This window comes from Pseudovibrio sp. M1P-2-3 (assembly GCF_031501865.1).
Lineage (GTDB): Bacteria > Pseudomonadota > Alphaproteobacteria > Rhizobiales > Stappiaceae > Pseudovibrio > Pseudovibrio corallicola.
This window is the reverse complement of record NZ_JARRCW010000001.1, coordinates 4,529,439-4,644,568: the sequence shown is the minus strand read 5'-3', so window position 1 is coordinate 4,644,568 and position 115,130 is coordinate 4,529,439. Positions and strand designations below refer to the sequence as shown.

General features: G+C 49.2%; 105 protein-coding genes and 2 pseudogenes. 53 read left to right on the top strand and 54 right to left on the bottom strand.

Features of this window, described 5'->3' with window-relative positions:
- Nucleotides 1-143: 143 nt before the first annotated feature.
- The 3 genes from P6574_RS20540 to P6574_RS20530 form a co-directional block, all read right to left on the bottom strand.
- Nucleotides 144-578 (bottom strand): rhodanese-like domain-containing protein, encoded by a 435-nt coding sequence (locus tag P6574_RS20540; RefSeq protein ID WP_310622065.1) that lies wholly within the window; start codon nt 576-578, stop codon nt 144-146.
- Between the two features lie 655 nt (nt 579-1,233).
- On the bottom strand, nt 1,234-1,500 hold the full coding sequence (rpsT, locus tag P6574_RS20535) for a 30S ribosomal protein S20 (protein WP_310622064.1): 267 nt from the start codon (nt 1,498-1,500) through the stop codon (nt 1,234-1,236).
- Between the two features lie 169 nt (nt 1,501-1,669).
- Nucleotides 1,670-2,443 carry an enoyl-CoA hydratase gene (locus P6574_RS20530; protein WP_310622063.1) on the bottom strand — a complete coding sequence of 258 codons (774 nt, stop codon included), beginning with the start codon at nt 2,441-2,443 and terminating at the stop codon, nt 1,670-1,672.
- Between the two features lie 205 nt (nt 2,444-2,648).
- Here P6574_RS20530 and P6574_RS20525 point away from each other — a divergent pair, with 205 nt between their 5' ends.
- Complete coding sequence (locus tag P6574_RS20525; RefSeq protein WP_310622062.1) at nt 2,649-3,500, top strand: GNAT family N-acetyltransferase; 852 nt, start codon at nt 2,649-2,651, stop codon at nt 3,498-3,500.
- A gap of 143 nt (nt 3,501-3,643) precedes the next feature.
- Here the strand turns inward: P6574_RS20525 and P6574_RS20520 are convergent, their stop codons facing one another.
- Nucleotides 3,644-4,117, bottom strand: coding sequence for an SRPBCC family protein (locus P6574_RS20520; protein WP_310622061.1), 474 nt, complete (start codon nt 4,115-4,117; stop codon nt 3,644-3,646).
- 150 nt (nt 4,118-4,267) lie between these two features.
- Here P6574_RS20520 and P6574_RS20515 point away from each other — a divergent pair, with 150 nt between their 5' ends.
- On the top strand, nt 4,268-4,849 hold the full coding sequence (locus tag P6574_RS20515) for a TetR/AcrR family transcriptional regulator (protein WP_310622060.1): 582 nt from the start codon (nt 4,268-4,270) through the stop codon (nt 4,847-4,849).
- A gap of 88 nt (nt 4,850-4,937) precedes the next feature.
- On the opposite strand, the gene P6574_RS20510 is transcribed toward P6574_RS20515, so the two are convergent.
- A complete protein-coding gene (locus tag P6574_RS20510) occupies nt 4,938-6,866 on the bottom strand; it encodes a S9 family peptidase (protein WP_310622059.1) in 1,929 nt (642 codons plus the stop codon).
- 103 nt (nt 6,867-6,969) lie between these two features.
- On the opposite strand from P6574_RS20510, the gene P6574_RS20505 reads away from it, so the two are divergent.
- Entirely contained in the window at nt 6,970-7,602 is a 633-nt protein-coding gene (locus tag P6574_RS20505; RefSeq protein WP_310622058.1) for a TerB family tellurite resistance protein, read from the top strand.
- Between the two features lie 10 nt (nt 7,603-7,612).
- Here the strand turns inward: P6574_RS20505 and P6574_RS20500 are convergent, their stop codons facing one another.
- Nucleotides 7,613-8,065 (bottom strand): Lrp/AsnC family transcriptional regulator, encoded by a 453-nt coding sequence (locus P6574_RS20500; protein ID WP_310622057.1) that lies wholly within the window; start codon nt 8,063-8,065, stop codon nt 7,613-7,615.
- Between the two features lie 102 nt (nt 8,066-8,167).
- On the opposite strand from P6574_RS20500, the gene P6574_RS20495 reads away from it, so the two are divergent.
- Together P6574_RS20495 and P6574_RS20490 are read left to right on the top strand one after the other, a co-directional pair.
- Nucleotides 8,168-8,848 (top strand): AzlC family ABC transporter permease, encoded by a 681-nt coding sequence (locus P6574_RS20495; protein ID WP_310622056.1) that lies wholly within the window; start codon nt 8,168-8,170, stop codon nt 8,846-8,848.
- Nucleotides 8,845-9,141: an AzlD domain-containing protein gene (locus P6574_RS20490; RefSeq protein WP_310622055.1), complete on the top strand. Its 297-nt coding sequence runs from the start codon at nt 8,845-8,847 to the stop codon at nt 9,139-9,141. Before P6574_RS20495 ends, P6574_RS20490 begins: the two co-directional genes overlap by 4 nt.
- 74 nt (nt 9,142-9,215) lie before the next feature.
- Here P6574_RS20490 and gcvA read toward each other — a convergent pair whose 3' ends face one another.
- Nucleotides 9,216-10,139, bottom strand: a complete 924-nt coding sequence (gene gcvA / locus P6574_RS20485) for a transcriptional regulator GcvA (protein WP_310622054.1) — start codon at nt 10,137-10,139, stop codon at nt 9,216-9,218.
- Nucleotides 10,140-10,444: 305 nt separating this feature from the next.
- Between gcvA and amaB the strand changes: the two genes are divergently transcribed.
- The 4 genes from amaB (at nt 10,445) to P6574_RS20465 (ending at nt 14,711) form a co-directional block, all read left to right on the top strand.
- Nucleotides 10,445-11,983 (top strand): L-piperidine-6-carboxylate dehydrogenase, encoded by a 1,539-nt coding sequence (gene amaB / locus P6574_RS20480; protein ID WP_310622053.1) that lies wholly within the window; start codon nt 10,445-10,447, stop codon nt 11,981-11,983.
- Between the two features lie 11 nt (nt 11,984-11,994).
- A complete protein-coding gene (locus tag P6574_RS20475; protein WP_310622052.1) occupies nt 11,995-13,197 on the top strand; it encodes an acyl-CoA dehydrogenase in 1,203 nt (400 codons plus the stop codon).
- A gap of 74 nt (nt 13,198-13,271) precedes the next feature.
- Nucleotides 13,272-13,481 (top strand): hypothetical protein, encoded by a 210-nt coding sequence (locus tag P6574_RS20470; RefSeq protein ID WP_310622051.1) that lies wholly within the window; start codon nt 13,272-13,274, stop codon nt 13,479-13,481.
- A gap of 272 nt (nt 13,482-13,753) precedes the next feature.
- Nucleotides 13,754-14,711, top strand: a protein-coding gene (locus P6574_RS20465) for an IS630 family transposase (protein ID WP_310622050.1) whose coding sequence is annotated in 2 segments (ribosomal slippage) — nt 13,754-14,095 and nt 14,097-14,711 — 957 coding nt in all. Because the reading frame shifts where the segments join, the coding sequence is not laid out codon by codon here.
- 352 nt (nt 14,712-15,063) lie between these two features.
- Here the strand turns inward: P6574_RS20465 and P6574_RS20460 are convergent.
- On the bottom strand, nt 15,064-18,864 hold the full coding sequence (locus P6574_RS20460; RefSeq protein WP_310622049.1) for an autotransporter domain-containing protein: 3,801 nt from the start codon (nt 18,862-18,864) through the stop codon (nt 15,064-15,066).
- A 418-nt stretch (nt 18,865-19,282) separates the two neighbouring features.
- Between P6574_RS20460 and P6574_RS20455 the strand changes: the two genes are divergently transcribed.
- Nucleotides 19,283-19,519 carry a hypothetical protein gene (locus P6574_RS20455; RefSeq protein WP_310622048.1) on the top strand — a complete coding sequence of 79 codons (237 nt, stop codon included), beginning with the start codon at nt 19,283-19,285 and terminating at the stop codon, nt 19,517-19,519.
- Here the strand turns inward: P6574_RS20455 and pap are convergent.
- On the bottom strand, nt 19,516-21,042 hold the full coding sequence (gene pap / locus P6574_RS20450; RefSeq protein WP_310622047.1) for a polyphosphate:AMP phosphotransferase: 1,527 nt from the start codon (nt 21,040-21,042) through the stop codon (nt 19,516-19,518). The two genes, P6574_RS20455 and pap, sit on opposite strands and share 4 nt — an antisense overlap.
- A gap of 233 nt (nt 21,043-21,275) precedes the next feature.
- On the opposite strand from pap, the gene P6574_RS20445 reads away from it, so the two are divergent.
- Nucleotides 21,276-23,282 carry a bifunctional DedA family/phosphatase PAP2 family protein gene (locus P6574_RS20445; protein WP_310622046.1) on the top strand — a complete coding sequence of 669 codons (2,007 nt, stop codon included), beginning with the start codon at nt 21,276-21,278 and terminating at the stop codon, nt 23,280-23,282.
- Between the two features lie 123 nt (nt 23,283-23,405).
- Here the strand turns inward: P6574_RS20445 and P6574_RS20440 are convergent, their stop codons facing one another.
- Nucleotides 23,406-23,723, bottom strand: coding sequence for an ArsR/SmtB family transcription factor (locus P6574_RS20440; protein ID WP_310622045.1), 318 nt, complete (start codon nt 23,721-23,723; stop codon nt 23,406-23,408).
- A gap of 300 nt (nt 23,724-24,023) precedes the next feature.
- On the opposite strand from P6574_RS20440, the gene P6574_RS20435 reads away from it, so the two are divergent.
- From P6574_RS20435 to P6574_RS20425, 3 genes are all read left to right on the top strand, one after another.
- Nucleotides 24,024-25,460 carry a DEAD/DEAH box helicase gene (locus tag P6574_RS20435; protein WP_310622044.1) on the top strand — a complete coding sequence of 479 codons (1,437 nt, stop codon included), beginning with the start codon at nt 24,024-24,026 and terminating at the stop codon, nt 25,458-25,460.
- 227 nt (nt 25,461-25,687) lie between these two features.
- Complete coding sequence (locus P6574_RS20430) at nt 25,688-26,170, top strand: MmcB family DNA repair protein (RefSeq protein WP_310622043.1); 483 nt, start codon at nt 25,688-25,690, stop codon at nt 26,168-26,170.
- A 132-nt stretch (nt 26,171-26,302) separates the two neighbouring features.
- Complete coding sequence (locus tag P6574_RS20425; RefSeq protein ID WP_310622042.1) at nt 26,303-27,946, top strand: GMC family oxidoreductase; 1,644 nt, start codon at nt 26,303-26,305, stop codon at nt 27,944-27,946.
- Between the two features lie 147 nt (nt 27,947-28,093).
- On the opposite strand, the gene P6574_RS20420 is transcribed toward P6574_RS20425, so the two are convergent.
- The 6 genes from P6574_RS20420 to P6574_RS20395 all read right to left on the bottom strand — a co-directional run bounded on the left by P6574_RS20420 (nt 28,094) and on the right by P6574_RS20395 (nt 33,662).
- Nucleotides 28,094-28,486: a hypothetical protein gene (locus P6574_RS20420; RefSeq protein ID WP_310622041.1), complete on the bottom strand. Its 393-nt coding sequence runs from the start codon at nt 28,484-28,486 to the stop codon at nt 28,094-28,096.
- Between the two features lie 194 nt (nt 28,487-28,680).
- Complete coding sequence (locus P6574_RS20415; protein ID WP_310622040.1) at nt 28,681-29,538, bottom strand: hypothetical protein; 858 nt, start codon at nt 29,536-29,538, stop codon at nt 28,681-28,683.
- Between the two features lie 177 nt (nt 29,539-29,715).
- Nucleotides 29,716-30,075 carry a phosphopantothenoylcysteine decarboxylase domain-containing protein gene (locus P6574_RS20410; protein WP_310622039.1) on the bottom strand — a complete coding sequence of 120 codons (360 nt, stop codon included), beginning with the start codon at nt 30,073-30,075 and terminating at the stop codon, nt 29,716-29,718.
- A 138-nt stretch (nt 30,076-30,213) separates the two neighbouring features.
- Nucleotides 30,214-30,723 (bottom strand): hypothetical protein, encoded by a 510-nt coding sequence (locus P6574_RS20405; protein ID WP_310622038.1) that lies wholly within the window; start codon nt 30,721-30,723, stop codon nt 30,214-30,216.
- 298 nt (nt 30,724-31,021) lie between these two features.
- Nucleotides 31,022-32,224 carry a bifunctional phosphopantothenoylcysteine decarboxylase/phosphopantothenate--cysteine ligase CoaBC gene (gene coaBC, locus P6574_RS20400; RefSeq protein ID WP_310622037.1) on the bottom strand — a complete coding sequence of 401 codons (1,203 nt, stop codon included), beginning with the start codon at nt 32,222-32,224 and terminating at the stop codon, nt 31,022-31,024.
- 223 nt (nt 32,225-32,447) lie between these two features.
- On the bottom strand, nt 32,448-33,662 hold the full coding sequence (locus tag P6574_RS20395; RefSeq protein ID WP_310622036.1) for a penicillin-binding protein activator: 1,215 nt from the start codon (nt 33,660-33,662) through the stop codon (nt 32,448-32,450).
- Nucleotides 33,663-33,880: 218 nt separating this feature from the next.
- Between P6574_RS20395 and rsmI the strand changes: the two genes are divergently transcribed.
- The 4 genes from rsmI to P6574_RS20375 all read left to right on the top strand — a co-directional run bounded on the left by rsmI (nt 33,881) and on the right by P6574_RS20375 (nt 38,013).
- Nucleotides 33,881-34,822 (top strand): 16S rRNA (cytidine(1402)-2'-O)-methyltransferase, encoded by a 942-nt coding sequence (rsmI, locus tag P6574_RS20390; RefSeq protein ID WP_310622035.1) that lies wholly within the window; start codon nt 33,881-33,883, stop codon nt 34,820-34,822.
- Nucleotides 34,782-35,201, top strand: a complete 420-nt coding sequence (locus tag P6574_RS20385) for a YraN family protein (protein ID WP_310622034.1) — start codon at nt 34,782-34,784, stop codon at nt 35,199-35,201. The genes rsmI and P6574_RS20385 overlap by 41 nt, the downstream gene beginning before the upstream one ends.
- 213 nt (nt 35,202-35,414) lie before the next feature.
- Nucleotides 35,415-36,362 carry a glutathione synthase gene (gene gshB / locus P6574_RS20380; RefSeq protein WP_310622033.1) on the top strand — a complete coding sequence of 316 codons (948 nt, stop codon included), beginning with the start codon at nt 35,415-35,417 and terminating at the stop codon, nt 36,360-36,362.
- Nucleotides 36,363-36,486: 124 nt separating this feature from the next.
- On the top strand, nt 36,487-38,013 hold the full coding sequence (locus P6574_RS20375; protein ID WP_310622032.1) for a YifB family Mg chelatase-like AAA ATPase: 1,527 nt from the start codon (nt 36,487-36,489) through the stop codon (nt 38,011-38,013).
- A 198-nt stretch (nt 38,014-38,211) separates the two neighbouring features.
- Here P6574_RS20375 and P6574_RS20370 read toward each other — a convergent pair whose 3' ends face one another.
- Together P6574_RS20370 and P6574_RS20365 are read right to left on the bottom strand one after the other, a co-directional pair.
- The gene (locus tag P6574_RS20370) at nt 38,212-38,667 is read right to left on the bottom strand and encodes a GNAT family N-acetyltransferase (RefSeq protein WP_310622031.1); all 456 of its coding nucleotides are present in this window, start codon (nt 38,665-38,667) and stop codon (nt 38,212-38,214) included.
- Nucleotides 38,668-38,890: 223 nt separating this feature from the next.
- Entirely contained in the window at nt 38,891-39,334 is a 444-nt protein-coding gene (locus P6574_RS20365; protein WP_310622030.1) for a GNAT family N-acetyltransferase, read from the bottom strand.
- A gap of 245 nt (nt 39,335-39,579) precedes the next feature.
- Here P6574_RS20365 and P6574_RS20360 point away from each other — a divergent pair, with 245 nt between their 5' ends.
- The 4 genes from P6574_RS20360 to P6574_RS20345 all read left to right on the top strand — a co-directional run bounded on the left by P6574_RS20360 (nt 39,580) and on the right by P6574_RS20345 (nt 42,370).
- The gene (locus P6574_RS20360) at nt 39,580-39,876 is read left to right on the top strand and encodes a transposase (protein ID WP_310622029.1); all 297 of its coding nucleotides are present in this window, start codon (nt 39,580-39,582) and stop codon (nt 39,874-39,876) included.
- The gene (locus P6574_RS20355; RefSeq protein WP_310622028.1) at nt 39,873-40,772 is read left to right on the top strand and encodes an IS3 family transposase; all 900 of its coding nucleotides are present in this window, start codon (nt 39,873-39,875) and stop codon (nt 40,770-40,772) included. The genes P6574_RS20360 and P6574_RS20355 overlap by 4 nt, the downstream gene beginning before the upstream one ends.
- 96 nt (nt 40,773-40,868) lie before the next feature.
- Nucleotides 40,869-40,982, top strand: coding sequence for a hypothetical protein (locus P6574_RS20350; protein ID WP_405048163.1), 114 nt, complete (start codon nt 40,869-40,871; stop codon nt 40,980-40,982).
- 461 nt (nt 40,983-41,443) lie between these two features.
- Complete coding sequence (locus P6574_RS20345) at nt 41,444-42,370, top strand: DMT family transporter (RefSeq protein WP_310622027.1); 927 nt, start codon at nt 41,444-41,446, stop codon at nt 42,368-42,370.
- Nucleotides 42,371-42,901: 531 nt separating this feature from the next.
- On the opposite strand, the gene P6574_RS20340 is transcribed toward P6574_RS20345, so the two are convergent.
- The gene (locus P6574_RS20340) at nt 42,902-43,729 is read right to left on the bottom strand and encodes a cysteine hydrolase (RefSeq protein ID WP_310622026.1); all 828 of its coding nucleotides are present in this window, start codon (nt 43,727-43,729) and stop codon (nt 42,902-42,904) included.
- A gap of 131 nt (nt 43,730-43,860) precedes the next feature.
- Here P6574_RS20340 and P6574_RS20335 point away from each other — a divergent pair, with 131 nt between their 5' ends.
- The gene (locus P6574_RS20335) at nt 43,861-44,787 is read left to right on the top strand and encodes an AraC family transcriptional regulator (protein WP_310622025.1); all 927 of its coding nucleotides are present in this window, start codon (nt 43,861-43,863) and stop codon (nt 44,785-44,787) included.
- Between the two features lie 114 nt (nt 44,788-44,901).
- A pseudogene (locus tag P6574_RS20330) lies at nt 44,902-45,720 on the top strand (IS5 family transposase).
- 223 nt (nt 45,721-45,943) lie between these two features.
- Here P6574_RS20330 and P6574_RS20325 read toward each other — a convergent pair.
- From P6574_RS20325 to P6574_RS20310, 4 genes are read right to left on the bottom strand one after another with little or no spacing between them, the layout of a single operon-like run.
- Nucleotides 45,944-47,683 (bottom strand): flotillin family protein, encoded by a 1,740-nt coding sequence (locus tag P6574_RS20325; RefSeq protein ID WP_310622024.1) that lies wholly within the window; start codon nt 47,681-47,683, stop codon nt 45,944-45,946.
- Nucleotides 47,684-47,702: 19 nt separating this feature from the next.
- Entirely contained in the window at nt 47,703-48,401 is a 699-nt protein-coding gene (locus P6574_RS20320; protein WP_310622023.1) for an OB-fold-containig protein, read from the bottom strand.
- Nucleotides 48,398-49,093, bottom strand: coding sequence for a PspA/IM30 family protein (locus P6574_RS20315; protein WP_310622022.1), 696 nt, complete (start codon nt 49,091-49,093; stop codon nt 48,398-48,400). Before P6574_RS20315 ends, P6574_RS20320 begins: the two co-directional genes overlap by 4 nt.
- A 22-nt stretch (nt 49,094-49,115) precedes the next feature.
- Nucleotides 49,116-49,568, bottom strand: coding sequence for a hypothetical protein (locus P6574_RS20310; RefSeq protein ID WP_310622021.1), 453 nt, complete (start codon nt 49,566-49,568; stop codon nt 49,116-49,118).
- Between the two features lie 171 nt (nt 49,569-49,739).
- Between P6574_RS20310 and P6574_RS22190 the strand changes: the two are divergent.
- Nucleotides 49,740-50,096: pseudogene (locus P6574_RS22190) on the top strand (LysR family transcriptional regulator); the annotation flags it as partial.
- Here P6574_RS22190 and P6574_RS20300 read toward each other — a convergent pair.
- The 3 genes from P6574_RS20300 to P6574_RS20290 form a co-directional block, all read right to left on the bottom strand.
- Nucleotides 50,087-50,323 (bottom strand): transposase, encoded by a 237-nt coding sequence (locus P6574_RS20300; RefSeq protein WP_310622020.1) that lies wholly within the window; start codon nt 50,321-50,323, stop codon nt 50,087-50,089. The pseudogene P6574_RS22190 and the gene P6574_RS20300 overlap by 10 nt on opposite strands.
- Before the next feature lie 189 nt (nt 50,324-50,512).
- The gene (gene tnpB, locus P6574_RS20295; RefSeq protein WP_310622019.1) at nt 50,513-50,770 is read right to left on the bottom strand and encodes an IS66 family insertion sequence element accessory protein TnpB; all 258 of its coding nucleotides are present in this window, start codon (nt 50,768-50,770) and stop codon (nt 50,513-50,515) included.
- Nucleotides 50,770-51,192 carry a transposase gene (locus P6574_RS20290; RefSeq protein ID WP_310622018.1) on the bottom strand — a complete coding sequence of 141 codons (423 nt, stop codon included), beginning with the start codon at nt 51,190-51,192 and terminating at the stop codon, nt 50,770-50,772. The genes tnpB and P6574_RS20290 overlap by 1 nt, the downstream gene beginning before the upstream one ends.
- Nucleotides 51,193-51,222: 30 nt before the next feature.
- Between P6574_RS20290 and P6574_RS20285 the strand changes: the two genes are divergently transcribed.
- Complete coding sequence (locus P6574_RS20285) at nt 51,223-51,462, top strand: hypothetical protein (protein WP_310622017.1); 240 nt, start codon at nt 51,223-51,225, stop codon at nt 51,460-51,462.
- Between the two features lie 61 nt (nt 51,463-51,523).
- Here P6574_RS20285 and P6574_RS20280 read toward each other — a convergent pair whose 3' ends face one another.
- Both P6574_RS20280 and P6574_RS20275 read right to left on the bottom strand, forming a co-directional pair.
- Complete coding sequence (locus tag P6574_RS20280; RefSeq protein ID WP_310622016.1) at nt 51,524-51,853, bottom strand: hypothetical protein; 330 nt, start codon at nt 51,851-51,853, stop codon at nt 51,524-51,526.
- A gap of 110 nt (nt 51,854-51,963) precedes the next feature.
- A complete protein-coding gene (locus P6574_RS20275; RefSeq protein ID WP_310622015.1) occupies nt 51,964-52,209 on the bottom strand; it encodes a hypothetical protein in 246 nt (81 codons plus the stop codon).
- Nucleotides 52,210-52,485: 276 nt separating this feature from the next.
- Here P6574_RS20275 and P6574_RS20270 point away from each other — a divergent pair, with 276 nt between their 5' ends.
- The 3 genes from P6574_RS20270 to P6574_RS20260 all read left to right on the top strand — a co-directional run bounded on the left by P6574_RS20270 (nt 52,486) and on the right by P6574_RS20260 (nt 57,042).
- Entirely contained in the window at nt 52,486-55,176 is a 2,691-nt protein-coding gene (locus P6574_RS20270; protein WP_310622014.1) for a hypothetical protein, read from the top strand.
- Between the two features lie 87 nt (nt 55,177-55,263).
- A complete protein-coding gene (locus tag P6574_RS20265) occupies nt 55,264-55,626 on the top strand; it encodes a prolipoprotein diacylglyceryl transferase (protein ID WP_310622013.1) in 363 nt (120 codons plus the stop codon).
- Between the two features lie 393 nt (nt 55,627-56,019).
- Nucleotides 56,020-57,042, top strand: coding sequence for an IS110 family RNA-guided transposase (locus tag P6574_RS20260; protein WP_310622012.1), 1,023 nt, complete (start codon nt 56,020-56,022; stop codon nt 57,040-57,042).
- Between the two features lie 520 nt (nt 57,043-57,562).
- On the opposite strand, the gene P6574_RS20255 is transcribed toward P6574_RS20260, so the two are convergent.
- Together P6574_RS20255 and P6574_RS20250 are read right to left on the bottom strand one after the other, a co-directional pair.
- Nucleotides 57,563-58,330 (bottom strand): carbonic anhydrase, encoded by a 768-nt coding sequence (locus tag P6574_RS20255; RefSeq protein ID WP_310622011.1) that lies wholly within the window; start codon nt 58,328-58,330, stop codon nt 57,563-57,565.
- Nucleotides 58,331-58,435: 105 nt separating this feature from the next.
- Nucleotides 58,436-59,908: an ArnT family glycosyltransferase gene (locus tag P6574_RS20250; RefSeq protein WP_310622010.1), complete on the bottom strand. Its 1,473-nt coding sequence runs from the start codon at nt 59,906-59,908 to the stop codon at nt 58,436-58,438.
- A 215-nt stretch (nt 59,909-60,123) separates the two neighbouring features.
- Between P6574_RS20250 and P6574_RS20245 the strand changes: the two genes are divergently transcribed.
- Nucleotides 60,124-61,187, top strand: a protein-coding gene (locus P6574_RS20245) for an IS630 family transposase (RefSeq protein WP_310619047.1) whose coding sequence is annotated in 2 segments (ribosomal slippage) — nt 60,124-60,607 and nt 60,607-61,187 — 1,065 coding nt in all. Because the reading frame shifts where the segments join, the coding sequence is not laid out codon by codon here.
- Between the two features lie 141 nt (nt 61,188-61,328).
- On the opposite strand, the gene purH is transcribed toward P6574_RS20245, so the two are convergent.
- The 4 genes from purH to htpX all read right to left on the bottom strand — a co-directional run bounded on the left by purH (nt 61,329) and on the right by htpX (nt 67,565).
- The gene (purH, locus tag P6574_RS20240; RefSeq protein WP_310622009.1) at nt 61,329-62,945 is read right to left on the bottom strand and encodes a bifunctional phosphoribosylaminoimidazolecarboxamide formyltransferase/IMP cyclohydrolase; all 1,617 of its coding nucleotides are present in this window, start codon (nt 62,943-62,945) and stop codon (nt 61,329-61,331) included.
- A gap of 154 nt (nt 62,946-63,099) precedes the next feature.
- Nucleotides 63,100-64,812 carry a heparinase II/III family protein gene (locus P6574_RS20235; protein ID WP_310622008.1) on the bottom strand — a complete coding sequence of 571 codons (1,713 nt, stop codon included), beginning with the start codon at nt 64,810-64,812 and terminating at the stop codon, nt 63,100-63,102.
- A gap of 105 nt (nt 64,813-64,917) precedes the next feature.
- Nucleotides 64,918-66,243 (bottom strand): 16S rRNA (cytosine(967)-C(5))-methyltransferase RsmB, encoded by a 1,326-nt coding sequence (gene rsmB, locus P6574_RS20230; protein WP_405048162.1) that lies wholly within the window; start codon nt 66,241-66,243, stop codon nt 64,918-64,920.
- A 317-nt stretch (nt 66,244-66,560) separates the two neighbouring features.
- Nucleotides 66,561-67,565, bottom strand: coding sequence for a zinc metalloprotease HtpX (gene htpX, locus P6574_RS20225; RefSeq protein WP_310622006.1), 1,005 nt, complete (start codon nt 67,563-67,565; stop codon nt 66,561-66,563).
- Between the two features lie 214 nt (nt 67,566-67,779).
- Here htpX and P6574_RS20220 point away from each other — a divergent pair, with 214 nt between their 5' ends.
- Nucleotides 67,780-68,043: a DUF1674 domain-containing protein gene (locus P6574_RS20220; RefSeq protein ID WP_310622005.1), complete on the top strand. Its 264-nt coding sequence runs from the start codon at nt 67,780-67,782 to the stop codon at nt 68,041-68,043.
- On the opposite strand, the gene P6574_RS20215 is transcribed toward P6574_RS20220, so the two are convergent.
- A complete protein-coding gene (locus P6574_RS20215) occupies nt 68,040-69,029 on the bottom strand; it encodes a CorA family divalent cation transporter (RefSeq protein WP_310622004.1) in 990 nt (329 codons plus the stop codon). The genes P6574_RS20220 and P6574_RS20215 overlap by 4 nt on opposite strands.
- Nucleotides 69,030-69,238: 209 nt before the next feature.
- Here P6574_RS20215 and P6574_RS20210 point away from each other — a divergent pair, with 209 nt between their 5' ends.
- The 4 genes from P6574_RS20210 (at nt 69,239) to P6574_RS20195 (ending at nt 75,096) form a co-directional block, all read left to right on the top strand.
- Nucleotides 69,239-70,429, top strand: a complete 1,191-nt coding sequence (locus tag P6574_RS20210) for an aminotransferase class I/II-fold pyridoxal phosphate-dependent enzyme (RefSeq protein WP_310622003.1) — start codon at nt 69,239-69,241, stop codon at nt 70,427-70,429.
- Between the two features lie 8 nt (nt 70,430-70,437).
- Entirely contained in the window at nt 70,438-73,209 is a 2,772-nt protein-coding gene (locus P6574_RS20205; protein ID WP_310622002.1) for a DNA translocase FtsK, read from the top strand.
- Between the two features lie 113 nt (nt 73,210-73,322).
- Nucleotides 73,323-73,985, top strand: coding sequence for an outer-membrane lipoprotein carrier protein LolA (locus P6574_RS20200; protein WP_310622001.1), 663 nt, complete (start codon nt 73,323-73,325; stop codon nt 73,983-73,985).
- Between the two features lie 61 nt (nt 73,986-74,046).
- On the top strand, nt 74,047-75,096 hold the full coding sequence (locus P6574_RS20195; RefSeq protein WP_310622000.1) for an ATP-grasp domain-containing protein: 1,050 nt from the start codon (nt 74,047-74,049) through the stop codon (nt 75,094-75,096).
- 81 nt (nt 75,097-75,177) lie between these two features.
- Here the strand turns inward: P6574_RS20195 and P6574_RS20190 are convergent, their stop codons facing one another.
- Together P6574_RS20190 and P6574_RS20185 are read right to left on the bottom strand one after the other, a co-directional pair.
- The gene (locus tag P6574_RS20190) at nt 75,178-75,387 is read right to left on the bottom strand and encodes a DUF1737 domain-containing protein (protein ID WP_310621999.1); all 210 of its coding nucleotides are present in this window, start codon (nt 75,385-75,387) and stop codon (nt 75,178-75,180) included.
- 100 nt (nt 75,388-75,487) lie between these two features.
- Nucleotides 75,488-76,381, bottom strand: a complete 894-nt coding sequence (locus P6574_RS20185) for an HpcH/HpaI aldolase/citrate lyase family protein (RefSeq protein WP_310621998.1) — start codon at nt 76,379-76,381, stop codon at nt 75,488-75,490.
- 320 nt (nt 76,382-76,701) lie between these two features.
- On the opposite strand from P6574_RS20185, the gene P6574_RS20180 reads away from it, so the two are divergent.
- Nucleotides 76,702-77,178 (top strand): GNAT family N-acetyltransferase, encoded by a 477-nt coding sequence (locus P6574_RS20180; RefSeq protein ID WP_310621997.1) that lies wholly within the window; start codon nt 76,702-76,704, stop codon nt 77,176-77,178.
- A 93-nt stretch (nt 77,179-77,271) separates the two neighbouring features.
- Here the strand turns inward: P6574_RS20180 and P6574_RS20175 are convergent, their stop codons facing one another.
- On the bottom strand, nt 77,272-78,300 hold the full coding sequence (locus P6574_RS20175) for a DUF2125 domain-containing protein (protein WP_310621996.1): 1,029 nt from the start codon (nt 78,298-78,300) through the stop codon (nt 77,272-77,274).
- A gap of 95 nt (nt 78,301-78,395) precedes the next feature.
- Between P6574_RS20175 and P6574_RS20170 the strand changes: the two genes are divergently transcribed.
- Nucleotides 78,396-78,923 (top strand): gamma-glutamylcyclotransferase, encoded by a 528-nt coding sequence (locus tag P6574_RS20170; RefSeq protein ID WP_310621995.1) that lies wholly within the window; start codon nt 78,396-78,398, stop codon nt 78,921-78,923.
- A 55-nt stretch (nt 78,924-78,978) separates the two neighbouring features.
- Here the strand turns inward: P6574_RS20170 and P6574_RS20165 are convergent, their stop codons facing one another.
- Entirely contained in the window at nt 78,979-80,481 is a 1,503-nt protein-coding gene (locus tag P6574_RS20165; protein ID WP_310621994.1) for an autotransporter outer membrane beta-barrel domain-containing protein, read from the bottom strand.
- A gap of 256 nt (nt 80,482-80,737) precedes the next feature.
- Here P6574_RS20165 and P6574_RS20160 point away from each other — a divergent pair, with 256 nt between their 5' ends.
- Nucleotides 80,738-83,140, top strand: a complete 2,403-nt coding sequence (locus P6574_RS20160) for a plasma-membrane proton-efflux P-type ATPase (RefSeq protein WP_310621993.1) — start codon at nt 80,738-80,740, stop codon at nt 83,138-83,140.
- Nucleotides 83,141-83,221: 81 nt separating this feature from the next.
- Here P6574_RS20160 and P6574_RS20155 read toward each other — a convergent pair whose 3' ends face one another.
- The gene (locus P6574_RS20155) at nt 83,222-83,566 is read right to left on the bottom strand and encodes a putative quinol monooxygenase (protein WP_310621992.1); all 345 of its coding nucleotides are present in this window, start codon (nt 83,564-83,566) and stop codon (nt 83,222-83,224) included.
- 30 nt (nt 83,567-83,596) lie between these two features.
- Nucleotides 83,597-84,337 (bottom strand): SDR family NAD(P)-dependent oxidoreductase, encoded by a 741-nt coding sequence (locus tag P6574_RS20150; RefSeq protein ID WP_310621991.1) that lies wholly within the window; start codon nt 84,335-84,337, stop codon nt 83,597-83,599.
- A gap of 104 nt (nt 84,338-84,441) precedes the next feature.
- Between P6574_RS20150 and P6574_RS20145 the strand changes: the two genes are divergently transcribed.
- Entirely contained in the window at nt 84,442-85,056 is a 615-nt protein-coding gene (locus P6574_RS20145) for a TetR/AcrR family transcriptional regulator (protein WP_310621990.1), read from the top strand.
- A gap of 24 nt (nt 85,057-85,080) precedes the next feature.
- Here the strand turns inward: P6574_RS20145 and P6574_RS20140 are convergent, their stop codons facing one another.
- From P6574_RS20140 to P6574_RS20125, 4 genes are all read right to left on the bottom strand, one after another.
- Nucleotides 85,081-85,557, bottom strand: coding sequence for a hypothetical protein (locus tag P6574_RS20140; RefSeq protein WP_310621989.1), 477 nt, complete (start codon nt 85,555-85,557; stop codon nt 85,081-85,083).
- A complete protein-coding gene (locus P6574_RS20135; protein ID WP_310621988.1) occupies nt 85,554-86,333 on the bottom strand; it encodes a DUF2092 domain-containing protein in 780 nt (259 codons plus the stop codon). The genes P6574_RS20140 and P6574_RS20135 overlap by 4 nt, the downstream gene beginning before the upstream one ends.
- A 103-nt stretch (nt 86,334-86,436) precedes the next feature.
- A complete protein-coding gene (locus P6574_RS20130) occupies nt 86,437-87,480 on the bottom strand; it encodes an acyltransferase family protein (protein WP_310621987.1) in 1,044 nt (347 codons plus the stop codon).
- Nucleotides 87,481-87,633: 153 nt separating this feature from the next.
- Entirely contained in the window at nt 87,634-88,161 is a 528-nt protein-coding gene (locus P6574_RS20125; protein WP_310621986.1) for an FxsA family protein, read from the bottom strand.
- A gap of 286 nt (nt 88,162-88,447) precedes the next feature.
- On the opposite strand from P6574_RS20125, the gene P6574_RS20120 reads away from it, so the two are divergent.
- The 10 genes from P6574_RS20120 (at nt 88,448) to P6574_RS20075 (ending at nt 100,556) form a co-directional block, all read left to right on the top strand.
- Entirely contained in the window at nt 88,448-89,182 is a 735-nt protein-coding gene (locus tag P6574_RS20120; protein WP_310621985.1) for a Tim44/TimA family putative adaptor protein, read from the top strand.
- Nucleotides 89,179-90,273 (top strand): murein transglycosylase A, encoded by a 1,095-nt coding sequence (mltA, locus tag P6574_RS20115; RefSeq protein ID WP_310621984.1) that lies wholly within the window; start codon nt 89,179-89,181, stop codon nt 90,271-90,273. Before P6574_RS20120 ends, mltA begins: the two co-directional genes overlap by 4 nt.
- Nucleotides 90,270-90,902 carry a Smr/MutS family protein gene (locus P6574_RS20110; RefSeq protein ID WP_310621983.1) on the top strand — a complete coding sequence of 211 codons (633 nt, stop codon included), beginning with the start codon at nt 90,270-90,272 and terminating at the stop codon, nt 90,900-90,902. Before mltA ends, P6574_RS20110 begins: the two co-directional genes overlap by 4 nt.
- Nucleotides 90,899-91,270 carry a helix-turn-helix domain-containing protein gene (locus P6574_RS20105; protein WP_310621982.1) on the top strand — a complete coding sequence of 124 codons (372 nt, stop codon included), beginning with the start codon at nt 90,899-90,901 and terminating at the stop codon, nt 91,268-91,270. Before P6574_RS20110 ends, P6574_RS20105 begins: the two co-directional genes overlap by 4 nt.
- 95 nt (nt 91,271-91,365) lie before the next feature.
- Nucleotides 91,366-94,197 (top strand): [protein-PII] uridylyltransferase, encoded by a 2,832-nt coding sequence (locus P6574_RS20100; RefSeq protein WP_310621981.1) that lies wholly within the window; start codon nt 91,366-91,368, stop codon nt 94,195-94,197.
- Nucleotides 94,198-94,205: 8 nt separating this feature from the next.
- A complete protein-coding gene (murJ, locus tag P6574_RS20095) occupies nt 94,206-95,762 on the top strand; it encodes a murein biosynthesis integral membrane protein MurJ (RefSeq protein ID WP_310621980.1) in 1,557 nt (518 codons plus the stop codon).
- A gap of 133 nt (nt 95,763-95,895) precedes the next feature.
- On the top strand, nt 95,896-96,975 hold the full coding sequence (gene trpS / locus P6574_RS20090) for a tryptophan--tRNA ligase (protein ID WP_310621979.1): 1,080 nt from the start codon (nt 95,896-95,898) through the stop codon (nt 96,973-96,975).
- Nucleotides 96,976-97,287: 312 nt separating this feature from the next.
- Nucleotides 97,288-98,118: a tryptophan synthase subunit alpha gene (gene trpA / locus P6574_RS20085; RefSeq protein WP_310621978.1), complete on the top strand. Its 831-nt coding sequence runs from the start codon at nt 97,288-97,290 to the stop codon at nt 98,116-98,118.
- Nucleotides 98,119-98,191: 73 nt separating this feature from the next.
- On the top strand, nt 98,192-99,121 hold the full coding sequence (gene accD / locus P6574_RS20080) for an acetyl-CoA carboxylase, carboxyltransferase subunit beta (protein ID WP_310621977.1): 930 nt from the start codon (nt 98,192-98,194) through the stop codon (nt 99,119-99,121).
- Nucleotides 99,122-99,263: 142 nt separating this feature from the next.
- Nucleotides 99,264-100,556, top strand: coding sequence for a bifunctional folylpolyglutamate synthase/dihydrofolate synthase (locus P6574_RS20075; protein ID WP_310621976.1), 1,293 nt, complete (start codon nt 99,264-99,266; stop codon nt 100,554-100,556).
- A 65-nt stretch (nt 100,557-100,621) separates the two neighbouring features.
- Here P6574_RS20075 and cysK read toward each other — a convergent pair whose 3' ends face one another.
- The 4 genes from cysK to mutS form a co-directional block, all read right to left on the bottom strand.
- Nucleotides 100,622-101,584 carry a cysteine synthase A gene (gene cysK, locus P6574_RS20070; protein ID WP_310621975.1) on the bottom strand — a complete coding sequence of 321 codons (963 nt, stop codon included), beginning with the start codon at nt 101,582-101,584 and terminating at the stop codon, nt 100,622-100,624.
- Between the two features lie 184 nt (nt 101,585-101,768).
- Nucleotides 101,769-102,425 (bottom strand): HAD family hydrolase, encoded by a 657-nt coding sequence (locus tag P6574_RS20065; protein ID WP_310621974.1) that lies wholly within the window; start codon nt 102,423-102,425, stop codon nt 101,769-101,771.
- 126 nt (nt 102,426-102,551) lie between these two features.
- Nucleotides 102,552-102,998, bottom strand: coding sequence for a dUTP diphosphatase (gene dut, locus P6574_RS20060; protein ID WP_310621973.1), 447 nt, complete (start codon nt 102,996-102,998; stop codon nt 102,552-102,554).
- A gap of 12 nt (nt 102,999-103,010) precedes the next feature.
- On the bottom strand, nt 103,011-105,746 hold the full coding sequence (mutS, locus tag P6574_RS20055) for a DNA mismatch repair protein MutS (protein ID WP_310621972.1): 2,736 nt from the start codon (nt 105,744-105,746) through the stop codon (nt 103,011-103,013).
- Between the two features lie 141 nt (nt 105,747-105,887).
- On the opposite strand from mutS, the gene P6574_RS20050 reads away from it, so the two are divergent.
- Complete coding sequence (locus P6574_RS20050; protein WP_310621971.1) at nt 105,888-108,170, top strand: NADP-dependent malic enzyme; 2,283 nt, start codon at nt 105,888-105,890, stop codon at nt 108,168-108,170.
- A gap of 207 nt (nt 108,171-108,377) precedes the next feature.
- Here the strand turns inward: P6574_RS20050 and P6574_RS20045 are convergent, their stop codons facing one another.
- The 3 genes from P6574_RS20045 to P6574_RS20035 form a co-directional block, all read right to left on the bottom strand.
- Entirely contained in the window at nt 108,378-109,163 is a 786-nt protein-coding gene (locus P6574_RS20045; protein ID WP_310621970.1) for a GNAT family N-acetyltransferase, read from the bottom strand.
- Nucleotides 109,164-109,249: 86 nt separating this feature from the next.
- A complete protein-coding gene (rsgA, locus tag P6574_RS20040; protein WP_310621969.1) occupies nt 109,250-110,287 on the bottom strand; it encodes a ribosome small subunit-dependent GTPase A in 1,038 nt (345 codons plus the stop codon).
- Between the two features lie 273 nt (nt 110,288-110,560).
- Entirely contained in the window at nt 110,561-110,734 is a 174-nt protein-coding gene (locus tag P6574_RS20035) for a hypothetical protein (protein WP_310621968.1), read from the bottom strand.
- Between the two features lie 116 nt (nt 110,735-110,850).
- Here P6574_RS20035 and P6574_RS20030 point away from each other — a divergent pair, with 116 nt between their 5' ends.
- Nucleotides 110,851-111,507 carry a phosphoribosylanthranilate isomerase gene (locus P6574_RS20030; protein WP_310621967.1) on the top strand — a complete coding sequence of 219 codons (657 nt, stop codon included), beginning with the start codon at nt 110,851-110,853 and terminating at the stop codon, nt 111,505-111,507.
- Between the two features lie 10 nt (nt 111,508-111,517).
- A complete protein-coding gene (trpB, locus tag P6574_RS20025) occupies nt 111,518-112,732 on the top strand; it encodes a tryptophan synthase subunit beta (RefSeq protein WP_310621966.1) in 1,215 nt (404 codons plus the stop codon).
- A gap of 68 nt (nt 112,733-112,800) precedes the next feature.
- Here the strand turns inward: trpB and P6574_RS20020 are convergent, their stop codons facing one another.
- Together P6574_RS20020 and P6574_RS20015 are read right to left on the bottom strand one after the other, a co-directional pair.
- Complete coding sequence (locus P6574_RS20020) at nt 112,801-113,700, bottom strand: methylated-DNA--[protein]-cysteine S-methyltransferase (RefSeq protein ID WP_310621965.1); 900 nt, start codon at nt 113,698-113,700, stop codon at nt 112,801-112,803.
- Between the two features lie 95 nt (nt 113,701-113,795).
- Nucleotides 113,796-114,350, bottom strand: a complete 555-nt coding sequence (locus P6574_RS20015) for a DUF2244 domain-containing protein (protein ID WP_310621964.1) — start codon at nt 114,348-114,350, stop codon at nt 113,796-113,798.
- A gap of 16 nt (nt 114,351-114,366) precedes the next feature.
- Between P6574_RS20015 and nth the strand changes: the two genes are divergently transcribed.
- Nucleotides 114,367-115,098, top strand: coding sequence for an endonuclease III (gene nth, locus P6574_RS20010; RefSeq protein WP_310621963.1), 732 nt, complete (start codon nt 114,367-114,369; stop codon nt 115,096-115,098).
- The last annotated feature ends 32 nt before the right edge of the window (nt 115,099-115,130 follow it).

The window sequence follows — 115,130 nt, the reverse complement described above, 5'->3', positions numbered from 1 at the left end:
ATACGCCTCCATTTCTGACTGAGTATTCCGCCACAGACACTCAGATATCTTTTGCTCCTTGAGGAGCTATTTATTCTGCTGCGAACAGCAACTTAATTTTGGGTAACTTGATAGCCACCAAACTCAAATCCGGTCTGGCCGGACTAACTTTGAATCCAAGGCAAACCTTCGGCTTTCCAGCCGGAAACCAAACCTCGGTGGCCTTCACTGTCCAGTGGGCCTTCAAAACCATCGATCACGTTGTAACAATACTGATAGCCAAATGCGGTCTGTGCCTGTGCTGCAGCTTGGCTGCGCACGCCAGAGCGGCACAAAAAGTAGATTGCAGCGCTGTGGTCAAGTCCTTTTTGCGCCAAAAGGTCAGAAAGTTGATCTACAAAGCCATTCACAGACCCGTATGACGTGTTTCCAATCCAATCCACAAACAGAACTTGCTTATTCAGGGCAGAAAGATTTGGAACTCCAACATAGTTCCACTCCGCCTGGGTTCGCACGTCAACCAAAACCGCCTGCTCATTTTGCTCAAGACCTGTGAAAGCTTCCCGAACAGGCACATTACCTGCGTACCCCAATTCCATTTGCTCTGTCATTCGCAGCCTTAATTATCGCCCCGCATCGGGCACAGGCCCGTTTGGGAAAATTTCATCTTCAACACATTATCAAAAAGAACAGCACTTCCTCTGATCAAGAGGAGGGGCAACAGCCAAAACGACGTCCAAAATATAAACGCTAACCATCTACCCGAATTAATAAATTTGGGTACGATCTGTTCTTCTTATGATCAAATTCCGTGATATCGCCAGTTCTGTCTCCGGCGTCTATTTGAACCATATACACAGCTAATTTTGGCTGCAATAGGGTTCTTGCTTGATTAATCAAATATCGGCCCTTTTGAGAAATTTTGCTTTCGTCTTGTTTCGGTTTCCTCATCCTAGAAAAGACTTGGAACTCAAGAGGTTTCACTCTTGGAGATGAAAAAAAAACACGCGCCAAAGGCAGATAAAAAAAAATTAACCTTCTAGATCTTGACAGATATAGAATCACCTTCTCAAGAGTTCACTGATTTTCACCTAGGCATAAATCCATGATACTAAAGGAGAAATCATGTCATATTCGAGAGGCTGAATCTTTTTTGTTTCAGTCAAAAATTCAAGAAAATTATTAACCTTCCCGCTTATCGACAAAAAAAAACCCAGCAATAGCTGGGCTTTTTAAAATCCACGCAAAGCTCGCTTATGCGCTAAGGGCTTTCACTCGAGCGTTAAGGCGAGATACTTTACGGGAAGCGGCATTTTTATGCACGATACCCTTAGTAACTGCCCGCATAATTTCGGGCTGCGCTGCCTTAAGCGCTTCGTTTGCGACGCCTAGATCACCTGCAGTGATAGCTTCTTCTACCTTGCGTACGTAAGAACGTACACGACTGCGGCGAGCCTTGTTAGTGGCCGTCCGGCTAGCAATTTTACGTGCTGCCTTCTTGGCCGAAGGTGTGTTGGCCATGGGCTCTATCCTAATCCGTTAGTATCGCGAACAAGGCTGCTTCTTACAAAGCGACCCCGGTCAACGAGAGAAATGGCAGACTAATCCGCCACCAGTTGTGGAGGGCTTATAATCAGCCCAACTAGTCTCGTCAATCAAAAAACTTGTAGAGCATTTGCAAAAAGTGCTTCTACTTGTTTTTAAAGGCGGGTTTGCGCTTCTCGATAAAGGCCTTCATGCCCTCTTTCTGGTCTTCAGTCGCAAACATGGACTGGAACATGCGACGCTCAAAGCGAATACCTTCCGCCAGCGAGACTTCATAGGAGCGATTCACGCTTTCCTTTGTCATCATCGCAATCGGCTGGGAGAACCCGGCAATCTTCTGTGCAGTCCGAACAGCCTCTTCCACCAACTCCTCAACAGGTACAATACGCGAAACCAAACCACAGCGCTCTGCTTCGCTTGCATCCATCATGCGCCCTGTCAGGCACATTTCCATGGCCTTGGACTTACCAATATAACGTGTCAGGCGCTGCGTGCCTCCGGCTCCCGGCATCACACCAAGCTTAATTTCTGGCTGGCCAAACTGGGCGTTCTCCGCCGCCAGAATGAAATCACACATCATGGCGACTTCACACCCACCGCCAAGCGCGTAGCCCGCAACAGCAGCAATAACCGGTTTACGAGTATGCGCTATTTTTTCCCAATGTCCGAGAAAGTCACTAAGGTATGTGCTTGGAAATTTTTCCTCAGCCATAACTTTGATATCCGCTCCGGCTGCAAAAGCTTTCTGGGAGCCTGTAACGACTATAGCGCCCACTTCAGGATCTTTATCAAAGTCATTGAGCGCCAAACTCAGTTCATCAATCAGCGGCCCGTTCAATGCATTAAGAACATCCGGACGGTTCAGGGTGATCAAGCCCACATTGCCGCGCGTCTCAACGATTACATTGCTGTAGTTCATTTGCCCCTCCATTTACTAGAGCTCTCTTGGTAGAGCAGAGAGACAGCAACGCCAACAAAATTTTATTGAAGACCATCCCAATACCCCCAAAAGCAGGCCCGCGGGAAGCATTTAGAAGGCGCTAACATTAGCCCTTCACACGGCTTGACACTCCCGCTGGCCACGGGGAAGATCACGCTATGCAAACCGAGTGGAAGGTGGCCCAATGAGCAACGGCATCACTATCTCGCATGTCAATAAAGACGGTATCGACCGTATGTTGAACTGGGCCTTGAAAGAGGGGTGGAGTCCGGGTCTTGATGACACAGATGCCTACTTTGCCACCGACCCGGAAGGATTCCTGTGTCTTTTCAAAGGCAATGAGCCTGTCTCAATTATTTCAGCGGTACGCTATAACGACCACTATGGATTTCTGGGCTTTTACATCTGTCACCCTGACTATCGCGGTATGGGCTATGGGAAAACTATATGGGACGAAGCAATCAAACGGTTTGGGGCAAGGACAGTAGGTCTGGATGGAGTTGTCGAGCAGCAAGACAATTATGCAAAGTCTGGCTTTGCAACAGCCCACAGCAGCTTCCGGTATAGCGGCGTGATGCACTCTCCAACGCCGGTAGATTCTCGCCTACACCCCATCGGAACAGGTGCGCTACCCGATATTTGCGCTTATGATCGCAAGCATTACCCTGTAGAGCGGGAGCGCTTCCTTAAGATCTGGCATCAACCCGAGAACAAACACCGCTTCGGGTTTTTCGCCTTAGAAGACGGAAAAATTGTCGGCTATGGAACTATCCGTGCCTGCCACGAAGGGCACAGAATCGGACCTTTATTTGCTGAAAGTGAAGAAATCGCCGACCTTCTGTACCGCGCCCTGTGTGGCAGCGTGCAAGGCCAAACTGTGATGATGGATATCCCCGAGCCCAATACATCGGCAAACCGACTCGTCGAGCGCTATAACCTCAATCCCAGCTTCGAAACCGCCCGCATGTACAAAGGCCCCGCTCCGGATCTACCTCTGAACAGGATATACGGCCTGACAACTTTGGAGTTGGGGTAAGATGCTCAAGTAAATTGGGCGCTATAGGCAGCGCTCAGAGGTGGTCAAATTCTCGTCCTCAAAAAGCAAATAGGCCGCTTTAAGTTTATTCGCAGCAGCCCGTCCCAGTATTGGGGCGGGCTGCTCTACAAAGTTAGTCTAGATCAAAGACTTTCAACGTAGCTTTTGAGCTGCTGGCCAGCTGAATTGACAGAACCAGCAATTTGCTCAGCGAACTGTACTTGTGGGGAGTCTGCAGAGCCGTCACCATCCACATCAACAGTCAAAGACACGGTAACTTTTGACTGATTTGGAGCGAGAGCTTGAACACTCCATGAATTTTCTATGCCTACCAAAAAGTCAGGGAAGTTATCGGCGGCCACAGAATAGCTGAGTGTTTGCTGCTCATTGTCGTAGGCTGTCAAAACTTCAACCGTTTTTCCAAGCCCCTGAACATCACAGACACGCCCGCCATGCTTACTGCCATTCAGACCTTTTGGAGCAGCAGGATTTGGCCCAGAAGTGTTAACTGCATCCACCCACTTTGAAACTTCGGTGAAATCGTCTGCCAAAATCTTCCAAAGCTGTTCTGCACTTGCCGAAATTTCGATTGTCGCGTCTCTTTTGATCTTTGTCATGTTTTTCCTCTCACAATCCCAGCAATCACTGAGAATTGCTTGCTTTCTTCTGCGTTTTTGGATATTACATCGATCGATGAAAAACATATTTATAGCTTTTTATTAGTTTTGCAATAGGCATTGTAAAAAATATTGGCACTAGGGGCAATCATGGCGCGACCAAGGAAGTTTGATGAGGGTGAAGTAGTTCAAAAAGCCATGCGGGCTTTCTGGCAATGTGGCTACGAAGCGACTACAATGAAGTCTCTACAAGCTGCGACGGGTGTTGATGTGAGGGGACTTTCAAACGCCTTTGGTGACAAAGAACAGCTCTTCCTAAGATCTTTAGAAAATTACCATGCAATGTTTGAGATGGGGCTCGCGAAAATATTCAAGCAACCCTCTCTTGATGCCATCATAACATTCTTTACCCAATTGGCTAACGATGACATTCCTGAGGATCATCCCACAAACTACGGCTGCCTCATGGTCAATACAGTGATCGAGCTTGGCAATACAAATAGTGAAGTGCGTATGCGCGTGGAACGCTACCGTCAAATGTTCGTCGATCACTTTAGAAATAGTCTCATGGCCTCAGGCGTCCCTGAAGTCGATGACAAATCAGAACTTCTGGTTGGCATGTTATGGGGTGCACTCACGCAAATACGGTTTTCGGGCAGCAAGTCGGCTGCAAAGCCGATGGCGCTTCAAATATTGAAAATTTTGGATAGCTGGCAAAGCAATCCTAAGTGATTATTCGAACTCAGTAGTTACTTCTGGACCGAGTTTACTCTCTGGCACCATTGGAACTGGGATAAAGTAAAAAGCGGAACACACTCACTTAGATCCCCCCCAACAGCTCACGGCCCGCTGAAAACTGAAGTGAGGAGCCCTCAAAGTCACCTCCAACGGGCTCACACCTGCCGCCCAAATGCTCCATCAAAAAGTGCTCAACCACCGCATGATAAGAGCGCCTGTTTTGCTTTTTTTGGATACTATGTCCTTCATCAGGATAAACGGCATATATAACAGGAATACTATACTGTTGCAGAGCCGAAACAATCTGTTCTGATTCAGAAGATTTTACGCGCACATCCTTACCGCCCTGAACGATCAACAGCGGTTTTTTAATGCGGTCAACATAATGAATAGGCGACCGCTCCATCAGGAACTTCAGGCCTTCTTCTGTCGTAAAATCTCCAAGCCGCGCCTTATAGACAGACTTCCATGCCTCCCAGTATGCAGGGATTGTTTCAAGAAATGTCACAAGGTTAGAAATACCAACCAGATCGACAGCACAGCAAAACTTGTCGGGTGTTAAAGTAAGTCCGAGAAGCGATGCATATCCACCGTAACTGCCCCCCATAATCGCAATGCGTTTGGGATCGGCGATCCCTTCGACAATGGCCCAGTCGACAGCATCCATCAGATCCGTCTGCATCTTGCCGCCCCACTCCCTATTTGACGCATTGACGAAAGCCTTTCCGAAACCTAGTGAGCCTCTATAGTTGACGGATAAAACCGCATAGCCTCGGTTGGCCAACCACTGGTGTGTGGGGTTGAGGCCCCATGAATCCCGCATCCATGGCCCACCATGTACTACCAACACCATCGGTAAGGGGCTCTTTGTATTTTCAGGCCGGGTCAGATAGCAAATAAGCTCAAGGCCATCCCTTGCTTTCACGATTTTGGGGGACATGCGCGCCAGTGGCAGTTTTGAAAGTTTTGGCTGGGCGCAAAACAACCGTTTGATACGACGGGTTTTCGTGGAGACGAGAAAATAAGCGACCGGCTGCTGGTCCTGCACATGCGCAATAACAAGCTTTTGCATATCATCAGATAAACTGGTGAGAACAATATCACCCGGCAGCGCTTTGGAAAGAGCATCAAAAACCTGCTCAAATTTAGGGTCCAGAACATGCCACTTGGTGCGGGCGTAAGTTGAGGATGCTGCTATGGGTTGGCCAGTTTGCGGGGCAAGCACCAAATCATAAAGATCTGCTTGCGGGTCCTGTGCTATAACCCTGCACACTCCGGTTTGCGTATGCTCAGCAACTGCAGCAGCTTTATCCCGATTTCGGCTATCAATCCAGAAAAGTTCTTTGCCATCTTCACTGTAACCGATAGGTCTCGTTGTCAAACTGTCCTCAAGCGGAATAAGCGCATACCTTTTCCAGTCATTCCCTTCAGGTCTATGCAGATATTCACCTTCCCCCTGCTGAGTGAACCGCTTGATAAGGCGAACATTGAACTTGTTGTCGGTAACATAACTATGAAAGCCGTCGTTCTGCTGAACAAGCTCACTTGCGCCAGTATCGAGGGAGATTTTGTAAAGGTCGAAGTATTTGGGTGACCTACCATTGTGTGCCACCAGCACTTCATTAGGATACTTTCTTGAAAGCTGCTGGACATAAGCGGACGTACTGCTCGCCGGACTTAAGTAGTTGATGGTGCTGGTATGAATGTCGACGCTTAGTACGCTAAAAGTTTCATCTCCCACTGAATCATGGGTTATCAGAATGCGACGACTATCAAAGGACCATTCTACGGTGAGGCCAATGTGCTTATCAGTGAACCTTGTGAGAGGGCGGGCGGAATCCAGATTATCAGTCCGTAACAGCCATAGATTGATGACGCCGTCCAAAGCTGCCTGAAACGCTATCCATTCCCCACACGGGCTAATCTTGGCAATGCGCCGCTCTACAGGATCAAACAGAGCCTTGCGAGGTATAAGATCAATCTTTTCCTTATGTCTCACGTCATCCAGCATAGGTAAAAATCCCGAAAAATTGAGCCGCAAGCCACACTCAAGATAGCACTAATCTAATCAATACAATTATTAATTGATTCGATTTACCTAAGGGAAATTAATTATGTTTTTTATAGTTTGGGGCTTTCGAAGTAGAAGCAAGAAAAACGGAGAGGGTGAGTTTTATTGCCCGGATTGTGGTACGTATCGCGCTTATTTTCTGATGATGGTAAAGCGCTGGTTCACTCTCTATTGGATTCCCTTGTTTCCAACCAAAGACCTCGGCGAGTTTGTTGAATGCCAATCCTGCAATTCCACTTTCAATGACCGCGTTCTGTCTTACGACCCCAAAGGTGATCAGATAAAGTTTGAAGCGGCTTTCTCTGTGGCAGCAAAGCGGGTCATGTTCAAAATGGCCCTGGCCGATGGCGATATTGATGACAGCGAAATTGAACAGATCACACAATCCTTCCAGAACATTGCAAAACGCGAGATAGACCAGCAGGACATTGCAACTGAACTTGAAAATGCCCGCAATGATACGCGCAGCATCAAGGAATACCTGACAGAAGTCGCAGCGACTATGAACGATACAGGCAAGGAGCTTGTGCTTCGTTCGGCAATTGCAGTGATCAAAGCCGATGGGCACGTGGACGACGAAGAGATTGCTGTGCTCAAAGAGCTGATTGAAGCCTTGGATATGCCTAAAGCCTACTCTAAAGGCGTCCTCATGGAAGAAGAGTTACTTGTAGCTTAAAGCACTATACTCACAGCGGAAGCTCCAAAGTGGCTTTCTCGGTAGACACGACAATAGACGTGCGGAACTTGCGCACGTTCTTGTCCGAGAAGAAGAAGCGATGAGTAAACGCTTCATAGTCTGCAATGTCTTTGGCGACCACGATCATCACAAAATCGGCATCTCCGGCGATACAGTAGAAGTTCAAGACCTGCTGGTCTTGCCGGGCCTTACGCTTAAAAGCATCAATCTGGTCCAGACGGTCGCGCTCAAGTTCCACCGACACCACAGCAGTAATTCCAAAGCCAAGCTTGGCCTGATCCAGAACGGCGACTTCCTTTTGAATAACTCCGTCATCGCGCAGAACCTTGAGCCGTCGTTGGACAGACGCCGTTGATGCCCCAATATGATCCGCCAAGTCTTGTATTGAGGTCCGCGCGTTGGTTTGTAGAACAGCCAGTAACTTTCGGTCGGATTGATCCATGATTTAATAACCTCATAAATTTAATAATTATGATTTAAAGAAGTCGCACAATCGAGAATATAGCAGTACATACCATCAAACATAACCGCTAAATTGCTTGTTATGAAACATGGTGCAATTACAATTATTCCTCTCGCAGCTGGTGCAGCCATCTATGGTTTTGCATTTGGCTTATTAGCAGCACAAATTGGGTTTCCATGGTGGGGCATTGCCTTTATGAGCAGCGTTGTCCATGCCGGATCTTCCCAGATTGTTGCCGTTGAACAATTTTCCGCAACATCGGCCGTGATTGGAGCGGCCCTCGCCGGGGCGGCCTTAAACCTTCGTTACATCGGTATTGTGGCTTCACTCTCCGAAGTCTTGAGTGGCCTCTCCCTGCGGATGAAACTTCTGGCAATTCATATTACAGGAGACGAAAACTGGGCATTGACTATGGCAGAACGGGCCAAGCGACCAGACATTGGAGCCAACTTTCTAATTGGATCCGGGCTCGTTATGATCACTGTCTGGACCAGCTCAACTGCACTGGGTGCACTTGCTGGTGCAACCCTACCAAACCTTGAACAGCTCGGGTTGGGCTTTGCTTTCACTGCTGCCTTCATTGCGATGGCACGAGGCTTGTGGGCGGGACCAACTCACCTCATCCCTTGGCTCGTCAGCTTCGCAGCTACGATCCTAACAATCCAACTCAACATTCCCAATGCCTATGCCATTGTAGTCGGCGCAATTTGTGGCTTGGTCGGCTCATTTATTATTAGAACAACAAGAAAGCCTGCACTATGAGTTCTTCATTCTGGATGTTGATTGCCATTCTTGCGGTTGCCGCATTTTCGATTAGGGTAACAGGGCTTCTTGCAGGAGATACAATTCGGCGCTCTCGGTTCTCATGGATTCTTGAGGACTTACCGGGCCTAATCATCATATCTTTGGTGGCTTCATCACTTGCTGGACAGACTATTTGGGTTTGGCTTGCCGCAAGCGCAGCATTGGGTGCTGCATATCTAACTAATCATGTTATTTTAACCATGTGCGTTGGGGTTGCTGCATACAGTGCTTTACTTTGGGTTGGACTATAAAATCAGCCACTACCCGAAAGATGGCGTTTGGACAGCAAATCCAGCGCCTTCTCAAGGTTGCCCTTCAACAAGTCTCACCTCGGCAACAACTCTTCTTTGTCTTCGGCCTGTTCGCGGGCTTCCTCAATGAGCCAGCTCATGAAGTCTTTTACCACGGGGCGTACAGTGCGGTTCACCGGATAAACGAAGTGGTAGGACGAGGTGATGGGCTGGCGGATGTTGAACAGGCGCACCAGCTTGCCGGTGGCAAGTTCCTCCTCGATAAAGAAGCGGGGGACGAGAGCCACGCCCAGACCGGACGCGGCAGCTTGGGAGATCATGGAGAACTGGTCAAAGCGCGGGCCTTGAAAGGCCGTTTCCGTTTCAACACCTGCCTGCTCAAACCATTTCTGCCAGGCATCGGGACGGGTGGACTGGTGCAGGCGCGTCACCTCCAGCAGGTCCTCGGGCTTTTGGATCATGTGGCGGGTTTGAAAGCTTCTGGAAGATACGGCGATCACTTCTTCAGGAAACAGGTGCTCGGAAAATGCACCCGCCCAAACGGGTTCCCCGTAGTGGATGGCGCCGTCAAACGGTTCGGCGTCAAAATCAAAGGGACGCAGGCGGACGGTGAGGTTGAAGCTGGCGTCAGGGTAGCGCTCTTTAAAGCGCGGCAGGCGCGGGGCGAGCCAGCGGGTTCCAAAAGTAGGTAGCACAGCCAAATTCAAAACATCAGCGCTGCCTGCAAACGACATAACCTGTCGGGTGGCGCTGGTCATCTTTTCCAGAGTCTCGCGAATGTCATGCAGATAAAGCCTGCCCGCATCGGTGAGAATGATCCGCTGGCGCACGCGGCGAAACAGCTCCACGCCCAAACGTCCTTCCAGCAAACGCACCTGCTTGCTGATGGCTCCTTGGGTCAAGAACAGCTCTTCTGCCGCCCTTGTAAAGCTTCCGTGTCTGGCAGCGCTTTCAAATGCAATGAGGCTATCAATGGGGGGAATGAATCCGCGCTTCAATTTTCTTCACCATACAAAGCTAGGAACAGATATTCATAATTACCTTAAGATTTACCTTCAGGTTAACAAGAGCTTAACCATAGTTCAATCACAAGGTTTACCCGCATGATTGGCCAGTTCCCGTGGCCTGTTGCAGCATAAGCGAAATCACTTCATAGCACAGTTAATCAACGGTTCTCAACCGGTACATTATTCCATTTGGTTATGAACTGCTGAAAATACGTAGCTTTGTAAAAAGCCTGTTTCATCTGAATGTCACTCTCAATCTTTTCATGTTCGTCAACACGAATACAATAGGAACGACAATGGCCACCACCTTGGACATTTCCCGCCTCAGCGCGGAAACAGTAGAACTCATGGGCCGCATGGGTGTTGCAACAGATGCACTCAGCGGAGGTTCTTTGCAAGCCACTTCGCCCCTCACCGGTGAAAAGCTGGCAATGGTGCGTGAGAACACCGTTGAAGAAACGAAGGCTGCCATTGACCGCGCTCATAACGCTTTCAAGGCATGGCGTGCCCTGCCCGCCCCGCGCCGCGGCGAGCTGGTTCGCCTTCTGGGTGAAGAACTACGCACCCACAAAGATGATCTTGGCCTGCTGGTCTCCGTTGAAGCTGGCAAGATCACCTCTGAAGGTCTGGGCGAAGTGCAGGAAATGATTGATATCTGCGACTTTGCTGTGGGCCTGTCCCGCCAGCTTTATGGCCTGACCATCGCCACCGAACGGCCCGGCCATAAAATGATGGAAACATGGCACCCAGCCGGTGTTGTAGGCGTTATCTCCGCCTTCAACTTCCCTGTGGCTGTTTGGTCATGGAACGCTGCTCTTGCCTTTATCTGCGGTGACAGCGTTGTATGGAAGCCATCTGAAAAAACGCCGCTCACAGCTCTGGCTGTAGAAGCCCTCTTCAAAAAAGCCCTAGCGAAATTTGGCGCAGATGCACCAGAAGGCCTGCTTGAAGTCATTCAGGGCGACCGGACCATTGGTGAAACTTTGGTAGACGACAAGCGCGTACCTGTGATTTCCGCCACCGGCTCTACCCGCATGGGCCGTCAGGTTGGCCCGCGTGTGGCCGAGCGCTTTGGCCGTTCCATTCTGGAACTTGGTGGCAACAACGCCGCAATCATTGCTCCTTCTGCCGATCTGGACCTCACCCTGCGCGGTGTGGCGTTCTCGGCAATGGGTACAGCGGGACAGCGCTGCACAACCCTGCGCCGTCTGATCGTTCATGAAAGCGTTTATGAGGCCTTCCTGCCGCGCCTTGTCTCTGCGTATGGCTCTGTGACAATCGGTTACTCTACCGAAGAAAGTACGCTTGTTGGCCCGCTCATCGATAAAGACGCCTTTGATGGCATGCAAAAATCGCTAGAAGCTGCAAAAGCTGCGGGCGGCAAAGTGCATGGGGGCGAGCGTGTGCATGTGGGCGGCCATGAAGACGCCTACTATGTGAAACCGGCTATCGTCGAAATGCCTGAACAAGCTGGCCCCATGCTTGAAGAAACCTTTGCGCCGATCCTCTATGTGGTCCGCTACTCCGATCTGGATCAGGCAATCGACATTCAAAACTCTGTTGGAGCTGGCCTGTCCTCCTCCATCTTCACCACCAACCTTATGGAAGCTGAAAAGTTCACATCTGTTCTTGGCTCCGATTGCGGTATTGCAAACGTCAACATCGGCCCATCTGGCGCGGAAATCGGCGGAGCGTTTGGCGGTGAAAAGGAAACTGGCGGCGGCCGCGAAGCGGGCTCTGACAGCTGGAAGGCCTATATGCGCCGCGCAACCAACACTATCAACTATTCCGGCGAGCTGCCATTGGCTCAAGGCGTAAAGTTTGACGTAGATTAAGGGAGACTAGCATGACCATTGGCAAAACAGCCGCAGGCGGCACGTTTAACTGGGAGGACCCGTTTCTTCTCCGCGACCAGCTGAACCAAGATGAGGTTCTCATCATGGAAAGCGCACGGGCGTATGCGCAGGAAAACCTGCTACCCCGCGTTATTGAAGCCTACCGCGAGGAAAAAACCGACCGGGCCATTTTCAATGAAATGGGTGAACAGGGCCTGCTGGGCCTCACATTGCCGGAAGAATATGGCTGCGCCGGTGCCTCTTACGTTGCCTACGGCCTTGTTGCCCGCGAAGTGGAGCGGGTGGACAGCGGTTACCGCTCTATGATGAGCGTGCAGTCCTCCTTGGTCATGCACCCAATCTACACCTTCGGCTCTGATGAACAGCGCGCCAAGTACCTGCCAAAACTTGGCTCTGGCGAGTTTGTCGGCTCCTTCGCGTTAACCGAGCCGGATGCCGGTTCCGACCCCGCTGGCATGCGCACCCGCGCCGAAAAGATTGAAGGTGGTTACCGCCTCAACGGCTCCAAAATGTGGATCACCAACTCGCCAATCGCTGATGTGATGATCGTCTGGGCCAAGTCCGAGGCCCACGACAACAAGGTGCGCGGTTTCATTCTTGAAAGAGGCATGAAAGGCCTGAGCACGCCGAAGATCAGCGGTAAGCTGTCCTTGCGTGCATCCATTACCGGCGAAATCGTCATGGACAACGTGGAAGTGGGGGAAGACGCCCTGCTACCAAACGTTTCGGGTCTGAAAGGACCGTTTAGTTGCCTTAACAAAGCACGCTATGGCATTTCATGGGGCGCTATGGGCGCGGCGGAAGACTGCTGGCACCGTGCCCGTCAGTACGGTCTGGACCGTAAACAGTTCAACCGTCCACTGGCGCAAACCCAACTCTTCCAAAAGAAACTGGCGGACATGCAAACTGAAATCTCGCTGGGCCTTCAGGCTTCCTTGCGTGTTGGCCGTTTGATGGACGAGAAAAACGCCTCTCCTGAGATGATTTCTCTCATCAAGCGCAACAACTGCGGCAAGGCGCTGGATATTGCAAGGCAAGCCCGCGACATGCACGGCGGCAACGGTATCTCAGAGGAATTCATGGTGATGCGCCACTCGCAGAACCTTGAAACCGTCAACACCTATGAAGGTGCCCACGATGTGCACGCTCTCATTCTGGGCCGCGCCATAACCGGCCTGCAAGCGTTCTACTAAGCAAGCTGCAAGGCGGCGCGGCCTTTCGCTGCGCTGCCCCCCCCTTCCCGCTTCATCAGTCTTTTGGGAGGGGCATGGCAAAAAATCACGTTGATGTGGCAATAGTCGGCGATGCAGTCATGGGATCATCGGTGGCAGCCCATCTGGCTCAGCACCCCGATTTCAACGGCTCCATTCTCATTTTTGAGCAAGATTCCTCCTACCCAAATTTCGCTTCCACCCTTTCCGCCACTTCCATCCGCCACCAATTTTCCTCACCGATCAATATTCAGATCTCCCTCTAAGGAATTCCGTGTGTGCAGTGTTTTCACCCCACCTTTTCATAGGCGTTTGTCCCTCGAGGAGATGGAATCAGTTTATCATTGACGTCATCTTATAAGGAGGGGCGGCGATAAACGAGCGTCAATGGGCCACCGCCTGTTCCACCGGATACAGCGCCTGAGAGGTAATGATGGAGGTGGCAATCATCACCCCTAAAGCGGCGAGTCATTACCCTGAATCTTCAAGGATTCCCTTATTGATGGGCTGTGATTCACTGAGGTGAGGAGGACTTCTCATGTTAGCACCACTTTCGATTGATCTGCGCATGCGTTTCGGCAAACTCATTCATGCCGGTATGAGTGGGCGGGAAGCTGCTCGGCAGCTGTTGATTTCGCCAGCGACCGCCTCGCGGTTTGCTCGCAAGGTGCGCACTGGGTGCAGTCTTGCGCCTGCCCGGACCGGACGCCCCGTTGGGACCGGCAAGCTGGCCCCCTATCACGATTTCCTGCACGAACTTGTCCAGCAGGATCCCGACATAACGCTGTGTGAACTGCGCGATGCCCTGTTTATGGCCGAGGGCGTGCGTGTGCATCATACCAGCATTTCCAAAGCACTGCGCCGCCTCGGCTTCACATATAAAAAAATCGCTGACCGCCAGCGAACAAGACAAACCCCATGTGCGCAAGGCGCGAGATGAGTGGCTTGAAGTACGCCAACCTGTCATGCAGCATATGCCAGAACAAATTGTATTTATTGATGAAACCTGCGTCAAAACCAACCTGACCCGGCTATGTGCACGCGCTGCGAAGGGCGAACGGGCTTATGATAAAGCTCCGTTCGGGCGCTGGCAAAGCCAGACCTTTATCGCCGGGCTCACCCAAGACAGTCTGATTGCTCCCTGGGTGATTGAAGGGCCAATGGATGGCAATGCGTTCACCACTTACATCAAAACTCAGCTCGCACCCCAGTTGCCACCGCGTACTGTTGTTATTCTGGATAACCTGTCCACCCACAAAGTTGCAGAGGCAGCCAACGCGCTCAAACGACATCAGTGCTGGTTTTTGTTCCTTCCTCCATACTCACCTGATCTCAATCCCATTGAGATGGCATTCTCGAAGCTCAAAAGTCATTTACGACGCATGGGTGCGCGAACGTTTGATGCGTTGATAGACGCTCTGGGCCAGGTCTGTAACCTCTTCACACCCCAAGAATGCTGGAACTACTTCAAGGCAGCCGGATATGTTGCAGACTAAAGGCACACCGCTTTAGGGTGGTTGCCTGCGGATTGCCAGCCAGGCGGCGCGATCCCGGCATGATGTTGGGCCTCATTTTTGAGTGGTGTCGTGGGACATGCGCATGGCCCGCATCACTTCCGCATTACGGCGGCTGCCTTGCAGGAACGCCCGCCGCTGCCCGGAAAGACCGGCCAATTCTTGGGCAGGTTTGCCCGCAAAGTGGTCATTCAGACCTATTGGAAACGAAACTCAACACGGAGCCATCGCCAAGCACCAAGAATGCGCGAGATTAATGGCAGCACTTGTATAATGCCCAGTGCCCACACAAATCCGATGTACCCCTTTGTTTGTTACGGGCTCAGCAAAGTCTCTAAAACCGAATCCTGATTGCCCCATTGAGGCCATTGTCGGTGGTGTTCTCACTGAACAGGCCGTCATAGGCGAGGCTGGCGCGGATGTTGTCGGTGAGCTCAAGGGAGAGCCCTGCTGCCACCAGAGCGGTGTCACGTGAAAGGGAAATCCCCTTCACGGTGGAGACATAGTCCTGACTTTGCAAAATACTATGGCTCTTGGCGGTATTATTGCCAAACAAGTGTTGCCAGGAGGCGCCAAGATTGAGGGCAGCCGTATAACCAGATATCTGAAATTCCTTGTGGACTCTGCCGCCAAGGTTGGAAAAATAGACTGTTTCTGTGTCAGGAGATACAAGAAGTTGCGCCTCCTCGCCGTTTTCCTGAAACGAGGTGGCAGTCTGCGCTACAAAGGCACCGCCGACAAAGGGTGTCAGCTTGGCGAGAGGCGTTTCGAAACTGTGAGATACCTGTCCGAACAGCTGGAAGGTGCTGGTGGTGTAATTGCCATCAGGATCATCATAAAAGTCTCCATAGGCAACGGTACGCTCCGCATCCACAAAGGCGAGTGAGTAAGCTGCGCCCAATTGCAACTCCGCCCAATCAGCCTGCAGCTTCCCATAGGAACCAAGGTGGAGAGAGTTGGTATTGGCTGACGAGTTGCGCCGGCTCACATCATAGCTGGCGTAGCTGTAGCCGGCCAGCAGCCCTACGCGGAGGCGCTCGGCGACCTGCCCATCGACACCGGAAAAGAAGCCGCCGGTGTTGCGCGAGAACGCGGCTGCGTTGCTGGAGCCGTCCCATTCGGCCCACGACCCAAAGCCTTGCGCCCAGCTGTAGCGCCCCTCATCGGTAGCCTCCTGCGCCCAGACCGCATCCCTTAAGAAGCGACTGTCCTCCAGCATCACACTGGTGATCGAGGCGTAAACGTCCCCGCCCAGCAGGTCCAGCGCCTGCCGGGTGTCGGCGGGGTCCAGAAACATCATTCCGGAGTAGACCGGCGAATAGGTGGCGATCAGCTCCCCCACACTGGCCCCGGCCTCGGCAGCAGCCAGCTGCTCATCCAAGGATTGCAATCGCAGCGCGTCCACCGCTTTGGCCACTTGATACTGATTGGCTGTCTGCGCCACACTGGCCACCGAGGCTTGGGTGTTGGCGACAGTCAAGGTGAGGACGGTACTGGTCTGGCTCAGGGCCGGGACGAGGTAGCTGGGATAGTTGCCATTGGTAACCGTGCTTATGGTTGCAGGCAGGGCTCCGGCCTGCAGAATGTCATAGCTTGTGGTCTTGGCATAGGGCTGGCTTTGATTGGCAAACAGCACCACGCTGGAGCTGTCAGAGAAGTTGGCGGTGCCGCCCACGCTGATAAAATCACTGCCGCCAGTACCAATGATGTGGACATTGTAGACCGCGCCGCCGTCGCTGTCCCCTAAAGTCATATCACCGGTAATAGTGAGCTTGCCTCTGGTGTTAAAATCATCCCCCGGTGCCACTTGTGAACCAGCAGCAAAACTCGCTGTGCCAATGGTTCCACTCCCCCCCAGATAGCCGCCATTGCTAACCTGAAAAACACCGCTGGCGGTGCCATTTGCAAACAGCCACACCCCGCCATCCCCGCTGTTTGGCTTAATTGTGGTTATAACATTCTTCCCCCAGTTACCAGTCACTTGCGTATTGCCGGCCTCCACGCTGATCGTCCCGGCTCCGGTAATATCAGGGCTAAAAACAAAGGCCTCATCCGTGGGCGCCGTATGGTTGAAGATAATTTTCCCGTTTGCATTACTGCCAAAGCTGATTTTATCGGCCAATAAAGTTCCAGAAGCTGCTGCTGAACTCCCTGATGAAGCGCCAAAATTCAAGATGCCATTGGAACCGGTATTTTCGGAAATTGTAATAGTGCCGTTTGTTTGATTGAGAACTCCAGAGTTCGACAGCGTAACACTGGCATCTCCATTTCTTCCAATGACTACAGAATTGGACAGCGTAAGCTCGGTATCTTCACCGCTAATAGCAAGAGTTCCTTGCGACCCGGAGTGCTCCCCAACAGTTAAGTTATTTGCAGAAACGGATGTTCCACCGCTTATGTTAAACGTACCGGCAGCATTTTGCCCGATGATTATATTTTGAGAAGCCAAGCTGACTTCTTCGGAGTTAATCTCCAATGTGGCATCAAGAGTGCCTGTCTGGTCAACAACTGTATTTCCATTCGTGATGATTGCATCAATAACAAGTGTTCCCCCATTCACTTGAAAATTCATCGAATTATCATAGTCCTTGGAAATATATGTCGTTCCTGCCAGACTTTGTAATATGGGCGTGTGGGAGGTATCTATTTCATAGTCGAAGAGAAAAAAATCACTTGTATGGTTAAATCTGATGACCGACTTACCTTCTTTCACCTGAAAGACTGTGTCATCTGCAAGCTGTACCGGTGCCAGCGGCTTATCAATATCGGCTCCTCCAAAGACAAACCTCCCATTGGAACCACTCGAACCACCTATTATGATTGGCCCATCAGTGGTCAGGGAAGCACTTTCACTGATCGCAAAAGTCCCTTTCCCATTGTCGCCAATTTGTAAAGTTGATACTGTGAGCTCTGACCCAGAGCCCGAGAGAATAAACGTGCCGTCCCCATTAGAATTGATACCCATTTGGATTTCATTTATGGTCGCCGTCGCGCCGTCTTCAACTGTAATGGACGCCGTACCTCCCTGAGCTAGCTTAATCGTATCAGCGGTCAGGGATGAACCCGTTCCTGAAACATTTATAAGGCTTCCTCCTCCTGATTCGTGTCTACTCATAGTAATGGACTGGGCATTGACCGCTCCGCCACCTGATATTCTAAGCGAGCCGCCCCCTTGGGGTGCTAGATGGGTTGTGCCGGTAACTGTGAGAAGTGAGTTTTCGCCTGAGACAGCGATAACGCCATTTGTATCCACATCATTTACATTACCTAGTGAAAGGTCTACGGAGGTGAAGGAGGCTCCACCTTTAATATTAAGCGTCCCCGTGTTTGCTGCTCCCACTGTCGTCGTTCCTGCAACATTAACCGATGAGGCTACTCCGTCAGAATCACTTCCTGAGATTGTGGCAATAGAGCTCTTTTGAATATCTAAATCTGAATCGACAGTCAGTTTGGCACCTCCTTCAACATTCAGTTGACTACTTAAGACTGCCCCCCCAATAGTAATATCCTCTAAAGCCAAGCCTGTAGTGCCACTTTCCTGAAATGTGACAGTAGAGCTACCCGTCACCATAATGTCCCCCCCAAAAGTTGCGGTAGCTCCCTGCTGCACAGCTAAAGACGAAGAATTTGTAGCCTGATCTGTTCCTATCTGTGTAGTTCCAGTAACAGACAGAGAAGAGTTACTACCTTCAACTAAAACAGTCCCTTCTCCGCTACTTTCTCCAGCAAGTGTCAAATTTTTTGTCGTGAAATCTCCATTTTTACTTACAGTAAGACTTCCGGTTGAAGCCAGCCCAATATTAGAGGTATTCGAGACTGACAACCCAGATCCTGTACCACTTATAGATACAGTTCCACTTGAACCAGTTTCGCTTGCCGCCGTGAAGTTTTTTGAAATGGCAACTCCTGCACTCTCAATGTTGAGTGTTCCGGTTCCAACCTCGCCCACTTCAAATTCATTATTTGAGGTTACAGAGACGCCGGACCCACTAATATTCAACGTAGCCTCACCAGAGTCCGATGCAATATACACGTTGTCCCAAGTTTGTGCCCCAGAGGCATTTTCATCTATGTCATTAACGTAGAGGTCTTCAGCACCAACCTTAAAAACTAAGCAATTAATCAGTACAAGCATTACTATTTTTATGAAAAAATAACATTGATACTTCATGTAAATACCTATATATTTAGATATGAATAGTATTCAATGTATTATATTATTATCTATAGTTAATTAATTATAAAATATATCATAGTATATATAGAATATATTTAATATTTTCATCATACGCCAACAACTTACTCCTTCCATTTCTACAAATGAAAGAAACGGGGGGTGCCTAGCAGAAGAGGCTCGGGAATTTAAGACAAGTGATATAAGCGCAATTTTCACCTGAAAATGGCATTATGCCAAGAACAGAAGAATGACATGGCAAAACATCTCCAATGCAAATACAGCCGGGCCTTTAGAATGCGTTCCGTTTGATTGGGTTCAATCAAACGACAAGAATTCGCTCAAAATAAATAAGTTAGAGTGCACAGCGTGAATGTGAATGAACGCGACGTGCTTGTCTTATGCTTTTTCTGTGCCTTCAGTAATTATGGCGGTTGCAGGGTTCAAGCAGTTGATAAACTGGCTCAAGGGCACCCCGATTACCCGGATTATTTTTGAACCCGCCGGCCCTTACCACAGTGCTTTTGAGTTGGCGTTGTCGGGTCAGTATCCGCTATGCAAAGTGAATCCATGGCAAGCACGCAGGTTTTCACAGGCCAGCCCAAAGCCAGCCTAGCCGCCCATTTCCTTCTCCAGTGATTCACAAACAGTCTTGAGGACCTGAACACGGGCGTATCTCTTGTTCTCCGAGGAAACCAGTGTCCAAGGGGCTGCTTTGGTCGAGGTTCTGTCCACCATGTCCCCAGCGGCCACGGCATACTGATCCCACTTTAACCGGTTGCGCCAGTCTTCCTCGGTTATCTTATAGGTCTTGTAGGCAGTTTCCTCCCGCGCTTTAAACCTATTCAGCTGCTCCTCCTCAGAGATAGAAAGCCAGAACTTGCAAAGAATGATGCCAGATTTGGTGAGGTCTGCTTCAAAAAAGTTAATCTCGTTATAGGCTCGCAACCAGTCGGCCTCGCTGCAAAAGCCCTCAATCCGCTCCACCAGAACCCGCTCATACCAGGAACGGTCAAAAACAGCCGTATTCCCCCGCTTGGGTACTTTGGTCCAGAAACGCCATAGGTATGGGTGAAGCCTCTCCTCCTCTGAAGGGGCGGCAATGGGGTAGACCTTATAAAAGCGCGGATCGAGTGTTCGCGTCAGGCGGCGAATTGCCCCCCCTTTTCCAGCGGCATCATTGCCTTGGAAGAGGCAGATAAGAGCACGTTTTTTAAAATGCTTATGGTCTGTCAGCTCCGCAATCCGGCTTTGCCAGTGTTCCAGCTCTTTCTTGTACTCTCCCTTCTTCAAGGTTGCCGTGAGATCGATTGAGTCCACAGCAGAAGAAGAATGTTTACCACTAACAATGGCGGGCGCGGAGGTTTGCGTGGGTTTGCCAAATTCAAGCCTCTTGTTCATGGCTTGCTCAATGGTCTCCGCCATGGACAGATCCCGATAATAGGGATCCTGCGAGGGCACAACGAGCCAGGGCGCATACCCCGTACTGGTATGGAGTGCAGCCTTTTCTCCAGCTAACTGGGCTTCCCTGTAGTTTTCAATACTCGCCCACTCTTGAAGAAAGTGCCGCTTCCCAACCTGCTTTCTCTTGATTGCAATCAAGCGCTTTTCCTGCACCTTCTCCGGCAGGGTAAACCAGAATTTAAGCAGCAATACATTCTCGTGGGTCAGCATGCGCTCAAAGCGGTTAATGACGGAAAGTTCGCGCTCCAGCATGTCATCAGTGAAATTGCCTTTAACCGCCTCTCCAAGGGGATGCTGATACCATGAGCCAAAAACAACAGAGGTTTGCCCGCGCGCTGGAAGGTCTCTCCAGTATCGCCACATGGGTGGGCGTAGTTTTTCCTCTTCCGTTGGCTTTTCCGCGTATGCATTGCAAAACAGGTAGCGGGTATCCATCCACTCATAAAGGCGCGAGATCGCATCTCCCTTGCCAGATCCGTCTAGACCCGACATGACAATCACAGTTGCAAACTGCTTTTCTTCCTTCACGCGGTGCTGGGCTTTGAGAAGCTTTTCGCGCACTTCAGGCAGGCGCTCGTCAAATTCATCTTTACTAAGTGTGTGTAAGATATTGGCAGACTGGAACATGAGCACTCCTCTAACCAAGCCAGCGGCGACACCGGTAAGACGCAGCAAAAAAGAGAATCTCCTGCTGCACCTTTCACTTTAGCGCCCAGAGAGTTAAAAACACTATTCGACCATCTGGGTAGTTCCATTGGAAGCCCGATTTTATAAAAGGAATTGTAGAGAAAATCGTTTACTGCCATGTTCTAGGCATGAAACATGGTTATTGCGCACCAACTATATTGAACACAAAGCACTGTAATACTAAGTAGCAAAACACTTCCTTTAAGGTCTGAGACTCCTTCGTGAACACTGATTTCATAACAAACTACCTTGAGCAGCTGGTTGGTTATATCGGCGCCAATCCAGCATTGGCCGGCGTTATATGCTTTGCCGTTGCTATGGGAGAAGCCCTGTTTCTCATAGGCCTTTTCTTTCCCAGCACAGTCGTTCTTGTAGGGGCTGGCACCTTAATCGGCCTTGGCGAGCTCGACTTTACCGAGATCTTTCTATGGACAGTCGCGGGCGCAGTCGCCGGAGACGCTGTTTCCTATTGGGCCGGATATTTCATGAAAGACAAGCTACGAAGCCTGTGGCCCCTATCACGCTATACCTCTCTTGTGGACCAAGGAGAGCGCTACTTTGAAAAGCATGGCGGGAAAAGTGTCTTCATTGGCCGCTTTGTGCCCGGCGTAAAGTCGGTTGTGGCGGGGATTGCGGGCATGGCGCGCATGAATGTGTTCCGCTTTCAGGTCGTCAATGTGGCCTCCGCCATTTGCTGGACAGCCGCCCACCTGCTTCCCGGTGTTCTGGCGGGCTCTGCGCTGGGCGCTATCGGAGCCGTAAACACCCGCCTTGCAATTGTGCTTGGCGGCCTTCTTCTGGCTCTTCTTATTGCGTTTGCAGTCATTCGCTGGATGATCATGTTCATGATCCCGATTTTCAGCGGCACCCATCAGGCAATTGTCAACTGGTTTGCAAAACACCCGAACAGGGTTTCGCAGTGGATAGCCAAAACCTATGATCCGGCCAACCCACGGTCCGTTGGCATGCTGCTCTCGGCCATTGTGCTTTTATCCGCCTTCCCCGTTTTTGTTGCGATTTTAAAATCCATCGCTCCCGGCAGGACAATGGTTCGGGCCGATGAATCCATCAGCACTTTATTCTCCGTGGCCCGCACCCCAATGGTGGACCAGCTGATGACCGGCTTTACCATGATGGGAGATGCTTTTGTCACTGTAGCAGTTGCGGCGGTTGCCATCGCCTATTTGCTGCACAAGAAGGCATGGAGACGCGCAGCAGGGGTTCTGATTGCCGTTGGTAGCTCAGCTTTGTTTGTGACCATCACCAAGGCGATCCTCGAAAGAGAGCGTCCAATCGCACTTTATGAGGGTGCCAGCTCATTCTCGTTCCCCTCGGGGCATACAACAATCAACACGGTCTTGATGGGAGTTCTGGCCGTTCTCATTGCTCACGACAGGTCCGCACGTTCTAAAACCGTGATCTACACTCTCACGGCAGCCTACTCCATTTTAATGGGCTTTTCACGCATCTACCTGAATGCTCACTGGCTTTCGGATGTTCTGGCGGGTCTGATTTTTGGCGCAGGGATTACCGCCGCCTTCGCCTTTGTATTTGGCCATGTTCACAATGAAAAAGTGGGCCGCAACATACTGGCTTTCTTGGTAGTTGGCACCATACTGGCAGTCTCTTCAATCAATATGGCTTTCAACTTCCAACAGGCAATGAAATCCTACAAACCACCTCAGGAAACAGTTCGCTTCAGCTATGGACAATGGCGAGCACACGGCTGGCAAAAAGTTCCTGCACGGCGCATCGACCTGATTGGAGACTACGAAGAGGAGATCGCCCTGCAGTGGTCGGGAACACCGGAAGAACTGCAAGACCACTTGACTGAAAAAGGGTGGACGCCCGCACCTGACTGGAACCTGACATCCGCAGTTGGATACTTAATGGGAGAAACACCGGCTGCCGACTTACCACCAGTTCCGGCAATCAATTTCGGCTACCTTCCCATCCTGACAATGGTACACGAAACGGATGCCAATCACCGGCAGGTCTTCTGGTTGTGGCAGTCAAAATTCAAGCTCCAAATGCCTGATGACAGTTTGCGTCCGCTGTTTTTGGGAACAACGCTCAATGAAGAAACAGTGCGTTTGTTCAATGAAATTTCGGCTATTCGCAAAGTCAAAAACAGTCGGGCCGATCTGGAACCCTTTACAGGACTGTCCAACGCCGTTTTGAAAAAATACAGCGATGGCGGTTACATCATGCTGGCGGGCCCGAATTAGAGAGTATCGCCGAAAAGTGGATACCGTTTTTTGGTTAAAGATACACGCCTAAAAAAGAGAGTAAATCAGTGAGCTGTTTCAGCAAGACGTCTCACTGATTTAAAGGAAAGACAGGAGCAGTCTCTACAGTTGAGCCTGCTCCTCTTCATCCGCGCAATACAGCTCGTAGAGCGTCGATAATATGGCTTCCACTTCCTTGCTTGCCAACGAATAGTAGATGGTCTGTGCCTCTCTACGGGTCTTCACCAGTTCGCTGCTGCGCATTTTGGCAAGGTGCTGGCTCAGCGCTGACTGGCTAAGCCCTGAACTTTCAACAAGAGTACCAACGGACAATTCCCCCTTTACCAGCTGGCAAAGCACCAGCAAGCGTTTTGGATGAGCCATCGCTGTTAAAAGTTTTGCAGCCTTTTCGGCGTTCGGCTCCATTTGAGAAAGGTCCATCGCGTCCCCCTTGCTAATAAGTGGCGTTAATTTTGTCCTTTAGCCATCATAATTCAAGGGGGCTGAGCCACTCTGAGTGTTTTCCCTTGACTTTTAGCGGGGAAACCAACAGATGAATGGCCTCGGCTTCTTATGTAGCCTCATTTATTGACGTGAACCTAGAATGCAAAAAAGCACAGCCCCCGACTTCGCTCGGGCGCGTACTTTGCATCACCGGCCTTCGATTCAAGTATCCGACAGTATGACACAGGGTCTTTTGCGGGTTGATTTGCGGTGGCCAAACACTTGAAAGAGTACCCTTTGCAGAACTTCGAAAAACTGGGCCTAATCAAACCACTGTTGCAAGCCCTTTCCAACAGGGATTACACCGAACCAACCCCGATCCAGTCCCAGTCCATTCCCCCCGTTCTGGAAGGGAATGACCTGCTTGGCCTTGCGCAAACCGGCACCGGCAAAACCGCTGCATTTTCACTGCCCACTATTCAAAGACTACTGGACAGCAAATTCAGGGCCTCCCCGCGCGGTGTCCGCGCTCTTATCCTCGCGCCGACCCGCGAGCTGACCGACCAGATCTCCACCAGTTTCAAAGCCTATGCAGGCTCATTGCCTATGGCAATTTCCAGTGTGGTTGGCGGCGTTGCCATGGGCAAACAGATCCGTGATCTCCAGCGTGGTCTGGATGTTCTGGTGGCAACACCTGGCCGTCTCATGGACCTTCACCGTAGGGGCGCCATCCACTTTGACGATCTGGAGATTTTCATTCTGGACGAAGCCGACCAGATGCTGGATCTGGGCTTCATTCATACCTTGAAAGAGTTGGCAGAGCTTTTACCCAAAGAGCGCCAGACACTCCTTTTCTCTGCCACCATGCCAAAAGAAATCTCCGGACTTGCCCGCAAGTTCCTGCGTGATCCGGTAGAAGTGAAAGTGGCACCGGCTGCCACAACCGCCGAAAAGGTGGAACAGAAGATTGCTCACGTGGACGGAAGCCAGAAGAAGCCTCTTCTCTTGGAGCTTCTTAAAGATGAAAGCATCGAAAGTGTTCTTGTTTTCACCAGAACCCGTCACGGTGCCACCAAGCTTTCCAGAATAATCAATGCCGCAGGCTTGAAAGCAGAGGCCATTCACGGCGACCGCTCCCAGCAGCAACGCCAGAAAACGCTGGCCTCGTTTAAAAGCGGACGCCTTAAAATTCTGGTGGCAACCGATGTTGCAGCGCGCGGTATCGACATCAGTGGCATTTCCCATGTGATCAACTACGACATGCCCAATGTTGCCGAAAACTACGTTCACCGCATCGGACGTACGGCAAGAGCGGGCCGTGAAGGCATCGCCATCACCTTCTGCCTGCCGGAAGATCGGGGCATGCTCACAACGATTGAGCACCTGACCCGTCAAAAAATTGACGAGTTGGACGGTTACGGCTGGTTCATGTCCGACTCCGTCCCGCAAAAAGCACGCGGCGGGCGCGGTAAAGGTGCTGGCAAAGGCAAAAACAAGAACAAGGGCGCACCCAAGAAGAAGTCTGGTTCAGCGCAGGGCAAATCCACTCCGCCAAAACTGGTCGCCGCCAAAAGCAGAGGCCCTAAAAAGCCGTCCAAGCCTGCTTCCGCAAAGGGCGGCAAACCATCAGCTGCGGCAAAGCCTGCAAAACGCAGCGCAAAGCCTGCCCGCAAGCCAAATGCTGGCTCAAATCCCAGCGCAAACAGCGGATACTTGAAACGCCGCTCCTCTTAAACAATAGGACAAGGGGGTGGGCCATCCATCCCCTTAACGCCCCTCAGGTTTCCTTGTTTTCCAAAGCCTCCCCCTTGGCATTTGCTCGCCGCCTCGATAGCATAGCCAGTGGAGCACCTTTTTAACTTCAATATATTGTTTTCACGTGCCTATATCCCATAAACGGCATTTACTTTCCAAAGATCAGATCTCACCACTTTCTTTGAACAGTTTCATGGAACGAAAGCATGCATGACAAAGGGCAGACCAACATCATCCAGCTGGATGACCGTCTTCAAGATGGCAGGCAATCCCAGAACGCGTTGAAAATTCAGCGCGGAACGCAAAGACTACTTTCTGTTATGGGCTATTCCAGTGTGCCGGAAGTCACATTGCCCGGTGGCCGGCGCGCCGACCTGCTGGTGTTGGGGCCCAAAGGGCAAATCTGGATTATTGAGATTAAATCCTCCCTTACAGACTTCACCAGTGACAACAAGTGGGAAAGCTATAGAGAGTTTTGCGATCAATTTTACTTCGCCAGCCTGCCGGAAGTACCCTCTGAGGTCTTTCCAGAAGATACGGGCTTCATTCTTTCCGATGGCTATGATGCTGAAATCATTCGTGAAGCTCCGCAGCACAAGCTCAGTGCCCCACGCCGTAAAGCAATTACACTAGTTTTCGCCCACTCAGCAGCAAAGTCTTTGCACCGTCTTCGGGACCCAAAGATTTAATGCTTTAAGCATAAATAAATAAACCAATAAAGACTCTATTCATCCCCCCAATTAATCGTTAGAGTAAACCACTAATACAGTTTAAAACTATAAATACATAATCACGCAAAGATCGATGAAGTTCTGGGGAGGATGCTTACTTTGCAATTCGATTACGTAATTATTGGCGGGGGATCAGCCGGTTCGGTTTTAGCGTCCCGCCTCTCAGAAAATCCCGAGGTCGAGGTCTGTTTGCTTGAAGCTGGGGGGGCCGGTAAATCTGTGATTGTGCGCGCTCCCATGGGAATAGTTGCACAAGTACCGGGGAAACCACTCAAAATAAACAACTGGGCCTTTTACACGGAAGCTCAGGAGTTCATGAACGGTCGGCATATGTACCAGCCACGCGGCAAGGCGCTTGGGGGGTCGAGCGCTATCAACGCCATGGAGTACATACGCGGACAGCGGGAAGACTATGACCATTGGCGGGATCTGGGCTGTGAAGGCTGGGCCTATGAGGATGTCCTGCATTACTTCAAGAAGTCCGAGAACTTCCAGTTGGGGCCAGATTCTCTTCATGGAAGTCGTGGCCCGCTTCATGTGAGTAATCAGGTCACCCCTAGATCTATAAATGACCGCTATATTGAAGCTGCTGTCCAAAACGGCATTCCGCGAAATGACGACTTCAATGGAAGCTCCCAGACAGGTGCTGGATACTTCCACGTCACCCAGTTCCACGACCATAGGCGCGGTGAACGCTGCTCTGCGGCAGCAGCCTACCTGCACCCTGTGATGGATCGCCCGAACCTCACAGTTTATACCAATGCCCACACAACAAAGCTGCATATGGAAGGAACCAGCGTCAAAGGCGTCTCCTTTATTCATAGCGGCAAAACACTCACCGCCTTTGCCGGTCAGGAAACAATTTTGTGTGCAGGTGCCTTCAACTCACCACAGCTTCTCCAGTTATCAGGCATCGGAGATGAAAAAGAGCTTACAAAGCATGGCATCAAGGTGCAGCATAAACTGGAGGGCGTTGGCAAAAACCTTCAAGACCACCTTGATTACACATTGAACTATCGCACATCAGAAAAAGACCTGATTGGCGTTGGAATTATGCCCGGCATTAAACTGCTTGGGGAAGTAAACAAGTGGCGTAAAGACGGCAGCGGCATGATCGCCTCGCCAGCAGGAGAATCCGGTGCATTCTTCAGCTCTCAAGAAGGCGTTAGCCGCCCTGATCTGCAACACCACTTTGTCATAACCTTGATTGACAAGCATGGTCGCCGCCTGCACCGCGGGTATGGCTTTAGCTGTCACGTATGTGTATTGCGGCCAGAATCGCGTGGTGAAGTGGGCTTGAAATCAACCGATCCACTCGCACCACCGCGCATTGATCCACGTTACCTCAGCGATTCCAGAGATATGGATGTAATGGTAGCGGGGGTTGAAAAAACGCGGGATATTCTGGAGAGTAAACCCTTTGACGACATTCGCGGTGACTCGCTTTACCCCCTTGGTAAAACCAGAGCGGAAATCGAAGAGTCCATTCGTTCCAGATCCGAAACAATCTATCATCCCGTTGGAACCTGCAAAATGGGGAGTGATGACATGAGCGTGGTGGACACCAGCCTTAAAGTGCATGGGCTGGAAAACATCCGCGTGGTTGATGCCTCAATCATGCCAACCCTCGTTTCCGGTAATACCAATGCTCCCACAATCATGATTGCGGAAAAAGCAGCGGATATGATTTTGAATAATACTCCGGCCCAGCAACAGCAGGCGCAAGTGAGTTAACCTCCGCTCTCTAAACGTACACGGTGTTCCGGCCACTATGGAAGGATATGGGCACCGTGTACAAACCAAATCATTGGAATAGCGCAATCTCGAACTGCGTAAACCGGCAGATTGTATCATCATCTGCCGTTCTTAAGGGCAAGACTCCTAAATTGGACGATTGAAAATCACTTCTCGGATCACCTGCCAGCGCTCTTGTTCATAAATCAGGTCTATCGACAGTGTTAGGAACCACTTTTCACCATCCCTCATGATTTTTCGATTGAAAATTACGTGGGCGTTTTTGCCGTGCCTAGATATGCTTTCATAACGTATCCAATCGTTTGCCCCTTTCGGGTTCGTTTCAGCCATATGCACAAACGAGGCAATAAACGCTGCTTTATCAAGCAGCTCAACATGCCCCTCGCAATCAAGCATATGTACGCTTATTTCATCATGATACATCTTTTGAAGAGCCGGAACATCAGCCGCAATTCCGGCGCTGACCAGATCGTCAACGGCCGCTTTAACTTCCTGTTGTTCTGGGGTGTTGAATGCCATGTTGTGCCTCCAGATTTTAAAGCTGGTTACAAGCCGTTTAGGCGCCTGCCAGCATATCGCCCACTGCTTGTTCACCCCGTGAGGGGACGGCTTCTTACAGCGTATCTTCGAAAAGTAGATACCGATTTTCGAAAAAGATACGCGCACACAAAAAGTTAAAGCGGTGAAGCGTTTCTACTAAAGCACAAACTGATTTAAGGGCAAACCTGCGTGAATGTACCATGAAATTTAACGGGCTTCTTCATTCCACATCCAATGGGGTTAATGTCGACAGGCTCCTTTTCGTAGGCCCGCCAGAAATTATGGGGCGGATAGACAGTGCCGCCTGTAAATGCTTTTTCACTAAACACATCAATTACCTGTTTCCGAAACTCTTCAATTGATTTTGTAGGCAATGTGATCGCCTTAAACAGGTCAGTGCAGTAGTCCTTCAGTTTCGCATCTGGAGCTTTTTCAGAAACTTTATGCAGATCCTCCCAAAAGTGCTTCAGATTCTTGTAATCAAAATTATCCGCCGGCTTCTCATAGTGCTTTACCGGAGTTCCAAACCTGAAATCCTTGATACTTGAATTCCCGTTGCCAGCCAGTTTAATCGCGCTGTCATACCCCTCAAGAAACTCAATGCCCTGATATTTATTTTGCAAGGCAGTCAGAACACTGCTTCCACGACTCGGTTTCTTGGCAGAATAACAGGAAAACACCCGGATTTCTTTTGGGGTACTCTGGTGATAATAAGTGAATTTTTGCGAAAATGTCTCGGCTGACAGTCCGCCAATCCCCCCGTCGCAGCCGTGGGAAAGGATGGCAATTTTCTCATAGGCATCAAATTCACTTTTGGCGGAGAGCTTTCGTATATCCCCGCTGAATGTCATTATGAAAACAGCCTTTGTATCGAAGTGTTTTTCAGCCCACTGAGATCCCATAAATTGCGCCTCTGACTGGCACAGGTCCCCCGCAAGCAATATGGCATCCTGTTTTCCAGCAAATGCTTGTGATGTGAAGAGGAGGGAAATCAGAATACTCGGGAATTTTATAGTGCAAATACTGAACATTGAGGTACCACCCGTTCCTATTGGACCACTAGGAGACGCTTGATGGGTGTTTTTGTGACAAATACGGCAGGCAAAGCCGCGGCCAAAGTGTGACACGGCATTTCGGTCCCAAAAGCTAGCTGTGCTCCGCCCTATCCTATTCCATAGGATAGGGCGGAGCACAGCTAGCTTTATGCCTTAAACAGACTTGGCAATCCTCGAGATCAACTCATGGGCCACATCTTCTTTGGGCAGCTTGGGCAGGTTATCCACCCCTGCCTTTGTCACAATACGAACCGTATTGAAATCTCCGCCCATAACATTGTGCTCATGGCTGACATCATTGGCCACGATCCAGTCCGCCCGCTTTTTCTCTAGCTTTCTTTGTGCATTATGGATCAGGTCCTGCGTTTCAGCTGCAAAGCCCACAACCAGTTTGGGGCGCTTGGTGGAATGATGGCAATGAATTCTTATTTCAAATGGTGTCCGAAGATCCATGCCCAACGTGTGGCTGTAGAGCGAGCAACCACAAGCCTGCGTTCCGCTGCACTTGCTCATATACCCGTATCCAGAAGAATCACAAATCGCATGCGTGAATCTCATAAATATGGCTTCCCCAGTCGTACCGACCGTCCTAAACAACAGGCTAATTGAATCGGAAAAGAATCTGAAAGGGAATCCTATAATTCTAGAAACTTAAGCGTAGTGGCGGCCATCATATGGTGCCCAGCACCAATCTCTATTGGCATTGTAGGCCCTTTCAAGGGCAGCATGGCCATCATTCGATTGGCAGTCGAAGTAGCGTTTTGAGTTCTCGTTTCCACGAGCCATATTTTCATCACGGTGAGAAAAGAAGCGAATCGTAGTGTTGGGCCGAACTTGATTGACTAATTGAGGTACTACATACAGGCAACAGTTTTGGCCTCTTGTACAAGGCATCAAAGTACAATCAATCTCAATGCGAATTATACGTGCGCCTAGTCGTGCAATGGCTGCTGTGATCTGCGCGCTATTATCCCTCCAATAGAGCTGATCTGGGTGGTTCCCAGCGCCGCCTCCTGCTCCAACCGCCTTTATAGGAGCTAGACGAGTGGCACCATCTGCGGTGATTGCATGGGCGATAAATTGAATTTGCCCTTGGTTCCCCCACCACTGTGCTGTAGTTTCGTAGACCTCATTAATCTTGGGCCTGAACAATACTGGCATATATTCCCCCCCAGATTACCCCATACAGATAGCATCGATAGCTTATGGGGTATTTACAGAGATCTCAAGCTTATGGGCCTTATTACACCTGTCGTTTTTACCCTGTTTTATTAGGGGGACACGACTATAAATTGAGCCAGAACTGCGGCTGCGTAGCCCTACTTTTCCAGTTGTCTAGAGCGCATATATTCTACAGAATTACGCTGTAAGGAAGTCGCATGGCGTGTGTGACTATGAGAAAGCGCGGCTCACGTCCCACGCTTTCAAAAAACCGGTGAGAACAAAACACCGCTTATCGTTAAACAGACTTGGCAATTCGCGCAATCAATTCACGGGCGACACCATCTTTGGGAAGTTTAGGAAGATCCTCAATCCCTGCCCTTGTCACAATACGAACCGTGTTAAAATCCCCGCCCATCACATTGTGCTCATGGCTCACATCATTGGCCACGATCCAGTCCGCCCGCTTTTTCTCCAGCTTGCGCTGTGCGTTGTTGATCAGGTCCTGCGTTTCGGCTGCAAAGCCCACAACCAGTTTGGGGCGCTTGGTGGAATGATGGCCAACACCCGCGAGAATATCCGGATTTTCTACAAACTGAAAAGTAGGAAGGGCGCCGCTTCCGTCTTTCTTTATTTTCTCCGCCCCTTCACTGGCCACACGCCAGTCAGCAACGGCTGCCGCCATAATAGCAATGTCTGCAGGCAATGCCCCTTCAACAGCCGCCTTCATTTGCTCGGCTGTTTCCACGCGGATGGTGTTCACCCCGTCCACATCGGAAAGAGAAACAGGGCCGCTAACGAGCGTGACACGCGCGCCCGCTTCTGCCGCCGCCTTTGCCAAGGCAAAACCCTGTTTGCCAGAGGAGCGGTTTGCAATGTAGCGCACCGGATCCATTGGCTCATGGGTCGGTCCGGCAGTCACTACAACATGCTTGCCTTGAAGCGGAGCCTCTTTAGGCGCGAAGAAGGCTTCAACAGCTGCCACAATCTCCATTGGCTCGCTCATGCGGCCCACACCCGCCTCACCGCTTTCAGCCATTTCACCGGCATTCGGCCCGCTGGTCATAATGCCATCTGCATGTAGCATCGATAAGTTGCGCTGAGTCGCCGGATGCGCCCACATACGGGAGTTCATGGCTGGGGCAAGCAAAACCGGCTTATCGGTTGCCAGCAGAGCGCTGGAAGCCAGATCATCGGTCAAACCATGCGCCATCTTGGCCATAATGTTTGCCGTAGCAGGGGCAACCACAATCAAGTCCGCCTCTCGGGAAAGGCGAATGTGTCCCACATCGTGCTCGTCTTCCCGATCAAACAAATCGGTAAAAACTTTATCACCGCTAAGAGCGCCCACTGCCAAGGGGGTTATGAACTGGCAGGCTCCTTGTGTCATGACAGTTCGTACACCAGCGCCGCGCTCCTTTAATCTACGTATAAGATCAAGGGACTTATAGCAGGCAATACCACCCGTAATCACAAGAAGGATGCGCTTGTCTTCTAGCATTCGGCACTCCAGACCAGAATTTTTACAACCCGATATTTCTATCGTGTCCTAGACAAACTTTCACCTGTTTTATCGCAAAGATATCTCATAAGTTTAAGAGAGGGAGAGCTGCTCCCCACCACAGTCTTGCAGAATATCTCCGAAAAGTGGATGTCGGCTTTCGGAGATACACGCACACGATGAGTTAAAGCAGTGAAGCGTTTCTATTAAACGAGAAGCTGTTTTAATAGGAAAAACTGCGCTGTGCAGTCGAGACTGTTTCAGCTTTGCCTTGTTGGGTAATTGTATAAACCGCAAGGCCCCGTTCGCTGTTGCCGTTTCTATCAAACCGGAACACCCCGTCTACACCCAGAAAGCCATCACGGCTGGTGAGGGTATATTCGGAGAAACGCTCAACTCCTGCCGTGCGGACCAGCCCGGCAGCCAGAATCATGGCATCATAAGCAAGGGATGCATTGCGGGCAGGAGCACTCCCGTATGTCTGCGCGTAACGGTTGCTGAAATCATCAAAATTCCGGTTATCAGGCCCCGGGAACCAAGCCCCAACAAGTACAGGAGAGCGTAAAACATCAGGCGTATTCCAAAGGCCGGATCCGATCAGCTTAAGTTCGCCAATGTTCGCCCCCACTTCAGTCATCACCTGCATGGCGTAGGAAGGAACCCCACCCCCTTCAGGAATAAACAAAGTATCTACCTGAGAGACCAACCCACTGATATTCGTCGTTTTCTGGCGGATATCCTCCACATTACCAGGGGTATAACGCTCAATACTCACAATTCGCCCGTTCGCACTGCCCACCGCCTGACGGAATGCCGCTTCCACAACAGCGCCATAAGAGTTGTTGGGCAGTAATGCGGCAAACGAGCGCCTCTCCTGCTCAATGGCAAAATCTACAACACGTTTCGTATCGGACTGGGGTAGATAGCTCAAAAGATAAGTGCCTTGAGAGGCCACATTCGTATCCGTTGAAAAGGCAATAATAGGCACTCCGGCACCACGCGCAATGGGGCTGGCCCCGCGTACCGCATTAGCAAAGACAGGGCCAATAATCAGCTCGGCACCCTCTTGAACAGCAGCCCGCGCAGCCGCCTGCCCGCCGGATGTGGTTCCACCACTATCTTTAATAATAAGCTGGATATCAGAATCTTGAAAATCACTCAGTGCAAGTTCAGCGGTATTGCGGAACAGGTTGGCGACAGAGGACGCCGAAGCTCCCTCACCGGAAAACGGAAGCAGCATAGCAACACGAACGGAGCCCTCGCCAATCACCTGCCCGGTTGGCTGTTGTTCTTCCCCCCCTTTTGGAAAGGAGTAGGAGCTGTAAGTATAGTTCGATGAATTCACACAACTGCCCAAAAACAGCATAGCCCCCACGCCAAGCGAGGTAATAAACCCTTTAAACAGTCCTGTTTTCGAAGAGCCCGCAATTTCTGTCATTTGTTGTCCGCCATTTCATCGAATACCCACACAGCCATGGGCACCAATCTTCCAAATTTCTCGGATTACAACCCGTTAATGCGAGCAGTTCATCCTCTAAGATTTTGTTTTTTTTATTTCCTACACAAAAATAGCCCCTAGGATCTGTCTTAAATCCGGTTTTCCAGTTAGATCTGCGCAATCACTTGTGCAAAACTATGCGGAAACAGGGCCACAATATGAGCGAATTTGAGGGTACAAAAAAGTCGAATGACTACTCACTCGGCGAGAACAGTTTTGCTGCCAAAAGAATCGAATCCGGTCTCTATATTGTCTCTACCCCCATCGGTAACTTGGGAGACATCACCATACGTGCTCTGGAAACCCTTGCCGCAAGCGACCTCATTGCCTGTGAGGATACGCGTGTTACTGGAGGTTTACTGCATCGTTTCGGAATAAAAACGAAAATGATGATCTATAACGAGCATAATTCCGACAAGCAAAGACCTCACATTCTGGAGGCCTTGGAAAACGGAAAAGTTGTCTCTTTGGTATCCGATGCGGGCACCCCCCTCATTTCAGATCCCGGCTACCGTTTGGTGAATGACATTGTGGAGAACGGGCACCGCGTCTTCCCTATCCCCGGAGCATCCGCCATGCTCACCGGCCTCGTTGGTTCCGGCCTGCCATCCGATGCAATTTTATTTGCAGGCTTTTTGCCACAGAAGTCTAGTGGGCGAAAAAAACGGCTGGATGAGCTTAAAGATATGGAATCAACGCTCGTCTTCTATGAAAGCCCCCACAGAATCGGAGCGTGTTTGAAGGATATGGAAGAAGCCTTTGGCGCAGATCGCAAAGCCGTTGTGGCCCGCGAACTGACCAAACGCTTCGAGACATTCGAGCGCGGTACACTGGGCACACTTAGCGAGCAATTTTCAAAAGATCGCACAAAAGGCGAAATCGTTATCCTTATAGCTCCAGGTCAAGCCCAGCTTCCAGACTCCACAGATGCTGACCGCCTCCTCAAAGAAGCCCTAACCCAAATGCCTGTAAGTACAGCGGCCAAAAAAATCTCTAAACTAACCGGCGTAGACCGCAAAACCCTTTATGCCCGCGCTCTGGAGTTCCGAGACAAGCTGAATGCACCATCACCTCACAACCATACCCAGCCAAAGGACTAGCGGATATGCGCAGGCCCGCGCCTATTCAAAAGGAGTGAGGGCGGAACAGCGTTGCGAAGCTTATCTAAAGCATCATCGCTGGCAGATTCTCGCCAAGCGCTACAAAACAAAGCTAGGAGAGATCGATATCATTGCCAAACGCGGAGCCGTGATCTCAATCATAGAAGTCAAAACTCGCAAGCATCTGGAAGATGCTCTCACAGCAGTCACGCCCGCCTCTCGAAAACGTATTGCCCGCGCTGCCAGTCACTGGCTTGCCAATGAGGGGCAGTCCATTCCCAAACTTGCGTATATGACTATCCGCTTCGACCTGATGGCCGTTGAAAGCGGTGGCACCGTGCACCACATTCCCGACTTCTATCAGCCTGAACTGTTCTAGCTTTTTGAGTTTTTATACTTGAAGCCATAGACAAATCTTCCAAACAACCTCATATCAGCCTGAACTGGGGCATGTTTTGATGAGGTGACCCGTCAACTCTGCCTTGTTTCACTGTTTCCAAACGTATCTGAGAACCAATTGGTACTTTTCGCAGATACCTTCTATATTTGACCAAAACGCCTTACCGGCCAGTTTTTTGTTCAGGAGCTTTTCATGGGCCTCAAGATTGCCGTCCAAATGGACCACGTCTCAACCATCAACATCGCTGGAGACAGTGCTTTTGCTCTCATGCTGGAAGCACAGGCACGCGGACATGAGCTCTACCACTATACCCCAGACCGTTTGGCCCTGTGGGGAGAAAAAGTCATGTGCCAAGTGGAGCCCATTACCGTTCGCGATGTAGTGGGTGACCACTTCACCTTGGGCGAACCACAGCGCGTGGACCTTGGTACAATGGATGTGGTTCTCATGCGTCAGGACCCTCCCTTTGACCTTGCCTATATTGCAGCCACTCACTTATTGCAGAAAATTCACCCAAAAACACTGGTGGTGAATAACCCAGATGAAGTGCGCAACGCTCCCGAAAAACTGTTTGTGACAGAGTTTGCGGATTTGATGCCGCCAACCCTCATCACCAATAACCGTTCGGAAATTGATCTATTCCGCAAGGAATACGGCGATATCGTTATGAAACCGCTGTTTGGTCATGGCGGTGCCGCTGTTTTCCGTGTCACCAAAGATGATTTGAACTACGGCTCTCTCTACGATTTCTTTGCATCGACCTTCCGCGAACCTTGGGTTATTCAGCAGTTCCTTCCCAATGTTAAGCACGGAGACAAACGTATTTTGTTGGTAGACGGTGAGTTTGCAGGGGCTGTCAACCGCGTTCCTGCGGAAGGGGACCTGCGCTCGAATATGGTACGTGGCGGTTCCCCTAAGGACAGTGATCTTACGGACCGTGAGAGGGAAATCTGCGCACGGCTAGGCCCTTCACTCAAGGAAAAAGGCTTGATCCTCGTGGGTATTGACGTGATTGATGGTTACCTGACCGAAATCAACGTAACGGCTCCCACTGGAATCCGGGCAATTCAAAACCTTGGTGGCCCTAATGTCGCGGCAAAAGTAATGGACGTTTTGGAGGCGAAACGATCGCAAGCATAAGAACCTGATAGACGCCAGAGGCTCTAAGTTCAAACTCATAGGGAAACGCCCCTACGAGTTTCCGTAATTGTGACCCATTAATATCCAGCCTAACCTTAGTCTTGACGGAGGAAAGGTTAGGCTGATGTTTTCACGGGTCGCCACAGTGGCATTTCAAGGCGTCGAAGCTGTTCCTGTTGATGTGCAGGTGCAAATCGGGCCGGGCGCTGTTCAATTCGGCCTCGTAGGGCTAGCCGATAAGGCAGTGACAGAAAGCCGTGAACGGGTTCGCTCTGCCTTATTCTCCTCCGGCCTTGCCCTGCCTGCCAAGCGTGTCACCGTTAATCTTGCCCCGGCAGACCTTCCCAAAGAAGGGTCCCATTATGACCTCCCCATTGTTTTGGGTCTCATGTGTTCCATGGAGCTGATTCCCCAAGATGCTCTTGAGGAGTATATTGCCCTTGGGGAACTCTCTCTTGATGGAAACCTTGCTCCCATAACCGGAATTCTGCCCGCCGCGATTGCCGCCAACGGGCAAGGCAAGGGGATTATTTGCCCGGCCGGCTGCGGATCGGAAGCGGCATGGGCCGATCATACCATGTCTATTCTCGCCCCTCGCAACCTTTTGGAACTGCTCAGTCATTTCAAAGGGTCCGCCCCTTTGGGCGCTCCCAAACCAAAGTTGATCAACCACACAGGCCCGCAGCTGGATCTTAGTGAAATCCGCGGACAGGAGAGCGCTAAACGAGCGCTGGAGGTTGCCGCAGCTGGTGGCCATAACATGCTCATGGTCGGCCCTCCTGGCTCGGGGAAATCCATGCTGGCGAGCCGCCTTCCCTCCATTTTGCCGGAACTGGAACCAAGCGAACTGCTTGAGGTTTCCATGATCTCCTCCATTGCTGGCGAGCTGAAGGAAGGGGCCCTTACCAATCACCGTCCCTTTCGCTGTCCCCACCACTCTGCATCCATGGCCGCACTGGTGGGCGGCGGCTTGAAAGCAAAACCCGGCGAGATTTCCCTCGCTCATAATGGCGTTTTGTTTTTGGATGAACTACCCGAGTTTGCACCGCAGGTGCTTGACGGCCTGCGTCAGCCCATTGAAAGTGGTGAAGCGGTGATTGTGCGGGCCAACCATCGGGTTACCTATCCCAGCCGCGTACAGATTATCGCTGCCATGAACCCGTGCCGTTGTGGCTATGCCGGAGAACCGGGCCACCAGTGCAAACGCGGCGACAAATGCGCCTCAGACTATCAAGCCCGCGTGTCCGGTCCATTTCTGGACAGGATTGATATGCATGTGGATGTTCCAGCAGTCTCTACAATGGACCTAATGCGCCCCTCACAAGCGGAAAGTTCAGAAAAAGTTCTGGAGCGCGTTCAAAAAGCAAGAGAACGCCAGCGGATCAGATACGCCCACGCCGAGGCTACCTGCCGCCTGAACAGTCAAGCCACACCCTTACTAATGGAGAGATTGATTCAACTGGACAAAACGAGTCTCTCCTTGCTGCACGAAGCCGCCCAAAAACTATCTCTGTCCGCTCGCGGATACCACCGCACCCTAAAACTTGCCCTAACCATTGCCGATTTGGCAGGAGAAGACAGTATCTCCCCCAACCATCTGGCAGAAGCTCTGAGCTATAAAGCCCTGACACGGCTTCAACATGCTGCCTGATAAGCGGGAAAGTGCGCTCTATTTAGAGCAGGCTGCGCTCATTCGTATTCACGCTTCACACTCTAACTTTTGTACTTTAAGCGAAGTGAAGCAGACAACAGGTATGCGCTTACATAAAGAAGTTGTCAGCTTTGGAGACCAATAAAAAATGTAAAGACCAGAGGCCCTATTACGTCATTGTTGCCTCTCTAAAGCATCCTAACCTTCTATTTTGCTATCAGTTTGCCAGATGTAATGGTTATCTACCCCTTCACAGGATTGAAACTCAAAGCCGCAAGATTGATAAAACCTATTGGCGGGGCTGTCCTTAAGTGCCTTTAATCGCAACGGAAGCCCAGCCTTTTTCGCCTCTTCTTGTATAGACCGAACGACCATCCTTCCCAGACCTTCGCCTTGATGCTCTACTTTGATGTATAAGTGATCCAGATAGAGGTGGTCAGAATAATCGCGGACAACATAGAAGCCGAGAAGTCTTTTATTTATGAGTATCAACCGAGTGTCAGCGGGATCAAAGCCGGAAAGAAACCTTTCACGAACCCGAACTTCATTGAAGCGCCCAACAGCTTCAAGACTTGGTCTCATCACTTGAGCACGAAGTTCAGCCAATTCACTAGGATCAATGTTATACGCATCTGTTATATCGGCTTGGCTCATCCTTACGTCTCTCCGCTCTAATGAAAATTGCGCAGAGCAATAAGGAACATTGGATTCTTACACAATTGAAAAGTGAAAAGGGGCCTATACGTGCGCTGTCCACACCAAGGCGGCAGCGTCTTAATAGAGACACCTCCCACGATAACCAATTGTATTCCAAGCATTTTACTCGAAACCTGCATCCACTTTTTCAAAATATGCAGTAGTCTCCGAAACCGCATCCCTACAACGTCTTCACCAAATGCGCCCTCTCCCCATCATCGCGCATAAGTTTATAGCCACCTTGCTCCAGAAAGACGCGGGCCGGATGGGTGCTTATGGGGCTGTAGGAGCAGCGAGTGAAACCGGCGCGCAGAACCTGCTCTTCCGCCAGCTTTAGTAGGTGGGCTGCAAGGCCATAACGGCGGTAGTCCTGATGCACATATAGGTGCTGGATAGTGGGGTCATCCTGCACAAGTGTCCAGCTGCAAAAACCCACCACCTCGTTGCCCAGAGTGGACACATGTGTCTGCGCCAGATGGTGTTCCAGCATCCTTTTATGGGTGGCCTTGGCTGCCTTCCAGTGTTCATAGTGCTGGGGTTCCAGCTCCGCCATATACCGCTCTTCCAAAACGAGAAGACTAGGCAAATCAGCTGGAGTGGCTTTGCGGTTGATGGGAACCGGCATGGGCTGCCTCCTTCATCAAAGTGTCTCTTGGACCATTTTTATCAGCATAGACCAAATTCATTGCATCTTTCTTCCCCAAACCTTATCCCCCTCTGCCCCAATGCCTCTATTATTCCTCTCGTGCCCATAAAAACGAGCAGCGGCGGACCGTCCGTCGTGAAGTTATGGGTCGGGATGGGGTGGAGTTCCCCCCAGTTTCCGGACAATCAAGTATACTCACTTAGATTGTTGCGAGGAGACAAGGAATGGGAACCAAACGAGGTAAGTACACGGACGAATATAAGGCTGCCGCTGTCGATCGGCTTTATGAAGCGGGAGCGACCATGGGCAAGGTTGACAAGGAGCTGGGCCTCACACCTTCACAGTTGAAGATCTGGCGTTTGGAGCGGGAAGCGGCGGGATCAGAAGAAGCCAAACGCCGCCAGAAGGCTGATGCTGCCGAGTTGGCCCGGCTGCGCAAGGAAAACAAGCGGCTTCAAGAAGAAAATGAGATCTTGCAGAAAGCTTCAGCTTTTTTCGCCTCAAGGGTGGGGAAACCATGACAAACAAACATCTGTTCATTGCCGCCCATGCAAAAGATTACACGGTTTCTGTCCTTTGCCGTCTTCTTCAAGTCTGCCGCAGCTGGTTTTACGGGTATCTGTCTTCACAACCCGAGCGCCAGGCTCGGGCTCAACGTAAGGAGCAGCGGGAGCAGAAATTGTTGAGTTTGATCCGAGCGATGTTCTTGGAAAGCCGGGGCTGCTACGGTTCAAAGCGGATCCATGCCGAGTTGGTTGCCAAAGGTGAGGTTGTCTCACAAAGACGCATCGCTAAGCTTATGAGTGATAATGATATTTCTCCGTATCGTCGTGGACCTGTCCCGCCGGTAACCACGCTCAGCAATCACAAGAAGTCGCCCTCGCCAAACTTGTTGCAGCGCGAATTTGACCGTTTCACTCCTAACACCGTCTGGCTTGCAGATATTACGTATGTCGCCACTGATGAAGGCTGGCTTTATGTGGCGGCCATCAAGGATATGGCGACCCGGGAGATTGTCGGCTGGGCCATGGACAGGCATATGAAAGCAAGTCTGTGCAGCTCGGCCCTTGAAATGGCGCTGGCAAGGCGTGGCCCTGTTCCAGGCCTCATTCATCACAGCGATAGAGGCAGTCAATATTGCTCAGAAGAATATCGCGCGAAGCTGCGGAACGCCGGCATAAGACAGTCCATGAGCCGAAAGGGCCAGTGCCTCGACAACGCGCCGATGGAAAGTTTCTTTGCCTCCCTGAAAAAGGAGCTGGTCCACCAAACAATATTTGCTACAAGAGAGCAAGCGAAGGCAGCAATTTTCGAATATATTGAGGTGTTCTATAACCGTCGGCGCAGGCATTCGTCTATCGGTTATAAAACGCCATGTGAGGCTTTTAGACAAAGGGCTTGGAAAATGGCGGCATAACAGCTTCAATCAATCTGTCCGAAAACTGGGGTGAACTCCATGTGGCGAACTGTCTTTCAAACACGACAGGAAGCTGGAAAGGCTCTTGGCGTTTACATTGAGGGCTTTTACAATCCAATTCGAAGACATTCGGCGTTAGGATATCAATCGCCAATTGTATTCGAGAGACAGCAAATAGATATTGAGACGAAGGCTCTCCACATTTCTTAAGCCAGTCTAGCCTTCGCCAACCAGCGTAAATTGGCGCCATCATAATCATCGCGTAATGGGATTGCTGCACTCAAAACATCCTCCAAATCTAGTTTCGATATAGATTCAGAAATCAATGCACTTGGGTATCCTACAAGAGTCGAACTTCAGGGGGATTGGTATTAGAGTTCCGTTCCGGGCAACAGCAAGAAATGCATGAGTATCATCCCACACCAATCTCTGTGAAGTAAGTTTTTCAGAAATGAAAATCTGTTTATGAAAATTTTCTATATTTTTCATATTAGGTATGTGCCACATTTTCTTTCTGTTGCACAAGGGAGAAACATATTGAAAAAAGAAAGCTTGGTAATGGGTTTGAAGTATCCGCACTTGGCTTGGGTTGCATGGGGATGAGTGAATCTCAAATATCCTCTATGAGGCTAGATGCTCCGTTATGGTATCAGGGCTAAGGGAGGAGTATGATGAAAGCCTCCTCACAAACCGCCGTCTCGTTGACTTTATTGGCAACTTTTTTTTGGGGCTCTAATTTTCAAGCCACAAAAATTGCTATCGCAAGTATTCCACCTTGGACAGCATCTGTTGAGCGTTTTTCCATCGCTGTTATCGCAATTATGGTTGTCATGATGGTTAAGGGTGCCTTCAGACGGGAAATACTCATAAAAAACCTTCTCCCTTTCGCTATTTTAGGAGTTATTGGCGTAGCCGGATTTAATGGTTCTCTTTTTTTGGGACTACAAACATCCAACCCAATTACGGCTGCCTTAATCATGGCAACAACACCAATTTCAGCGAATATTGTAGAAGCATTGATTAGCAAAAAGCTGCCTGAAATCATACGTGTTATTGGTATGGTGATTAGTTTAATTGGTGTAGCGCTAGTTGTCACAAATGGAGAGATACTTTCCGGAAATATATTCTTTGCTACTGGCGATATCATGATCTTTTTAGGGAGTATTGCATGGGCAGTTTACACTGTTGGTACTCGTGTGTTTGTTTCTGATTCAACACCATTAGAAACAACAACATGGACTATGCTTTTTGGTACTGTCGGCTTATCTATAATGGCATTCTCATTAGAATTTCCAATTATTGATCTACAGTCCGGTAATGCAATAAGCCATATTTCTTGTCTGTACATGGGGATAGCTGGTTCTGTTTTGGCTTATCTTTTTTGGAATGTGGGGGTCGCGACAAGAGGACCAGGGAAGACTTCCATTTTCTTTAATTTTGTACCGGTTTTTGCTTTAGGTGTTTCTGCTATATTCGGTAAAATGCCCTCTATAATCCAGTTACTTGGTGTACTTGTAACCACTTGCGGTGTACTTGTAGCACAAGGCCAAGTTTCTGCTTGGATTGCCGAGTTCCGTCGGTTAAGACAGGTTAGCTAGAACTTTGATATAGGGTTGTGTGGCTGAATGGATCGCAAATTGCCATGGGGCTTACAACTAATCGTATAGTAAGCATCAATCGATTCATTATATGTAAAAATTTTCATTTGATCTGACAGGTTACGGCTTTTGTTGTGCCTGTCAGATTAATTTTGAAGTTCTACACATTATATAACTGGCTTATTTTGATTCCATTTTTCTTGATTATCTATAGCAATTCTTGCTTTCTTTATCATCTGCAGTATCTTATCCGGAAACTGTTTACATTTTTGACGACTGCGTCGCCATTCGCAAAATGAGGTACAAAGTTATCAAAAGATCCTACCTCAGCAATGTCTTCAACGCTAACCGGAACAAAGGCTGCAGGTTTAGGGGCATCAACGGGCTTTGTCAGGTTATTTAAAGTTAAAAGTCAGATGGCTATCTAGCCAGATCGTCGGTGAATCTTGTTCTTATTTTAAGAAATAATAGCGACCTTGCCAATGGCAAGATGAACACACCGCCTGAATAGAGAGGCGGTGCGCCTAATTGTTAAGCCTGAAGCAGCTTAACAGCCTCGTCAGTTGTCCAGACTGCATTAGCGATGAAGCGGAAGTTGGTCAGTGCGGCCAGATAGCCATCGCCATCCGGAATGACGGCTGCAGCCGTACCATCACTCACCACAGCAACCTCAAAACCCTGCTCAATCAACTCGCGCATGTGGCTTTCGGTGCAAAGGTTCGCAGACATGCCCGCCAGAATAACCTGATCCACGCCTTGCTTGCGCAGTTGAAGGGAAAGGTCGTTGGTGTCGTTGCCATACACTTTATGCGGAGAAGTGACGATGGTTTTGCCATCGTTGATGTAAGGCTTGTAAACGTCCAACCAGTCTGCACCGGAACCTTCAAAGTCATCCACGTTGAGCGCGCCTTTGCGATTGAACATGCCGATGTTGTGCATCAGTTTTTCCAGTGCACCTTCAAACTTCCAGCCGTGATCAGTTGGGTAGTAATAGTGAGGAGAAACAGCCACAGTGATGTCCGCTGCTTTTGCAGCTTTGAACAGACGCTCGATGTTGTTTACGGTGTTGTTGCGGGTCACGCTCGCGCCCACAACGCCCCAGGTCACGCCATCAGGAGACAGGAAGTCGTTCTGTGGATCTGTCACAACAAGTGCAGCGCGGCTCAGGTCCAGTTTCATGTCGCTTGGAGGCAGAACGGACTTCGCCGGTGGAGCATATGGATCTTTCACTTTATCTTGCGCTTTTGCGTGGGCAGCACCCGCAATTGCAGCGCCACCAACAGCTGCAGCAGCAGTCAGGCCACCGCGCAGAGCATCACGGCGGCTGAGTGTTTTCTTGTGATCATTGTCGTTACACATCGTCTGTACCTTCACATGTTTAATGATGAGAAGATGGGAAAAGCTATGTGCCTTATGGTCCGAAATTGGTACCTTTTAGTCCTAATATGTATCATTACATCGCGATGGTCGTTATAGATGAATGTATGGATATGCATTTTATTCTCGATGAAATGGAAATACAGGCCCACCCGTTTGCCTTGTGTGAGCTGAACGGTGCCTGTGACCTTGATCTGAACAAAGACCCTTTGGCGACCCTGCACTATGTGCTGGCCGGGGAAGGGGAACTGGTGTTCCCGGGACGACCCGCTATCCCCGTGCGCAAAGGCTCGCTGATCCTTGTGCCTGCTCTCAAAAAGCACGTGCTGCGCAGTTTTGGACAAGTTCAGGATCCGATCCCCAGTTGCAATCCGGACAAGCTGAAAATGGCGCACTTGATCTATAACAGTGATCAACAGGACGAGGGCCAGCTCATTGTCATCTGCTCCCGGATATCGCTTAGTCTCCGGCAAATGGAAAACTTGATTGATCTGGTGCAGGAGCCGATTGTCGAGTATCAGGCAGGCGAAGATGCCTGTGAAGCGCCGATCCGCAGATTGCTTCTGGAACTTGCCAATCCAGCACCAGGCAGCCTTGCCATGGTGCGCGCGCTCCTGATGCAATGCATGATCGAACTGATGCGCCGCCGCTTCAACAATCAATTTGGCGGGCTGGAATGGATGGCAGCCCTACGTTACCCGCGCATGTGGCCGGTACTTCGGCATATCCTCGATACACCGGGCGAGCCACATTCCGTCGAGAGCCTCGCTACCCTTGCGGGTATGAGCCGCAGCGGCTTTGCCAAACGCTTTCAGGAAGCTTATGGTAGCGGTCCAATGGAGCTTCTGCGGCATGTGCGTATGCGCCGTGCCGCTACTATATTGCTGGAAACTGACCACCCCATCGAACGCGTCTCCTACCTCATAGGTTTCCGCAGCCGTAGCGCCTTCTCTCGCGCCTTCGAGTCCGCAATCGGTGTGTCACCACAGAAGTTCCGCATGCAGAGGAAGGGAGGATACACTTTAGCGCCAGAAGCATAGCCAACTGCAACTGCCGTCCTGCCTTTAAAATCTTAGAGTCTGTTCAAAAATAAGCTCTTGAATAAACGACGGTATTCGAGTTTTTCATATTCTGCGAAAAACTTGAGGCCACAAATGGTATGGACGCCGTTCACCCGGAAACTTCATTGTCGCAAAGGGCTGCGATATGCAAGTGACTTGACAGATAAAGAGTGGTTTTTGGTTGCGCCTCATATGCCCAAACAGCCGAAACGCGATCGGCGACGCAGCACCGACCTACGGGCGGTCACTAATGCCCTGTTCTACCTTTTACAAACGGGCTGCCAATGGGCCTTCTTGTCGAAGGACTTTCCCCCAAGCAGTACAGTGCATTACTATTTTAAGCGGTTTAGGCAAGATGGGACTTTGGAGCGGGTACATGAAGCACTTTACCAATAAACCCGTCTGCTAGAAGGGCGTGAAGAAAGCCCGACCTTCGCAATTATTGACAGTCAGTCTGAAAAAACCGGTCCAGATACCCGTGGCGATGTTGGTTCTGATGCCGGGAAGAAGGTAAAAGGGAAAAAACGTCATATCCTCGTTGATATTCTTGGGCTTGTATTGAGTGGCAAGGTACATTCGGCAGGCATTCACGACCGGGATGGCCTCGCGCTTGTCTGCAAAAGGGTTGTATCCCGCTTTCCTTTTCTTGAGGTGATTTGTGCCGACGGTGGATACCAAGGGCAGATCGCAGCAAAGGCGAGCCCGAGACCCCTTCAGATCGTTAAGTGAACTCAGAAAGGGTTTCAGATCCTCCCAAAACGCTGGATTGTTGAGCGTACCTTTGCATGGTTAGGCATAAACCGCAGGCTATCAAAGGACATTGAGCGATATGCCAGAACCACGGAATATCTAATGAACGTTGCCATGATCAAGCTGATGGTCAGAAGAATTGCTCGATATTGCTATTCTTGAACAGACACTTATAATTAACCCAATAAAGACCAACTTAGACTTAATAATTTTATTGATTATACGTTTCATTTAATAGTTCATTTTCATTTCCAGATTGATCAATAAGGCATTTCACTCATTCATCAGAAAAGTGGTACCCAGTTACTTTGCCCCCATGTGGCGATCAAGGCTACAAACGCCCGTTGCCGCAGTGCTGTGTGCACTGCGGCGCACGATTTTATCCTTAACCCGCGTCGCTCACGGCCTTGGTCATCTGGTTGAGGTCACCTCCGGACATGCCCAGCTCACTAAGCAGGCTGTCCACCAAGGGAGCCTGAGTGCGATACTTGAGAGCGGAGTTGACCAGTTGGTCCGGCAGCGCCGCGGTACCATTGCCTTCACCCGCGGCAGCACTCGGGCCGGTGCTGGCTCCGTGCAGACCGTCAACCTGGAGGATCTTAATGCCCTCGATCTGCTCCATTGGTTTCACCGATTGTTCGATGATGCGCGGCAATGCCTCGATCAAGGCCAGCTTGACCTGCATGGTGATCTGGTCTGCCGCCAGCAGGTTGGCCGCCTCGTTGAGGTTGCGCTTGCCTTCCGCCTCGACGCTCAGGCGCAGCTTGTCGGCTTCGGCGCGGTTACGAATAGCATCCGCCTCAGCTTGCGAGGCCAGACGCATCTGATCGGCTTCACCGGTGGCGCTGATGCGCATGGCATCGGCACGGTCTTCGGCCGCTTTCTTGTCTGCATCCGCGCCAACAGTCACCGCAATGGCTTCCCGTTCAGCTTCTCGCGCAGCTTCCACCAATTCCACTTGTTTCTGGCGCTCGGCTTTTTCGATTTCCTGCGCCGTCAGCACCTGCTCTTCGGCGCGTACCGCTAGCGCGCGGGCCTCGTTGGCAGCAGCATCGGCTTGAGACAGGTCCTTAGACTTTTCAGCCACCGCAATGGAGCGGGCCTGCTGTTCCAGTTCAATGAACTTGCTTTTCTCAATTTGAGCGGTCTCAATGGTACGCGCCTTCTCGATCTCCTGTTCCTCTAGGTCCTTTTGTGAGGCGATATTGGAGCGTTGGATTTCCAGATGCGCGGTAATTTCTGCCTGCTCGGCCTGCTGACGCCTTTCGGCCTGCTGGGTGGCGATCAAGGCCTGTTGTTCGGCCTTGCGAATTTCCAGGTTCCGCTGCTGTTCCAGCCGCGCATATTCTTCTTCGCGGCTGATTTCCAGCTTTTGCTGTTCCGCTTCCAGGTTTTTGCGTTTGACCAGAACTTCCGTGTCCTGCTCAATCTCGTTGCGTTTCTTGCGCCGTTCCTCAATTTCCTGAGTAAGGCGGGTCAGACCCTCCGCATCAAAGGCGTTGTTGGGATTAAAGTACTCCATTTTGGTCTGATCCATGCCGGTGAGCGACACCGATTCCAGTTCCAGACCGTTCTTCAAGAGATCTTCGGAAACTGCCGCCTGCACCTTCTGCACGAACGACACCCGCTGCTCATGCAGTTCCTCCATCGCCATTTCCGCTGCGACCGCTCGCAACGCATCAACAAACTTGCCTTCAATCAAGTGCTTGAGGTCCTCCGGGTGCATCGTTTTGGAGCCCAAGGTCTGGGCTGCATTGGCGATCGAGTCCTCGGTGGGCTGCACCCGCAGGTAAAATTCCGCCACCACATCGACACGCATGCGGTCGCGGGTGATCAGCGCGGCGTCATCGGCCCGCTTCACCTCAAGGCGAAGGGTGTTCATATTGACTGGGATCGTCTCATGCAGGACTGGCATAATCAGCGCGCCGCCATTCATGATAATTTTTTGGCCACCAAAGCCGGTCCGCACAAAGGCGATTTCCTTGGTGGAGCGCCGGTACAGGCGCGCGAAGACGATGGCAATGGTTAGCAGAGCCACAATAATAATGGCGGCGATGAAACCAATGCTCATCAGCGCAGAGCCGGTCTCAAGCGCACCTTGAGATGGACTGGAATAATCGTTCATAAAGTTCTAATGCCCCTTTTTAAGGATTTTTAAGTCTGTCACTTAAGTTTTGATGTGGATTGGAAATGGCTAAGTATTTACCCGCCTGCATGCCCACAATCAGCACCTCATCGCCGGTGTTGAGAACAACCCCGTCCCGGTCGGACAGGATCTGAATATAGTGCCGAGTGCCATACTGGTCGGTAATTCTGCCTTCTGCCTGCATGTCACCGCGGGCCTCACCCAGAGTGATGCGTGCAATCCGGCCCACCAGCGCCTCGCGGGAAATAGACTGGGTTTCGGCTTTTGGCATTTTGCGGCCGATCAGATTGCCGAGCCGACCGGTGAGGGTGAGCGCAATCACCAGAACCAGCACGGCCGCGCCGGAAAATGGCAGCATGAAGCCCAGATATTGCCACAGCAGCACTTGCAGCACGATGCCGCTCAACCCGAAGATTGTGAGAAAAATCACCAGTAGTACCACAAATGGAACCTTGCCCACCGCCAGCCAGGCGAGCACACCCGCTAATGGGCCAGCCCCCGCGACCTCTGCGACATCCGCACCAGCCGTGACATCCGCATCAGGGAGATCTGCCTCAAAGTCCGGCAGTGCTTCATCAATCAGTCCCGATAGCGAGAGACCGAACAACAGCCCCAGAATTTCCAGAAGGGCAAGGCCAAGCATAATGGCAATGGCGATGCTGAAGCCGACAACAGGCTCACTTGCAATGAGGTTCAAGAACCACCTCCTGTGGGAAGCGCGGCGTTCAGGGCGGCGAGGCGCTCTTCGATGCGATGAGCGCGGTTAAGTTCATCCAGTTCGCTCAACTTTCCTGCCTTCGCGGCTGTTGCCGCTGTTGCAGGGGACGCCACTCCCGTAGAAGCCAACAACGCTCGGTCAAAGGCGGTATTGGCCGCCGCAACCTTAGTGTCCACACCTTGAGCTCCGGCTGCTTCTGCAGGTCCCAGCGTGCCATGTTGCTGCGCACTCTGGATTTGCTTGAAGTGTTGCAATTGCTCATTCATCTCCCGTTTTCTCGCCTGCAGCGCCTTGACGGAATTGCCCAGCTCTTGTTCTTCATCGCCCGCATCCTGAATTGTTTTTTCAAGCACCGGGATTTGTGCCTCGATATCCATCTGGCTGGCGACCCCGGCATGGGCCAGCTCCCGTTCGCCTTTGCCCAAGGCGACGTTCACCTGCTCCAGAAGCTCTTCATGTCGGGTATTGAACTCACTCAGGCGCTGGCTGGCCACATGTTTGCGCACGGCGACCTTGCCCAAGGCGGTGCGGGCATCTTGAATGGCTCCCTCAATCTCTCGAATGGCTTCCGACATCACCACGTCGGGCGCGCGGTTCTCTACGGCATCGACAATGGAATTAGCGGTTCCAGAGACCAGACGGCTCACGCGACGAAACAATGTTTCTGACATCGGAAAATCCTTTCTTGAATTGTTACAGGGCAGAACTGGTATTATTAGAAAAAAACCGTTGCTGATACTCTTTTACCAAATCCGGGTTGAGCTGATTGGCATGCGGGCTGGTCAAGCACCGCCGGCACTGTTCGGCCAGCTCATAAACTTCATGCAGCACCGCGGCCTCCAGATCTTTGACAGATGTATCGGCGGCTTTACCGGTGAGTGTCCCCACCAGCAACGGCAGCCGGTCAACAAGAGAAGAGAGAAAATCAGAGCGTTCGTCAGATGCATCCAGACGCGCTCTCACATCTTCCAGCACTTTGCGCAGCTGCTGTGTAGGTGGCAACTGGTCGAGTTGCCCCGGAGAGTTATGAATTAGCCCCCGCAGTTTCTCACTTGGGGTCGTGGCGCCTGGCACCTGCATGCGGGCGAGGATTTCGCTTTCTTGTTCTGACAGGCGGAAGCTCATTGAAATGGTGCGATGGGGCACGAGAATCACCTTTGCATTACATTCGTATTACAAAGGTAGTATATTGTCTACAAATTGCAAGGCCTTGCCGTACAAACGTGCTGCATAATGCCATTTTCTGTAGTCGATCTGCTGCACTGTGCTCAAAACGGCGTATACAATAAATAATAATTTCATTTATTGAGTTTTTAAATGATAAAGCGTTCCCTCGATCTGGATGCCGTCCGAACTTTTGTCCTAATTGCCGAGCTAGGCAGCTTTACACACGCAGCCGAAGCCACACAGTCGGCACAGTCCACGGTCAGTTTGAAGCTTAAGCGGCTCGAAAAACGGCTTGGTTGCAAACTCTTCGTACGTACTCCAAGGTACGTTGAGCTTTCGGCGCAGGGTACGACCTTTCTCGAACATGCCCGCGAATTCTTGAATAAGCATGATCGTGCCCTTGCCGCTCTCATAGGATCCCGGCAGCGGCTGAGCATCGGTATCAGCGATCATGTTGCAGGGCCGGAACTCCCAGTATTGATAGCACGCATGAACGCTCATGACCCGTTGGCTTTCGGCTTAAGCTGGCTGTCATTTTCGGCTTCCGCCTGTTCGACAGCGATTGTGGTTTCCAGTTCTTCCAGTTGCAACTGGACCTGGTCCGGATGGATCTTTTCCGATCTTGACCCAAACAAGGCGCGTTTGTAATCTGCCAGCAGTTTTTCCAGCTGTTCGATACGCGCATCCTGCGCCGTTACCCGCTGTTCAGCGGCGGCAAGCTTGACTTTTAACATGTCAATGTCATTGGGACAGGAAACTGGATTTTGCATGGCAAAACTATAGCAGAGACAGCCAGTTACCCCTAGGTTATTCATGAAATATTCCTGACTATTCAACACCTTGCGGCGCTTTTACTTCCAATGCTCTCACCTTGCGCTGGTCAAGGCCGCAAAACAGGGCTTCGAACTGGGCGTTAGACAGGTTCACCACCCATTACGGATTTGCGGCCAACAGAAGGTACTTTCCTCCAAACGTTTGTAGATCAGAACCAGTCCGGTGCCATCCCAGTAAACACATTTGAGATGGTCGCCGCGCATGGAGCGAAAGATGAAAACGGTGCCGGTAAACGGATCCTGTTTCAACTCGTTCTGCACTAAAGCGGCCAGACCATTATGTCTTTTGCGAAAATCAACCGGCTTGGTGGCAACCAGAAACCGCAAGTGCTGGGAAGGCAGCAACATCACCCCGCCTCCAACGCCAGAACAAGCTCGGCCAAGCGGCGTGTTGGGATGTTGGATGGTAAATCCAGCTTAATCCGTCCAACCTTCAACCGTATGGCTCCAAGGGACGCTTTATCACAGGGGGAGTGAATGGGATCTGCAGAATACTCAGGCGGAATGCTTTCCAACTCCTGCTCTTGCGCAACCTCTTCTTGAAGTACCAAGGCGGCAAAGTTGGGCAGCGCCGCATTTTGATCTATGTGATCTTCAACTTCGACGTGATCTGGTTCATTGACCTGTCGGCGCCAGTGGTAGATTTGCGAGCGGGAAACGCCATGTTGATGCGCCGCCCGGGTAACTCTGAGTGTGTAACTATCGTCAACCACCTGAAGCCGGTTCACAGTCAGGGGTTTAACGTTTTTAGACAGTACTTTCTTTGTCATAAGGCCTCCGTCAAGAATTGGGAGGACTATGTGAGGAGCGCGGCGTTAGGAAAAGGTGGGGTTAAAACAGCGGATACGAAGCTGCGCGCCGCACGCAAACAAGATAACATCTACATTCGCTCTCAAATTGAGGCCGGAGAACACAAGCGCCAGCAAGAATTCGCACGCGAACTAAACTACCGTCAATCTCTGTCCGCCAGCCGCGCTGAACAGAATGCAAAATGGATTGGAGATTTTGAAAACAGGCTTGGGTGTCCGTTCAACAGTTGAGAAGCTCCAGAAGCCATTGCGGAACGGATGAAAGTGGCCAAGAGCCTCGATTCCGGGGCGCTTACCAAACTTGTTGCTGCCTGTGAAACGATCGCCTGCCAAATCCGGGATCTGGAAAAGCCAAGGGCGTGGGTTCGGCTTCCAATTTGTCGGAGAAGAGCTGACCAAGCAGGCCGGTGCCGATGGGCGCCCATTTTCGTGAACATAGAACGTAGGCTGTGCGAGGATCGTTTAAGCACAAAGAAGTCGTTGGAAACTGGTTCAAAATCCGCCTATCGCGCTGGCTCAGTGCCCTCCTTCGCCCGGCGCCCGCCAGTCTGTCAAGCTGGAGCGGTCCGGCCCAGAAAACCGGATGGCCTTCTGCAGCGCCTGCCAAAGCGATCGGGCTCATCGCCCTTACGCACTTTGTGTTTTTGACTTAAGCGCAGCCTATATTATTTGAACTCGCAAGGTCCGATATCCCATACATCTAAGTCAGATCTTGCAATCCGCGGCGTGTTCTTAGATGGCAATGCCAGTCGGCGTCATAGGTAATGAAATTGGCATATATCCATGCCACCCGCGTTTCTTTTTCTCCAACCTGAGCCAGTTGGTTTTCCGCTTCTCCCAAAACGCCCGAGCTTCGTCAATAGACGGCACCTTGTATTCTATGGTGCCAGCTACGGTGGCAGGTGTAACTGTACCCGCGCCAAGTAAACCAACACAAACGAAAGCCCCGAGTGTGATGGTGTCCAGTTGCTTTTTCATAAATATTCCCTTCAATGAAATACCGCAGCATAGAAACAGGCAGGCTGGTTGCCACTGATAAAAAAGTGGGGGGGCACATCGCAAGAGTTGAGTTTGGCGAGGGGTGTTTTATTTTTATTGCCGCAATAAGTGCCGGTATCAACCAAGTGCCCTGCCTTATTATCCCCCCAATTAATCATTGATCTATATTGATTGAGCATTTTGATTCCTACAATTTAGAGAGGTAATTCCTTGCGAACTAACAATAAATCCGGGCACTGGGGAGCCTGCGCCACAATGGGTATTGCACTGGCGTGTCTAACTTCGCCTTTAGGAGAAGCTGCTGCCAGTTCCACGCAAACCTCTGAAATAAAGATCAAGGTTACTCCCCCAAATCTATCAGAGGACCAATTTTCCGCACAGGTTCTGGGGTTTGGTCTACCTCTGGTACGAGGAATGGTGCAAGAGGATGCGCTGGATAAGTTTAGACTGTCCTGCTCTGCCGCTGCCAATTTGGAGGGGGGCACCGTTAATGTCGAGCCCGTTGATTTGGCGGTAATGCAGAAAGCTGTCTGGGCCAATCCCGAGGAGCAAAACGGCACATCCAATTTGGATGTGCGATGGGCATGGGTGGAATACCGGTGGTCTCCTGATAAGCCGGAGTGCACCCTACGTCTCAATGGGGATGGGGAAAGTCACACTGCCAGTCCAAACATGCCAGTTACCACAGACAGTGAGGGCGTAATCACGGTTTCAAATGGAGTCTATGCCGTTCAACTCTCTCCCGATTCCCTCTTTCCCTCACAGATCAGTCGGGACAGTTCAGAACTCCTAACCACTAATGCAAGCTCGAATTTCTATCTCAAGGATAAACTCATTTGCGATGAGATCGGCGGTAGTGACTGTCGTTTTCATCCCACGAATGCAGTTAACTGGACAGTAGAGCGTAACAGCCAGTTCAGAACTGTTATCAAGGGAGAGGGGTATTACCCTGTACAGGGTAATGAGGATGCTGAAGTTGCAAAAGCGGTAGTACGCTATACTTTTCTGAAAGATACACCGTACCTTGATATTGAACACCAGCTGATCGGCACCCGTGAAAAGGTTCAATTTACGGAACTAGGGCTTGAGATGAGACCTATAGATGGCGTGGACGTATGGGCTATTACTGAAGAACAGGCGGCAAAAAGCTTGGAGGGGAGTAGCTCTACCCCCGGCAGCTTTAACGAAGACCAAAGTCAGTACTCTTTGAAGTTCTGGGAACCAACCGAGCAACTTGCCTATATTGATTATAGCCCGATAACGATTTTTAACAGCTTTAGCGATACTTACAAGAATTCTGTTGCCAGCCAGACCGGCACTGACGTCAATTCCGTGGCAGCTGATTTGGATGTTTTGAGCAACGCATGGGGTGTGGGGCGCACGCATAAAGTTCGCTTGGTCCTTTCAAAAGATAATCCGATTGAAAACATGCATGTATTGGCCCAAACTCTGGTGGAGCCTTATTTGGCCAGAGTGGATGAAACCTACATTACTAATTTGGATAATGCGGTTTTTCCAGTCATGTCTTATAAGGGGGAGGGCGGCAACAATACTCTCGACGAGGGATGGGATTATGATGATCATCCTCCTACTTATGCAGAGCTGGAGAACCTCCACTCAATGTGGTTCGATGATTATCTGGAGCGTGGCAGTTGGAGCCCGCTCGAAGGATGGTACAATTATGGCCGTGCCCCCTTCTTTCGCTACATGAAGGAGAACGTAGACAATCAGGTCAACGTCTATCCCCAGTGGTACCGCCAAAGTATTTCCCAGTATAATATCGTACACAACAGCATTTACAGTTGGGCCCGTTCTGGAGACCGCAAGTACATTGATTTTGCACGCAAAGCCAACCGATTTTCCCGTGACTTCAGCTTTGCCCATGATGGTGGCAATTCTTGGAAATGTGTACTTGGTGAAAACGAAGTAGAGTTTTCTGGGGCAACCTGTGCGAGGAAGTACCCCGGTCAGTATGTGAGTGGCTATGATTCCAAATTCCCCTTTTACTGGATTAAGGCAGGCGTGTTTACGCCTCAACAGGTGAATGATGGAGAAGATGTTACAGCGTTGTCGTTGGATTATTTCCTGTTTGATGACCTTGCCAGTCTTGATGTGATCAAGGCCTATAAAAATGCGGTGGTGGCGGGGTTTTATGCCTATGATGAGGAAGAGGATCGGTTAGAAAAATTAGAAACAATTAAAACAAAAATATTTGGAACCACGCCTTTTCCTTCTATGGCAGCCATGTTGGCCATCTATAAAGTAACGGAGGATGAAACCATTGGAAAATGGCTCGCCGATATTTTGCCGTTATTCTTTGATCAAGACGGTGAACTGGCGTTAGACAATGATTATTGGACTATAAACGCTACCAATACTTATCTGAGTGCAACATATAAGCTGGACCGCAAGCTATCGGCTTTTCTAAATATCTATAATTATTTGAAGGCGGATAGATATCCGGATCTGGACCTTGAGTTTGTTCTGGAGGAGATGACGCAAATTCATTCATTCTTGGTAGAAAGGAAAGCGTATGATGCAGGTGCCGCTCCGTCTCAAAGCATGGCGCCGCTCTTTTATCGGGAGGCCTATAAAAAGACTTGCGATAGTGAGACCTTTGAAAACCTCCAATGGAACTTAGAAACGGCGGTGATGCTCCATAGGAATGCTCTCAAATACCGCGAAGATAACAATCACACGTTCAAAGGGACACTTCCAGATATACCTGAGGATCATAACACTGCAAATTTTATCGAATTTACCTCTCCGTACTTTGAGCAGAACTTTGACCATGTGCATGTGGATGGCAAATTAAACCACCTCCAATACCACATAGAGCCCTCACGAAACACCTACATGCTGTACGCCCTACCAATTGGAATGAAGGCTCTTTTGCAAGGTTCGGAGGCCTGCTACACAGGCGTCAAGACTGACGAGTCATCTTGATGAGGCGTCCAATGAGTAGAACCAAATCCGGATAAAGTCCCATTGTAAGCGGTGTTTTGCTAATACAGGAATATTCTTCAAAGTGTTATGACTCCGCTTACCTACTACCTGCAGAACCCATTGGATATGCTGGCCGTTTGGCACGGGGGCATGTCGTTCCACGGCGGCTTATTAGGCCTGTCCCTCGCCATCATCTTGTATGGCCGTTCACGCAAGCTCTCCACACTGGGCTTTTTCGACTTCATTGCCTGCGCCGCGCCGATCGGCTTGTTCTTCGGCAGGCTTGCCAACTTCATCAACAACGAGTTGTGGGGTCGGGTCACCGATGTGCCGTGGGCCTTTGTATTGCCAACCGGCCGCCCGTTGCCGTGCCACCCCAGCCAGCTTTATGAAGCCGCCCTTGAAGGGGGCCTGCTGTTTTTCGGAATGCGGGTGCTTGTCTACAAATAGAAGTTCTTGCAAAAACCGGGGGCTGCCACATGAGCCTTTGCCGCTTCTCCCGGCGTTGAGCAGGACCGACCGCATATGCCGTGCCAGCATTGGTGACTGTCACCTATAAAACGTCTGGCAGGGAGAGTGGGAGAACAGTTGCTCTGGGGTTATTGTAAGGAAGTGTTTTTCTCTGCGCGTTCGATTTCTTTCGATATTCTTTATGCTGCTGCGGCAATATCAGAGAGTTTACAGCTCCATTCCGAAAGCACATCTCCTTCTTCGTCGACTTACTTTTGCTCTTCAATATGATTGTTGATTTGGGTTGGATTAAACGTATGCGATGGGATGGACACCCCCTTTCAAGCTTTACTGTGCCAAAGTGGTGTCAGACCACTTGTATAGGAGGCGTCCATGAAAGAACTTTACATAGTAGGACTTGATCTGGCTAAGAATGTTTTTCAGGCACATGGTGCCGACAAGAGTGGAAAACCGATTTTCAGCAAAAAACTCTCCAGAGCAAAACTGTTGCCATTTTTAGAAAGCTTGCCCCCGACTGTTGTGGCTATGGAAGCTTGTGCGACCGCTCATTACTGGGCGCGGGAAATTAACCGCCTCGGCCATGAGGCAAAACTGGTTCCTCCCGTCTATGTGAAACCGTTTGTCAAACGGCAGAAAAATGATGCAGTAGATGCTGAGGCCATTGCGGAGGCAGCCTCCCGCGCAACCATGCGCTTTGTTGCCGTCAAAAGCAGTGAACAGCAGGGAGGCTGTATGGCTTTCAAAACCCGGGATCTGTTTGTGCGCCAGCGAACGCAAACGATTAATGCCTTGCGGGCGCATCTGGCAGAGCATGGTCTGCTTGCAGCAAAAGGGATTGTTCATCTCAAGGCATTGCGAGAACTGCTCCAAACAAAGGGGCAGGACCTGCCAGAAACGGTTGTGAGCTATAGTCATATGCTTCTCGATCAGATTGTGAGCCTGCAGGAGAAAATTGATGAGCTCCTGAAGGCTATCAACCGAACAACCGAAAAGGAGGAAGTTGCGACACGTTTGATGGCAGTTCCTGGTATCGGCCCGATCACCGCATCTGCCATTCTGGCGTTTGCGCCGCCACCTGAGATCTTCACAAAGGGAAGAGATTTTTCTGCCTGGCTCGGTCTAACTCCCAAACAGTTTTCCAGTGGAGGTAAGGAGCGGTTGGGACGCACCTCCAAGATGGGACAAAGAGATATTCGGCGCCTTCTGATTACCGGGGCAATGGCAGTGGTCCGGTGGGCCAAGCTGCGCGGTGCCCGTGAGGGGGCATGGTTGCAACGGATGTTGGACCGTAAACCTTCTATGCTGGTGGCTGTCGCCCTTGCCAACAAGATGGCCCGTATTGTCTGGGCTTTATTGCAAACAAAAGAATCTTATCGGGAGACTGCTATCGGCTGAAGATGGCAATGCTCCCTGATAAGCTATGTGAGCAGGACCGAAGAAGCTAAGGAAAATGGTCATTGAGACAGAACCGGAAAACCACTGCCGGACGGAGCACATTTAAAGTGCGCGTAAGCGAATTGGACCGGTTCGACGGATCTCCATAGGGGCCCGCGACGGAGTAAGGTCGCAAATAGAGGCCGAATATACGTCAGTGCCTGACCTCACTTTCCAAAATTTCATAAATCACTGCTTGCATATCGGGGGTGTCCATATACGTCCGGCGGATACAAGGAGCCCCTCCAGAGTCGCGAGCAGCTGCGGGAAACCGTATTTTTCGACTGCTGTTGGTTACCCCAGTATTTCGCATAAAATAATCCCGGGCAAGGTGGAATGCCAAAGCCGAAGAAACATTTTATTAGTCACTGCGCAGGCTCTGGCCTGCCCGCCTTGCCACTCTCGTTGAGAACGGGATCAGATCCGACACTGCATGAAATTCATGCGGTGCTGGAGTACGTTAAATCTGGGGTTTCAGGCCTTAGGCCTGCAGCGAGACCTTACCGCTGTGCAGATCATAAAGGCCACCGTGAATCGCCAACGTTTCCTCTTTCAAATTCCGGCTAATAATCTTGGAGGATGCGGGCAACTGTTCAATTGAAAGAAGAATATTAGCGGAAATGGTATTGTTTAGAAGGTTACCTTCATGCTTCAGGACTTTTTGATAGGCAGGTTCGATATAACGAACCAAAGAGCCCATATGACCGGGAAGTTCCCTCTCCCCTTTCACCGCTTCGATGACCGTTTCAATAGACCCGCAACGGGTGTGACCCAAAACAAAAATCAATGAAACACCAAGAATGTCAACGGCATATTCAAGGCTGGCCAGCCCTTCAGGTGTCACGATATTGCCAGCAACGCCAACCACAAACAGCTCTCCAAGCCCGGTGTCAAAAATGACTTCTGGGGAGACCCGCGCATCGGAACATATGAGAACTGCAGCAAAGGGCTCTTGATTAAAGGGAAGAGCTTTTGTTTGTGCCAGAAAATCTCTTGGTTTGGAAAGCCCGCCAACAAAACGCTGATTTCCCGTCATCAGCTGTAAGATCGCATCTTTGGGTTTGATAATCTGCGCTTCTGAAGGCTGGGTGCCCCTTCTATTCGCGGGACTACTATTTCCCCCGCTAGTTTGGGCTAAAACGGAGGGAGTACCCATCATCACCCCACCGAAGCCAGTATATTTCAAAAAAGATCGTCGACATAAACAAACAGGAGGCTTTCCAACATTCATGTCACGGCTCTCACTCATCCTGCCAAACGCCCTATTCTGACGACCAAGAATTGGTAGGTTCAACGATACCACAGAACCCTTCAAAATCGGTTAGGAAGGGTGCTCGATAACATGGGCTTTTATTCAGTTTTCAATGACCATCCAAAATTGAAAATCCTCATTCCACCAACCTTTGTGGGGCAAGGATATCCGCTTTCCCTGAATGTTTGTGGGATCTTTTCCAAGCTTCCGTTTGTATAGCTCCTGCAAAACTCTAGGCATCCGACCACTAGCTCCATGCCTCCACAGGACCATAACTGGCGCTTCATAGGATATATCAAGGGCCGCATATTCAGGGGTAGCCACATGAATATCACCAAGCAGATAGGATAGGTTTCCAGCAAGGGCGAGGTTTATGGTGAAAAGGCTTTTGACGCCCCTCTGCTCGGCAATTACAGCAATCCCCTCATAAGGAATTGCGCGAACCGGCGGTTTTTTGAAACTTCCATAATTCAAATTGATGGGCAGGGTGATGGATACCAAAAGCGCTAGAGAGAATGCGAGGGCACACAACACTTTGGCCCTATTTTCGCTCAGACGGTTATAAAGCCAGCTCAAAGCCACTAGCGGAGTGAAAAACAAAACAGGCTGCAGCCACCTGCCCTTAACAACCGTTGTACCACTAGCAAGGACCAAAACAGTTACCAATACGACACCCAAAAGCAGTGTCAGGCTGATAAAGCCTCGCAAAACGCGATCAATATCCGGTGTAATCTGCTCTCCTTTTTTCCGGATAAAACCGAATGCACCAACATAAGCTACCGCTGCAATGGCAACGAACCACAAGCTAGAGGAAACTAAATAGATAATCCCGTCCAGACGCGCTTTACCGCCAGCAGCAACTTCAAACTTCTTCGTGCGCGAAAACAAAAGATCAACATTCTCGAACATCCAAATAACCGGAGGAGCCAGCAGAGCACCCGCAATCACGATGGATAGAATGAACTGCTTTGAAAAAAGAAACCGGCGTCCGTCTTGATAGCACACTGCAGAAAGCACAAGAGCCACAAACAGGAAGGCGTAGTTGAACTTGGAGAGAACACCAGCAGCAATTAAAACCCCAAGCAAACAGCTTTTCCAGTAGGCAGGCTTTTTCAAGGCAAAGAGGAAGAGAGCAATCGTCCATGACGAGGTCGCAAACAACAAAGTGGAATGGCTCAGCGTTTTTTGGGATACCCAAGCTATTTGAGGCAGAAATAAAAGGGAAACTGCCGCAATTGCCCCGACAGCAAGGCCGCCTATAATTCGGCCGCTACACCAGATTCCCATATAGCCAGCAAACAAGAGTAAATTTTTCAAAAGTGCCAATGTAAAGACGCCCTCGCCGAATATGGCAAAAAAGAGCGAAACCAACCATGAATAAAGGGGAGGCTGCGGGCCATAGCCCCATTCAAGGCCTTGGGCGGCAACAATTTGCTCCGCTTCATCCAAGCCAAGGCTGTCAGAAGCGAAATATCGAATTATAACCTGTAGAGCAAAATAGACGCATAATATAAGCGGAATAAAGTTGAGCCAGTGGTCAGCACTTTTATTGCGGCTGTCATCAAGGGAAACCACTGCACTCTCCTGTGCTCTCACGACTCAACATCCACTGAAGCAGCAGTGTATCTTGGAGACTATAAAAGGAAGCAGTCCTTGCCTATTCCCAAAAACTAAGAAAACCCGCAGCGGGTAACCTACGGGTCTTATACCAACGGCACCTGTTTTTGACTCGGGATGAGGATTCCCAAATCACTTGAATTGTGATTCAACATTGGGAAAGGAGATTCCCAATGTCAGCGATCCCATTGCGCCGAGACTATGATGCTTCTTCGTTACGAACTCTTGCTTGTCAAAGTAAGGATGTCAGGCAGAGCCGCCGCCTTCTTGCTCTTGCTGCTGTTTATGATGGGTTGTCGCGCTTGGAGGCGGCACGCATGGGCGGCATGGACCGCCAAACACTGCGAGACTGGGTGCATCGGTTTAACGCAGAAGGGCCGCACGGCCTGTACAATCGTAAGAGCCCGGGCCGTGTCCGGTGGTTAAATAAAGAGCAAATGGCTGAATTTGCAGATCTGGTTGAGGCTGGGCCTGATTTACAACAACACGGCGTAATTCGCTGGCGTCGGCGGGATCTGCAAGGTGTGATCGAGCAGAAGTTTGGGGTCAGCTATAGCGAAAGGGCTATTTCAAGCCTCCTCAGAGTTCTGGGATTTTCTCGGGTCAGCGTTCGGCCACAGCACCCGGCACAGGACGAGCAAGTTATGGAGACATATAAAAAAACTTCCATGCCCGGCTTAAAGAAATAAAAGCGCGCTTGCCCTCACAAACATCCATGGAAATCTGGTGGCAGGACGAAGCCCGCATTGGTCAAAAAAATGGGCTCACCAGAAGGTGGGCAAAAAAAGGAACGAGACCACGGGCTCCCAGCGACGGGCGCTATCAATCAACTTATGTATTCGGGGCCATCTGCCCCGCCCACGGCAAAGGGGCAGCACTTGTTTTGCCCAAAGCCAATACCAATTCCATGCAGCTTCACCTTAAAGAAATCAGCCGAACCGTCGCCAAAGGGGCGCACGCAGTGGTCCTGATGGATCAAGCGGGTTGGCATACAACGGCAAAACTGAAGTTGCCTGATAATATAACCATCTTGCTGCTCCCACCCCGTTCTCCGGAGCTCAACCCGGTTGAAAATGTTTGGCAGTACTTACGGCAAAACTGGCTCTCTAACCGAACCTTTCAAGACTACCAGGAAATTGTCGATGCCGCCTGTTCCGCTTGGAATAAGCTTATTCAACAACCCCACACAATCACATCAATCGGTAGACGAAATTGGGCGCATACAGGTCAATTATAAGTGCCGTTGGTATTAAAGGCTTAGTTTTAATGGAGAGCCGAGAGCACGTTGCGTTCATTTTCATAAACGCCTCGCGCTCTCACTTCTTTGTTGTGAGCAAAGTCTTGTTGTTTGACTGAGTTCAATCAAACAAAAGGAGCTCTAGTGCCGGAAATGGCGCATGCCGGTCATCACCATGGCAAGGCCAGCTTCATCCGCTGCCTTGATGACGTCGTCATCGCGCATGGAGCCACCGGGTTGAATCACAGCGGTTGCACCAGCTTCTGCGGCGGACAGAAGCCCGTCTGCAAACGGGAAGAAGGCATCGGATGCCACTACACAGCCTTTTGTCAGCGGTTCAGCCATATTGGCAGCCTCAGCTGCATCAACAGCTTTACGGGCCGCAATGCGGGCACTGTCCACTCGGCTCATCTGACCGGCGCCAATACCAACGGTTGCCCCGTCCTTAACGTAGACAATCGCATTGGACTTCACATGCTTTGCAACACGGAACGCCATTTTCATATCAAGAAGTTCCTGATCAGACGGCGCGCGCTTGGTGACAACTTTCAAATCCAGATCATCAACCACACCGTTGTCACGGCTTTGAACCAGAAGACCGCCAGAAACACTTTTCACAAACGTGCCCTTTGCACGTGGGTCAGACAACCCGTCAGTAAGCAACAAGCGCAGGTTCTTCTTCTTTGCAACAATGGCAATGGCTTCCTTGCTCGCATCCGGAGCGATGATCACCTCGGTAAAGATCTTGGTAATCTCTTCAGCAGCGTCAGCATCCAACGTGCCGTTCAAGGCAACAATGCCACCAAATGCAGAAACCGGATCGCACGCCAGCGCCTTTTCATAGGCTTCCTTCAAGGTTGGCGCTTCCGCGACACCGCAAGGGTTGGCGTGTTTTATGATGGCAACCGCAGCCGTACGGGCCGGATCGAACTCGGAAACCAGCTCAAACGCGGCATCCGTGTCGTTGATGTTGTTGTAGGAAAGCTGTTTTCCCTGAATTTGGCGGGCTGTCGCAACACCCGGACGCTTTTCGCCGCTCAGATAAAATCCCGCACTCTGATGGGGGTTTTCACCATAGCGCATGACCTCGTGAAGCATACCGCCAGCTGCTCTGTAATCAGGGGTAGCCACATCTACCTGTTCCGCCATCCAGTTGGAAACGGCTGCATCATAGGCTGCAGTGCGGGCAAATGCCTTTTGAGCAAGCTTGCGACGCAGTGCCAAGGGAGAGCGCCCATTGTTGGCGTCCAGCGCTGCAATCACTTCATCATAATCGGAAGGATCAACAACAGTTGTCACATAGGCATGATTTTTCGCAGCCGCCCGCGTCATGGCAGGCCCGCCGATATCGATGTTCTCAATACCCGTGGCATAGTCAGCGTCGGAGGCAACCGTCTCCTCAAAGGGGTAAAGGTTTACACAAAGCAGGTCTATGCCAGTAATACCATACTCATCCATAGCGGCTTTATGCTCGCCATCGTCACGGATGGACAAAAGTCCGCCGTGTACTTTTGGATGCAGCGTTTTAACGCGCCCATCCATGATTTCAGGGAACCCCGTTACCTCGGAAATGTCTTTAACAGCAAGACCTGCCTCTTGAAGCGCCTTGCGGCTGCCACCAGTTGAAACCAGTTCAACACCCCTATCAAGAAGGGACTTTGCAAAACTGATGAGGTCGGTTTTATCGGAAACAGAAAGAAGCGCACGTTTGATGGAAACGAGCTCTGGTACTGGAATACCTTTGGAAACCACGGCCATTTTAAATGCCTATCCTGAGTTACAGTGCGGATGGATGTTTCGCGCGCCGAGTAGCATGGTTCTTCGGTAAACAAAAGGCGAAAACAAAGCTACTTTAGGATAGGAAGTCGAATATATAAATTCTCACGGAGGTCTATGGTAAATCAACCTTGGCCTAAAGCGCTTGGTTCAGCGATTCTGTGGAAGATGCCTTGCGCAGCATCCATGTGATTGCCGTGTCACTCTTCACAACACCGGGTATCACAATCTGTGTGGACCGGCGGTGCCCATACACATCGGACAGGTAAATTGATTCGCTCAGTTCAACCGCAGTATTTTCAGCGGAGAACTCCCAGATCTCCCCGTCCTCACACTTCAAGTATACAATGTTGCCCAGTTCACGGCACTGGATAGAGGGATGGAGGTGGAAGCGAATAGCATAGGTTTGCTGCAGACCCATTTTATGGGTGGTTTTGAGGCGATCAATACCGTCAAGCACAGTCCCGTCACGCGAAAGCGTAATCTCGCGCTCGTGTATGACGCCGCATTTGGCTGCATAGCCGTCATGGCTGGCAATGACCTTGTCTTCCAACTCGCCGTCTTTTCTTTCAACATTCACAGCGCGCGGGCCGGAAATCGTAGGAGTGCCGATGACACCCACCAAATTGGTATTGGCAAGAAAACGGCAAGAAGACTGTTTGGCAACCTCAACAGTAGAATGCGCCGCTGTTGATCTGGCAACGGACCGCCATTGCGCCCGCTCCAAACCAGAGACACCGCAGTTTACCACTATACGGTTGCGGCCCGATGAAAATTCGAAGGAAAGGCAACCGGCATGAAACTTCTCGCTGACAGCCGCGGCGGGAATTCCTCCCGTCTCCACAAGTGCAACACTACTTCCCCCTGTCAGCCTTTGGTATCCCGAATGTCGGGCACCTGCCGGCGGCATACCGCGTGCATCATCATAGGCCAGAATGGTTGCAACTATATCGCCTTGAGTGGAAGACATCCCATTGAAATGCGCAAAAGACCCATCCCCGTGCCTGAAAAACCGAACCATTGGCATCATCCGGTCAATGGACTCCATAATCGCCTTGGAAACCACCTGCCCTTGCATCATGAGTGCCTGACGCAATGGCAAAAGCTCAACCAGAATGTCGAGAATGGCACCGGGATGACGAGATATATGTCCCCCATCGGGCAAAATCTGTCGCTCCAGCTCCTGATCAAGCCGTCGCAGGGCATGGCGTACATTTTTTCTCTGGTCTTCCATGCAAACATAAGCACTGGCAATAGCAATGGCGGCAATCAGTCTTGGCACACCATCTGCCGTCTCATTCAGGCTCTGATGTAAAAAACGGACCTGCCGGGCTAGGGAACGCATGAACAACTTGTAGAAATCGGCATCACACCCCTCAAGCAGCAGCGGGGATTGTGTGATCCAGCTTAAAATCCGGCGAGCAACAACCTCTTGTTTCCAGCCAACCGTGTGCCAGCCACCACAGGCTTTGATCCAGTCTTCAACCAGTGCCCGCGCATTGTTTTTTGCAACGGCAGTCTCTGCAGCTTTCAAGTGCCGCAGCCACGAAAACCCGTGCAGCGCCTTTGCCCACTCTTCGGTGGGGGGCTGCACTTCAAAAGGAGAGTTTCCATGGGCTTCAACAAGGGTCCCCGAGAAGATAAAGCGGCCCGCATAAATATCAGCGGCATTTGTAGAATCTGTTGTACGCAGATCTTGAGGGGCAATCAGAAGACGTGGAGCAGCCTGCTTCCAAGAGGTCACCCATGAGACCGATCCTCTGGAAACAAAATTAAGCGCAGAATCTAGTACACTTCGAGCCAAAAGGCGGCCAATGCGCACCTGTTCAGCTACCACAGCCAACGTCATACCTACTCAAAACCTCTTTGGAATAACGACCTCACGCCACAAGGGTCTTATAAACCTCTTTATAACTTGTTAACCATTCTGTTAAAGCAGCGAATTGGTCAGGGGTTATATGCGCATAAGTTTTGCAGCAAAGAAGCCGTCCAAGCCACCCAATTTGGATTTTTCATTGGGATTATGGCAAGGCAGGGCTCTAAAGTCGCCTTGTTCATTAATGGCTGGCGCACACCCTCCAAGCTCTTGCGCCTCAACAGGAACACGCTTGAACTCAGGGTGCTCAAGAAGGAAACGCTGTATCTGGAGTTCGCCTTCTTCCTGCTCCAAAGAGCAGGTGCAATAAACAAGCAGTCCGCCGGTCTCAACCCAGCTGGAGGCACGCTCCAAAATCTCATACTGCAATTCGGCCAGTTTCTGGATATCGCCTTCCTGTTTCAACCAGGCAACATCTGGATGACGGCGGATTGTTCCAGTGGCACTACAGGGAGCATCCAGCAAAATGGCATCAAATTTAACATCGGGTGAATATGTGCGCAGGTCACTAATCACCGTTTCAACTTCAAGGCCAAGCCGCTCCATATTCTGTTGCAGGCGCTTCAAACGGCGTGCAGAAATATCAACTGCGGTAACTTTTGCTCCCGCACTGGCCAGCTGCATGGTTTTTCCGCCAGGTGCTGCACATAAATCGGCAACATGCTTGCCAGAAACGTCACCAAGCAGGCGCGCGGGAATAGAGGCGGCAGCATCTTGCACCCACCATTTGCCCTCGTCATACCCCTCAAGCTTGTCGATGGCCCCTTCAGGCAGTACGCGCAAGCTTTTTTCAAGAACAGGGATGCCGTTTAACTTTTCCGCCCACTCTTCCAGCGGACCTAGAACGGAAAAGTCAACATAAGGTTCGAGTAAGTGCGCACGAGCAATCTCTTTTGCAGCAGTTTCCCCGTAGACCTCAAGCCAGCGGGAGTACATCCACTGCGGGGCATTCAAGCGGGTTTCATCCTGCACGGCCACAATATCCGCCGCCTCACGCGTTGCCCGGCGAAGCACGGCATTCACCAAGCCTTTATAGGGCTTTGCTCTGGCATCTCTGCCCGCAAGAGTAACAGCAAGGGAAACGGCTGCATGATCAGGCACCTGCATAAAAATCATCTGGGCAAGGGCAACATGCAATATATCCAGCACGCGGCCGGTTTTTTCTGGAATGGGCCGATCAAGAAACTTCTCAATCACATCCTGAATTTGCCCACGCCGGCGCAAAGCTGTCCCGACAATAGCCCGCACAAGTGCTCTGTCGTTGGCCTCAAGGCGTTTATAACCGGGGTGCCCGTTATTCAGGTCCAGCTCACCATCCAGTGGCATTCTTTTGTAAAGAATTTTGCCGATCAAATCCGTGGCAACTTTACGAGCAGCATATCCTGGATCCAGATCGCCGTTCATCGCCGGTTTCTGACTGGACTTATTATGGCCCGCCTTCCCTTTTCTGCGCTCACGCGGATTTTTAGAAGGGGCCCTATTATTTTCTTCTGCCATTGATGATCCAAGCTATTTCCACTGGAACTGAGCCAAAACTTAGCCAGTTCACGATTTCCATGGAAGCGTGCTCACTGCTTTGGCCAAAACAAGAGACGTCTCAGTGAAGCGGAAATCTAGAAAAAGCAATCGTTTTAAAGCGACTTTTCCCAGCTCAACATGAAAAATCGCTTAAAACAACAAATTATAGGGATAAGGCCGTCACTTTATGATCGACAGTAAACTTACCCCCATGGTCCTTTGGGCCGTTTAGAATGCTCAGAGTTCTCGTTGCCATTGGACGGATGCGTTATTCCCCAAGGACCGCTTTGCTGGCGGCTACTACTGGAGCGAAAGCCGCTTGTCTGACGTGATCTACCAGAACTACGAGAAAACGGTGAAAAATCATCACTCGCACCCATCTGTCGAAGGGCTGCAATCCGGTTATTGGTATCTGGATGTGTCGAGAACAGGTTATCCATCTTCTGGCCTGAAAGGGGATTAATGATGAACATATGGGCTGTAGCGGGATTTTGCTCCGCATCCTCGTTGTGTACTCTCTGCCCGCCACCGGCAATCTTGCCAAGTGCAGATGCGAGCCATTGGGGATTGCCACAAATCTCGGCTCCCCCTTTGTCAGCGGCATACTCCCGTGTTCTGGATATTGCCATCTGAACCAGACCAGCAGCAAGCGGCGCCAAAATCATCATTAAAATAACCCCGACAATGCCCAAGGGGTTATTATTGTTGCGGGCACCGCCAAAGAAAAAGGCGAAGTTTGCAAGCATGGACACGGCACCGGCAATTGTCGCCGTCAGCGTCATAATAAGGGTATCACGGTGTTTGATATGGGCCAGTTCATGAGCCATAACCCCTGCAACTTCCTCGCGGGTCAAGCTATCCAGCAAGCCTGTTGTGGCGGCAACAGCCGCATTTTGCGGGTTTCGGCCCGTAGCAAACGCATTGGGCTGCGGGTTGTTGATGATATAAACCTTGGGCATAGGAAGGCCTGCCCGCTGGGACATACTGCGCACCATACCGTAAAGCTCTGGGGCCTGCTGTTCTCCAACTTCCTGAGCATGGTGCATACGCAGCACCATTTTATCAGAGTTCCAGTAGCTGAAGAGGTTCATGCCCCCAGCAAAAACTAGAGCAATCACCATGCCTGTCTGGCCACCCAGCATAAAACCGATGCCCATGAACAATGCCGTCATTGCGGCAAGTAACATTCCGGTACGAACGTAATTCATTTCAACTTGCTCCAGCCAACCCTCGTTTAAGTTCTGACTTCAACCGTGATCCAGATCGCTACGTTTCGAGCATCCACAAAAAATATAAAGGAACCCAGCCAGTTAATCGTTAATAAGTGGAACTCGTCATCAAGTAAGTAAGAACTGTCTTGTTTGATGGCAAGTTTGCAAAGTGCTATAAAGCCATAAATTTCAAGCGTCAGGTGCGTTCAAAATGTCTAACAGCGACAACAGTCCCTCACTTTCCTACTCCTCCAAGGAGATACATAGACCCGAGGATACAGATAGCCTTCCAAAAAAGAAAAGGTTTGAAGATCTCCCTCCTGCTGCACAACGCGCCCTCAAAGAAGCTGAAGAAAGAAGAGCGCACATAGATCAAGTGACGCAAAAGCGCGCCAAGGAACTGAATGGCCGCGGGGGCCTTGATCCTGCGCGCTATAATGATTGGGAAGTGAAGGGCATAACCAGCGATTTCTAGAAAATCTTTAAGTACTTGATGATCCAGTACTGAATTACAGCCAGAACTGCCAAAATTACGCAAACAGTAATAAATCCATAGGAGCTATTGGCACCGGGGATGCCTCCAACATTTATTCCCAGTAGCCCTGTAATAAGGCCAAGCGGCAAAAATATTGAGGCAATTATCGCCAGTGTCAACATATAGCGATTGGTGTTTTCCGCCCGCTTATACATGAGCTGGTCATGCACAATCTCGGCCCGCTCCCGAATGGCATCCATCTCTTCACCAATCCTCACAAAGCGATCCCCCGCTTCTCTAAGTAAGGTTCGGGCATGATGGCCAACCCATTTAAACTCTTCGATTTCGAAGGTTCTCAATGCATCACGTTGAATAAACATACTACGGCGAATAATCGTCGCTTTTCTGCGAACCTGAGCCAGCTCACTTTCCCAAGGAGGATTATCCTGCTCCAGAACCATATCTTCCAACTCATCTATTTCATCGGAAAGAATTTCAACAAACTCCTCCGCCCGATCCGTGAGGTTCATGGCAAGTTGGGCAACCAAATCATCTGCCCCGTCCAGCTTTGCCCCAAGCTCCAAGTCTTCCCTAAGCGCACGCACAACGCCCAAAGGTTGATCCCAGACAGTGATCACTTTCTTGGCGCTCACCCAAAGCCGCAGGCTCGAAAGCTCAGAGGCCCCAATGGCAGGAACTTCTTTGAACCCGAAAAGCGTCAGCAAAGCCCCCTCTCCGCGAACAAGGCACTGGGGCCTTACCTCTTCAGAAACTATCCCCTCCCTAGAAAGTGGATCCAGCTCGAGTTTATCTAAAATTTCATGGGTTCTGGGCGCCCCCAAGCGCAGGTGAACCCAAAACATACCTTGTTCTTCCTCAGCACTTTCAAGGAGATGCTCAATCGTTGTAACTTTTGGCGGCTTCTTAGGCTCGACAACAACGGCATAGGCGTCTTCATCATGTTCAGTTTTTTGTAAAAGTATCACTCAGTTACCCCTCTACTGGGGCTCTATCCCAATTATGGAGGTCGCCATGTAATTCAATAATTCAGGAAAGTTGCGGTAAACCTTCTCTTCTCCATTATTTCGCCATGAGAACTTATAAATTAGATGGTTTGGTTAATGCTGAATTTACTTTAAAACTCTAGGAATTAGATCAACTAGATAGTTCCAGCAACTTCGGGGGCGGTGTATTCGTGACAACTCAAAGTGATAGCTCAGGTGGGAACCCGTTTCAGCGCCTAAGAGAGCTCTTGAAGGATATTGAACCTTCTCAATCGCCTATTACCCTTACAATCGGTGAGCCAAAACACACACCACCGCACTATGTGGCGGAAGTGCTGAAGAAAAATGAAGAGGGGTTTCGGAAATATCCTCCAATTCACGGAACACCCTCCTTCCGGAAAGCCATAGGGTCTTGGCTGAATGAGCGTTACAATCTAGAGGAGTGTTTCGATACAGAAACAAGCATTATCCCTCTAAACGGATCCCGTGAGGGTCTCGTTTTTGGATGCGTCAGTGCAAAAGACTATCTGAATAAAAACGTCCCAATGCCTGCAGCTATTTTGCCAAACCCCTACTATCAGTCCTATGGGGCGGGGATTCACATGGCGGGCGCTGAAGCCGTTTTATTGCCAGAGCCAACAGATGGTGAACTACCTTGCCTGAAGGCTTTGGACCCTGCATTACTCGATCGCACAATCGCATTTTACTTCGCTTCCCCAGCCAACCCGCAGGGAACCGTGGCACCGCTAGAGTATTGGCAAGAGCTCATCAAACTTGCCCGCAAGCACAATTTCATCGTCTTCGCAGATGAATGTTACTCCGAAATCTACCGCGATACGCCTCCTGCTGGTATTTTGCAGGCTGCTAAAGAGCTTGATGGCTCCTTTAAAAACGTGGTGACGTTCAACTCTTTATCCAAGCGGTCCAATCTGCCGGGCATTCGCTGCGGATTTGCTGCGGGCGATCCGGACTTTATCCAGTTCTTCGCCCATTTTCGCAATGTGGCAGCCCCGCAGGTTCCCCTGCCAATACAAGCCTTGGCCGAAGAGCTTTTCAGTGATGAAGCCCATGTCGTTGAGAACAGGCGTCTTTACAATGAAAAGTATGAGCTGGCAGAACAAATGCTCTCGCCGCTTTTTGGGTCAGTAGTCAGAGACGGAAGCTTTTTCCTATGGCTGAATGTAGAAAAGTGGGGAGGGGATATAAAAACAACCCAGCTCCTATGGCAAAAACAAGGGCTCAAGGTGCTTCCGGGCAGCTATATAGCCTCTCAAATGCCAAACGGAGAAAACCCGGGCGCGAACTATATTCGACTTGCTCTCGTTGAATCTCTTGATGTAAGTCGTGACGCCTTTCAAAGAATTTTAAACTGTCTGCACTAGGAGCGCAAATGCGTCGGGCAAATACGCTAAACACTTCTCAGGTTCCAACTTTATCGCCTGAAGATACCGAAAGCCCTCTCAAGAGTTTCTTAAGGCGCAATCTAATTGCCGCAACGGGACTGCTTGTTATCTTCTTATGCGTACTGCTCGCCGCAGCTCTTGCCACATGGACAGTTTCAGATCCTAGCTTGAGCCACGCGACCGAAAACACAGTGCGCAATGCTCTTGGAACACCAGGGGCAATTGTTGCCGATGTTTTGATGCAGGCTGTCGGACTGGCATCACTTGCCTTGCTGTTCCCTTTGCTCATGTGGGGCTGGCGTATTTTCTGGAATAAAAAGCCTAGGGTCGCTCGCAGAAAGCTGCTCAGTTGGGGTGCAGGAACGTTTTTCTTCTCTGGCGCGCTGGCAGCCCTGCCAATTACGACTGACTGGCCTCTGCCAACCGGCTTGGGTGGTTTTCTGGGCGACTGGATTTTTGCAGTCCCCTCCACGTTTTCCCCCCCTGTCTCCGAGGGCATGAAAACCTTAATTGGTGTTCTAGGGCTAGGCATTCCCTCGCTGTTACTCCTCGTTCATGCCTCCGGCTGGATCGGACAAAATCCTGAAGATTTAGAACTTGAGCCCGCAGAACACTTCGAAGACGAGGACTACGATGAGGAAAATGAAGACAGTTATCTTTCTGCTCGCCTAGGTGCCATTAGCCATTGGAAACTCATGGTCGTAGGCGCGGTGCAGCGGTTACTCTTCAAACGAAACTCCCAAGAGGACAAGGTTGAAGAGGAAGAAGAATATGATGACTATGCACCTGAACCGCACGTGTACTCTTCGAATATAGCGCCCGAAGAGGAAGAGATAGAAGAAGAAACTGAACGCCCTTCTTTGATAGAGCGGCTGCGAGACGTGCCCACCAAGATTTCAGAGAGATTCCTTCCGCAAGAAGATGATGGCCTCGCGGACTTTTATGAAAAAAGTGAGCCACAAAGTGAGCCTCAGGTCTTTACTACCCCCACAGACCAAACGGACATTCCGTGGAATGACATGGAGCAGGATCATGAGAAATACGAGGATGACTTTGAGGTTGACCAACCAGACGATATCCAGTTCGATATCCCGGCGATAGAACCCGTTCCGATGAGGCCTGTTGGCATTGCGCCTCCTGTTGAGCCGCAAAAACCAGTTGCCCGCGTTGTTCCTCAAGCTGAAGCACCAAAGCCACGCGAGGCAACTGTAAAGAGCAGACCAGCCCCGACACCTGTGCCTTTGGTTGATTATGAACTGCCCGACATTGACTTGCTTCAAGAACCAAGGGACTCCAGCAAGTTACGGCTAAGTCAGGATGCACTGGAGCAGAACGCCCGTATTTTGGAAGGGGTTCTGGAAGACTTCGGTATCCGGGGAGAAATTATTGAAGTTCGGCCCGGTCCGGTTGTCACACTCTATGAGCTTTCCCCTGCTCCGGGCATAAAATCCTCTAGAGTGATTGGCCTTGCAGACGATATTGCCCGTTCCATGAGTGCGATTTCCGCCCGTGTTGCCGTTATTCCGGGCAAAAATGCTATTGGTATCGAACTTCCAAATGCCCGTAGGGAAACAGTTTACCTTCGAGAGCTTATTGCCTCAGAGGACTTTGATAACTCCAAGGCCAAACTGGCCATGACTTTGGGCAAGACCATCAATGGTGAGGCTGTCATTGCCGACCTTGCCCGAATGCCCCACCTGCTGGTGGCTGGTACCACCGGCTCCGGTAAGTCCGTTTCGGTCAACACAATGATCCTGTCACTTCTCTACCGGTTAACGCCGGAGCAGTGTAAACTGATCATGATTGACCCCAAAATGCTGGAACTATCCATCTATGACGGAATTCCGCATTTGCTGACCCCTGTTGTCACCGATCCCAACAAAGCAGTTGTAGCCTTGAAGTGGACAGTGCGGGAAATGGAAGACCGCTACAAAAAAATGTCCAAAATGGGCGTTAGAAACATCGACGGCTATAACACACGTATTGCACAGGCTCTGAAAAAAGGAGAGGCATTCACACGGACCGTACAGACCGGCTTTGATAGGGATACCGGCGAGCCGATTTTTGAGGATGAAGAACTGCCATTGGAAAAAATGCCATATATCGTCGTGGTTGTCGATGAAATGGCAGACTTGATGATGGTGGCAGGCAAGGACATTGAAGGCGCCATTCAGCGCCTTGCCCAGATGGCCCGTGCCGCAGGCATTCACATAATTATGGCAACGCAGCGTCCTTCTGTTGATGTGATCACCGGTACAATTAAAGCAAACTTCCCAACCCGTATTTCCTTTCAGGTAACGTCGAAAATCGACAGCCGGACAATTCTTGGAGAAATGGGCGCAGAGCAGCTTTTGGGAATGGGTGACATGCTTTACATGGCAGGTGGCCGCAAGACTCAGCGCGTACACGGACCATTTGTAGACGATGATGAAGTGGAAGCAATTGTTAACCATCTGAAAGAACAAGGCGTACCTCAGTACCTTGAATCTGTCACAGAAGACGACGAAGCCTCGGGTGGTTATGACGCCCTGTCATCTGGGAGTGGGAATGCGAGCAACGATCTGTTTGATCAAGCCGTGGCTATTGTGGCGCGCGATAAAAAAGCGTCCACCTCATATATTCAGCGCCGCCTGTCAATCGGGTATAACCGTGCAGCCTCATTAATCGAGCGTATGGAACAAGAAGGTATCATCGGCCCGGCAAACCATGCCGGTAAACGGGAAATTCTTGTTCGCCCGGAAGATGAAGAAATGATGTAAATCGCTGATATCCCCCAGTTTGGGAAACGCAGTTACCATAAAGATGTGGCCACACGAAATGTGTTCACTCAACGCCCTCGAGGCGAAAACAGAGTTTTAACGGAGCATCACTAATGCAAGCAGTTGTAATGGGAAGAAGAATAGAGCGATTCTTGACCCTGATAGGGGTTCTTGCTGTTTCTACCATCTTGATGGCAGCAATGCCCTCAAATGCTGCAACTGCACTACCCTCCAAATCTCAAGCGCTTTCCTCGATAAATACATACTTTACCAACCTTAAAACTATGAAGGGTGATTTCATTCAGTTCGGTCCCCAAGGTGGCCGCCTAGAAGGTCAGTTCTTCATTCACCGCCCCGGCAAAGTTCGCTTTTACTATAATAAACCATCATCTTTGGACATCATTGCTGATGGAAAAATGGTATCCGTAAAAGACCGGAAACTGCAAACACAAGACCTCTGGCCTCTTTCGAAAACACCGCTACGTTTTCTGCTTAGCGATAAAACCGACTTAACGCGGGAAGCCAATATAACCAATGTTGTCGTCGAACCCGATTTGGTTTCAGTGGTCATTGATGACAAAACACGCTTTGCATCTGGTCGTATCACTCTCATATTCGATGCTAAAACCTATCAGCTCAAACAGTGGACTGTTAGGGATAATCAGGGCTACGATACCTCTGTAGCGCTTTACAATATCGAGGAAAACGGCCCTACAAACCCCAAGCTATTCAAAATCGATTATTTGGCCAACTCACGCCAGAAACGAGGAAACTGAGTCCGCACCCTATTCAGTGCGGACCTAGAAACATCTCAAGAAAAATCGTGAGTGAGGGGAAATGGACTTTGTAAAAGTCACGCCTGATACAAAGAATTTGCCAATTGCCCTCCAGTTTCTTGCGGAACATTGTGCAGCTTTGGGAGCCAGCATATATCTCGATAATGCGTTCCACTATGTGGGCTATATCGAGCGGCAGGATAAAAAGCGCTTTCCATTCAAAGGCACTGCATACGGCTTAAACCCGTTCGGGGCCTCGGAGATTGCCCGCGATAAAAACTATGCCGGCCACCTTCTGCACAATGCTGGCCTGCCCTGCCCCGACAGCATACTCATCCATAGCAGTTCATCGATCTCGACAATCGAGCAACAGAACCCTCGAATTGCCAAAAAGTTAAAAAATGAAGATCAGGCCATTGAGTTCGCTCAGCAAAACGGGTGGCCGGTATTTGTAAAGCCCAATGATGGATCTCAAGGTAGGGGCGTATCTCAGGTTAACAGCGAAAAGGAACTCCTCAGCGCCCTGCAGAGCCTTCTGACAACAAATGACTGCGCTTTAGTACAACAGCGAAAAAAAGGGCGAGACTTTCGTGTTTTGGTGCTGGATGACAAGGTCAAACTGGTTGTTGAAAGGGCTCCACTCAGCCTTACAGGAGATGGACAAGCCACCATATCCCAGCAGCTTGAGGAAATCCATGACAGCCCTAAGGGCACTTCCCTATTTAAGGCACATGGTCAGATCATCGAAAAGCATCTACGCACACAGGCTCTAAGCCCCAGTTGCGTGCTTGAGCGTGGGCAAACAATTCAGGTACTGCCCAACTCCAATCTCTCAACAGGCGGAACAGCAGTCGATCAAACCGATCATTTATCTAGTGCATTGAAGGAGCTGGCCCTCCAAGCTGCCCAGTGTATAGGACTGAGATATGCAGGCGTAGATCTGATGGTGCCTGAATTAGACAGTGCCGTAAACGAAGCCTCTATTCTAGAAATTAACGCCGCCCCCGGTCTAAATTACTTCGCCCGTTCTACGGCAAAGAACTTTGAGCGCTGCCGACAAATTTACCGTGAGGTTTTGGAGGCTCTGCTGGAAAGCGAAAGGGGCGCCTAGAGCACGTCGCATTCATTTGCAGTCACGCTTTGCGCTCTAACCTTTTTATTTCGAGCGTGCTCTAGCGCCCCTTTTTAGCTGTTACCATTCACCCAGTTTGGTCTCACCTTTTACAAAGGTTTGATCAGGCACATGCTTTACAACTGCCTGTCCACACATAGTAACGCCCTTTGTTGCATCATAGGTCATTGTAGGAGAGCCATGAAGCTCCCATCCTTTGTTCAGGGCATCTGTAACCCTATGGCAAAATTCAGGGGTGTCCGGTTCGGTTATCAGTCTAAAGAGACGCATTTTACTTATCACCTTGCAAAAAAAGAGCGCTAGACTATTCACCCAAAAGACGGGATGCAAGCCTAGCTGCAGGAATGCCTAATCTCTTTACTAGGCAACTTTATCCTCTACTAGCAATAGCTTCAGCAATTGCAACGGTTTTTCGTCCTACTTCAGCATGAAGGCGCTCCACCATTTTGCCATCGACCTTCAAAGCTCCTTTTTGAGCATTTTCAGGAAGGTTAAATGCCTCAATGACCTTATTCGCCCACTCTACCTCTTCTTCACTGGGGGCAAATGCGCGGTTACAAATATCCACCTGCTTGGGGTGAATAAGGGTTTTGCCATTCATGCCAATTTCAGAGCCTTGCAGACACTCCTGCTCAAAGCCCTCAAGGTCAGAGAAGTTGTTGTAAACTCCGTCAATAACATCAATGTCGGCAACCCGCGCCGCTGCAATGCATGTCATCAACCATGGTAAAAAGGCCTGGCGACCCGGCAGAATTTTCGCACCCGTATCCTTGGAAAGGTCATTGGTTCCCATGACAAATGCGGCAAGCGGGATTTGTTTCTCCTGTACAACCATCCCAATTTCACGGGCATTCAACATAGCCATAGGAGTTTCCATCATGGCCCAGAGCTTAATCGAACTGTCTACACTAAGCGATTTCAGCAATTCAGTAGCAGAGACCAGATCTGAAGCACTATTGATCTTAGGAATTAAAATAGCATCTGGTTTTGCCTCAACAGCTTTTTTAAAGTCCTCTTCACCCCAGACGGTATCAAAGCCATTGATACGAATAATCAATTCCCTGTGGCCATATCCACCAGCTGCAACAGCTTCACACACCTGCGTTCTAGCCAGCTCCTTGGCGTCAGGAGCCACAGCATCTTCAAGATCAAGGATAAGGCTATCAGCATCTATAGTTTTTGCTTTTTCCAATGCCCGGGCATTGGAACCTGGCATATAAAGTACACTGCGGCGGGGGCGAACAACTGACAACTTATCCTGCATAATATTAACCCTATCTTCTCTGGAATTTACATATTCATAGCGTGGCTTCCTTTTGGGAACTACTTCACCTTTTGGCTATTTCATTGAGAAACAATACCTTTCATTTTGTAGAGCATCTCATTCCACAAAGCCTGTTAGAGCACTATGAATATGTTATGAGTGAAACTGGCGGGAAGCCTAATGGATACATGGCGTTTGCAAGCAACACATCCCTTAAATACCAGAATTAAAGCCCTGCTGAACGCACTTGCCTCTTGATTTAAAATGCTCTTTTGGAGCACTGTATTTATAGTGCTAATTAATACGGGAATAAAATAAAGATGGGTGAGCTGAAGATAAGAGTACTTTACCACGAAGATGCTCCGGCACTTGCTCCGCTGATTGCTGAAAATGCACAGGCCGTCCGCCGCGGTGCTCCTCGTCGCCCGGACGAAGTTTATGCTGAGAGAATTTTAGGCGATAGAAACGCAGAAATCATTGGTGCATTTGAGAAGAATACCCTTGTCGGCTTCGCTATATTCTTTGATTTACCTGACCTTCTAACTGGTTACAGAATTGGTCAACTAGACGATATCTATGTTCAACCTGACCACCAGAACAAAGGCATCGGGAAAGGCCTGATAAATCATATCATTCATGCTGGCGAGAACCGAGAGTGGTCTCATGTGCGCTGGATGGTGTCAGAGAACAAAGATTTCGGCAGTGATCTCTTCAAAAAGATCGCCAAACCAAGCGAAGAGAAAAGCTATACAATAACTCTCAAGAAATTGACTGAACCTGAATACACAGTGGTTTAAAATATTTATCAGGCGCGCCAACTACAATAACAGGCGCGCCTTTAGAACGCGAAGCGTTAATGAAAATAAACGCGACGTGCTCTAGGCGCCCCTTTAGAACAGAGGCGGTACTTTTCCAAGGTTTATGAATGCAATTCTGGCCCGCCCTTTTTCAAAGGTAATGGGCAGCTTAAGCGTAGGTTTTCCATTCTCTTTTGTATTGGCACCGATACTCATTGCCGTATTTTGTAGGGACTGAGGTACTTTGGAGCCAACAGGGAAGAGAGGCTCAACCAACCGGGCCAATTCATGAACTCCAACAATTTTCAATGGAATTGTTCCCGAAAGGCGCCCCTTGCTATCGACCGTCAGCTTTCCTTGTGTCTCAAGGCTGATTTCACCCGATGAAACTTTCAGGTGCGTCAGGTTAAGCTCAATTTTTCCATCCTTTAATAGGTCCTGAACGCGTTTGACTTTGCCCTTTAATATCCCCTCGCCTTGTGGGACCTGTACAATGCCCTCAATATCTAGGGGGAGCTGAGTGGAAAAAGAGCTAGAAGCAAGCTGGTCTACCAATAAGGCAATATCAACACCCGCAGCACTGTCATTTTCTTGCTTAACATGCGCTTCAAGCAACTGGGCATCAAACCGGAGGGAGTTTTCAGTGGATCCTATTTGAAGTTGAGGCTGCTGAACAACAAGATCCATCCGCGAAAGACCACCCTCACTTTTAAGTCTGGAACTCCCCCGAAGATCTGCCCATGTGCCGTTATATGCAAGACCATTATAGGTAGTTGAAAGTTTTGTTGGGGTTCCTGCCTCAACAATTAAATGCCTAGGATTATAGGCCATTGAAATTATTTGAAAATCTTCGACATCAACCGAACTCTTCCCGTCTTCCATTTGTAAGGGGGAGCAGCTGAGTTCAAAGCGATAAGGATAACCGCCAATGCTTCTATCACCACAAGTTAGTTCACCGCCTTCAGCAGTAACCACTTCTTCCGTATTTCTCAAAAGGTCGCTGATCACTCCGCGGCCAACATACCAATAGGTGCTCCAAGCGCCAATAATCACTGCAAGAAATGAAAAAACGAGAATATAAATCGTTATAGAGGCAGAGCGCGGTGACTTTTTCTGCGGCATGTAATCTCCATTGTTGCCTAATACTCATAGCATTGCATAAGTCTTAGAAGACTGATACGCGATTACCAACATTTCTTTCCAAAGAGCTGCGCAATATGAGAGATTTTTGGGTATTCGGATATGGGTCTTTAATTTGGAACCCGGGCTTTAGATATGAGCGGGCCGAACAAGCCATTCTTTATGGAGCACACCGTTCACTCTGCATCTATTCATGGATACATCGGGGTACACAATCTGCCCCGGGGCTTGTTTTCGGACTGGATCGCGGCGGATCTTGCCACGGTGTTGCTTTTCATATCGCACCCGAAAATATTAAGCAAACAGTTGAGTATTTGCGGGAAAGAGAGCAGCAAACCCAAGTATACCTCGAAACATATCGTTCAGTTAAACTAACCAAATCCAGTCGCACTATAGCCAACGTTTTAGCGTTTGTTGTTGACCGCTCTCACACTCAATATGCAGGCGCTCTTCCCCTCGAAACTCAACTGAAAATTATCAGGAATGCAGAAGGGGCAAGCGGAAAAAACCATGAATATGTTGCAAATACAGCAGTGCATCTGCAGGAACTTGGTATTCGAGACAATAAACTTGATTGGCTACAAAGAAACCTCAAAGACCTATAGTTTTCATCGGAACATTTGCAAAGGGGACAAGAAAACTGAACTGTTCCTGTAGCTTTTAAAAACGAAATCCCATTCTCAAAGAGCCTCCGTGAACTTCGTAGTCCTCGGCGATAAGACTACTAAACTGGAGACGTGTCTCGAAACCAACGATCTGCTGCACATCAAGCCCAACACGGACAAGAGCGGCTCTATTTGTTATTGGGTACCATGTCCTAAAACTACTATTAGGAAAATTACGGAAAGTAACGGTAGATCCCCACTCATTCGCAGAGAGGAACAGGGCCCCAAGGTCAAGATAGATGCGGCTCACGGTTTCACTTCTTAAGTTTAAACGAGAACCGAATTCAATGGCTGGGTTAAATCCCCAAATGAACTTACTGTCACTTTCAAGGTTCAGGTTGAGATCACCCGCTCCAACTTCCGAGTAGCCAGCTTGGTGCAACCAGAATACGTCAAAGTCCAATATTGGACGAATATAATAGTCCTTCTTGAAAGGAACTCCCAATGAAACCCGTGCTCTCGAGAAAGCAAATCCGATATTTGCGGTGGCCTCACCTAAGGCTTGAATTATATTCTGGCTAATACGACGTCTGGACTTCCCCCATACATAACCACCACCGACGACGCCAGCAACGGTCCATGGACCTAACGCTTTTTCAAGTGATAAGGCTCCAGAAAGCGCAGTCGTCTTCAGCTTGCTAGGGACAATCGCTTGCTCATAAAATGTATTTGTTAGTGCGAGAGTATTTCCCCAAAACCAATTGTCGCCGAATGAATAATGTCCACCAAATTGAGGGCCAAATGTTGTTCCCCTCACACGTTCATCGCTTCCTTCAAACTCTTGAGTGCTACCTGCACCATCCAATTGTCCCCAAAGGCAGGCCTGCTTTCTAAAGCGTAAATCAGATGTAAATGCAGGGCAACTAAGAGATCTGGAAGCATTCCCAATCGCCAGTTGTGTTGCTGCCGCAACTGATGCTTGAGTAGATTGAGGTCCTATCGAGGTAAGAAAATTATTTAACTGGTTTGGATTTACTGTAGATAAAGCGGAGAATAACTGTTCGATAGAAGGCCCGCCATCACGTTTTCGTCGTTCTGTCTGTAAGGAATCATAATCCTGCCAAATCCCTTGCAGAACTCGTGCAACTTGTCTCGAATTTTGAGACAACTGTACATTCTTTGGCGTAAAATCAGCTTTTATATAAGATGGGCTAGAAATATTGGAGGTCGCAGAAAAAGACGGTGAATACTGATAAATGCCCGAGGGTGAGGTGAAAGTCAGGCTGTCGGAAGGTCTTAATCCATAATCAGCTCTCTGATCATAAGCATTAATAATCCCCTCAGTTTGATAGGGCCCTATAATAGGTTCAAATCCCTGATAGGCAGGCCAAGTGTTTTGTTCTTGTGGCGGTAATGACATATCAAGGCGATGAAGGACATTTTCAAACTGAGTCTCACCCGCACGAATACTGTCTCTACTCTCGGCAAATACCGCATTCACATGAAGTAAGGAGGTTATTACAATGCATATTGGCATGCTTGTTCTAGCAATACTCATCTTTTGCCTAATCTCCCTCAAAAAGCAAATAGATAAAATGACTTATACTACCAGAAACATCGAAATCTTTCTATTAATTAAGATATAATCATTACATGCACTAAGCAACACCATGTATATTTAGAATATACCAACAAGTAGAACTAAAAATATACTAAGAAATATCTGCGAAACAGGTTGTTAACTACCTTCGTCAAACTTCTCCAAACTCTTACAAGATAGGGTAATTGCAAAAATCACTGGAAGTGGGCTTTAGATGCACGATCATTCAAATGAAGCCAAAGAAGACAAGTCAGCTACTCTTAGTTTCTCAGAAAGTGGCCTGAGTAGCGATGAAGCGGCTGAACGACTAGAGGCCTATGGCCCAAATGCACTCGAAAAAATATCTACTCCCAAGTGGTTTTTATTTCTGAAAACCTTTTGGGGACCGATACCATGGCTTATTGAAATTGCAGTTGTCCTTTCTGCTGTGATTGGGCACTGGCAGGACTTTTCTATCATCTTATTTCTCTTGGTTTTTAATTCACTCATCGAGTTTACTCAAAGCAGCAAGGCAGCTGATGCGCTAGAAGCGCTCAAGTCTTCCATGGCATTGATCGCGAGGGTAAAAAGGGATGGAAAGTGGCAGGATATTGAAGCTTCAAAACTTGTTCCAGGAGATCTGATCAATATCGAAGGAGGCGATATAATCCCCGCTGACTGTATTATGGGGCCCGGTGAATACCTCTCTGTCGATCAATCCGCGTTAACTGGCGAATCTCTCCCGGTGTTCAGAAAATCTGGTGAAGAGGTATATTCTGGATCCATTGTAAAGAAGGGGTCGATGAACGCGTTTGTAAATAAAACCGGATCATCTACCTACTTTGGAAGCACTGCCAAGCTTGTACAAACTGCCGGCAATAAATCGCATTTCGAGGCTTCAGTCCTTTCAATTGGGCGCTATCTGATCTTTGGGACTTTGTTGCTTTCTCTCTTCATAATCTTCAAGGAAGTTTATAATTCACGCGATATTTTCAGTATAATTGAGCTGGTATTGGTGCTAGTCATAGCGTCCATTCCTGTAGCTATGCCAGCGGTTCTGTCTGTTACTATGGCTTTGGGTGCCATTGCCCTTTCCAAAAAACAAGCCATAGTTTCTCATTTACAAGCGATTGAAGAGCTTGCTGCGGTAGACACGCTTTGCTCAGATAAAACCGGAACTCTCACGAAAAACGAGCTCGCCCTAAAAGAGCCAATTCTGTTTGCTGCCTCATCTGAAAAAGGCTTAATTCTATCAGCAGCCCTCGCCTCACGAACCCAAGATAAAGACCCTATAGATATCTTGATTTCCAATAGCGCAGCAGCAGATGAACTTCAATCATATCATCAAGAGAGCTTCACTCCCTTTGACCCCGTAATAAAACGAACCGAAGCCACAATTGCTTTTGGAGATGATCATTTCATGGTCACGAAAGGGGCTCCAAAGGTAATTATAGATCTATGCAAAGATGAGGAACAGGTAAAAGCAGAAGCGTTAAAAAGCGTCGCGCTCCTAGCTCAACAAGGGCTTCGTTCACTGGCGGTCGCCAGAAGTGACACGAAAGGCGACCTGCAGCTACAAGGAATTCTCTCCTTGTATGACCCACCTAGAGATGATTCCAAGGAGGTGCTTCGGCAAACTATTTCCAATGGCATAAATGTAAAAATGATCACGGGTGATGATCTTGCCATTGGCAAGGAGATCGCGGGAGAGTTGGGACTTGGCACAGATCTTCACTTGGCTGATAAAGTCTTCCAAGATGTAGATGATATCAATGGCTTACCGGAGTCCATCGAAACTGAGATTGCAAACGCCGACGGTTTTGCAGGTGTTTTCCCAGAGCATAAGTATGCGATTGTCAGGTCACTGCAAAAGCAAGGCAAGATCGTCGCCATGACAGGCGATGGGGTTAATGATGCTCCAGCGTTAAAGCAGGCAGATGTGGGAATTGCCGTCTCAGGAGCAACCGATGCCGCCCGCTCTGCGGCTGATCTCATACTAACCTTACCGGGTCTTTCCGTAATAACGGAGGCTATTGAAGAGTCTAGGAAAATTTTCCTAAGAATGATCAGTTATGTCAACTACCGCGTAGCTATGACGATAAACCTGATGGCATTCGTCGCATCATCTGTCCTATTCCTTGAAGTTGTACCACTCACACCGATTATGATTGTTATGTTGGCTTTGTTAGATGACATCCCGATCATGACAATTGCCTATGACAACACGCACCTTTCTAAAGCTCCAATGAAGTGGCAGATCAAAAAGGTGCTCTTTCTGACAACGATTTTAGGTTTGTTTTCAGTGATAGAGAACTTTATTCTCATGTCTTTGGTCCAGCAGTACTTTATGGCTAGTGCTGATACCATGAAAACCACTATGTTCTTGCAGTTGGTTGTTGCAGGGCACCTGCTTTTGTTCATATGCAGACATGAAGGCTGGTTCTGGCAATTCCCACTCCCGTCCCCCATACTCTTTTCAAGCATCGTTACCACACAGCTTATAGCCGTATTGGTTTGTAAACTCGGCTTATTAGTGCCCCCCATTACTTGGGAAATAATCGGTTTTGTTTGGGCATATGCTCTTCTGTGGATGTTGATTTTGAACATAGTTCGAAAAACTGTCCAAAAATTTCAATAGGTTCCATAGATAGATAGTAAAATATAGTCCGTATCCCAGTAATGGAGCCTACCTCCTTACAAAGAGGCAGGCTATTGGAGCTTATAAAAGCTGCCCACTCTTGCTTTCATGGAAGGCGTAGTCACTGCGCACAGGGCTAAAATACTCACGCGTCAATGGCTTTTCCAAAAAGCTCTGTAGCTTTTTAAAATAGGAAGTGAAGTAAGGGCGGTGAAGTTGCACTTGTTCGAAATATTCCAAGCCTCGCCATGTTTCAAACAGCATTATACTTCTGGGATCATCTTGGGCATGGAGCATACTGGTATTAATAAACTCCTTTTCAAGGCGCATCCTATCAAGAACAGGTTTGATTGCACTATAGAAATTCTGTTCCTGACCTTCCTTCAAATACATTTTCACCACGACAACGAAAGGCTCTCCACTCATCTTGTATCTCCCATAACCGGAGCATGAAGTTTAGGCATTTGTGCCTCCATCACTTGTAAACTCTGCCCCGGTTACAAAATGGCTTTCTTCACTTGCAAGCCAAGCAACAAGGCTGGCAATATCTTTCGGATCCCCATAGCGGGGGATCGCCATGGCACTACGCTGCACATCTGCAAAAGGGCCATCAGCAGGGTTCATATCCGTATCAGTGGAACCTGGATGAATGATGTTTGCTGTGATCCCACGGGGTCCCAGATCCCGAGCAATACTCTTAGTGAAACCAACCAGAGCAGCTTTACTCAAATTATAAAGGCTAAGGCCCGGCATACCTGCTCGGCCCACAAGGTTTGAACCAATTGAAATAATTCGGCCGTTTTCCGGCATATGAACAGCAGCCGTTTGGGATGCAAAGAAGGTGGCTCTGGTATTTACCGAGATCGTTTTCTCAAAGTCTTCATAGGTGGATTCTTCAAAGGGTTTAACTGTGAAAATACCGGCATTGTTGACGAGAATGTCTATTTTCCCAAACCAGCTCGCAACTTGATCTACCGCACTCACTACAGCTTTTACATCAACACTGTCAGCGCAAACCGGAAGACACTTGCGGCCCAGTTTCTCTACCCCAGCAGCGATAGCCTGTGCCGCAGTAGCCGAGTTTACATAGGTAAACCCTACGTCAGCCCCCTCTTGGGCAAGCCGTTTTACAATGGCAGCTCCCATACCACGGCTTCCACCAGTAACGAGTGCAACTTTTCCATTCAGATCGCTCATTCTTTAAATTCCATTTTTGTAACGATTGACACATAATTGAATAATGGGCTTGAGAATGATGGTCAACTGTTTTATTTGATGATCGTTACATAAAGAGGAGCAACATGACTTCCAGAGGCCGGCCAAGAAAATTCGATAGAGACGCAGCGCTTAAAAGCGCAATGGTACTTTTCTGGGAGCAAGGATATGAAACCACCTCCATGAGCGACTTGGTAAGTTCCATGGGGATCAACTCTCCCAGCATATATGCAGCATTTGGCAGTAAGGAAGCGCTCTTTCTAGAGGCCCTGAAATTATACTGCCAGACGGATGGCGCTAGGGTTTGGGATGCGATGACGCAAGAAATTTCTGCCTTCAAAGCCGTTGAAGCTATGCTCATAACGAGCGCCAGAGAGTATACACGGAGTGATCGCCCTCACGGCTGCTTTGTTATTCTAGAGGCCCTCCACGGCCATGCAGGAAATGAAAGCATTCGCCAAGAGCTCTGCACCCTGCGGTCCGCAAATATCCGCAGATTAGCTCAGTATTTGGATCACAGTATGAGCGACAAAGAACAGGCACCTGATCTTGATTGGCAGGCCATCGCCCGCTTCATTGTGACCTTGCAGCAAGGCATGTCTATACAAGCGAGAGATGGAGAAACGATTGAAAATCTCTTAGAGGTCGCGAAACAAGGTACAAAGTGCTTTGAGTATCTTGTTGGCATACAGACCACATAGGCGGAGTGTAGGCCACTCCAGTTATTACAGAGGAAGAAAGCCGGTCTGGTTTTTTATTATGATGGGCCGATAGGTCATGGCACCACACTCGAAAACCAGTGTTTTTTCGATCAATGCTTCTTCGCAGCCTTTTGGAAGATCATAGATCACGCCTTCATCATGCCCCCCAAAAAACAGGTTTTCAGCATGATCCAGTTCACTAGGGCCAACAGTTTGGCGCAATTCAAAAACGGAGACCAGTAGATTTCCCTTTGCTTGATGCCTCCTGTTTTCCAGGCCCCATAATCCAAGCTGACTATCTTTTGTGCTCGTAGCAGCCCCTAAATGCCTGCCATATTCTTCAGCTTCTAAAGTTTTGGGCTTAGGCGTCGTCTCCAAAGGGCCATTATGGGGTTTGGCATTCAAAGCTGTGATATCAATCACTGGTACTTGGAAAGAAGATAGGGCATAGGCGACTAAACCTACCGCAAGAACAGACAAAACTACAAAAAATCTAGTCATAGTCCCCCCTCTTCCGCTTCACTTTCAGTAGACGTAAGTACCTGACTAGAAAAACTTTTGGCGCCCTTAGGAGGAGAAAATTCAAAAAGATCGCTTTTAAGGACAGATGATATTTTCCACTCACTAAACTTCATATGAGTTTGAGGTTCGCCCTCAATCTGATTGTAGGTCACAATCATATAAACTGGAAGTTTGGATTTCCTATCAACCCAGACTTGCCAGTCAATTGGATCACTGAAGTAAGCAAGGTGGTGTGCGGGGCCACTTTGTAACCTCTCCAAGCCAATATAGGAGGAGTGTTTGGCCCACCTTTCCATATCATCGCGAAAATGCTTTGTAACCAAATCGACACCGGGAAGTGTCAGCTGGTATTTTTCTCGCAAGACGGAGAATATGTCTTTGTCATCAAGGTCTATTTTCTCTGTCTTATATAAACTCCTTGTGACATCAAGGTATGAAAAATTACCTTCATTATAAAATATCCGGCTAACCCCATTCACCCTCGGAAGATCAAGAACAACCTTGTCTTCCTCTGCCAACTCTACAGAATACTTGTAGAAAAAATTCAGTGTTTCGAGGTTCTTAAAAATACGTTCTTCACTCACGAAAACGGTAAACTTAATTTGCTTGGCCTTGCCAATCTTCGATAATGCTTCAATTAGCATTACCTTGGCCCTCTCCTGTGTTTCTGCATGGGCCTTTCCAAAACCAAACAAAGCCAGCACAGCACACAGAGCAAAACACGTTAGTTTCTTTTTAAAATTAAACCAGGCCACAAGAAGTTTCCCACTCTGACTTCAAGATACTTCAAAACATCTGACGAATAGCTTTGAGTCACTCACTTTAGTGGCATCAAGTAAAAATCCCTCTAACCTATGGCTAAGAAGCCTCATAGTTCTCTTGCAAGTTTCCTCGTCCTCTCATGTGAGCCCAACCGGGCCGCGCAAAAAGAAACTTTCCCAGACCATATTTTTGAATACACCACCATAATAAAAGAGGCCCGCAAACCGCCGAAAACGTCACCAAGGCGGATAGAACATCAATACTTGGAAAAATGGCTGGCAAAACCATACGGGAAACGGCCATTGGAAAGAAAAAACTCAAATAGATAACCAAAGAATTTCTGCCACAGCCCCTTATAAACGCAAAACCCCTAGCCTTCGTAATTAAGGCAGACACACATACCACGGCAATAGCGCCCAACCCTCCCAAACACAGGGATACGGCGGGATGGGTATCTTCTCCGTAAAAGACCAGATATCCATTCAAGAACGCCCAGAAAACCAAGAAAAGAGAGGCGAGTGATTTTTGTTCCTTCACACGGGAAGCTACTTTAAAAATTAAGGGAGAAAAGCTGAAACCAATATAAAAATAGATGAAATACTGTGTGAAATTATCAAGGACCAGCCACCCACTATCTACATTCGCGACCTGCATTCCTATAGTAGAACAAATAGCGATAAGGGCGGGAACTTTAGAATCATGAAGGAGTTTAATGGAGATAAAAAACAAAGGAAGAATATAGATAAACCAAAGGGTTCCAAAGGGCTCTATAAAAGAGAGGAGATACAGTTTCAAAACTTCGCTCCAACCGTATTCACCGGTGAATGAAGGAAGTTTCAATACAAACTGGATGGAAAGCCATAAAATGTAGAAATACGCAAAATGCAGGAGTTTCCTATCAAGATAGGTTACCCAGTTTTGCTGAACAGTCCGGACTATAAATAGTCCAGAAATCATAAAAAATGCAGGCATTCTAAATGGTTTAGCGAAAGCAACCAGATCGCCCATCCAGCCGGTCGAACCAAGTGCCGCTTCCACGCCAAGCGTGGAGTGCATCATTACCACAAAAATGATGCAGATGCCCTTCGCATAATCAACCCAATCTACTCGATCCGCTTTTGTAGCAGTTGAATGCCCCATACCACCCCATCTGTAAAAAGAGATAGGGTTTACTTTAAATAGAATTTTATCAAAGTGGTGCGCTAGATATCACTGAATCAATTAGATTTGTTTTCTTGGTTAATGGTGGCGGAAAGAGGCCCATGTACCTTTTGCAGATACTTTTTGCTAGGTTTATTCATTTCGCCACGGGCTAATTCGATCAGTACCACCAGTATTCTGTTTTGAAGTTGTCTCGTCATCTTCTTGATTGTGACGAGAAGATTGCCAGTCATCTTCATCCAAATCCACGACACCGTCACGGTTTCGTGGCCGGGAATACCCATCAACATTGACGTTTTTAATCGTCATGTTCGCCGCAAGATATCGGCCAATCGCGCTACGTACGGGCGGGATAAACAGAATAAGGCCGATAGAATCAGTAAAGAAACCGGGTATTAAGAGCATTATGCCCGCGACCACAATCATCGCCCCATGCATTATTTCTTCATTGGGTACCCGACCCGCATCAAGCTCTTTGCGCATTTTCATCAGCAGGCTTAGGCCCTGATAGCGCAGTAAAGCAGTGCCCGCCACGGCAGATGCCACCGTCAGCAAAATTGTGGGAAGTGCGCCGATAGCACTACCAACTTGAATAAAAAGATAAATTTCGATCGTTGGGACCAAAATAAAGGCGGCAAGAATAATCAGTCCGATTGGCATTTGTCTCGTTTCATTTCGTTCTAACCCTTCATAAATAGGTACATTTGTTTCATATTACGAGTGCCGAAAAGCCCATGAAGGTATATTAGAGGATTGCGTCTAACAAAGTGAAAATACAAAATATTATTTTTATGGGCTTTTGCCCTCCTTTTGACTGGAAGTTGCGCGAAGAAACCTTAAATTAGTGACAGACACTATAAAAATCGTTAGAGCCACATAACTTTAGTGGTCCTGCTGGGGTGGTAGAACCTCGGTACGTGGATAAGGGATTGGTCGGTAGCACGGCATGAGCGAAATTTTCGACGTATATAACATCATATTTCTAGTAGCAGCCGTGTTGATTTTTCTCCGGCTCCGTTCTGTACTTGGCAAACGTACTGGGAGCGAAAGACCTCCGTTTGACCCCTATTCCATCCGACAGGACAAGGATCAGACACGCGCCTCCAAAACCAGCGATAATGTAATACAGATGCCTGGTAATGAAGAGAAGCAGTCGTCACAACAAAATACCGAAGAGCTCAAAGCACAAGCCCAAACTGCTATCAATCAGGTTGCGCCTGAAGGGTCTGACCTACACCAGAAGCTCAGCCAGATTCTGGAATACGAACCAGGGTTCAACCCAAAGGAATTTCTCAAAGGGGCCGGCATGGCCTACGAGATGATCATTGTTGCATTTGCGCAAGGTGACACGAAAGCACTGAAAGACCTGCTCTCCGAAGATGTTTACGCGGGCTTTACCCAAGCAATTAATGACAGAAACTCCCGCGGGGAAACCGTAGAATCAACCTTCATTGGCATTGATCGCTCCAGCATCCAAGATGTTCAGCTGGTTGACAAAAAAACCCACATCACCGTCCGTCTGACGAGCCAGCTCATTTCAGTGACAAAAAACTCGGATGGGCAAGTCATCGATGGCGACCCAACACAGGTGAGCAACGTTACGGATATCTGGACATTTAGCCGCGTCTTGGGCTCCAATGATCCAAACTGGAAACTTGTGGCAACTGAATCGGTAGGATGATTGGACAGCCTGTACATCGGCTTCCGAAATTCTTAGTAAACCTTCTTTTCATAGTTTGTCTGGCTCAAGTACTTTTGGCCGCAAACAGCAAAGCTTTTGCAAAAGAAACATTCGTTCCGATTAGCTATTTAGAAATTCCCAATTGGGCTGCAGAGGATCACTCTGCGGCCTTTTCCGTGTTTTCCAAACATTGCCAACGACTTCTGGAACTACCGGACAAGGGCTTCCATATTGTTTGTAAAAAAGCCCTTGAGATGGATCAGGCGGAGACAAAAAGTTTCAGAGACTTTTTCGAGCGCCACTTTCAAGCCTACAAGATCTCGAAAAACGGCTTCATAACGGGGTATTATCAACCCGAAGTAGACGCATCACTACATCAGACAGATCAATACAACATTCCTCTTTATAGATTCCCTAAAGGGGTCAAAAACCTTCCAGACAGGCAAGCAGTCATGGAGGGAGCACTATCGAATAAAGGTCTTGAACTTGTTTGGTTAAAAGACCCAGTCGAAGCCTTCTTTATTGCCATTCAGGGCTCCGCTCTTTTAAGAATGCAGGACAAGAGCCTCTACAGTCTTCGCTATGCAGGGAAATCCGGTCACCCCTATACTCCCATTGGCCGTATCTTGATCGAAAAAGGTGATATTTCCAGAGACAAGATGTCGATGCAGGCAATTAAAAGCTGGCTCAATGCACATCCAGAGCAAATTGATGATATTTTGACCCAGAACAAGTCCTATATCTTCTTTGATCTTATTAAAATTGAGCGGAAGAACTCAGCTCCAATCGGTGGAGCTGGGCTTCCTTTGAAGGCCGGTTACAGCCTTGCCGTTGACCTTAATTTCCACGGGTATGGTACGCCTATATTTCTGAGCGGTTCTAACGTTCCTGTTACACAACAGAGTGCGCCTTTTGCCCGTCTGCTCATAGCTCAGGATACTGGCTCCGCAATTATAGGGGCCGCGCGCGGTGATCTTTATGTAGGAACTGGTAAAAGTGCAGGTGCACTAGCAGGGCAATTGCAGCATCGTGTCCAGTTTTTTAGTCTGCTTCCCAAAGCCAACGAGATCGCCCTCGAAAGAAAACAATGAATACTAGCGGTCCAAAAAAGAAAAAAGGAAAAGAACTTTCTGCAGAGGACAAACGCCTGTGGAGCAAGGTTGCACAAACTTTAACGCCTCTTCACCCAGAAACGTTCAGCTTTGAGGATATAGATCCACCTAGCCCCGAGATACAAAAGGCGGCTGTAGATCACAAAGCAGCTAAACAACCCCAATTAACATCGACAGAAAAAAATCTGCGTAAATCAGCCCGCTTGGGTACGCCTGTAACTGCGCCGGTTCCGCCACTTGCAAAAATGCCACGCAAAACCCGCAAGCGTGTTGCGAAGGGCGGAGGCCGAATGATTGATGCCCGAATAGATCTTCACGGCCTTACTCAACATCAGGCCCATGATCGTTTACGAGGCTTTTTGCATCACAGTCAGCAGCAAGGTTACGCACTGGTTCTCGTTATAACAGGGAAGGGCACTCCCACTGCCCACAACGCTTACGCGGGAGAGCGCGGCGTGTTACGACGCGTAGTTCCACATTGGTTGTCACTACCTGACTTCCGGCATTTAATAATAGGATTTGAAGCGGCGCACACCTCCCACGGAGGAGACGGAGCCATTTACGTTCAAATACGTAAAAGACGCGATTCATCTAGGGATTACTTATGACTCCATTTGGTGCAAAAATTAGAGAGTTCAGACAAAAGCGCAACATTACATTAAAAGAGATGGCAGCAGCGCTTTCTGTTTCCAGCGCCTACCTTTCTGCCCTTGAGCATGGTAAACGTGGCAAACCTACTTGGTATATGGTTCAAAGGATTATTACCTACTTCAACGTAATTTGGGACGAGGCTGAGGAGCTTCAAAGGCTCGCTGAAGTTTCAAACCCCCGTATCACCATAGATACGGGAGGACTGCACCCCAAAGCGACCGAATTGACGAATGTGCTTTCCAACAAAATTGGCGGATTATCAGAGGAATCGATTGACCATCTTCTACATCAGTTACGCGTTGTCTCAGTGAAAGACAGTCTTTGAAAAGACCATCAGAATCTACGAGGACATAGTTTACAGCTAAACTTCTTTACCTACTAATACCTTGAAGAGACACAATCGAATCTGCGGATAGCGAAATGACCCCTACAACCTTAAACATCGACCACATTCTGGAGGCTGGGCAGCTTCAAGAAGAATTTGACGTTATTGTAAAGGAACAGGGGGGAGACGGGAATAACCCCAAAGTCCGAAACCTTATTCTCTCGCGCCTTAAAGAGGTCCAGTCAAATGGCCGCTCTGAAATTGAGAAAATGCTGCTGGACGATGGGGCAGGGCGGCGATGTTCTGAACGGCTATCTGCTCTTCAGGATCTGATTATCCAGGCAATTTATGATTTTGCACGCTCACATATTTATAGAAACGAAAACCCTAGCAAAGGTGAGCGTATCGCAGTAATTGCGGTGGGGGGCTATGGACGGGGTACGCTTGCCCCACAGTCAGATGTAGACCTGTTGTTTGTCTGGCCCTACAAGAAAACCCCTTGGGGCGAGCAGATGATCGAGTACATCCTTTATCTGCTCTGGGATCTGGGACTTAAGGTAGGTCACTCCACAAGAAGTCTTGATGAATGTATCCATCATGCCCGCGAAGACATAACTGTCCGTACCTCCATACTTGAAGCTCGTCATGTTTGGGGCGACATAGAGCTTTTCGAGCACCTACAGGATCGGTTTGATAAAGAGATCGTAGTTGGCACAGGTGCCGAGTTTATTGCAGAAAAGCTCGCTGAACGCGATGAACGACACGACCGCCAAGGAAACTCACGCTATATGGTGGAGCCGAATGTAAAGGAAGGGAAGGGAGGACAAAGAGATCTCAATACTCTCTTCTGGATTGGCAAATACTTCTACCGTGTTCCCAATGGTGTCGACCTTGTAGACAAAGGTGTCTATTCACGAAGGCAGCTAAACAAGTTTAGGAAAGCCCAAGACTTTCTATGGGCTGTCCGGTGCCATCTGCACTTCCTCACAAAACGGCCCGATGACCGCTTAACATTCGATGTACAGCAAGAAATAGCAGCTCGCCTCGGATATAAAGACCATCCGGGCATGCGGGCCGTTGAACGCTTTATGAAGCACTACTTTCTCGTCGCCAAGGATGTGGGAGATCTTACTCGCATCTTTTCCGCGGCGCTTGAAGAGCAGCATGTAAAGTCTGCTCCTAGGATTTCCCGCTTTTTTGAAAAAATCGTACCTTTCAAAAAGAAGCGCATGCAATCCATCAAGGGTACAAAGGATTTCCTTGCTGTAAATGGGAGAATTGTCGCTGCGAACGATGAAGTCTTTAAAAAAGACCCTGTCAATTTAGTACGTATTTTTTACTTACTGGATACGCAAAATCTGGACATGCATCCCGAACTTCTAAAATGCATTCGCCGCTCGCTGCGCCTGATTACAGATGATCTACGCCAAAATATCCAAGCTAACCGGCTGTTTATTAAGATATTAACCAGTCGTAGCGATCCAGAGGCCGTTCTTCGGGCAATGAGTGAAGCTGGAGTGCTTGGTCGCTTTCTTCCCGAATTCGGAAAAGTCATCGCGATGATGCAGTTTAGTATGTACCATCACTATACTGTTGATGAGCACCTACTAAGGTCCGTTGGCATACTATCCGAAATTGAACGCGGGCTGGGAGAAGATGACCATCCCCTGTCTACGGACCTCATTAAAACAATCCCTAGTCGAAAAGTACTTTATGTTGCCATGTTACTGCATGACATTGCGAAGGGAAGGCCAGAAGATCACTCAATCGAAGGGGCAAGCATTGCAAGAACTATTTGTCCAAGGCTAGGTCTTTCAGTCTCCGAGACTGATACCGTTGCGTGGCTGATCGAGTACCACTTGGAAATGAGTACAATTGCTCAATCCAGAGATTTGAACGACCCTCAGACGATTAAGGATTTTTGCAATAAGGTCCAAAGTCTGGAACGCCTCAAACTTCTCCTCATCCTGACAGTTGCGGATATACGTGCAGTAGGGCCAAAGGTTTTCAATGGTTGGAAAGGCCAGTTGCTGCGGACTCTGTATTTTGAAAGTGAGACCGTGTTATCCGGTGGTCACGGGCAACTGACCAATAAAGAAAAAGTGGAACAGTCCAAAAGAGAACTTTCCACCACACTCGAAGCTCTGCAATGGTCTGATGAAGACATCGAATCCTGCTTGTCCCGGCATTATGACGCGTACTGGTTAAGAGTGGATTTGAACAGAAAAATCCAGCACGCAACGATGATAAGGGAGATGGAGCAGAAAGGGGAGCTTCTTTCAACTCTGATCAAGCCCCATACTTTTGAAGCTGTCACGGAAATTACTGTTGTCGCACCGGACCATCCTCGTCTTCTTTCCATTATTGCTCACGCTTGTTTTGCCTCAGGTGCCAATATTGTGGATGCCCAAATTGACACAACAACGAGTGGCCTTGCAGTTGACACCATTTTCATTCGCCGTGAACTTCCCGAAGATAAAGATGAAAAGCGGCGCGGCGAACGCATAGGCTCCCATATCAAATTGGCCCTGCAAGGATCGGCCCCGAAAATCAGCCGGACACAAATCAAGCAGGCAACCAACCACAGAAGTAAGGCCTTTGAGCTGGACACGACTGTTCACGCGAGCAATTCGTGGTCCCATGACTATACGGTCTTGGAAGTAATAGGGCTTGATAGACCAGGCCTTCTTTTTGATCTGACAAAAGCGATTTCTTCCCTAAATTTGAATATCGCATCCGCACATGTTGTCACATTCGGCGAACGTGCCGTGGATGTTTTCTACGTTACTGACCTGACTGGTGGAAAGGTGAGTAATGTTGGACGCCAAGAAACAATACGCTCCACGCTAATTAAGGCGTTTGAGGGCCAGACAAATACCGAGAAACCTAAAAAGGTCCGTCGGCGTCCCAAAAGACTAGCGAGCTAACTTAATAGATGAATCTCTTCAAAAACTTTGCCAAGGTCGGCGGAGCAACAATGCTCAGTCGGCTACTCGGCTTTTTACGGGATGTGCTCCTTGCTGCCTTTGTTGGCACGGGGCCAGTAGCCGACGCCTTTGTCGTGGCCTTCCGGCTCCCCAATCTTTTCAGACGCCTTTTTGCCGAAGGGGCTTTTAACTCCGCGTTTGTGCCGCTGTTTGGCAGATCCCTAGAAGAGCAGGGAAAGGAAAAAGCCCGTCAGTTTGCAGGTGAAGTGGCTGCGTTCTTGTTCTGGACACTCCTCATTATAACCGCAGTTGCAGAAGTGGCGATGCCTGCCTTAGTGTTAGTGCTGGCACCAGGATTTTTTGAAGAGCCTGACAAATTCGAACTCACGGTTCTTATGTCACGCATCGCATTCCCGTACTTGCTGTTTATGTCTTTACTGGCATTTATCAGTGGTATTTTGAATACCTTCCAGCGATTTACGGCGGCAGCTCTAGCTCCTGTCATGCTTAATGTGGTCATGTCTATTGTCCTGCTTGGAATTGGCCTGAGCGGGCTTCCACCCGGCAAAACTGTAGGCACCATTTTGGTGTGGGGCATAGCGGTTTCAGGAGTGGTTCAACTGGCATTCGTCGCCTTTGATTTACGCCGCCTTGGGTTCAAAATTCCCTTGGTTCGCCCAAAGTGGACACCTAATATCAAACGCCTGTTGGTTTTGGGTCTTCCAGGGGTTATTGCTGGCGGTATTACTCAAATCAATATTACCGTGGGTACAATTATTGCCTCCCTGCAAGACGGGGCCAACTCTTTCCTTTACTACGCAGACAGGGTCTACCAACTCCCTCTGGGGGTGGTCGGCATAGCAATTGGAGTTGTGCTTCTCCCAAGCCTTACCCGGCAACTGCGCTCAGGAAACCTGCTGGAAGCACGCAATTCCCAAAACCGTTCTTTAGAGTTTGCCTTAGCCCTCACATTACCCGCAGCTATCGCCCTACTGGTTATTCCGCACGAAATTATTTCAGTCCTTTTCCAACGTGGGCAATTTGGCGAGGAAGCAGTTCAAAAAACATCGGCGGCACTTGTCGCTTTCGCTGTAGGCTTGCCAGCCTTTGTTGTAAACAAAGTTCTCTCTCCCGCTTATTTCGCTCGGGAGGACACAAAAACCCCTATGGTATTTGCGGCAATAGCAATGGTCGTAAACGTTGTTCTGGCAGTCTCCCTGTTTCCCTATTTAGAGCATGTAGGCATTGCTGTAGCCTCATCGGCGGCAGGTTGGATAAACACCCTTTTATTAGCCATTGTACTTAAAAGAAGGGATCATTTCGAATTCGATACGATTTCTCTTCGCCGAATTCCGCTATTGGTAATCGCCAGTCTTTTGATGGGTGCCGCATTGTGGTTTGGAGCCTTAATGCTAGAACCTTTATATTATTCCGAGTTTTTTGCAGTTCGTGCTGCAGAACTCCTCATTCTTGTAGGTGGCGGAATGGTGTTCTTTGCACTTTTTGTTCAGCTAACTGGAGCCGTAGATTTGCTTGGTCAAATGAAACGTTTACGCCGCCGGTAAGCCAAGGGAATCTATGAAACAGTTTTCGCTTGCGCTTTTTGGTGTACATGTTCATAAAACACCCCGTTTTGCGCAGTAAATGCGCGCCCCCACAGGCCCTTCCAACAGGCCGAAGCTATTAGGGAAATAAATTATGTCGGCTTTTCAGCCTCGCGTTTTCTCCGGTGTTCAACCCACTGGTAACCTGCACCTTGGAAATTACCTCGGCGCTATCTCACGGTTTGTTCCATTACAGGACCAAATGCCCTCCATGTACTGTGTCGTGGATTCCCACGCTATCACTGTATGGCAAAACCCGGAGGAGTTAACGCACAGCACCCGCGAGGTTACTGCAGCTTATCTTGCAGCTGGCGTAGATCCAAAGAAAGCGATTATCTTCAACCAAAGTCAGGTTCGAGAGCACACAGAACTGGCTTGGATTTTCAACTGTATCGCTCGTATGGGCTGGTTGAAACGGATGACCCAGTTCAAAGATAAAGCCGGAAAGAACGCCGAAAACGCTTCCGTTGGCCTGTTTGCCTATCCAAATTTGATGGCTGCCGATATTTTGGCTTATCGCGCAACTCATGTTCCTGTGGGTGATGACCAAAAACAACATCTCGAGCTGACACGCGATATTGCACAGAAGTTCAACAACGACTTTGCAGAGCGTATCAAAGAGCTTGGACTTGGCGTTGCGAACCCAAATCCATCGCCAGAATCGCCAGATGAACTGTATTTTCCAATTACAGAACCAATGATTGCAGGACCTGCAACACGCATTATGAGTCTGCGGGATGGTTCTAAGAAAATGTCAAAGTCTGACCCCTCTGATCTTTCCCGCATCAATCTGACCGATGATGCTGACATGATCGCGAAGAAGATCAAAAAAGCAAAGACAGACGCAGAGCCGCTTCCAAGCGAAGTCGGCGGGCTGGAAGGTCGCAAAGAAGCTGACAATCTGGTTGGTATCTATGCAGCCCTGAGCGGAGACAGTAAGAGTAAGGTACTCGCTGATTTTGGCGGACAGCAGTTCTCAGCATTCAAGCCAGCCCTTTCTGAACTGGCCGTCACCAAGCTGGCGCCAATGGCTGACGAAATGCGCCGTTTGATGGATGATCCTCAAAGTATCGAGGCGGTTCTACGTGATGGCGCAGAGCGTGCCTCAGAAATTGCGGAACCTATTCTGCACGATGTACGTCGTATCCTGGGCTTCCTGGAAGTCCGCCGATAAGCATCCCTTAATTAAGCCCCCATACTAAGAGTGGGGGCTTAAAGTAGTGTTTGGGCGCGTGTCTTTAGCCGGAAACCGATATCCACTTTTAGGCGATACACATTAATCCTCTGATAGTCTCCCGTTCACCTCTACACTGCCGATAAGGTAAACCTCGTTTCTTTCAAACAAACCTGTAAACAACAGAGAATAGTTGGTTAAAATACGGCTATACATGTATGCTTGTTGACAGATTGCCACCTTGCCGCCTACATCCTATGTTGAAGAATTCATAGAACTTTCCTTCGAAACTCTACAGGTGGCTGGAGCTGTATGACAGAAACTCGAATAGACCAATGCTTTGCATCTCTAAAAAAAGAGGGGCGTCCTGCACTCGTAACCTTTATTACGGCTGGAGATCCCGACTTAGAAGTGTCAAGTGAGATACTGGGTGCTCTTCCTGCTGCTGGTAGTGATATAATCGAGCTCGGAATGCCGTTTTCTGACCCGATGGCGGAAGGTATTCCAATTCAGCTTGCTAGCCAGCGCGCTTTATCTAATGGCCAAACCATGGATAAAACCCTGCAAATGGTTCGAGAGTTTCGCAAGAAGGACAATACAACTCCTATTGTACTGATGGGATATTATAACCCCATCTATGTCCGTGGCTCTACAAACTTTGTTAAAGAAGCTAAGGATGCAGGCGCCGATGGGCTCATCATCGTGGATGTTCCTGCTGAAGAAGATCACGAATTATGTATTCCAGCCCTTGAAGGGGGCTTGAATTTTATCCGTTTAGCCACACCTACATCAGATGATGTCCGGCTACCGACAATCTTGAAAAATACATCAGGCTTTGTTTATTACGTATCGGTAACTGGGGTTACCGGCTCTGAGATAAAAAATAAAGCTGATGTTGCCACTGCGGTTAAACGTATAAAGAAGTATACCGATTTGCCCGTTGCTGTAGGGTTTGGCGTTAAAACTGCCGAAGATGCGGCTACAATCGGAAAAGACGCCGATGGCGTTGTCGTAGGTTCAGTTCTGGTTGAAGCAGTTCGCAAGAGCTTGGACCAGAATGAGAAACCAACAGCGCAAACGGTAACTGCGGTTACTGACATCGTAAAGTCTTTACGTTCTGGCGTCGAAAAAGCTAGAAGCTAGACTTTCAACTTTGGCAGCGCAGAGTATTGTGCTGCCCAACATACAATAACATCAACAACTGGCGGGGCTGCCCGTGAACTGGATTAACAACGTCGTTCGACCGAAAATTCGCAGCTTTCTTGAAAAGCGCGAAATGCCGGAGAACCTTTGGATTAAATGCCCTGAAACGGGCGAAATGGTATTTCATAGGGATTTGGAAGCTAACCAATGGGTTATTCCAAACTCTAATTTCCATATGCGCATTTCAGGGGCAAAGCGCTTTGAGTATTTCTTTGATGAGGGGAAATACGATAAAGTTGAAACGCCAGAAGTTGCTTTGGATCCACTCAAATTTCGCGATCAAAAGCGCTATGTTGATCGTCTGAAAGATGCGAAAGCCAAAACAAATCTGGATGATTCCGTCCTCGTGGGCAAAGGTAAGGTGAATGGTCTTGAAATGACCGCAGCCGCACAAGACTTTGCCTTTATGGGTGGCTCATTAGGCATGGCTGCTGGTGATGCAATCATCAAAGGCATGGAAACGGCTGTCGAAAACAAGACACCGTTTATTATGTTCGCAGCCTCGGGCGGAGCACGCATGCAAGAAGGCATTTTGTCTTTGATGCAGTTGCCCCGTACAACAGTTGGCGTGCAAATGCTGCGCGACGCTGGCCTGCCTTACATTGTTGTGCTGACCAACCCGACAACCGGCGGCGTAACAGCTTCCTATGCAATGCTGGGCGATGTGCATATTGCCGAGCCAGGTGCATTGATTGGCTTTGCAGGTCAACGGGTTATCGAGCAAACCATTCGTGAAAAACTTCCAGAAGGTTTCCAGCGTTCCGAATATCTTTGGGAACATGGTATGGTGGACATGGTCGTTCATCGTCACGAAATAAAAGAAACCATTTCGCGAACCTGTAACATTTTGATGAAGCGGGATAAAAGTATTCCGCCACAAGAAGTGACAGATGTGCCCTCCACGGAGGTCTTGCCTTCAACCGAAAGCACAGCACAAGGCTAATTGTGATTTTCTAAGAAACTCCCAATTTCCCTGTTTTATGATAGAGTCCGGCTTGTTGAGCCGGACTTTTTCTTTACCCTTCAATGAATACTCAAGGCAGCTGCACCCCATGAACCTTGTAGAAAACGCCCTTGAACGACTAATGAAATTACATCCAGCCGAAATTGACCTTTCGCTGGAGCGTATGACCAGAGTGCTTGATGCTTTGGGAAACCCTGAAAAGCACCTGCCTCCAGTGTTTCACGTTGCAGGTACCAACGGAAAGGGTTCCACAAGCGCATTTATTCGTGCTCTATTGGAAAGCCTTGGCAAACGCGTTCACGTTTACTCCTCTCCGCATCTTGTTTCATTCAACGAACGCATCCGGTTAGGATCAACAGGCAAGTTTGTTGAAGATGAAAGGCTTCTTGAGGCTTTGGAAGCTGTAGAAAAAGCAGCAGCAGGGCAATCCATTACCTTCTTTGAAGCAACCACCGCTGCCGCCCTGTGGCTTTTTGCTAGTGACCGCGCAGACTATCTGGTTCTTGAAGTGGGGCTTGGCGGAAAGCTTGATGCAACAAATGTCATTAATACCCCCTTAGTCAGCGTGATAACCCCCATCGCCAAAGACCACGAGAACTTCTTAGGAAATAACCTAGAGGACATCGCGAAAGAAAAAGCAGGGATCATAAAGCGGGGGCGACCTATTGTTAGTGCACAGCAGACCAATGCGCCCCACAGGGTGATCGAAAGACAGGCACAAAGGTGCCAAGCACAAATCTATTTCTCCGGACAGGAGTTTGTCTGCTGGGAGGAGGGAGGACGTCTGGTTTATCAAGATGAGCAGGGACTCTTGGAGTTCTCCATGCCCAAACTTGCCGGACACCATCAGGTCGATAATGCTGGCCTTGCAATTGCAGCGTTGAGAACAACAGGTCTTCTGTCAGACATCGATGAACAGCAATCATGCGAGAAAGCTCTGCGCAAGGCAAAGTGGCCAGCCCGCCTGCAACCCCTTTACAAGGGAGATCTTCTCAAACTTCTTCCCGAGTCGACCGAGATATGGATAGATGGGGGACATAACCCTCAGGCTGGTGAGGTCATCTCGTCATTTCTTGCTGATTTGGAAGAAAAGGCTCCAAAGCCCGTCTTTCTGGTGAGCGGAATGATGCAAACCAAAGATCCGATCGGATTCTACCAGTGTTTTGAAGGTTTGGTCAGTCATGTCTATTGCATTCCGCTTTCTTCAACAAATGCTGGTCGCCCACCTGAGGAAATAAAAGCCTTTGCCAAGGCCGCCCGCCTGAAAGCATCTCAGTTTTCAACTCTCTCAGAAGCTTTGACTGACTTGAACAAGAAGCTGGAGAAACTTGACCAGCCTGCTCGTATCCTGTTTTGTGGCTCTTTGTATCTGGCCGGTGAGCTCCTCAAGCTCAATGGAACTCCACCAGAATAAAATTCATTTCGATATAGAAATAACATAGGAAAAGAGGGGGGTACCCCTCTTTTCTGGTCCTTCAATTATTCCATGCCTTCAAACAGCGCGGTTGATAAGTACCGCTCCGCAAAACTTGGAATAATGACGACAATATTCTTGCCCACCATTTCCTCACGTTGTCCGACTTCAATCGCCGCAGATAAAGCTGCGCCGGAAGAAATCCCAACTGGAATACCTTCGGTCCGTGCGACTTCCCGAGCCAGTTCGAAAGCTCTCTCATTTTCCACTGTAACAACTTCATCGTAAACAGAAGTGTCCAGAACAGCAGGAGCAAAGCCTGCACCGATACCTTGAATCTTATGGGGACCCGGTTCACCGCCAGACAGAACAGGACTAGCCGAAGGCTCTACCGCAACAACATGTAGATCAGGATTCTTTTTCTTCAAAACCTGCGACACACCGGTAATGGTCCCGCCTGTCCCAATTCCCGAAACAAACGCATCCACATTGCCACTGGTATCATTCCAGATTTCTTCCGCAGTCGTCTTGCGGTGAATTTCTGGGTTGGCAGGGTTTTCAAACTGCTGCGGAATAACAGAATCCGGTATCTGCGTGCACAATTCATCTGCCTTAGCAATTGCGCCCTTCATGCCCTTTGCTCCCTCGGTCAAAACGAGTTCTGCTCCCAAGAGCTTGAGCATCTTACGCCGTTCAACCGACATGGTTTCAGGCATAACAAGGATAAGACGGTATCCTTTCGAAGCAGCGACAAAAGCAAGAGCAATTCCGGTATTACCAGAGGTCGGCTCAATAAGAGTTGTTTGACCTGGGCTTATTTTACCTGCTTCCTCCATCGCCTCAACCATGGCGACACCAATGCGGTCTTTCACGCTGGAGATCGGATTAAAGAACTCTAGTTTGGCTAGAATATTTGCCTTAACTCCATGCTTTGTAGCTAAGCGATCCAAACGAACAATTGGTGTATTGCCGATTGTTTCGGTGATAGAAGAATAAATTTTGCCGCGGCCAGCTGCTGAAGCACTCATCGAAATCCTCCAAGTTTATTATTAGATCAATCTAGGTGATACAAATTATCTTGAATGCACTTTAGGACGCATATTTGAATGAGGCTAGGCTAGATAAATAGTAAAACCAAACCAAAAAGAAATTTACTACCAGAACCGGCTATAAATTTAGAAATACATGCCCATTAAAGTAGATATTAGAATTCTATAATAAGTGTAAAAGCCTCGGAAGCTCCCTCATATCTGAAAAAGGCGTAGCTCCAGAACCGATGACTTGCTCTTGATCCAAAAAAGAATTCTGCATATACGCCAAGACACTCATGCCTGCGGCCTTTGCCCCGACTATGCCCGCCATACTATCTTCTATGACAACGCACTGATCGGGAGTGTATCCCATTTCACGGGCCGCATAGAGGAACACATCGGGCGCGGGCTTACCATTTTCAACATCTTGAGCGGAATAGAGAACCTCTTGAAAATATTTAAGTAAACCAGCTGCCCCAAGCGTGGTGTGCATTTTTGCATAGCTTCCGGAGGAGGCAACACAAAAGGGAACAGAGCACTCTTTCAATCTCAATATCTGGCCTTCAATATTCGCGATAGGGTCTATGCCTTTTTGAAATGCCTTTATATCCGCTTGCCGAACCTGATCGATCCAGTTGATAGGCAGAAGACAAGCTGAAAGCGTTTCCAGCTCTCCCTTCACAGCCCCTAAAGACAACCCCTGAAAGCGTCTTTGGCACTCCTCAGGGGACAGGTCTAACCCCAAGTCCTCAGCAAATCTTGATAGGATTTCATTGGCAATCGTTTCGGTATCTACCAAAACACCGTCACAATCAAAAATTACCAATCTTGGAGGCATGATGAGTTACTCCCAATAAGACCTTAAGGCATTGAGACGTTTCATTGAAACAGCTCAATGCCTTAACCTGTTGTTTAGGCGCGTATCTTTAACCGAAAACCGTCATCCACTTTTCGGCGATACACTCTAGTGACTTCCAGAGGAACCGAAGCCGCCAGTTCCCCGATCTGTCTCATCCAGTTCGGTCACTTCCTCAGTTGCCATTTGAACAACAGGAGCAATTACCATTTGAGCTATCCGCATACCGCGTTCAATTATGAAAGGCTTCCTTCCGTGATTAATGAGGATCACCTTCACTTCACCACGATAATCAGAATCGACAGTTCCAGGGGAGTTCAGCACTGTCACTGCGTGTTTTGCTGCCAAACCAGAGCGAGGACGAACTTGCCCCTCAAACCCTCTAGGTATCTCCATTGATAAGCCTGTCTCAATCAAAGCATGCTCGCCGGGCAATAGTTCAATGGGGTCAAAATTGGCGGCCCTCAGGTCCATACCGGCGGCATCCAAGGACTCATAGGCGGGAAGAGCCAAGTCCTGATTATTTGCTAGGCGTTTGATTTTTAAACTACTCATGACCATCAATCTTTAGTTTTCAGCTTGTTTGTCTTTCAGCGATTGCTTGAGCGCATATAGCGCCTCATGTGCTTGCCTTGGTGTCATCTCATCAGGGTCAAACGTTTCCAGCAAATCAATCACTTGGTTGTTTTCAGGTTGCTGAACTTCTGTTTCAGCTATCTGTTCCAGAGGCTTGTTGAAGCCGGCAAACAACGGAAGGTCATCAATAAGAGCTTCAGAGGACCCTTTATGATCCTGCTCTTCCAGTTGCGTCAGGACCATCTGCGCTCTTTGAACAACCGCTTTTGGCAGCCCTGCCAACTTGGCAACTTGAATACCATAGGAACGGTCAGCCGCTCCGGGCACAATTTCATGAAGAAAGACCACTTCTCCATTCCACTCTTTAACCCTGACAGTCGCATTGTCGAGCCGCGATAAGCGGTTCGAAAGCGCCGTCAGTTCATGGTAGTGTGTTGCAAACAAGGAGCGGGAACGATTGGTTTCATGCAGGTGTTCAATAGCCGCCCAAGCAATCGACAGACCGTCAAACGTCGCTGTTCCGCGTCCAATTTCATCAAGAATAACCAGCGAGCGCTCGGTTGCCTGATTGAGAATGGCAGCAGTTTCGACCATTTCCACCATGAAGGTCGAACGGCCACGAGCCAAATCGTCAGCCGCACCAACCCGCGAGAATAAACGGTCGACAACCCCAATGTGGGCGGCATCGGCAGGGACAAAACACCCTATCTGGGCAAGAACGGAAATGAGCGCATTTTGCCTCAAGAATGTGGATTTACCAGCCATATTGGGACCGGTAATTAGCCAGATCTGGCCGAGTTCATCCCCGCTTGGCCCCAAATTCGCGTTGTTCGCAACAAACTGTTCGCCGGAGGTCTTCCGCAGTGCCTGTTCCACAACTGGATGGCGTCCGCCTTGAATATCAAAGGCGAGTGAAGAATCTACCATTGGCCGAATGTAGTTTTCTGCTTCTGCCAGAACGGCAAAAGAAATCGAGACATCTAACAGGGCCAGAGCATCGGACGCAGATTTGATTTTTGGGCCTGCCGTGATAATCGCTTTGGCGAGCTCTTCAAAAATTTCCAGCTCAATGGCAAGAGCACGTTCACCTGCACTTGCAATCTTGGATTCAAGGTCAGCAAGCTCCGTGGTGGTGAAGCGCATGGCGCCGGCCATAGTCTGCCGGTGAATAAAGCGCGCACTATTAGAGGAAAACGGTTCACATTGGGCTGTTGGGGCCTCCATAAACCAGCCAAGCACATTATTGTGCTTAATTTTCAAGGAACGAACTCCAAGTTCCTCGGATAGGTCGGCCTGCATCTGCGCAATAACCTTACGGCTTTCATCGCGTAAGGATTTCAGCTCATCCAGATCAGTGTTGTAGCCCTTTGCAACAAATCCACCATCCCTTTTAAGGAGAGGCGGCTCGTCACCAATGGCCTGAACCAGCGTTTCTCCCAACTCATGCGGCGCTTGTCTCAAGCACTCCAAAGCATGCAGAATTTCTACTGATTGCACATTACTGCTCGCAATCAGCCCTGCAATTTCACGGGCAGTTTCCAAGCTTAAAGCAATGCTTTGCAAATCACGTGGTCCACCGCGCCCTACGGCAAGGCGAGACAACGCACGGGGCATGTCTGGAGCTGCTTTCAACAGCGAGCGAACATCTTCCCGCAACATCGTATCGGATGTGAAACAATCTACAGTATCATAGCGTTTATTGATCTGATCCGGATCGGTCAGCGGGCTTGCCAGACGGCTGGTTAACAGGCGGGAACCCGCACCTGTAACCGTTTTATCAAGGGCAGATAGCAAACTGCCCCGTCGTTCGCCGCTCAAAGTGCGCGTCAGCTCAAGGTTTGCTCGCGTTGCAGGATCAATAAGCATTTGACCCGTTGCAGCTTCCTTGGACGGGCGGTCGAGAAGGGGGCGTTCCCCCAATTGAGTTTTCTCAATGTAGGCCAGAACAGCGGCAGCAGCTGTCAACTCGGCGCGAGAGTAGCTGGCAAAACCATCCAGTGTGCCAACGCCGAAAAAAGAGGAGAGGCGATCGGCCGCTGTGGCTCCGTCGAAATAAGCTTTAGGTACAGGGGAGAGCGCCGCATTTCCTCCCTCCAGCACCATACGAATGTCTGGTTCTTGCAAAACAGCGTCGGCAACGACAAGCTCACTGGGCTCTATACGTGCAAGGTCCGCCCCGAGCCGTACATCATCAGATTCAGCAACCCGAAACGAACCCGTAGACATATCAATCCACGCAAGGCCAAACAGGTTGGCGTCGCCGCCAACTCCAGCTTTCAAACGTGAAACGGCAGCCAGATAGTTATTGCGCTTCGCATCCAGTAGGCGGTCTTCGGTCAATGTTCCCGGTGTCACAAGGCGAACAACATCACGCTGGACAACCGACTTCGCACCCCGTTTTTTGGCCTCAGCAGGACTTTCAGTCTGCTCACACACAGCGACACGAAAACCAAGGCCAATAAGTTTTTGCAGGTAATCATCAGCGGCATGAACGGGAACCCCGCACATGGGAATATCCTCGCCCTGATGCTTACCCCGTTTAGTCAGAGTAATTCCAAGCGCCCGAGATGCATTTTCGGCATCCTCAAAAAACAGCTCGTAGAAGTCACCCATTCGGTAGAAGAGCAGACTGTCAGAGTTTGCAGCTTTGATTTCAAGGTACTGCGCCATCATCGGCGTTACGCGATTTACGTCGCCAGCTTTTTTTGTAGCAGATTTCGTCGTCATGCTGGAAACCTTACCAAAATGGATAGGCTCTTTCACGATTGTTCGTAGCTCTGAAAGCTTGAGATAGCGATTTTACGGGGATAAGGTTCAGCACATTTCACTAGTGGTACTCAGGCTGACTCGAAAAAAGGTTCATAATAAATGCCAGCAACGGATAAAACGGCAAACAGCCAAATTAATTTTACAGATCAAGATGCCCTTCAATTCCATCAGCAAGGCAGGCCTGGTAAACTAGAAATAACCCCAACTAAATCTATGGCAACTCAGCGAGACCTGAGTTTGGCATACTCTCCAGGTGTTGCCGTACCTGTTCAAGAGATCGCCAACGACCCAAGCAAGGCCTTTGATTACACCACCCGTGGAAATATGGTTGCAGTGATATCAAACGGTACCGCTATTTTGGGAATGGGAAATCTGGGTGCTCTTGCCTCCAAGCCGGTAATGGAGGGTAAGGCTGTCCTGTTCAAACGGTTCGCTGATGTGGATTCAATCGACTTGGAAGTTGATACCACAGACGTGGATGAGTTCATCAATAGCGTTCGCTATCTGGGCCCGTCTTTTGGCGGCATCAATCTGGAAGACATCAAGGCTCCGGATTGCTTCATCATCGAGCAGCGTCTTCGCGAACTCATGGATATACCCGTATTTCATGATGATCAGCACGGCACGGCGATTATCGCAGCAGCAGGCCTGATCAACGCTCTTCACCTGACAGATCGGCATATCAAAGACACCAAAGTTGTCTGTAACGGGGCAGGGGCTGCAGGCATTGCTTGTATTGAACTCATCAAAGCAATGGGCGTCCCCCATGACAACGTCATTCTTTGCGACACCAAAGGCGTTATTTACAATGGTCGCCCCGAGGGCATGAACCAGTGGAAGAGCGCACACGCTATTGAAACCGACAAAAGGACACTCGCGGAAGCTCTGGATGGGGCTGACGTGTTCCTTGGTGTATCCGTAAAAGGTGCCCTGACCCCCGATATGCTCAGTTCTATGGCCGCAAAGCCGATTATTTTCGCAATGGCAAATCCGGATCCAGAAATTACACCGGAAGAAGCGGCGGAAATCCGCAATGACGCGATCATTGCAACAGGGCGTTCTGATTATCCCAATCAGGTCAATAATGTTCTTGGCTTCCCCTATATTTTCCGCGGTGCTCTGGATGTGCATGCAACCACAATCAACGATGAGATGAAAATTGCCTGTGCGCAAGCTCTGGCTAAGTTGGCACGGGAGGAAGTGCCCGATGATGTTGCCGCAGCATACAGGGGAACAAGACCTCGTTTCGGACCCGAATATATTATTCCGGTGCCATTTGACCCACGTCTCATTTCCGTTATTCCACCGGCGGTCGCACGGGCAGCCATCGACAGCGGTGTTGCCAAAAGGCCGATCGTCGATTTCGAGAACTACACAAACCACCTAAAATCAAGACGCGATCCGGTTGCGGGCACAGTTCAAAATATCGTTTCCAAAGTTAGAAGTAATCCCAAACGGATTGTTTTTGCCGAGGGTGAGGAAGAGGCCGTTATCCGCGCTGCCTCCTCTTATGTGGCGCATGATTTGGGTGAAGCAATTCTGGTGGGCCGCGAGGATGAAATCAGGGCCAATGCTGCATCCGCCGGTATTGATATCAACCGGCAGGGCATCACCATTGAAAATGCTCGAATTTCAAACCAAAACAGTGAGTATGCCGACTTCCTATACTCCAAATTGCAGCGTCAAGGCTTCCTGCACCGCGACTGCCAGCGGCTGGTAAACAGTGACAGGAACTATTGGGCATCCATTATGGTGGCCAAAGGCGATGCGGATGGCATGGTAACAGGCTTAACACGCAATTATTCTGTTGCTCTTGAAACAATCCGCCACTGCATTGATGCCAAACCCGGACATACCGTTATTGGTGTTTCCCTAATCATCAGCCGCGAAAAAACCGTTCTGGTGGCAGATACTGCTGTTCACGAGATGCCAACATCCGAAGAGCTTGCAGATATTGCAGAGGAAGCGGCCCACGTTGCCCGCCGCCTTGGATATGAACCACGTGTCGGTCTGCTGGCAAACTCCACTTTTGGACATCCAAAAGGCGAGCGCTCTGACCGCCTCATAGAGGCTGTAAAAATCCTAGATAACCGTCATGTTGATTTTGAGTATGATGGTGAAATGGGCGCTGAAGTTGCGTTGAATATGGATAAAATGGCGGCTTACCCGTTCTGCCGTTTATCTGACACTGCAAACGTTCTTGTCATGCCAGCCTTCCACTCCGCTTCCATTGCAACAAACATGCTGCAGGAACTGGGTGGAGCTACAGTAATCGGGCCTCTTTTGGTGGGAATGGACCAGCCAGTTCAAATCGTACCAATCGGCGCGAAAGACACCGATATCTTCAACATGGCGGCAATTGCGGCCTTTAATATTACCTAGGTTCTACACCATTTGATTGGATGCGCAGGACGCGCGTCCTGTGCTTTTAGGACCACCAGAAATTATGAAACACTGCCCACCGCATTTAATCGAGTGGGCAGTGTCAAAGGCCAAAACGGACAGTCAACAAGCCGCTTTTAAGCCTCCTTATCCAAAATTTTTCAATCCAAAGTTATCTTAAGGGCCTTCGCCCAAGTTTACCGTCACTTACACAACGTATTCCCATAGATTCCGCAGATTAACGGGCGAAAAACCGGCTCGTTGACAGTTACGCAGGCTGATGCTGTTGGGTAAAACATCTGTCAAAAGCACCTGAACATCCCTCAAACGTGCATAATTTATACGCGTTTGAAGCAGTGCCTGTTGGCAACCTCGCCCACGGTAAGGCTCAAGCGTGATAGCATTCGCTAAAATGCCTTTGGTTCCCTCTATGAAAAGAGTTGCACAGGCACACGGGACACCTTCAAAATAAGCGACAAAGCCCACAAACTTGTCAGTACAATAAAGATGCTTGCGCCTCTGCCAGAGATCATCATCACATGTAAGTCCTGTCGTTTTTTTCAAAACCTCCAAAAATGTATCAACGCGGTTATGTGAAATCACTTCGACAGTAACTTGAGAGGAAGAGTTACCTGCTCCGTCGTTGGTTTCCATTGCAAGAAATATCAAGGATTGAGAGGGATGATATCCTAGTTTTCTAAGGATCTGCGTTGTCTTTACAGTTAAAGCCTCTGGTTCAAGATCAATGCGAGGCTTGATGCCAAAAGAGGAATATTCCCGCATCGCAAGCGGCAGATTTTCCAGCTCCCTGTCACACAGGCCCAGTATACGGTTATCACGAGGGCGGTTCTCATCAATCAAGAGTGTCAGACCGCCAATGTTTGTGAGGTAGAACCGACTTTCAGAAGCTGCGGAAAGAGCGCGTTCTGCATTGAAATGCGCGTAAGAAATTTCCAAGTTTTTCAGGTCATTATTCATAGGTAGTAATGTCATCAAATTCTCCGGAGACGGGAAAGAAAAGCGAGGCCCTTCCTTTCCCGTGCCTTCAGGTCTATTAGAAACAGGCGTACGCTCTGCCGCTAATATCCCTTCAAAATTCTGTTCGTGGATGATGTGTGCTTGGCATGCATGGCAAACTTTTTTTGCCGTTTCCGTCTTTGGGCAATTGTTTCGCTGTTGTAATGATCTTCCCGCAAGAGTTTTTGCCAGCGTTTGAAGCGCTTTTCTTCCAACATCCCCTCATTGATGGCCCTTTGAATGGCGCAATGTGGTTCGCTGTCGTGTTGACAGTTAGAAAAACGGCAGTTGCCCGCCAGTTCTACAAGATCATCAAATACGGCATTGATCCCATCACTCACATCAAACAGGCGGAGCTCTCTCATTCCCGGAGTATCAATAACCCATCGACCATTGGGGGTTTTATAAAGACCACGAGACGTGGTCGTGTGGCGCCCCTTTGCATCATCCTCACGAATATATCGAGTGGTGGCGTTCTCTCCTGTCATTGTATTGAGGAGTGTTGTTTTGCCAACGCCAGAGGAACCGCACAAAGCAGCGGTTTGTCCCTTTTTCCACCAGTTGAATAACTGCTCTACCTGATCTTGCTCCCTGTTATCCAGCGCGATAACCGGTATGTTTTGGCCCAAAGAAGCAGTGTGATTTATATATTCTTGAATATCATCACAAAGATCAGCCTTACCCAGCAGTACCACGGGCTGAATGCCGGACTGGGCCGCCATAACTATGTAGCGTTCAAGGCGGGCGATATTAAAATCGGCATTGCAAGATGTCGTAATGAACAAAACATCAAGGTTTGTTGCAATCAACTGAGTACGAGCATCCTCTCCAGCGGCCCCACGTTCTAGGCAGGAGAACCGTTCAAGACGTCGATTTACTTTAGCTTGCGCCTCTAAGAGGACCCAATCTCCAACGGCGTATTCACCGGAACTTGTATTGGAGGGAAGAATGGGGATCAGTTCACCGTTTGTCGTAATTACCCGAAGCTCATTACGGTGAACCTTTGAAACACGGGCAGGTGTAAGTTCATTCAGCTCATAGGTTTCGAGCTGCATCATAAAAAAAGACGACCATCCAAGGTCGAGCAGACTGGAATTCATTGAATATGCCATGATTGGAAACACAAAGAATGCGCGCCGCAGCAAACGCATGCGGGCCAAGGCTTCGTCAGGCAGGAAGAAATAAAGAGGCGCTAAGCGGCCTTAAACTTGAAAGGTCAAACCTACCTGAAGATGGGAAACAACAATCATAAAACGCACCTCCTAGGCTGACAATAAAAGCTCGTTCTTTATTAAAGATAAACCGAGCAAGATTTGAATTTGTCCAGAAATACCATTGAACCTGAGTTTTCTATCTGGATGTAGCAGGCCTTGTCAAGGAAGAGATTTCCCACATTGCAAGGAGCCAGCGCAAACCTGCTTGTACATAACAGGAGCTTCCATGTGATAGCGTAGGGAGGTGGTTTGAGCCTTTGCCTGCACAAAGGGACCACCAATCAGGATTGCTGCTATTAAAACCAGAAAGGCGATCGTCAGATATCTTTTCATTTTTCTCATTGTACCCGTCTCGTAATCAGTTCAGTGCTCACCAGGAGAGGTGACTTGGATTACGTTTTCTGCTTTAAATGCGGTTGATACTTACGTGAGAACAAGGTCTAAATGTGGTGAGTAAGCCTCTCATAAAAATTTGCGGACTATCAAATGAAGCTACAGTTAATGCTGCTCTTGAAGCTGGAGCGGATATGATCGGCTTTGTGTTTTTTCCCAAAAGTCCACGCCATATTTCGCTCAGCAAGGCCAAAGAGCTCTCCGCCCTTGTGAAGGGCAAGGCTACAGTTGTTGCCCTGACCGTGAATATGGAAAATAGCGATCTGGAACAAGTTGTAGAAGCTTGCTCCCCCGACCTGATCCAGCTTCATGGCTCGGAAACAAAAGAGCGGGCAAAGGAAGTGCGCGCGCTCTTCAATATTCCGGTTATGAAAGCTTTCGGAATTGCTGAGAAAAGTGACCTTGACTCGGCTCTGGGCTATGAAGACAGTATTGACCGTTTTCTTTTTGATGCCAAACCACCCAAAGATGCAGACTTACCCGGTGGAAACGGCGTCAGCTTTGATTGGAATATTCTCAATAATCTTGAACTTGAAAAACCGTGGATGCTTTCAGGTGGCTTAAACCCTGAAAATGTACGAAACGCCCTCGTTCTATCAGGCGCTCTTGGGGTCGATGTCTCCTCTGGTGTTGAAAGCCAGAAAGGACTAAAGGATATTGAGTTGATTAAAACGTTTGTGCGTGAAGCCACGCAAGCTAACCTGAAAGTTTAAGGACCATCCGATGAATCAAACCCCAAACACCTTACGCTCAGGTCCAGATGATTGTGGTCACTTCGGTAATTTTGGCGGTCGTTTCGTTGCCGAAACACTTATGCCTCTTATCCTCGATCTGGAAAAAGCTTATAGTGCTGCAAAAGCCGACGAGACGTTTCTGGATGAAGTCAAGAACCTCAATAAATATTACACTGGTCGGCCATCCCCGCTTTATTTTGCAGAGCGCCTGACGGAAGAGCTGGGCGGCGCGAAAGTTTACTTCAAGCGTGATGAGTTAAACCACACAGGCTCCCACAAAATTAACAATTGTTTGGGGCAGATCCTTCTGGCAAAGCGCATGGGCAAAAAGCGCATCATTGCTGAAACCGGCGCAGGGCAGCACGGTGTTGCCACAGCCACAGTCTGTGCCCGTTTTGGTTTGCCATGTGTTGTTTACATGGGGGCAACAGATGTAGAGCGCCAAAAGCCAAATGTTTTCAGAATGAAGCTTCTGGGCGCCGAAATTGTTCCGGTAACCGCAGGTGCAGGAACTCTCAAAGACGCTATGAACGAAGCGCTGAGAGACTGGGTGACAAATGTTGAAGATACCTACTACCTGATCGGAACCGCCGCAGGCCCGCACCCATATCCGGAAATGGTCCGTGACTTCCAATCTGTTATTGGGGACGAAACCAAAAAGCAGATGATGGAAATGGAAGGACGCCTGCCGGACGCACTTGTGGCAGCCGTTGGAGGTGGTTCCAATGCCATCGGCCTGTTCCATCCATTCCTTGATGACAAATCTGTAAAAATCTACGGTGTTGAAGCAGGTGGTCGCGGGCTGGAAGGTGACGAGCATTGTGCATCTTTGACAGCCGGAAAACCCGGCGTTCTACATGGAAACCGGACTTACCTGCTACAAGATGATGATGGGCAGATTTTGGAAGGCCACTCCATTTCCGCCGGTCTGGATTATCCCGGCATTGGTCCAGAGCACTCATGGCTGAAAGACACAGGTCGAGTGACGTATGTGACGGCCACCGATACCGAAGCGCTTGATGCGTTCCAAATGCTGACCCGTGTTGAGGGGATCATTCCGGCACTAGAACCAAGCCATGCATTGGCCCAAGTGGTAAAACTGGCTCCACAAATGGATAAAGACCAGATTATTGTCATGAACCTGTGTGGGCGCGGTGACAAAGACGTCTTCACCGTCGGTAAAATGCTCGGATTCGACCTCTAATTCTTTGATTTTAAAACGTCAGAGCGGGCAGTACTGTCCGCTCTTTTTGTTGGTCATGAGGTTAAAGCCTAGCCCTCTTGATTGAGTGCAAACCCCATTTCCCATCCCATAATTGCTTTTTTGCGGGTTAGACCCCAGTGGTAGCCACAGAGCTTGCCACTTTTTCCCAAAACGCGATGACAGGGAACAACAAAAGCAAGCGGGTTCTTCCCAACCGCAGTTCCCACGGCTCGCGATGCTCTCGGGCTACCGACCCTTTCAGCAATGTCAGAATACGTCGTCGCAGCTCCCATAGGGATTTTAAGAAGTGTTTCCCAAACACGGATTTCAAAGTCAGATCCGATAAACACCAGTTTGAGGGGGTTATCACTCGTCCATTGATCAGGATCGAAAACACGTAGAATATAAGGCTCTGTCACGCTGGGGTTTTGAATAAACCGGGCGGCAGGCCACCGGCGGCACATATCTTCCAGCACTTGCTGTTCATCACCATCATCAGCAAAGGCCAGCCCTGCAAGCCCTTTGTCTGTCGCCATTATGAGAGCTTTCCCAAACGGACTTTGGTGAAAGCCATAGGAGATTTGTACACCTTCTCCCCGGCGGCGATATTCGCCCGGTGTCATAGCCTCATGGGTTACAAACAAATCATGCAATCGGGCAGGACCTGATAAGCCCAGCTCATAGGAGGTTTCAAAGACAGAAGCGGAGTCTTTTAGGAGTTGCCTTGCATGGTCCAAAGTAATGGCCTGCAGAAACTGTTTGGGCGTTATTCCTGCCCACCGAGAAAACACCCGCTGTAACTGAATGGGCTGAAGACCCACCTGATGAGCAAGGCTTTCTAGCGATGGCTGCTCACGCCAGCTGTCACTAATGGATTTAAGCGTATCCTGAATGACCCGATAGTCCGCAAAAGCTTCTTCAGAATGTAAACGCTTAGACTTTTTAAGAGCCTGACCAAGATTAATCATGGTTTCACCCTTATCCTCTTTTAAAAATTTCGTGATGAACTCCTACCAGTATTACAAAATGAAGACGACCCGATAACCGAGCTGCACACCAAATACTAGTTTAACGGGTAGCCCCTGTTATTTTGAACCGCCTGAAGTAATGCCAATGAAAACGAGCGGTAAAAAGAACTGCGATCCGCAGGGTTTAAGAAGCACCCGATTTCCACCCGCCGTCCTCTGGCAAACAGAAAAATCTGCGATATTTCTACATCCGTATCCTCTGTTTTCTCCAGACGGGCATAATAGGGGTTACACCGGAACTCACAGACCTTCCGCCTGAGTGCGACATGCTTTACCACAACTTCAAGGGCGGATACCGAGACCTCTTCATATACCTTGGCGTCAAGGTTGTTTCTTCTGAAACAAAACCCTAGCAATATTGGTATAGCTAATAAAAACAATGAGATGAGCCAAGCACCCATAAAATAGAAGGCTATGGAGACAGCCGTAAAAACTCCTCCAAAAATTCCCAACACTATTCTGGTTCCCGTTTTAGTCAGGGACCGATAGGGCGTCAGAACAGCTCTAAAGAACACGGGAAAGTCAGTCTCACTATTTTGAGGGAATTCTACACTTACCTGCTCAGATTCATTGCGGCGGCTAGGGGACATGAACTATATAGATCCTATGACTGACCAAAAGATCATCCAGCCTCAGACTAAAAAAGCTCTAAATACAGCAGGTACGAAGGCAAAGCGTAAGCCCGTGCGCCGCTCCCGTTATTCAAAGCAGGAAATACAGGAGTTATTTGAGGTTTTTCAACGTTATAACCCAGAGCCTAAAGGGGAGTTGGACCACACCAATGAGTTCACTTTGTTGGTCGCGGTTGTTTTATCCGCTCAAGCAACTGATGTTGGTGTTAACAAAGCGACAAAATTTCTCTTCCAAATGGCAGATACTCCCGAGAAAATGCTGGCTCTTGGGCTGGATCGTATCAGGGAAGAAATTCGCACCATTGGCCTTTACAAAACAAAGGCGAAGAATGTGTACCTGTTGTGCCAACAGCTCATCGACAAGCATGATGGTAAAGTGCCTCAAACCCGTGAAGAACTGGAAGCTTTACCGGGCGTGGGAAGAAAAACAGCAAATGTGGTGCTCAATATAGCTTTTGGTCAGCCTACCATTGCCGTAGATACGCATCTCTTCAGGCTGGGAAACCGCCTTGGTCTTGCTCCGGGAAAAACTCCGCTGGAGGTTGAGGAGAAGCTTGCGAAAATTCTACCAAAAGAGTTTATACGCGATTCTCATCACTGGTTGATCCTGCACGGGCGCTATATTTGCAAAGCCCGAAAGCCCGAATGCCATCGCTGCATTATCTTTGACCAATGCAAAAGCAAGGAAAAGCAGATCAATCTCTGATTTGAAATGAATCGTTTAGCTTGGGACCAAAA

What these genes read in the sequence shown, in the direction of transcription:
- P6574_RS20540 (WP_310622065.1), bottom strand. Translation starts at nt 578, where the DNA reads ATGGAATTGGGGTACGCAGGTAATGTGCCTGTTCGGGAAGCTTTCACA.
- rpsT (WP_310622064.1), bottom strand. Translation starts at nt 1,500, where the DNA reads ATGGCCAACACACCTTCGGCCAAGAAGGCAGCACGTAAAATTGCTAGC.
- P6574_RS20530 (WP_310622063.1), bottom strand. Translation starts at nt 2,443, where the DNA reads ATGAACTACAGCAATGTAATCGTTGAGACGCGCGGCAATGTGGGCTTG.
- P6574_RS20525 (WP_310622062.1), top strand. Translation starts at nt 2,649, where the DNA reads ATGAGCAACGGCATCACTATCTCGCATGTCAATAAAGACGGTATCGAC.
- P6574_RS20520 (WP_310622061.1), bottom strand. Translation starts at nt 4,117, where the DNA reads ATGACAAAGATCAAAAGAGACGCGACAATCGAAATTTCGGCAAGTGCA.
- P6574_RS20515 (WP_310622060.1), top strand. Translation starts at nt 4,268, where the DNA reads ATGGCGCGACCAAGGAAGTTTGATGAGGGTGAAGTAGTTCAAAAAGCC.
- P6574_RS20510 (WP_310622059.1), bottom strand. Translation starts at nt 6,866, where the DNA reads ATGCTGGATGACGTGAGACATAAGGAAAAGATTGATCTTATACCTCGC.
- P6574_RS20505 (WP_310622058.1), top strand. Translation starts at nt 6,970, where the DNA reads ATGTTTTTTATAGTTTGGGGCTTTCGAAGTAGAAGCAAGAAAAACGGA.
- P6574_RS20500 (WP_310622057.1), bottom strand. Translation starts at nt 8,065, where the DNA reads ATGGATCAATCCGACCGAAAGTTACTGGCTGTTCTACAAACCAACGCG.
- P6574_RS20495 (WP_310622056.1), top strand. Translation starts at nt 8,168, where the DNA reads ATGAAACATGGTGCAATTACAATTATTCCTCTCGCAGCTGGTGCAGCC.
- P6574_RS20490 (WP_310622055.1), top strand. Translation starts at nt 8,845, where the DNA reads ATGAGTTCTTCATTCTGGATGTTGATTGCCATTCTTGCGGTTGCCGCA.
- amaB (WP_310622053.1), top strand. Translation starts at nt 10,445, where the DNA reads ATGGCCACCACCTTGGACATTTCCCGCCTCAGCGCGGAAACAGTAGAA.
- P6574_RS20475 (WP_310622052.1), top strand. Translation starts at nt 11,995, where the DNA reads ATGACCATTGGCAAAACAGCCGCAGGCGGCACGTTTAACTGGGAGGAC.
- P6574_RS20470 (WP_310622051.1), top strand. Translation starts at nt 13,272, where the DNA reads ATGGCAAAAAATCACGTTGATGTGGCAATAGTCGGCGATGCAGTCATG.
- P6574_RS20460 (WP_310622049.1), bottom strand. Translation starts at nt 18,864, where the DNA reads ATGCTTGTACTGATTAATTGCTTAGTTTTTAAGGTTGGTGCTGAAGAC.
- P6574_RS20455 (WP_310622048.1), top strand. Translation starts at nt 19,283, where the DNA reads ATGAACGCGACGTGCTTGTCTTATGCTTTTTCTGTGCCTTCAGTAATT.
- P6574_RS20440 (WP_310622045.1), bottom strand. Translation starts at nt 23,723, where the DNA reads ATGGACCTTTCTCAAATGGAGCCGAACGCCGAAAAGGCTGCAAAACTT.
- P6574_RS20430 (WP_310622043.1), top strand. Translation starts at nt 25,688, where the DNA reads ATGCATGACAAAGGGCAGACCAACATCATCCAGCTGGATGACCGTCTT.
- P6574_RS20425 (WP_310622042.1), top strand. Translation starts at nt 26,303, where the DNA reads ATGCTTACTTTGCAATTCGATTACGTAATTATTGGCGGGGGATCAGCC.
- P6574_RS20420 (WP_310622041.1), bottom strand. Translation starts at nt 28,486, where the DNA reads ATGGCATTCAACACCCCAGAACAACAGGAAGTTAAAGCGGCCGTTGAC.
- P6574_RS20415 (WP_310622040.1), bottom strand. Translation starts at nt 29,538, where the DNA reads ATGTTCAGTATTTGCACTATAAAATTCCCGAGTATTCTGATTTCCCTC.
- P6574_RS20410 (WP_310622039.1), bottom strand. Translation starts at nt 30,075, where the DNA reads ATGAGCAAGTGCAGCGGAACGCAGGCTTGTGGTTGCTCGCTCTACAGC.
- P6574_RS20405 (WP_310622038.1), bottom strand. Translation starts at nt 30,723, where the DNA reads ATGCCAGTATTGTTCAGGCCCAAGATTAATGAGGTCTACGAAACTACA.
- coaBC (WP_310622037.1), bottom strand. Translation starts at nt 32,224, where the DNA reads ATGCTAGAAGACAAGCGCATCCTTCTTGTGATTACGGGTGGTATTGCC.
- P6574_RS20395 (WP_310622036.1), bottom strand. Translation starts at nt 33,662, where the DNA reads ATGACAGAAATTGCGGGCTCTTCGAAAACAGGACTGTTTAAAGGGTTT.
- rsmI (WP_310622035.1), top strand. Translation starts at nt 33,881, where the DNA reads ATGAGCGAATTTGAGGGTACAAAAAAGTCGAATGACTACTCACTCGGC.
- P6574_RS20385 (WP_310622034.1), top strand. Translation starts at nt 34,782, where the DNA reads ATGCACCATCACCTCACAACCATACCCAGCCAAAGGACTAGCGGATAT.
- gshB (WP_310622033.1), top strand. Translation starts at nt 35,415, where the DNA reads ATGGGCCTCAAGATTGCCGTCCAAATGGACCACGTCTCAACCATCAAC.
- P6574_RS20375 (WP_310622032.1), top strand. Translation starts at nt 36,487, where the DNA reads ATGTTTTCACGGGTCGCCACAGTGGCATTTCAAGGCGTCGAAGCTGTT.
- P6574_RS20370 (WP_310622031.1), bottom strand. Translation starts at nt 38,667, where the DNA reads ATGAGCCAAGCCGATATAACAGATGCGTATAACATTGATCCTAGTGAA.
- P6574_RS20365 (WP_310622030.1), bottom strand. Translation starts at nt 39,334, where the DNA reads ATGCCGGTTCCCATCAACCGCAAAGCCACTCCAGCTGATTTGCCTAGT.
- P6574_RS20360 (WP_310622029.1), top strand. Translation starts at nt 39,580, where the DNA reads ATGGGAACCAAACGAGGTAAGTACACGGACGAATATAAGGCTGCCGCT.
- P6574_RS20355 (WP_310622028.1), top strand. Translation starts at nt 39,873, where the DNA reads ATGACAAACAAACATCTGTTCATTGCCGCCCATGCAAAAGATTACACG.
- P6574_RS20345 (WP_310622027.1), top strand. Translation starts at nt 41,444, where the DNA reads ATGAAAGCCTCCTCACAAACCGCCGTCTCGTTGACTTTATTGGCAACT.
- P6574_RS20340 (WP_310622026.1), bottom strand. Translation starts at nt 43,729, where the DNA reads ATGTGTAACGACAATGATCACAAGAAAACACTCAGCCGCCGTGATGCT.
- P6574_RS20335 (WP_310622025.1), top strand. Translation starts at nt 43,861, where the DNA reads ATGCATTTTATTCTCGATGAAATGGAAATACAGGCCCACCCGTTTGCC.
- P6574_RS20325 (WP_310622024.1), bottom strand. Translation starts at nt 47,683, where the DNA reads ATGAACGATTATTCCAGTCCATCTCAAGGTGCGCTTGAGACCGGCTCT.
- P6574_RS20315 (WP_310622022.1), bottom strand. Translation starts at nt 49,093, where the DNA reads ATGTCAGAAACATTGTTTCGTCGCGTGAGCCGTCTGGTCTCTGGAACC.
- P6574_RS20300 (WP_310622020.1), bottom strand. Translation starts at nt 50,323, where the DNA reads ATGTTAAAAGTCAAGCTTGCCGCCGCTGAACAGCGGGTAACGGCGCAG.
- tnpB (WP_310622019.1), bottom strand. Translation starts at nt 50,770, where the DNA reads ATGTTGCTGCCTTCCCAGCACTTGCGGTTTCTGGTTGCCACCAAGCCG.
- P6574_RS20290 (WP_310622018.1), bottom strand. Translation starts at nt 51,192, where the DNA reads ATGACAAAGAAAGTACTGTCTAAAAACGTTAAACCCCTGACTGTGAAC.
- P6574_RS20280 (WP_310622016.1), bottom strand. Translation starts at nt 51,853, where the DNA reads ATGAGCCCGATCGCTTTGGCAGGCGCTGCAGAAGGCCATCCGGTTTTC.
- P6574_RS20275 (WP_310622015.1), bottom strand. Translation starts at nt 52,209, where the DNA reads ATGAAAAAGCAACTGGACACCATCACACTCGGGGCTTTCGTTTGTGTT.
- P6574_RS20270 (WP_310622014.1), top strand. Translation starts at nt 52,486, where the DNA reads ATGGGTATTGCACTGGCGTGTCTAACTTCGCCTTTAGGAGAAGCTGCT.
- P6574_RS20265 (WP_310622013.1), top strand. Translation starts at nt 55,264, where the DNA reads ATGACTCCGCTTACCTACTACCTGCAGAACCCATTGGATATGCTGGCC.
- P6574_RS20260 (WP_310622012.1), top strand. Translation starts at nt 56,020, where the DNA reads ATGAAAGAACTTTACATAGTAGGACTTGATCTGGCTAAGAATGTTTTT.
- P6574_RS20255 (WP_310622011.1), bottom strand. Translation starts at nt 58,330, where the DNA reads ATGAGTGAGAGCCGTGACATGAATGTTGGAAAGCCTCCTGTTTGTTTA.
- purH (WP_310622009.1), bottom strand. Translation starts at nt 62,945, where the DNA reads ATGGCCGTGGTTTCCAAAGGTATTCCAGTACCAGAGCTCGTTTCCATC.
- P6574_RS20235 (WP_310622008.1), bottom strand. Translation starts at nt 64,812, where the DNA reads ATGACGTTGGCTGTGGTAGCTGAACAGGTGCGCATTGGCCGCCTTTTG.
- rsmB (WP_405048162.1), bottom strand. Translation starts at nt 66,243, where the DNA reads ATGAACGGCGATCTGGATCCAGGATATGCTGCTCGTAAAGTTGCCACG.
- htpX (WP_310622006.1), bottom strand. Translation starts at nt 67,565, where the DNA reads ATGAATTACGTTCGTACCGGAATGTTACTTGCCGCAATGACGGCATTG.
- P6574_RS20220 (WP_310622005.1), top strand. Translation starts at nt 67,780, where the DNA reads ATGTCTAACAGCGACAACAGTCCCTCACTTTCCTACTCCTCCAAGGAG.
- P6574_RS20205 (WP_310622002.1), top strand. Translation starts at nt 70,438, where the DNA reads ATGCGTCGGGCAAATACGCTAAACACTTCTCAGGTTCCAACTTTATCG.
- P6574_RS20200 (WP_310622001.1), top strand. Translation starts at nt 73,323, where the DNA reads ATGCAAGCAGTTGTAATGGGAAGAAGAATAGAGCGATTCTTGACCCTG.
- P6574_RS20195 (WP_310622000.1), top strand. Translation starts at nt 74,047, where the DNA reads ATGGACTTTGTAAAAGTCACGCCTGATACAAAGAATTTGCCAATTGCC.
- P6574_RS20190 (WP_310621999.1), bottom strand. Translation starts at nt 75,387, where the DNA reads ATGCGTCTCTTTAGACTGATAACCGAACCGGACACCCCTGAATTTTGC.
- P6574_RS20185 (WP_310621998.1), bottom strand. Translation starts at nt 76,381, where the DNA reads ATGCAGGATAAGTTGTCAGTTGTTCGCCCCCGCCGCAGTGTACTTTAT.
- P6574_RS20180 (WP_310621997.1), top strand. Translation starts at nt 76,702, where the DNA reads ATGGGTGAGCTGAAGATAAGAGTACTTTACCACGAAGATGCTCCGGCA.
- P6574_RS20175 (WP_310621996.1), bottom strand. Translation starts at nt 78,300, where the DNA reads ATGCCGCAGAAAAAGTCACCGCGCTCTGCCTCTATAACGATTTATATT.
- P6574_RS20170 (WP_310621995.1), top strand. Translation starts at nt 78,396, where the DNA reads ATGAGAGATTTTTGGGTATTCGGATATGGGTCTTTAATTTGGAACCCG.
- P6574_RS20165 (WP_310621994.1), bottom strand. Translation starts at nt 80,481, where the DNA reads ATGAGTATTGCTAGAACAAGCATGCCAATATGCATTGTAATAACCTCC.
- P6574_RS20160 (WP_310621993.1), top strand. Translation starts at nt 80,738, where the DNA reads ATGCACGATCATTCAAATGAAGCCAAAGAAGACAAGTCAGCTACTCTT.
- P6574_RS20155 (WP_310621992.1), bottom strand. Translation starts at nt 83,566, where the DNA reads ATGAGTGGAGAGCCTTTCGTTGTCGTGGTGAAAATGTATTTGAAGGAA.
- P6574_RS20150 (WP_310621991.1), bottom strand. Translation starts at nt 84,337, where the DNA reads ATGAGCGATCTGAATGGAAAAGTTGCACTCGTTACTGGTGGAAGCCGT.
- P6574_RS20145 (WP_310621990.1), top strand. Translation starts at nt 84,442, where the DNA reads ATGACTTCCAGAGGCCGGCCAAGAAAATTCGATAGAGACGCAGCGCTT.
- P6574_RS20140 (WP_310621989.1), bottom strand. Translation starts at nt 85,557, where the DNA reads ATGACTAGATTTTTTGTAGTTTTGTCTGTTCTTGCGGTAGGTTTAGTC.
- P6574_RS20130 (WP_310621987.1), bottom strand. Translation starts at nt 87,480, where the DNA reads ATGGGGCATTCAACTGCTACAAAAGCGGATCGAGTAGATTGGGTTGAT.
- P6574_RS20125 (WP_310621986.1), bottom strand. Translation starts at nt 88,161, where the DNA reads ATGCCAATCGGACTGATTATTCTTGCCGCCTTTATTTTGGTCCCAACG.
- P6574_RS20120 (WP_310621985.1), top strand. Translation starts at nt 88,448, where the DNA reads ATGAGCGAAATTTTCGACGTATATAACATCATATTTCTAGTAGCAGCC.
- mltA (WP_310621984.1), top strand. Translation starts at nt 89,179, where the DNA reads ATGATTGGACAGCCTGTACATCGGCTTCCGAAATTCTTAGTAAACCTT.
- P6574_RS20110 (WP_310621983.1), top strand. Translation starts at nt 90,270, where the DNA reads ATGAATACTAGCGGTCCAAAAAAGAAAAAAGGAAAAGAACTTTCTGCA.
- P6574_RS20105 (WP_310621982.1), top strand. Translation starts at nt 90,899, where the DNA reads ATGACTCCATTTGGTGCAAAAATTAGAGAGTTCAGACAAAAGCGCAAC.
- P6574_RS20100 (WP_310621981.1), top strand. Translation starts at nt 91,366, where the DNA reads ATGACCCCTACAACCTTAAACATCGACCACATTCTGGAGGCTGGGCAG.
- murJ (WP_310621980.1), top strand. Translation starts at nt 94,206, where the DNA reads ATGAATCTCTTCAAAAACTTTGCCAAGGTCGGCGGAGCAACAATGCTC.
- trpS (WP_310621979.1), top strand. Translation starts at nt 95,896, where the DNA reads ATGTCGGCTTTTCAGCCTCGCGTTTTCTCCGGTGTTCAACCCACTGGT.
- trpA (WP_310621978.1), top strand. Translation starts at nt 97,288, where the DNA reads ATGACAGAAACTCGAATAGACCAATGCTTTGCATCTCTAAAAAAAGAG.
- P6574_RS20075 (WP_310621976.1), top strand. Translation starts at nt 99,264, where the DNA reads ATGAAATTACATCCAGCCGAAATTGACCTTTCGCTGGAGCGTATGACC.
- cysK (WP_310621975.1), bottom strand. Translation starts at nt 101,584, where the DNA reads ATGAGTGCTTCAGCAGCTGGCCGCGGCAAAATTTATTCTTCTATCACC.
- P6574_RS20065 (WP_310621974.1), bottom strand. Translation starts at nt 102,425, where the DNA reads ATGCCTCCAAGATTGGTAATTTTTGATTGTGACGGTGTTTTGGTAGAT.
- dut (WP_310621973.1), bottom strand. Translation starts at nt 102,998, where the DNA reads ATGAGTAGTTTAAAAATCAAACGCCTAGCAAATAATCAGGACTTGGCT.
- mutS (WP_310621972.1), bottom strand. Translation starts at nt 105,746, where the DNA reads ATGACGACGAAATCTGCTACAAAAAAAGCTGGCGACGTAAATCGCGTA.
- P6574_RS20050 (WP_310621971.1), top strand. Translation starts at nt 105,888, where the DNA reads ATGCCAGCAACGGATAAAACGGCAAACAGCCAAATTAATTTTACAGAT.
- P6574_RS20045 (WP_310621970.1), bottom strand. Translation starts at nt 109,163, where the DNA reads ATGACATTACTACCTATGAATAATGACCTGAAAAACTTGGAAATTTCT.
- rsgA (WP_310621969.1), bottom strand. Translation starts at nt 110,287, where the DNA reads ATGAATTCCAGTCTGCTCGACCTTGGATGGTCGTCTTTTTTTATGATG.
- P6574_RS20035 (WP_310621968.1), bottom strand. Translation starts at nt 110,734, where the DNA reads ATGAAAAGATATCTGACGATCGCCTTTCTGGTTTTAATAGCAGCAATC.
- trpB (WP_310621966.1), top strand. Translation starts at nt 111,518, where the DNA reads ATGAATCAAACCCCAAACACCTTACGCTCAGGTCCAGATGATTGTGGT.
- P6574_RS20020 (WP_310621965.1), bottom strand. Translation starts at nt 113,700, where the DNA reads ATGATTAATCTTGGTCAGGCTCTTAAAAAGTCTAAGCGTTTACATTCT.
- P6574_RS20015 (WP_310621964.1), bottom strand. Translation starts at nt 114,350, where the DNA reads ATGTCCCCTAGCCGCCGCAATGAATCTGAGCAGGTAAGTGTAGAATTC.
- nth (WP_310621963.1), top strand. Translation starts at nt 114,367, where the DNA reads ATGACTGACCAAAAGATCATCCAGCCTCAGACTAAAAAAGCTCTAAAT.